Below are 82913 nucleotides of genomic sequence, written 5' to 3'. Positions count from 1 at the left end.
ATCTTGACGCCCGGCGTGGTGAGCATGGGCCCGAAGAGATATCTGTTCAGGTCCTCGTACGTCCATACACCCTCCCAGCCCAGCAACGTGTCGGAGTAACGCATATTTGCCACAGATGCTTTGTCGCGGCCGACGACGCTCCACAAGTTGGGTCCTGCTTTGCTCCCTCCCTGTGGCGCGGCATTGTGGCAACCGGCACACACGCTGGTGAAGTAGGTTCGGCCTTTCTCAACCTCGGCAGTAGCCAACTTCATCGATATCGGAGCAGGTGTTGGCAAAACGACGCCGTGCGACAAGAGATAGTCAGCGACTTCGCGTTGCCCCTTGAATTTTGCCAGATGGAGCGGTGTCTTGCCGTCCTTTGTCTTCGCATTCACGTCCGCGCCGGCCTCGACCAGTGCCTTCACGCAATCGAGGCAATCGAGATTGACGGCGATGTGGAGGGCGTTTTCGCGGTTGCGGCGCGAATTTGGATTTGCGCCCCCGTCCAGCAACAGATTGATCAAGTCGATCCTGCGTTTTGCCAAAGCCGGCATGAGGGCAGGACCCATAAGCGGCGTCGGGGCGGCGTTGACGTCGGCACCGCGTTCCATGAGCAGTTTTGCCGCCGCAAAATGCCCGCCCCTGACCGCAAGATAGAGTGGTGTCGCGCGCCCGTCGCTCTCATCGACGCCGGCACCCGCGTCGAGCGCTGCAGTAATCGCCGCGACATCGCCCTCTTTCGCGGCGTCGTGAATGGCGGCGGCGTGAGATACAATCGGGATGTGTACAAGCAGCAGCGAATGAAAAGCAAGAACCCGCGCATTTAGCATCTCCCAGGCAAGCCGAAGGACGCGGCACGATTTCAAGACTGCAAGTCCACCTCAAAATCCCTGATCGTGAGAACGCCCATCGATGGCTCAATGAATGGTGGCATCCGGGTCATAAGCGCATGTTGCTTCGGGTTTGTGAAGCCACGACCTGATGGGCATTGGGTCCTAGGCTACCAGGGCCGTTGGTCGATATTGCCCTTACATTAGCTTCAGCGCATGTTCATGTCAGCCGGCGAGGTCGCAGAAGCCGGTCAGGCCCGGCGGCCAACCCATACATCCCCCCCCGGCAGCCGGGCCACCGACCTCGCCCGTGCGGATCTCTGAAAGAGCGCCGGCCCGACCCACGCCCCCGTTGCGGAGCCGGGCCAATTCCGCAATTCTGCTCATATGTGCAACCTCTACAACATTACCACCAGCCAGGAAGCCATCCGCCAGTGGACCCGCGCACTGCGCGACATCGCCGGCAACCTCGAGCCCTCGGTCGACATCTATCCCAACCAGTTCGCGCCGGTGGTGCGCAACACGGCCGACGGAGCGCGCGAGCTTGCCAATCTGCGCTGGGGCATGCCGACGCCGCCCGAGCGCATGCGCGGCAATGCCGATTCCGGCACGACCAACATCCGCAACCCGCAATATGGCCACTGGCAGCCCTTTCTCGGCGTCGAGAACCGCTGCGTCGTGCCGGTGACCAGCTTTGCCGAACCGAGCCCCACGCCCGGTCAAAAAGACCCGGAGACAGGCGTCCAGAAGAACTACTGGTTCGCGCTCGGCGAAGAGTGCCCCCTGTTCTTCTTCGCCGGCCTATGGACGCCCTGGCAGGGCGTGCGCAAGGTCAAGGAAGGTCCGGGCGAGCACGAGCTCTACGGTTTCCTGACCACCAAGCCGAATGCGCTGATCGCGCCGATCCACGAGAAGGCGATGCCGGTGATCCTGACCACGCCGGAGGAGACGGAGACGTGGCTCAGTGCGCCGTGGTCCGAAGCGAGAAAGCTGCAGCGCACGGCGCCTGACGACGCGCTGGTGATCGTCGAGAAGCCAGCGACGCAGATCAAGTTTCCGGCCGGAGCCAGTGCGCAAGGTTCGCTGTTCTAGACGAATCGAACAAACAGGCTCGCTACCTGACCCTGACGACGACCTTGCCCTTGGCGCGTCCTGTTTCGACGTAGGCCAGAGCCTCATTGGTCGCTTCAAACGGAAAGACCCTATCGACTACCGGGCGGATCACTCCGGATTCGATGAGGGACGTGATTTTGCTCAGCTGATCACCCTGCGCCCACATGAAAAGGAAAGAAAACTTCACGCCACGGCGCTTGGCCTTGGCCCGAATAGCCCGGCTCAACAGGCGCAGTACCAGCCTCAGCACCACGTTCAGTCCCTGTTTCTCGGCAAATTCGGGATCCGGCGGACCGGAGATGGAGATAAGCTTCCCACCCGGTTTCAGCACGCTCAGTGATTTTTCAAGCGTTTTGGCGTCCTGGCTGTTCAAGACGACGTCGTAACCAGACAGGATTTTCTCGAAGTCATCCTTCTTGTAGTCAATGACAACGTCGGCGCCGAGATCCTTGACCAGATCGGCACTCGCGGCGCTCGCTGTTGTCGCGACGTTCGCGCAGAGGTGCTTTGCCAGTTGGATGGCGAATGTCCCCACGCCGCCGGAGCCCGCCTGAATGAAGGCCTTCTGTCCCTTCTTCAGGTTCGCCCTTTCGACAAGCGCCTGCCAGGCGGTCAGACCGACCAGCGGGATCGAGGCCGCCTCTTCCATGCTGAGGTTTTTCGGCTTCAAAGCCACGTCGGCCTCATCCATGGCGATGAACTCGGCGAATGTCCCGATCCGGCCATCGCGCGGCCGCGCGTAGACTTCGTCGCCGGGTTTGAATTTGCGGACCTTTGCTCCCACCCTGACAACCGCCCCAGCCACATCGTGACCCAGAATGAAGGGCTTGCGATAGGGCAGGATGAGCTTGAACTCTCCGGTTCTGACCTTAGAATCCAGAAGGTTCACCCCCGCGGCATGGACCTCGACCAGGACATCGTTGTCCCCGACCTCCGGCACCGGCATCTCGGCCAGCCGCAGAATGCCCTTCTTGTTATACTTGTCGACGACGAATGCCTTCATGGCAGGGACTTTCTGAAAGTGAGGCGATTGATCGAATGCATGTGTCATGTTCGACATCTCCGGGCTGTGGCGCCTGACCAATTGTGTTGTGGTTGCCAGTTGTGTTGTGGTTGCCAGTCTCACGTGCGTGAAATCCTTCGCCTCGCTGTGGTTCAGGCCGGTAACCGGAACTGCTTGCGCAAGCTCTTGTCGAAAATGCCTGCGGGGGCAAAGCGGCGCAGGAGGCTGACCTGCAGCGCGGCCTTGCCAGCCGTGTAGCGCCGTCGCGGACGGGCATCGGTCGCCGCCTTGACGACCACCTTCGCCACCACCTCCGGCCGATCGGCTGTCGGCATCACCTCGCTCAGCAGCGCCTTGAACCCGGCCCGAGCCCGATCGTATTCCTTCAACAGCGAATCCGGCTCGATGCCGTTCTGGTCGAAGACGGTACGCACGAATGCCGGCTCGATGACCGAGACGCGGACATTGAAGGCACGAACCTCGTGGTCGAGCGATTCCGAATAACCCTCGAGCGCGTGCTTGACCGCCGAATAGTGCGCTGAATACGGCGCCGGTACGAGGCCCAGCACCGAGCCGATGTTGACGATACGCCCTTGGCCGCGCCGCCGCATCGACGGCAACACCGCATTGGTCATGCGGATGACGCCGAACAGATTGACGTCGAACAGGGCCTGTACCTGGGCGACCGAGGATTCCTCGGCGCCACCAAGCAGGCCGACACCGGCATTGTTGACCAGGAGGTCGATCCGGCCGGTCCGCGAGAGCACGTTCGAGACGAGCGTATTGACGGCGCCATCGTCAGTCACGTCGCAAGCCAGCATGGTCACCCCATTCGGGCCAATGCTGGCCGCGCGGCGACTTGTTCCGAAGACGGTGAACCCTGCCCGCGCCAGTGCCTCGGCGCTGGCGCGACCGATGCCCGAGGAGGCTCCGGTCACGATCGCGGTTTTTCCAGAATTCGCATTCATTTCTGATACTCCAAGCTCACGAGCTCTAGCTTATTTCTGTCGATTGGATTATGGTTGTAATATCAGATTACGATCATAATGCAATAGCAAATCCGGAAGGAGAAACCATGCGTTACGAAAAGGGTCGAAAGGACGCATCGCGCGGCCGGATCATGGAGGTCGCCACTGAGCGTTTTCGGTGTGACGGCATCGCGGCGTCGGGACTCGCAAAAATCATGAGCGACGCCGGGCTGACGAACGGGGCCTTCTATCCCCACTTTCAATCCAAGGCGGCGCTTGTCCGTGAAACCGTGGCGGCGGCCCTGGAGGATCAATCCGACCAGATACGGGAAGCATTGGCCTCCGGCGGTCTGACAATGGCCATAGACACATATTTGTCGGCGGCGCACCGGGACAATCCCGGCAAGGGCTGCGCCTCTGCCGCGTTGCTGCCGGAAATCTCGCGCGAGCCAGCCGAAACGCGTCAACTCTATACCGAGCGTTTGCTGACCCTGGTGCGCCAGGTGTCAGCGGATTTGCCGCCGCGGACCGCTGATCCGGAGAGCGTTGCGTTCGGTATCTTTGCGACCCTCATCGGCGCGCTTCAGCTGGCCCGTGCCGTGGAGGGGACGGACTTGTCGGATCGTATCCTTGCGGCCGGAGCGGACGCGGCGCGGACGCTGATGCAGCCACCTGAGGATGAAGAGGGAGTCTAGAGGTTTGGTGGTTGCGCGGCGTCCACTGGCCTAAGTTTCCGACGCAGCCATCCCGCGAAAGGGGCACTGCTGCAGCCAGGACAACAAGTGCGAGCTATCTCGTGCTGAGCCAGGCCTGATAGCGACGGTCGATCATGGGTTGGATCGTTGAATAGGTGTCCGACCCGTCCGGCACGGAATAGAGGGTCTCACCGTCAGGAAACGCCTCACTGTAGTCTGCCATGTAGGAAACCGGGTCCGTATCGGCGGCATCATAGTATCTTGCCGCGAATAGATTTCCGGCGTCGTTTAGATCGTCATCCGTGAACTTGCCGTCGCAGACTTCGAGAAACCACTCCCGGGGTGTAAGGCTTCTGGCTTTTAGGCGCTCCCGCTCGTCCGGGAACTCCTCCGTGTGCATTTCGCCGGCCAAGTCATTCAGGACTGCCCATGCAACAAACATCGCAATGTGGGTTGCTCCTGCTTCGTCGGGAAGGTCCTTCGGAAAATTACCTCCGGAGTGCCAGGACGCGTCGTCATACTTCATGCCTTCACCCCAACTTCAACGGACAGCGTGCGCCAAGTCGACATAACGCTTCTTCAATCAATGCAACTTATACGCTAACAGGAGACAACGCTGCAAACGGCGGAGGCGAAATAGAATGAAACGCCTGATATTTATCTGCGCTATGTCCTCCCTGCTGCTTCTGTCCGTGAACCGTGCATTCGCGTTCAATTTCGGCTTTGTGAGAGTGCCGGACTGGATGGATTTTTATATCGGTTTGCTATTTGCCGCGACCTGCGTCTGCTGGCTTGGGCTGGCGGCGACAAAACCGCGTGGCGTGCCGTTCAATCAACTGTCAAATACCAAAATCTCGCCGCTCGCGAATGTCTTTCGCTGTGGCATGATCATCGTATTCACGATCCTGATGGTCTTGCTGTTTGCCGGAATGGGCCTCAGGCGATACGCTGAACTTTAGCGGCTTTTGCCGAGCCCGGTTGTGCATGACAATACCGGGTCGTTACCCGCCCTCCTCATTCTTCATCCTTCCACACCACCCGGCGCACCACCCTTATCTCGGCCAGACGCCGCACCCGGATGCCGACGCGCTCCCGCGCGGTGAGGTGGCGGGCTTCGGCACGGACGAATTCCTTGTTGCGGCACTGTTCGCAAAGCATGTGGCCGTCGATCAGCTCGATGTCGACATCGCCGAACAGCCTGATCAGATCGGACGGCTCGTACCAGCGCTTGATGTTGCAGTGACCGCAGCGGATGAGGATGAGATCGCCTCTCTCGTGCGATTTGCCGAGCGTCCAGGCATTGCCGCGCTTTCGTCTTCCGTCTGTATCAGGCATTGCTAAAAATAGGAACTCATTCCTGACAAAGTCAATTCGACCTTGACATTTTGTTCCCTTTTTGTTCACTGTCGGCACCAGGTTCAAGGAGGTGGTTTGACATGGACCAGATCGTGACATTGGACAGCCGCCAGGAGGCGGCATTGCAGGCAACCGCCGAAAATTTCATCGCGCACTACAAGGGCGATGCGGTGAAAGCCCTGAAGGAAATGATCGTGCTCAACGGACACTTGCAGCAGCGCCTCGATGCGCTCCAGGCGCCGAGGCGGCGGCAATGAGCATCCTGCATCTCGATCCCGACGCCGAGGCGGAGCTTCACGCCGAGGCGGAAAAGCTGATCGCCCGCTACGCCAGCCCACTCGAAACGGTGAAGGCGCTGATGGCCTATAATTGCGAGCTGGAGACGCAGATCGTCGCGCTTGCCCACCGCCACCCCGAACTGGTGACGCTGAGCTATGACGACACGCCGCCGGTCCTGGGCTGACGGCTGCCGCGCCGCCACCATGCAATCCATTGGCGGGACGGCGCGGCTGCCCGCGCCGTCCCGGACGGATGCCGGTCTCAGGCGGCGCGCAGACCTTCCTTCGGACGCAGGTTCTGGTTCATGCGGAACAGGTTCTGCGGGTCGTAGCGCTGCTTGATCTCCAGCAGCCGGCGATAGTTGTCGCCATAGGCCGCTTCGACCCGGTCGATCTCGTCCTCCGGCATGAAGTTCACATAGGCCGTGCCGGCGGCATAGGGCCGTGCTGCTTCATAGATACCGCGGGCCCAGTCGATGCAGGCCTTGTCCATTGCCGGCTCGCGCCAGCGGGCGTGGACGTTCATGACGAAATGCGAGCTGCGCTGCGGGAACGCCGTTTCATCTGCCCTGACGCGGCCCGCCGCCCCGCCGACATGGCCGAAGAATATTTCGCATTCGGGACCCGGAAGCTGGGATACAGCCGCCGTGGTGACCGCGATCGCACTGTCGGAAAGCTCCGTGAAGTCATGGCTCTTCCAGTAGTTGCGGGCGCCGGGCGCAAGCAGCGGGTCGAAGGCCTGCTGCCAGCCGGTGAACGGATTGGGGCCGACGACGTCGGCGATCGGCGTACCGATGGCGCGAAGCGTCTGCGTCGCCTTTTCGCCGGTCTGGATGTCGCCGCAATAGCACATGGCCAGCACCAGCACCTCCTTGCCGTGCCATTCCTCCGGCAGGAAGGGCAGCGGCGGCGCCTGCCGCATGACCACCCAGCAGGTCAGTTCGTCGGGCGCGGTTTCGAGCGCCTTGCGATATTCGCGCAGCACCTTGTCGGCATCGGCGAACGGATGGACGACAAGCCCCGACAGCACTTGCGGCCCGAACTGGTGGAGTTGGAACTCGAACGCCGTGACGACGCCGAAATTGCCGCCACCACCGCGCAGTGCCCAGAACAGGTCGGGATTTTCGCTGTGGCTGGCGCGTAGCAGCTTGCCGTCGGCGGTGACCACGTCGGCGGAGACGAGATTGTCGATGGTCAGCCCGAATTTGCGGGTGATCCAGCCGAAGCCGCCACCCAGCGTCAGGCCCGCAATGCCAGTGGTCGAGTTGATGCCGGTCGGCACCGCCAGTCCGAAAGCCTGCGTTTCCCTGTCGACATCGGCAAGCGTGGCGCCGGGTCCGACCCAGGCCCGCCGCGCCGCGACATCGACCCGCACCGACTTCATCATGGACAGATCGATCATCAGGCCGCCATCGCAGACGGCGCTGCCGGCGATGTTGTGGCCGCCGCCGCGCACGGAGACGAGAAGTCCGTTTTCCCTGGCAAAATTCACGGCGGCGACGACGTCGGAGGCGCCGACGCAACAGACGATCAGGCCTGGCCGCCGGTCGACCATCGCATTCCAGATGCTGCGTGCGTCATCGTAGGCGGCGTCGCCTTCCCGCAGCACCGTGCCGCGTATCTGTGCCGAAAGTGCTTCGAGGGCCGCGGCATCGATTGTCGTCTTGCCGCGTTCAAGGGTGGTGAAGCTCATGGCGCTCATGGTTTCCTCCCAATATTTGCTGAATTCTTCAGTGTGCTCTTATGTTAGCGGGCAAGCAAGTTGTGACCGGAAACGAGACCCGCCATTCGCGTTCTGGTGCAACGTCAGCGATTGCGCCGCTGACTGAACTCACCTGCAGATTGTCGGCTGAAGCTTTGCCGTCAGGCCGGTTCGAACTTCAGCATCTGCGTCACGCAGTGAATGCCGCCGGTCGGGGAGATTTCGTTCATGTCGACGGCGGCAACCTCGAGGCCGTGCGCCTTGAGCTGGCCGCTACGATCGCCGCCTGCAGCAGCACCCGCGCCCCGGTGATCGCGTCGGCAGGCTCGACATGTTCCGCCTCGTTGTGGCTCAGCCCGTCGCGGCACGGCACGAAGATCATCGCAGCCGGCGCCACTCGGGCGATGAAGAGTGCGTCATGGAATGCGCCCGAAACCATCTGCTTGTGCGGCAGTTGCAGCGAGGTGACGGCCTCCTCGACGACTTTGACCATCTCGGGCGAAAATGCCGCCCCGGGCATATCGAAGGATCGCCTGATCGTTGCCGTGCAATGCTGCGCCGCGGCCTCCGCCGCACAAACCCGGCGCAGCTCGGCCTCGATCGCGTCGAGCCGCTCCGGCTGCGGATGCCTGAGGTCGACGGAGAACATCACGGATTGCGGTATGGCGTTGATCGATCCCGGCTGAGCCGTGATGCGCCCGACCGTCAGCCGTGCACTGGTGTCGAGCGGCATGATCGTCGCCTGCAGGCTGTGCATCGCGGCAACGGCGGCGACCATCGGATCCCTACGGTAGGCAAGACCGGTCGTACCGGCGTGACCCGCGGCACCTTGAAAGGAGACTTCCAGCCAGCGAGTGCCCTGCACGGCGGTGACGACGCCGATCGGTATCCGCTCCCTCTCCAGGGACGGCCCCTGTTCGATATGGAGCTCGATATAGCCCGATATCGGCAAGCCGATCGGACGAAGCGTCGCCTCGGGCAGGGCGGCGATCGTCGCCTCGATCTCCTTTGCCAGCGACGCCCCGTCGCTGCCGATCGTGGATTTCCATGCGGAAATATCCGCACCGGTGAAGGCCATGGAACCCATGACGCCCGGCGCGAAGCGGCTGCCCTCTTCATTGGCCCAGGCAACGACCTCGATCGGTATTCGGGTCTTGGCCTTCGCGTCCTCCAGGGCTTCGAGCGCCTCGAAGGCGGAGAGCGTGCCGAGCGCGCCATCGAAGCGCCCGCCGGTCGGCTGGCTGTCGAGGTGGCTGCCGATCAGGAGCGGCGGCAGCGTAGCGTCCGAGCCCTCGCGGCGGATGAAGAGGTTCGCCATGCCGTCCTGAAAAACCTGGAAGCCGCGCTCGAGCGCCAGTTCAGCCAGCAGGCGCCGGGCGTTGCGATCTTCGACGCTGAATGCCTGACGATTGACGCCCCCGGCCGGCGTCGCGCCGATCCGGGCGAACGCGTCGAGCCGTCCGAGCAGCCTTTTGCCGTCGATCTCCGGCACCAAGGTCACCGCTTGAGGCCGCGGATGAAGGCTTTCACCCGTTGCGGATCGACCTGGTTCCACCAGACGCCATCATGCTTCAACGAGCTGGCGACGATGACGCCGTCGACGATGTCGAGAATGTCGTTGACGTTGTCGGGCGTCACGCCGCTGCCGACAAGCGTCGGCAACCCGGCTGCGTCCTTGATCATCCTAATGTAGCCGAGGTCAGCGGCGTGGCCGGTGCGCTGGCCGGTGGCGATCACCGCATCGGCGTCGAAGAATACCAGGTCCTTGACCTGTTCCTCGACCGGCCGGTCGCCGACGATGGCATGGGCGCCATGCTTGACGTGGGCATCGGCGAAGATGCGGATGCCATTGGCCCGAAGCCTGGCGCGAAAGCGCATGGCGCGCGCCGCCTCGCCTTCGATCAGACCTTCATTGGCGACATAGGCGTTGGCCCATTGATTGACGCGGACGAAGGCAGCCCCGGAGGCGCTGGCGATCGACAGCGCCGGAATGGAGGCATTGGCGAGCACATTGATGCCGATCGGCCGGCCGAGCTCGCGGCGGATGCGGTCGGAAACGACGGACATGTAGGCGGAGGTTTCAGGCCCGATATCATCCGGCTTGGCAAACGGCACGTCGCCATGGTTCTCGACGATGACGCTGTCGCAACCGCCATTGAGATAGGCTTTGGCGTCGTCGAGGCCGCGCTGATAGATGGCTTCCACCGCCTCGCCATCGTAGCGCGGCGCGCCCGGCAGAGGTGCGAGGTGAACGACGCCGATCACCACCTTGCTTCTGCCGAAGATCGACTGCAGCGCGTCGTTCGTGACCTGGCCAACTGGTTTGGAACCTGTTGGCTTGGAGCCGATGGTTTTGGGGGATTTTGTCATGCGGTTTCCGCTTGCCTCGTTTCCATGAGCAGTTTCATCTCACGCCTGTCGGGGCAGGACTCGAGCGTGCCGGCGCGGCCGACCGAGATGGCCGCGGCGCGGACTGCGATCCGCGCTGCCGCGGCGAAGTCCATGCCGGCCGCAAGGCAGCCGGCGAGGCAGCCGCAGAAGACATCGCCCGCGCCACTGGTATCGACCACAGCCACTTTGGACGCCGCGATCCGTTCGATCCGCCCTTCGCCATCGGCGACCAGGCAGCCCTGCGCGCCAAGCGTCACGATCGCGGTGCCGGCGCCTTGGCGGATCAATTCGCGGGCCGCCAGGGCAGGATCGCCGGCTCCGGTCAGTTGCGCCGCCTCGCCCGCATTCACGACAACGAGGCTGACGGCGCCCAATGGCGGCGCGTGGCCGGCCGCGAGCGGGCTCGGGTTGAAGATCGTCATGGCTCCCGCATCGCGCGCCGCAAGCAGGCAGGCGGTCGTCACATCGGCGCGAAGATTGCCCTGCATCACCACGATGTCGCCGCGTTCGATCGACGGCGCAAAACCACTGTCGGCGAGTGGATCGAAGGCGGCGGCGCAACTGGCGCCGGTGACGATGAGGTTCTCGCCCTGCGCATCGACCATGATGGTCGAACGGTCGCTGGGCAGCGGCAACGTCGTCAGACGACCGGCGTCAAGATCGCGGCTCAGTTGCTGCCTGATCCACGCTCCGGCGTCATCATTACCGATCGCCGCATGAAAGCGGACATCGGCTCCGGTGCGCGCCGCGGCGACGGCCTGGTTCGCACCCTTGCCGCCAAGTCCATCGGCATGGCCGGATGCGTTCAGCGTCTCGCCTGGCTGCGGAAACCGGTCCAGCCGAAACGTCGTGTCGACGCAGACATTGCCGATGACATGGACGCGCATGGCTAGTCCCTGGCTGTTACCCAGCCCAGCATCTGTTCGAACAAGGTCTTGTAGCCGCTCCAGGCGATGAAGCCCGGCGGCAGCCAGTGCGGGCCGACATCCGAGGTCCAGGCGACGGTGCGGCCCTTGCCATATTTGCCGGTCACCAGCAGCGGCAGGGAACGGTAGTCGGAAGACACGGTGGCGAGAACTTCCGCACCGTCCTTGAGCGTGACCTCGTTGAAGCCAAGCAGGATCGGCCAGTCCTTGCCAAGGCCCGCGAGGATCGGATGGTTTTGCGGGCCGACGACGACCGGCGCATAGCCCTCCGGAACCTCGACGCGGTCGTCAACCGGCAGGCAGGAGACGGGCAAAACCTCCTCGACCGGCGTCTTGTGATAGCGCGCGCCGCCATTGATGCCCTGGAAACTGTAATAGCCGCCGAACATCAGCAGGCCGCCGCCCTTGCCGACATAGTCGCGCAGCAGGCGAAGCCGGTTCGGCGTCGGTTTGGAATGGATCCAGGTGTCGGGGTGCAGCAGCAGCGTGTTGGCGCCGAGATCGGAAAGCACGACCGCGTCATAGGCCGAAAGCGCTTCCATGGTCTGGGGAAAATTCCGCTGCGCCTCATGCGCCGGCATGAATGTGACGTCGAACGGACTGTCCTTCAGCGCGGCCAAAAGCTCGTCGGCACCGGTGTGATAAGTCACCGTCGGAAACTGGTCGAAGCCTTTGATGTGGGTCGCGGTCGAGACCCAGGATTCGCCTGCGAGAAGAACCTTCTTCCTGGACATGTTTACTCCCTATGTCGAATTGATCCGCAGCCTAGAGACTCGCGGCGAACACGGTCTTTGGATTGTCGACGAGCATACGGTCGATCGCCGCCTGCTCGACGCCATGGCGTTTCAGCCGCGGCACGAAATGCTTGAGGATGAAGCCGTAGCCGAAGCCGCCGAAGCGCGTCAGCATGATCTTGAGAAAGACGTCCTGCGACAGCAGAATCCGGTCAACCAGGCCCATGTCGATCAGCGAGCGGATCGCCTGCGCGTTCTGCTCGTCTGACGGCGATTGCGCGTCCTGGTCGGCATAATAGAAATCCATGCCGATCATGTCGTATTCCAGGAAGGCGCCGCGCGCGGCGAGGCTTTTCTGGTAGGCGAGATCGTTGTGGCTCGGGTTCATGTGGCAAAGCACAGTATGCCGAAGATCGGCGCCTTCCGCCTCCACCACGTCGAGCACCTCATGCGCCAGCCGCTCCCAGCCGGGCAGATGGATGGTCAGCGGCACGCCGGTGATCTTGGCGGCGCGGGCCGAAGCCCGCAGCGACTTGCGCTCCTCGTCGGTGAAATCCTTGCTGATGCCGACCTCGCCGATGATGCCGGCCATGATATCGGGCTGCGTCGTCCCGCCGCCGACATCGTTGACCAGGAATTCGGTGACGTCGTCGACGTCCATCGCTTTCAGCCAGTCGGGATGAGTGTGCTGCAGATAGAAGCCGGTGCCCATGACGATGCGCAGTCCAGAGGCGCGGGCGATGCGAGCCAGCTTCACCGGATCGCGGCCGATGCCGATATTGGTCGCATCGACCACGGTATGGCCGCCGAGCGCCCGGTACTTCGCCAGTTCCGAAAGCGCCAGGTCGCTGTCGTCGAGCGAGATGTTGTCGCGGTTCATGTAGGGGTTCATCCGCAACTCGCCGATGATCTCCATGCTGACCGGCTGCTCGGCGATCTTCCTTTCCTCGGGATGACAGGGGCATTTCCAGGATGTCGCGCCATCGAGCAGGATATGCTCGTGCATCAGCGTCACGCCCATATCGGCAATCGCAACCGGGCCGGTCACGGTCATCACCGTGCCGGAGCGGACGCCGATCGGCGCCCGTTCCCCTGGCTTGTCGTCGAACAGATGATCCATGTCAGCGGCCCCGCGTCGCGCCCTTGAACAGGCGGAAATTCAGCCAGATGGCCACGAGGATGATGGTACCGGTGACGATCGGCGTCAGGAACGGCGACATATGCGCAAGGATCAGGCCGTTGCCGATGACAGCGACGGTCAACGCGCCGAGCACCGTGCCAATGATCGTGCCACGCCCGCCGAACAGGCTGGTACCGCCGAGCACCACGGCGGCGATGACATCGAGCTCGAAACCCTGGCCGGCATTGGACGAGCCGGAGCCGAGACGAGCGGCGAGAATGATGCCGGCCGATGCCGCCGCCATGCCCGACAGGATATAGACGAAGAGCGTCATGAAGCGCGTATCGACACCGGCGCGGCGCACCGCCTCGGCATTGGCGCCGATGCCGGTCACATAGCGGCCGAACGGCATCTGGTTGAAAGCGAGATAGGCGACGATCAGCACGACAAGGGCGAGCAGCGCCGGCACCGGAACACCGAGAAACCAGGCCCTGCCGATGTTGACGAAAAAGCTCGTCGGCTCGACCGGGATCGAATAGCCGCCGGTGATCAGCAGCGCCACCCCGCGGATGACGGAGAGCCCGGCCAGCGTGACGATGAAAGCCGGAATCCGTTCATAGGCAATGAAGAAGCCCTGCAGGACACCGATCGCCGCGCCGAGCGCCAGCATGGCGATGACGACAAGCGGCCACGGCAGGCCAGCCTGCAGCAAAACGGCCGATAGCGTCGCCGTCAGTGCCAGCACGGACCCGACCGACAGATCGATGCCGCCGGTGGTGATGACGAAGGTCATGGCGGCTGCAACGATCAGCAGCGGCGCCGACTGGCGCACGATGTTGAGCAGATTGGGCGTCGTCAGGAAGGAGCCGGTGATCAGCGAAAAGACCACGCAGACGACCAGGAAGAACAGCGCAATCGAGACGACGCTGCCATTGGCTATCGCCACATCCTTCCACGTGTTGTTGTGGGCGCGTTTGGGCGGCGAGGCGCCGATATCGGCGGAGGATGAAGTGGCGTTCATGGCTGCGCTGCCTCATCACGGCTGCCGCGCGCGGAGCGCGCGTTGAATTTGCGGCCGACGATCAGGTTGACGACTTCCTCGATGCTGGTGTCGCCGATCTTGCGTTCGGCGACGTTGCGGCCTTCGTACATGACCTGGATGCGGTCGCAGACCAGGAAAAGGTCCTGCAGGCGATGGGTGATGAGGATGACACTGACGCCACGGGCCCTGACGGCGCGGATGAGCTCCAGCACCGCCTCGACTTCCGCCACCGCAAGTGCGGCCGTCGGTTCGTCCATGATCAGCACGGACGGATCGAAGGAGGCGGCGCGGCCGATCGCGATCGACTGACGCTGGCCGCCGGAGAGGTTTTCGACCTTGAGTTTTGTATCGGCGATGACGATGCCAAGCCGATCGAGCATGTCGCGCGTCGCGTCATGCATGCGCTTGTTGTCGAGGAAGGGAATGCCGAGAACGTGGCGGCGCGGCTCGCGGCCGAGGAAGAGATTGCCCGCCACATCGACCGTGTCGCAGAGCGAAAGGTCCTGGTAGACCATCTCCACCCGCGCGGCGCGGGCATCGGCCGGCGATGAAAAGGATACGGCCTTGCCATCGATCTCGATGGCACCGGAATCCGGAATGACCGCACCGGACAGCACCTTGCTCAAGGTGGATTTGCCGGCGCCATTGTCGCCGACCAGGCCGAGCACCTCGCCAGGCTTCAGGTTCAGCGAAACATCGTCCAGCGTCTGGATAGGGCCGTACCGTTTGGAAATACCGGTCATCCTGACGCGGTAGGTCTCGCCATCGCTCATTATGGTTCCAGTTCTCTGGGCGACAAAGTTCAATCGGTCGCCGGGCCGCGCAGGCGACCCTCAGGTCAATGCGCAGCCCGGCGGTCTTGGGAGATCTTACTTGAACATGTCCTTGAACTGGCCAACATTTTCCTTGGTCACGATGGTGATCGGAACATTGATGATCGGCTCGATCTTCTCACCCTTCTTGAGCTTGACGAAAGCTTCGATGGCAGCCTTGCCTTCACCGGCCGGATCCTGCTGGACGACAGCGACCACCCAGCCCTCTTCGAGACCTTGCACCGCCGACTTGGTCAGGTCCCAGCCGAACACCTTGACGTCGCCGGTGCGGGCCTGGCTGGTGACGGCGGAAACCGCACCGAGCAGAGCCGGCTCGCCGGTCGCGTAGAGAGTCGTCATGTCGGGATTGGCGGTCATCAGGTTTTCGGAGGCGGACAGTGCGACGTCCTGCACATTCTGGCCATCGACCGTGTCGAGGAACGTGACCTTCTGGCCGCTGTCGGTGACGGCTTTCTTGAAGCCGTCGAGGCGCTGGTTCTGGATGAACGAATTGAGCGCGCCGACGACGCCGATCTTGGCGGTGCCGTTCAGCTTGGTCTTGACGTATTCGGCGTAGAACTTGCCGATGTCCTCGCCGGCCTTGGTGTTGTCGACGCCGACGAAGGCGACGTTGTCGCCGTCCGGGATCTGCGCGTCGATGGCAATGACCGGAATGCCGGCGGCCTTGGCCGCGGTGATCGCCGGCTTCACACCGTTGACATCGATGGCGACGAGAATGATGCCGTCGACCTTCTGGGTGATGTAGTTCTCGATCGCGTCGTTCTGGGCGCTCGGCACATTGTTGGCGTTGTAGATGACGAGGTCGACGCCGGCAGCCTTTGCGGCAGCCGTCGCCCCATCATTGATCTGGTTGAAGAACAGCGCCTGCTGGTTGATGGTGACGAGCGCATAGGTCTCGGCCATGGCAGAGGCGGAGCCGAGGGCGAGGGTCATGGCGACGGCTGCGGCGCAGCCTGAAAGGATCTTGGTAAGACGCATTCCGGTTCCCCTTGGTTTTGCGGAAAAGGCCCTTGATCGGGCTCACCTGGCGCCTGAGCGCAACGGCATAATTCAAGATACTTGATTTCTTGTCAAGTGACTTGAATTAGCATCAGCGAAGGGAAATGGGGCTCGCCAAACCAGAATGTCGCTCGTCAGAATGTCGCCGGCGTGTTCACCCAAAAAATGCTGGCGCGTTCATCGCCGACATTGCGGTACCAGTGGGGCAGTTCGGAATCGAAAACGAAGGAATCGCCGGCGGACAGGCGAAATGTCTTTTCGCCGACCATCAGTTCTATGGAGCCTTCGAGCACATAGCCGACTTCCTCGCCGGCATGCTGGATCGGTCCGGCACTTTCACCGCCGGCCTCGATATGGTGGATGTTGCACTGGAGGAGATGGCCCGGCGAATAGGGAATGACGCGCTCGAGCGAAATGCCCTCGCCGCGCCGCAAAGGATCGAGCGCGATCAACGGCCGCGCTCCGGCCCTGAAGACGATGCCCTCCTCGCCGTCGGCCTCCTCGAACATCCAGCCGATATTGGTGCCGAGCACCTCGACAAGCCTGTGAAGCATGGGAAGCGAGGGCGAGACCTTGCCGTTCTCGACCTTGGACAGAAGGCTTTCGGAGCAGTTGGCGGCGGCGGCGAGCGCCTTCAAGGTCAGGCCACGCGTCTGCCGGGAGAGCTTCAATCGTGTGCCGAGCCGCAAAAGGCTGGTGGCCGTCGAGCGCTCGTCGCTGCCCTTGCTGCTGATATCAACCTTGTTCATAGGGGGCCGCGAACGTCTCCACTGGTTCGGCTGAAAGCGTAAGACCGATCAAACGCGTTGTCCATCTTGTGAAAAATGGAACAACGCGTCGGACCAGAAGCACAGCCCCGGCAGGCAAGCGAGAGCGTCTGCCCCTTCAGGCCGGCTCGCGCTTCAGCGCCTGCGCCATGCAGTGGATGCCGCCGCCGGTCTTGGAGATCTCGCTCATGTCGATCGCCGCCACCTCGAAGCCGCGCGCCCTGAGCTGGCCGATCAGGGACTGGCTGGAGGTCGGCGCGATCACCCGGTCCTTGCCCAGCGACATGAAGTTGCAGCCGAGCGCCATCGTGTCCTGGAAGGGCACGTCGATGATTTCGTGGCCCTTGCCCTTCAGCCAGTCGACGATGCCAGGCTCGGTGCAGGCAAGGCAGACTGCCGTCAGCTTCTCGGCGATCGGCACCACCATCAGGTCGATGTGGACGTAATATTCGTCGATGAAGGCGATGCGGGTTTCCCAGCCTTCCTTGTCGAACCAGGCCTGCACCTGACGGGCGCCCTCTTCCTGGGTGCGGGCGCCGCCGCAGCCGATCAGCACGACGCCCTCCTCGATGACGTTGAAATCGCCGCCCTCGAAGGTGCCGGCGGTGACCATGTCGTAGATCGGGATGCCGAGCTTTTCATAGGTGCGGATGGCGGCATAGTTCTCGCCGCGCCGCCACCAGTTGGCCATGGCGGTGATGAAGGCGCCGTAAGGCGTCATGACGCTGGAATCGCGCGAATAGACCTGCATCGGCAGTTCCGGCGTCGGCTCGTGCCAGTGGATGTTGACGCCGAAATGCTCATAGGCGGCGATCAGGTCCTTGTGCTGCGCCTGCGCGATCTGGACGTTGCAGGGCGCCTCGCGCAGATGCTTGCGCGACAGCGAGCTGGTCGAGAGATGGCGCAGGAAATTCGGCGAGCCGAGCAGCACGTCGGTCAGGACGTCGGTCTCGTTGGCGAAGCCCCAGGCGGTCAGCGGCTTGGTGCCACCGGCCGGGTTGCGGCGCTGCAGCGAGAACGGTTCGGCGACGATGCGGTCATGGACGGTCATGGGGCTCTCCTCGTGGGGCGGTTTGGGATGATTGATTGCTCGGGATCCACCAGTCGCGGCCGCGCGGCGTGGTGACATATTCCGGCCAGCGGAAGTTGATCGGCGGCTCGTAGTCGCAAAGCGGCGCGAGCCAGTTCGAGCCGCCGATACCGCCGCCGGTGCGGCTGACGAATTCGTCCATCGCCGCATCACGGGCGGCCTTGTCTTCCACCAGGCGAAGGGCTGAAAGCGCGATGGTCTTCGCCGCACAGATGACCATCGGGTCGATGGTGGCAGGAATGCCGCCCAGCGCATTCATCACCCAGGACGGATAGGGATAGCCGGTCTCCGAGCGCAGCGCCGGCCGGGCGACATAGAAACGCGCCGTCGGCGCATGCCACGACATGTCGGTGTAGTCATCGGAGGTCGAATTCACCTGCGAAGGCGGCAGGTCGCGGCGCAGGATGGCTTCCGCCGCCTGCGGCTCGATCAGCCGCTCCAGCTCGTCGATGAACGGCTCGTCGCTTCCCATACGCCCGGCATTGACCTGGATCTCGCGGGCGACCGCCTTGGCGTCTTCGTCCCAGCGGGGCGGACCGACCGCCGACAGCGCCTCATAGGCAATGCCGGCCATGGCGTGGTTGGCGAGCCCCGGCCGCGACTTCGACACAAAATGCCGCTCGTAGCGGCAGCCGCTCATCGTGGCGGCAGCTTCGGCGTTGCGGTCGAGCACGGCGGTGACCTGCTCGGCCATCTCGAGCGTCGGCACGCGGATCATGTACTGGATCTCGGAGAGCCCCGCCGGCAGATTGTCGGCGGTTGCCTGCCCGGCGGTCAGGATCGCCTCGCTGATCGACCAGCCGCCCTGGTGCGGCAGCATGGAATCGCGCAGCGCCTTCGAGGCTATGTACATCATCATCAGCGCGTCGTTGGCGCCGGGCGCCCTGATCGCGGAATGCGACTGCGGGATGGGGGCCGCGCCGCCGGCCGGCCTCGCCCAGCGCTCCGGCCGGTCGCAGATGAAACGGTAGATCATCGCGTAGGCAGCGCCACAATGCGTGTCCCAGCGCGCCGTGTTGCAGAGCGGCAGCATGTAGAAGGGGTGGAAGGAGATCATGCCGGCGAGACCGTCATAATAGCCTTTCGCCGCATGGATCGGCTTCGATCCCCTCACCTTTTCCGCAGGCTCGCCGGTGAAGCGCAGCGTGCCTGGAATGTCGTGCTGCTGCATCGCCGCCTTGGTGGCGAGCAAGCCGCCAAGACTGGCAATGCCGAGGCCGGAATGCGGATCGGTGTGGCCGCCGGCCTCGCGGCCGAGGCCGGGGCGCGGACGCTGCACCGTCGCGGCGTCCTGACAATTGCCGGGCACGGCATCATATTCGGCATACATGCCGATGGTGGGGCCCGCACCGTTCGTCCAATGGGCACAAAACGCGGTCGGCATGCCGCCCGAGCCTTCCTCGACCGAAAAGCCCTCGCGCTTCAGCCGATCGACATACCAGGCGGCCGACTGGTATTCGCGCCAGGCGGTCTCGCCGAAGTCGAAGATGGTGCGCGTCCACACCGACAGCAGCGGCTGGATGCCGTCGATGCAGGCAAGCGCGGTTGCTTGCGCCGAGGTCGTCACCGGTTTCTCCATGCCTCAAAGAAAGCAGTGAAGCGGCTTTCCAAAAAGTGATATGTTTTCCCGGCTCATGCAAATTCGGTTCACCTGAGGCCTCTTGCGAATACCCTCCACCCAGGCGCTGCGCGCCCTCGACAGTTTCGCCCGCCACGGCAGCGTGTGGCGCGCGGCCGACGAATTGCACTTGACCCGCAGCGCCGTCAGCCACCAGTTGCGGCTGCTCGAGCGCGACCTCGGCTTCGACCTTTTGGAACGCATCGGCAAGGGCGTGGCGCTGACGCCGCGCGGCCAGCGCTATGCCAGCGACGTGCGCAAGGCGCTCACCGTGCTCGGCGACGCGGTGACGCGCCATGCCGGCACCGGCGTCGGCGGTTCGTTCAGCGTCTCCTGCACGCCGGGCTTCGCCTCGCTGTTCCTATGCACCCACATCGGCGAGTTCCGGCAGATGTATCCGGACGTCGCGCTGCACATCCTTACTCCGCGGCGTCTCGACGATGTCAGCAATCCGGACGCCGACGCCTTTATCGCCTTCGGCGTCGGCAACTGGCCGAACCGGGCGGCCGAGCTGCTGTGCGAGATCTCGTTCACGCCGCTGTGCAGCCCGACGCTGCTCAACAAGGTTGGCGGTTTTTCCAAGCCGGCCGACGTGCTGCGCGCCAATCTGCTCCATCTCGGCGACACCGAGGACTGGGCGCGCTGGCTGGCGCTGTCGAAGGTGGAGAACCCCGACACTGAAAGCGGCATCTTCTTCTCCGACATGAACCTGGTCTTCTCGGCAGCGATCGCCGGCCAGGGCATCGCCATGGGCGACGAACTGACCAGCCGCCGGGCACTCAGCGAAGGCCGCCTGGTGCGCCCCTTCGACATCGCGATCAAATCGCCGCGCTCGTATTTTTTGGTGTCCGAACATGCCAAGGCGAGCCATCCGGTGCTGGAGGCGTTTGGGGGCTGGCTGAGGTCGAAGCTGTCGGAGAACCGACTCTAACTCACGATAGATGAATCAAATTTGCCGATCAGGCGAAAACTATTCGGTTGCGGTGAGGCAGCGCCCTGCCCTACGATTTCAACCCGAGTGAGGACGAAAGCAGGATGCAGCAACCCGGCCGGGCCGCAGAGATCAAGGCAATCGGGATCGGCAAGAGCTTCGGCTCGTTCCGTGCGCTGGACAATCTGACGCTCGATATCGGCCGCGGCGAGTTTCTGACGCTGCTCGGGCCTTCCGGCTCTGGCAAGACCACCTTCCTGATGATCCTTGCCGGCTTCGTGAAGCCGAGCGACGGCCGCCTCTTCAGCGACGGCGTCGACATCACCGAGCGGCCGGCCGAGCAGCGTGCCGCCGGCATGGTGTTCCAGGGCTATGCGCTATTCCCTCATATGTCGGTCGAGGCCAACATCGCCTTCCCGCTCAAGGTGCGCAAGAAATCGGCCGCCGAGATCAAGCGCCGTGTCGGCGAGATGATCGAGCGCGTCGGGCTGAGGGGCCACGAGACAAAACTGCCGGCGCAGCTTTCCGGCGGCCAGCAGCAGCGCGTGGCGCTGGCCCGCGCGCTGGTGTTCGAGCCGGGCGTACTTCTGCTCGACGAGCCGTTCTCGGCACTGGACAAGAGCCTGCGTGGCCAGATGCAGGCCGAGATGAAGCGGCTGCACCAGGAAACCGGCACCACCTTCGTCTTCGTCACCCACGACCAGAGCGAGGCGCTGGCGTTGTCGTCGCGTGTCGCCATCTTCAACCATGGCAAACTGCTGCAGGTCGGCGCGCCGGACGAAGTCTACGACCGGCCGGCCAACCGCTTCGTCGCCGAGTTCCTCGGCGAGATCAATATGCTGCCGCTGAAGGGCGTGCGCGCTGCGGACAATGGCGCTGTCGGGCTTTGCGAAGACCGCGCCGTCAGCCTGCGCGGCAATGCCGACGCGGTCAGCGGTAACGCCATTTTGGCGATCCGGCCCGAGCACATGTCGATCGCGCGCGAGGCGGCGGTGGGCGAGAACGGCATTGCCGCCACGGCAATAGCCTCCACCTATCTGGGTGCGGCGACCAGGCTCGACCTGACGACGCGCCAGGGCGCCAGGGTGACGGTCTCGGTGCCGAACGAGGTTGCGGCGGCCGCACTCAGCAAGGGCAATTCCGTCTGGCTGACCTGGCCTGCGGAAAAAGGTTTCCTGCTTCCGGATGGAGGATGACGACCAAGGCGACGAATCCTCGAGCGATGATTCCGGGATTGCGCCAACTACCGAAACGACCAACGAAAAAAGGGGAACTAACATGAACGATACCAAGAGAAATGCGATCGAATCCCTCTCCGCCAGGGCAAGGAGCGGCGAGATCTCGCGCCGGCAGTTCACGCAACTGGCGGCGCTGGTGCTGGCCGGCACGCCGATGCTGCTGCGCTCGACCGGCGCCTTCGCGCAAGCCAAGGAATTGGTGCTGGTGAACTGGGGCGGCGACGCCATCACCGCTTATGACGCCGCCTACGGCCAGGCCTTCACCAAGGAGACCGGCATCGCCGTCAAGATGGATGGCTCGGGCCCGACCGAAGGCGCGATTGCCGCGCAGTTCAAGAGCGGCGCGCCGACCTGGGACCTGGTCGACGTCGACCCGTTCTCGGCCATCACGCTCGGCGCCCAGGGCGCTCTCGAGCCGATCGATTATGCCATCGTCGACAAGAAGAAGATGCGCGAGGGTTTTGGCTGGGAATATGCCGCCTCGACCTATTTCTTCTCCTATGTGATCGCTTACGACTCGGAAAAGTACGGCAGCAACGCGCCGACCGGCATGGCCGATTTCTTCGACGTCAAGAAATTCCCCGGCAAGCGCTCGCTCTACAAATGGGGCGTGTCGAGTTGGGAAGCAGCACTGCTGGCCGACGGTATCGCCCCGGCCTCGCTCTACCCGCTCGACTTGAAGCGTGCGCATGACAAGATCGCCGCCTTCAAGGAGAACGTCGTCGCCTATTGGGGCGGCGGCGCCGAGAGCCAGAGCGTGCTGCTCAACGGCGAAGCCTCGATGGCCATCGTCTGGTCGACACGCGCCTCGCTGATCGAGCAGGACTCGGGCGGCAAGATCAAGTTCATCTGGGACCAGGGCCTGATCTCGCCCGGCGCGCTCGCCGTGCTCAAGGGCAATCCCGGCGGCAAGGAAGCGGCGATGAAGTTCATCGCCAGCGCGCAGGATCCGGCAAAGCAGCTCGTCATGTTCGACAAGCTCGGACAGGGCCCGGCCAATCCGGCCGCCGACGCACTGATCCCGGCCGACAAGAAGCGCATCAATCCCGTCGACCCCGAGAACATGAAGAAGCAGATCGCGCTCGACATGGACTGGTACGCCAAGAACTACGGGCCGGCGCTCGACGAATACACCAAGATCATCTCGGCCTGACCGGGCCGGGATCATCGGATCGACATGAGAGGCATCCTCTCCGACAGGATGGGCGCGGCGCTGTTGATGGCGCCGCTGCTCCTGTTTCTCGTGCTGGCCTACGCCTGGCCGTTCCTTGGCGTGGTCAAATGGAGCGTCACGCTGCCGACGCCGGGGCTCGGGCAGTATGGTGCTCTGGCCGCCGACCCGCTGGTGCAGTCGGTGTTCATCCGCACGCTGCGCATCGCCCTGATCGTCACTTTGGTGTCGGTGGCGGCGGCCTATGCCATCACCGTCGTCTGGGTGCGCGGCAGCCCAGTGCAGCGCGTCGTCGCCGAGTTCTGCATTCTCGTTCCCTTCTGGATCTCGGTGCTGACGCGCGCCTTCGGCTGGGTGGCGCTGTTGTCCAATCGCGGCCTGATCAATACGTGGCTGCAATCGATCGGCTTCATCTCCGAGCCGCTGGCGCTGGTGCGCAATGAATTCGGCGTCATCGTCGGCATGACGCATTTCCTCATTCCCTTCGCGGTGTTTCCGCTGGCATCTGCCATGCGCAGCCTAGACGACCGCGTGCTTTTGGCGGCGCGCGGGCTTGGCTCCAGCCGCATGCGCACCTTCTGGTCGGTGTTCGTGCCGATGACGCGCTCCGGCATCATCGGCTCGGCTCTGATCGTCTTCGTCTTTTCGCTGGGCTTCTTCGTCACCCCGGCGATCCTCGGCGGCGGCCGCAGCGTGATGATCGCCGAGCTGATCTATCTGCGCATCTTCCAGAGCCCTGACTGGGGCCTGGGTGCGGCGATCAGCGTCGTGCTGGTGCTGTTCGTCGGCGCGCTGATGGCGCTGCTGTTCCGCTACGTGCGGCCGAAGCAGCTGGTGTAGCCATGCCGACCTATCGTCCCGGACCCGCTTCACTGATCCTCGCCGTGCTGGTGGCGCTGTTCCTGCTGTTGCCGCTGCTGGCCGTCATTCCGGTGTCGCTGACGCCGAGCCGCATGCTGGCGATGCCGACGGGCGAATTGTCGCTGCGCCACTACCGGGCGCTGATCGAGGATCCGCGCTGGATCGACGCCATCCTGCTCTCGATCCGCATCGGCATCGTCAGCAGCGCCATCTCGACGGTGCTGGCGCTCTGCTTCAGCCTCGGCGTCTGGATGTTCCAGCCGCGCTTCACCGCCGCACTTGTCGGCTTCGTTCTGCTGCCGATGGTGGTGCCGCCGGTGGTTTCGGCGATCACGCTCTACTTCCTGCTCACCTCCATCTCAGGCTTCAGCTCGTTCTTCGGCTACGACACCTGGCTCGGCGTTGCCATGGCGCATTCGGTGATGACGGTGCCTTTCGCCACCGTGCTGATCCTGGTCTCGCTCAGCCAGCTCGACCGGCGCATCGACCTTGCCGCGCGTGGCCTTGGCGCCAGCGTGTGGGAGCGCGCCACGCGCATCATCATGCCCAACATCAAGTTCGGCATCGTCACCGCCGCGCTGCTCTCCTTCGTGCTGTCCTGGGAAGAGATCGGGGTCACCCTGTTCATCACGTCGGTCAACGCGATTACGCTGCCACGGCTGATGTGGATGGGCCTGCGCGACAACATCGACCCGGCGATCGCAGCACTCTCGGTGATCCTGATCATCATCACCGTGCTGGTGCTGGCGGTGCGCAGCGTCGTGGCCAGGCAACGCGGCGGGCATTAGTCCTGGAACTGCTCCAAAGCGCGTCGCATGGCGTGCCACGCGACAACATCGACCCGGCGACCGCCGCGCTGTCGATGATTCCGATCATCTCCGCAGTGCCGACAACACCTCAACAGCGGTGGCGTTCCCGACCCAACGCCGTCCGCCTTGACCACCAGCTACGGGCCTTAAGGCCGCGTCGCCGGGCACAGGCTGTGCCCGGCGGATACCGGCGTCCCGCCCTCAGGCTGCCTGCGGCCGGCGCTGCCTTTCGGTAACGTACTGCTGATGGCGGCCCGCGAGCGGCCTCTCCTTTGCCAGCAAGCCGTCCAGCAAAGCGAGCAGTTCGCGCGCGGCGGCCGACTTGCAGGAATAGTAGACCATCTGCCGGTCGCGGCGGGTTTCGACGATGCCGAACCTCCGCAACTTGGCAAGATGCTGCGAGAGCGCGGACTGGCTGAGCTCGACTTTATCGGCGAGAACGCCGACCGACAATTCGCCCTCGGCCAGATAGTTCATAATCAAAAGCCGCTTGCCGTTGCCCATTACGGACAGGAAGGCGGCCGCTGTTTCGGCGTTGGAAGTAAGTTGCTTCGAGACCATTTATTTCCCCATATGCCTTGCTCTTCCGAACGCCATGGGGGCAATGGCATCAGACATCCAGAGCATTGCCTGAGCTAACCATCCCATTTTACGGGACGGGGCTCTGCTTCTCGTTTGACCATGATCCTTCTCGAAACAGGTTGCCACCATTCGGGATCATGGCCGGGACAGCATGCGCGATTTTATCCGTTACGCAAGCCGGCGCAGATTCGATATTTTTGAATCTGCGCCGCCAACAAGTACCAGCGCCACGCTCTTTCAGCAAGAATATAACGAGTTCTTCGAGCCGCATTTACAGTGCGCCGCATGTTTCGCGACAGCCACAAGGGAGAAATCAGCGTCAACGGGCAGTTCACGGCCAGTTGAGACGCGGCGATGAAACCTAGTGCCGCATGGTGCGTTTTGGTGGATCATAACAGCAAGGGTTTTACCATGACCCAGGGATGGTTTTCGAGGCCGGTTGCGGTTTCGGTGGGCATCGCGGGCTCGATCCGGCACATTTCCAATGCACAGCAGGCAATCGAATTGCTGACAGGCCAATGGCGTGACGCCGGCAGTGCGCAACACGGCTCGGCGCTGCGCGCCTGCCGCCGTGCCATGAGTGGTGATCTTCCCGCCGATGCGGCCATGGATGCGTTTGTCGGCGCAGCCCGTGAGGCGCATGTGCTGGTCGAGTAGACCGAGCAAACCCGCTTGCCGCGTTCAGCGCCGTCGCACGCTGTCGTTGGTTCTGCCTGCCGACCAGAACGGCGGCCGGGGCCGGAAGGTTCCGCAAACGTTTTAGCGACCGCTAACGGAATGGAAACAGCTCTACGATATTAATTGAAATTCAAGTTGCATGAGGTCCGATGCGTGAGCATGCCTGCCACGGTCCGAGCGGCCGCGTGAAGCATCTTCGAGGCGAGGAACACTAGGGCTGGAAGACTTAGAGCTGGAAGACTTGGGGCTGCAGGATTTCCGGGAGAAGTGAGGTATCGAATGGACCCGTCTGAACCCCGCAAAGAGCGGCGCCTTCATGCACGAGAGATTGTGCTGAAGGAAGCGACCATCACAACGGAGGACGCCGAGATAGGCTGCTCCGTTAGAAATCAGCACGAAAATGGAGCTGAATTGCGCGTCGCTGCCGGCGTGAAAATACCGGATCGCTTTGTGCTTCACATACAAGCTGACGGCGCCACCTATCGCGCCGTCGTCCGGTGGAGGAGAAGCGAGCGACTTGGGGTGCAGCTCTATGGTGGCTCTCCGGACGTTTGACCCATCACGCGCCTCTGCTGCCTCACCAGCCAAAGCGGGCCGATGACGCTCGCGGAACCAAGCCAGTTGGGGCGCGTTCCCTCCTGCAAGCTAAGGAGGACATCATGCTACGAGGAGCGCTACTTTGGCTCATCGGGATTCCGATACCGGTCATCATCATCCTGTGGCTTCTGGGCTATCTGCATTAAGGTGATGCCGGCCTGACCTGAATCTCAACACGCCTTGGCCAGGTGAACTTTCCAGCTAACCGCTTCCAGTTCTGCGCCGGCCGAGTTGAAACACGCTCGCCGCACAATCGCTAAGTCATTGAAATATTGGCGATCCCGACAGGATTCGAACCTGTGACCATCGGCTTAGAAGGCCGGTGCTCTATCCAACTGAGCTACGGGACCGCTGGCCGGCCGTGCCGGCTGATGTCTTCACGCCCGGGCGTTGCCCGGCAATGCCGGTCAGTGCGTCCAGGGCGTCCTGCGGTCATAGCGGAAATTCTCCGCATAGGAAATCTGCCGGCGCTTGGGTTCCTTCGGTTCCTCGACGCGGAAGGCGAGGCCTTCCTTCTCGGCATAGGCTACCGCCTCTTCCCTGGTGTCGAAGGTCAGCCTGATCTGGCTCAGCATGTCGCCCGAGGTGGTGTAGCCCATCAGCGGGTCGATCTTCTTGCGCTGCGCCGGGTCGAATTCCAGCACCCAATGTCCGGTCTTGGCCTTGCCGGATTGCATCGCGGTTTTGGCTGGGCTGAAAATGCGCGCGGACATGACCACCTCGTTGCTCCCTGGGGCGGACGCTCCAGGCACTCCTGAACCGGCGCCTGCCCTCGAAAAACCCGATTCAGGGTCTCGGGGTCGTGCGCCAACCCGTCATTACTGTGCAATGGCGCCGGCGGCAAGGCCGACAGGTCCTGCAGCCGCGTCGAATGACGGTTTGGCGATCACGTCGGACGACGGCTCTTCGACCCGCGCGGACGACGGTTTCCAGCCGCGTCTAGACGACGGTCTTTCGACCGCGTCGAGTTGGCGCGGCGCCGCATGCGGCATATGTCGGATACACTGGCGTGGCAATCACGGTTATGACAATGACGGACATGGTGGCGGAAACCTTGCGGACCGGCGAACCGGCGATCTTCGACGGCGCGATCGTGATCGGTGGCGGCGCCGCCGGGCTCGCTGCCGCGCACGCGCTGGTCAAGGCCGGCGTGGCGGTGCAGGTGCTGGAGCGCGAGAACCGGTTGGCCGAGCCCTGGCACCGGCGGCACGAGAACCTGCATCTCAACACGCATCGCGACCTTTCCGCGCTGCCGGGTGTCACCTACCCCACCGGCACGCCCGGCTTTCCGCACCGAACTGCCGTCATCCGCCACCTCAACGAATTCGCCGAGACACACCGGCTGCCGGTCACGTTCGGCGTCGCCGTGGACGAGATCGTATCCGGCGGCGATCACTGGATCGTGCGGACCAGCACCGGCCCACGGCGCGCGCACCATGTCGTCGTGGCCACCGGGCGCGACCGCCAGCCTTTCATTCCGCAGTGGAAAGGCATGGAGGGCTTTGCCGGACGGATTGTCCATTCGGCGGATTTCGGCTCGGCCAGGGATTATGACGGCAAGACGGTACTGGTGGTCGGCGCCGGCAATTCGGGCTTCGACGCGCTCAATCACCTCGCCGGGGCGAACCCCGGTCAGATGTGGCTGTCGGCGCGCAGCGGCCCGGCACTCCTGCCCAAGCGCATCGGCCGCAAGATCGCCGTGCACCGGTTTTCGCCGCTGCTGGCGCGCCTGCCGGTGTGGCTCGCCGACGCCGTGATCGCGGCTACACAGCGGCTCGCCCTCGGCGACCTCACCAAATTTGGCCTGCCTGCGTCGCCTTCGGGCGGCGCCAGCCGCCTGGCCGGCGACTACACAGCGATCGCCGCCGACGACGGAGCCGCCGCCGCCATCAAGGCAGGCAGGATCATCGTCGTGCCGCAGCTGCGCGAGTTCACGTCGGACGGCGTCATTCTCGACAATGGCCAGACGATCGCGCCCGACGTCGTCATTGCCGCCACCGGCTACCGCACCGGGCTGGAGACGATGGTCGGCAAGCTCGGCGTGCTCGACGGCAAGGGGGTGCCGCTGTTCAACGGTTCCGACAGCGATCCGAAACTACCCGGCCTGTGGTTCACAGGCATGCGGCCGAGCATCCGCGGCTGTTTTTCCAATGCCCGCATCCAGGGCGACGCGCTCGCCCGCAGGATCGCCCGGCAGAAGCGCTAGGCGGCGGGCGGCGACCCCGGCGTGCTTTGCACCCGTCACGCCGCAGCCGTTTGTTGCGGTTGCGTTTTAGGGGTTGCGCGGCAAGGCCCGGAACCTTATACGCCGCAAGGCCTCGGAGTGTAGCGCAGCCTGGTAGCGCATCTGGTTTGGGACCAGAGGGTCGGGAGTTCGAATCTCTCCACTCCGACCATTTCCCTACACGAACGATACGATCCCGGCGATGACGACAGGTCCGTCGCCTCGGCTGCCATGCCTGCCGTTCGATCCCCCGCGCGGTTTCCTGCAACCGCCGTTGGAGCGCGATTTCAGAATGTATCGTTTTAGCACAATTCCCAATTGCTGGACTTGCGCCGGCCGTCGGTGGTTAAATTTTTGCGTCTGACCAGGGAGGGGACAGGGTCGTAGAACGGGAGGAGACAGTGCATGGAATATGAGTTCGAGAGACGCAGTCAAGCTGACGATCAACCATACGAAGTTACCTCTTTCGCCAAAAAATATGGCCTGACGATCCCAGCCGCGGACGCGGTTCTTTTCGCCAAAGGTCCGTCTCGCACGGCATGTGACGCCGCCGCACTGGCTTTCCTCTGCGCGATTGCCGCCAGAAAACAATCGGGACGCTAGCTTCCATGATTCGATAGTGAGGCGCGGCGAAGGTCTTTCTCGCCGCGCATGACCGCCAAAGCGGCCATTTGTCTCCAAAGGCGGCCGCGTCGTGGCCGCCACGCCTGCATCAGCACTGCCGCGTCAGCTCCGGATGAAGGTCAGCAGGTCCGGGTTGATGATCTCCGGATGGGTGGTGCACATGCCGTGCGACAGGCCCTCATAGACCTTCAGCGTGCCGCGCTTGACCAGCTTTGCCGCAAGCAGGGCGGAATCTTCGATCGGCACGATCTGGTCGTCGCCGCCATGCATGATCAGGACGGGCACGTCGAGCTTCCGCAGATCGTCGGTGAAGTCGGTTTCCGAAAAGGCCTTGATGCAGTCGTAGTGGGCCTTGGCGCCGCCCATCATGCCTTGGCGCCACCAATTGTCGATGACCCCTTGCGAAACCTTGGCGCCGTCGCGGTTGAAGCCGTAGAACGGACCCGCCGGAACATCCCGGAAGAACTGGGCCCGGTTGGCGACAAGGGCCGCGCGAAAGCCGTCGAAGACCTCTAGCGGTAGGCCGCCCGGGTTGCTCTCGGACTTGACCATGATGGGCGGCACCGCACCGATCAGCACCGCCTTGGCGACGCGGCCGCCGCCGTGGCGGGCAACGTAGCGCGCCACCTCGCCACCGCCGGTCGAATGGCCGATATGGACGGCATTGCTGAGATCGAGATGTTCGGCAAGTGCCGCAACGTCGGCGGCATAGGTGTCCATCTCGTTGCCGGTCGCGGTCTGCGAGGAGCGGCCATGGCCGCGCCGGTCATGAGCGATGACGCGAAAACCCTTGCCGAGGAAGAACAGCATCTGGTTGTCCCAGTCGTCGGAACTGAGCGGCCAGCCGTGATGGAAAACGATCGGTTGGCCCGCGCCCCAATCCTTGTAGAAGATCTCAGTGCCGTCGCTGGTGGTGAATATGCTCATCGTTCTGCTCCTGAAGTTGGTTTGTCGGGGAAGGTTCGCTCCTTCTGTGGACAAGCTAGAGAAGCTCGGCCATGGTGAGGATTGGCAAAACAGACATCGAACGAGGCAAAACTGACAGATGGCCGCTGTGCGTGATCCGATCGAAATCGGGCTCGTGATCTATCCCGGCGTGCAGCAGGCGGCCGTGCTTGGGCTCACCGATCTTTTCATGCTTGCCGACCAGATGGCGCAGGCGCGCTCGACACAGGCGCCGCGGCTTCGCATCAGCCACTGGCAATTGCAGGAGGATGCCGTCATCCGCAGCTTCGACAGCGAGCCGGCTGGCAGTGGACCCGCAGCCGACAACGGGCCGGCCATGGCCATCCTGCCGCCGACCTTCGGCCAGCCGATAGCGCGCGAGGCGGCAGCGCCCTATGCCGAGTGGCTGAGGGCGCGCCACGCGGCGGGTGCGACGCTGGGCTCGGTCTGCGCCGGCGCCTTCGTGCTTGCCGAAACCGGCCTGCTGTCCAGCCGCGCGGCGACGACGCACTGGGCCTACAGCGAGGCGCTGGCGAAGCGTTTTCCCGATATCCTGCTCGACGCCGACAGGTTGGTCATCGACGATGGCGACATCATCACCGCCGGCGGCTACATGGCCTGGACCGATCTCGGCCTCAAGCTGGTCGACCGAGTGCTTGGTCCGGCGGTCATGATGGCGACGGCGCGCTTCATGCTGGTCGATCCGCCGGGACGCGAGCAGCGTTTCTACAGCCCCTTCGCGCCGCGACTGAACCATGGCGACGAGGCGATCCTCAAGGTGCAGCACTGGCTGCAGGCAAGAGGCGCGCGCGATGTCGCGCTCGGCTCGATGGCTGAGCAGGCCGGCCTGGAGGAACGGACCTTCCTGCGCCGCTTCCGCAACGCCACCGGCCTCAAGCCGACCGAATATTGCCAGCACCTGCGCGTCGGCAAGGCGCGCGACATGCTGGAAATGACGACGCGATCCGTCGACCAGATCGCGTGGCAAGTCGGCTATGACGACCCCGGCTCCTTCCGCAAGGTGTTCGCCAGGATAACGGGGCTGGTGCCGGGCGACTACCGCAGGCGCTATGGCGTGGAGCGGGCGGGCCAGCCCGGGGAGGAGGGCTGAGGTATGGCAGCGACCTGGTCGGCCGGCTCGTCCTGAGCATCCGAGGCGGGATCGATACGCCCATTCGGATGACACAAGAAGGCAAGCTCGCCGGGCGAGGACCCCAACCGCCGCAACTCCTGGCGAGCCTACAACCTGATTTGGAACGCAATCAGGACCGGGGGTTAAGCCGGCAAACTGGTATTGCAAGATGGATGCCAACAATAGCATCCCGAAATGGGACAGCGGCGATGGCCTTCTCCTCCCCCTGAGAAGGGGAAGCCTTCCGTCAACCACCTAAATCTCGAACTCGCCCTGCCCTTGGTCCATGGCGCTGACGGTCTCGGCGGCGAGCGCGCGGGTGATCGGGGTCTTGCGTTCCAGGGCTATGCGGTCGAGCCGCTCCACGACGCGCATGGCGGTCGCCAGCGAGCGCTCGATGCGCCGAACCAGATATTGCACGACATGCGGCTCGACCTCGACCTGGCGGTCGGCGAACAGTTTGGTGATGACGCCGGCGAGCAGGAGGTCGTCGGGCTCGTGGATCTCGACGGTTGCCGCCGCCTTCAGCCGCGAGACGAGGTCAGGCAGCGCCACACCCCAGGCCAGGGGAAAACGCCGCGCTGTCAACAGCAGAGTCGAGCCGGCGCTGCGCACGGCGTTGATGAGGTGGAACAGGCCGGCCTCGTCGATCCGTGCCTTGTCGACATCGTCGATCAGCGCCGGCCTTTCGCCGAGGCCGGCGATGCAGTCTTCGATGCGGTTTGCCTCGATCGCCACTGCGTTGGCCCGCGCGTGCCAAATCGAGGCCAGATGCGTCTTGCCCGAACCAGCCGGGCCGGCCAGCACCACCACCGGCGAAGGCCAATCCGGCCAGCGGTCGACAAGTGCTGCGGCCTGGCTGTTGGTGCCGGAAACGACGAGCTCGTCGCGCGAATAGCCGGTGCCGTGGCCGAGATCGAGCGGCAGCTGGCGCGGCGGGTCGGTTTTCTGGTCAGCCATCAGGCTTGGCCACGCGGTCCCTTGCGGCGGTTGGCCGGCAGCGGCGGGACAGGTTCGGTGGCATGGCCCTTGTAAAGCGGCGATTCGAGATAGCGGGCAATGGCAAAGCGCACCAGCACGGCAACGGCCGCAGAGGCCGGCACGGCGATCAGCAGGCCGACGAAGCCGAACAGCGCGCCGAAGGCAAACAGGGCGAACATCAGCCACACAGGATGCAGGCCGACACTTTTGCCGACCAGCCGCGGCTGCAGGATGTTGCCCTCGATGAACTGGCCGACGAAGAACACGGCGGCCACCGCCACAACCATGATCCAGTCGGGCCAGAACTGAACGAAGGCAACTCCGACGGCCAGCACCAGACCGGTCAGCGAGCCGACATAGGGGATGAAGGAGATCAGCCCGGAAAACAGGCCGATCAGGATGCCGAAATTGAGCCCGGTCAGCGTCAGGCCGGTCGCGTACATGGCGCCCAGCACCAGGCAGAGCGTGCCCTGCCCGCGCACGAAGCCGGCGGTGGCGGTGTTGATGTCCCTGGCGATCGCCCTGACCGTCTGGACATAGTCGCGCGGCACCCAGCTGTCGACGATCGCCACCATGCGGTCCCAGTCGAGCAGCATGTAGAAGGCGACGACCGGCGTGACCACGAACAGGCTGACCACCGAGACCAGCGCCACGCCCGAGCTCCAGATCGAGGTGAACACCGTGGTCAACAGGCCGAAGCCGGAGGTCAGCAGCGAGTTCAGCCCGTCGCGCAGGCTATTGGCGTTGACGCCGAATTTCTGCTCCAGCCATTTCGGATCGTAGCTGGTGATCAGGCTCTGCAGCCGGGTCAGATACTCCGGCAGCTTGCCCGCGAAATCGGCCATCTGCGTGGCCAGAACCGGAACTAGGATGACGAAGGCCAGCACCAGAGTGACGATGAAGGCAATCAGGATGACCACCGTCGCCATCAGCCGGGAGAGGCCGAGCCGCTGCAGCCGGTCGGCGACCGGATCGAGGAAATAGGCAAGCACCATGCCGGCGACGAACGGCAAAAGTATGCTGGAGAAGACATAGAGGAACAGCGCCAGCAGCACGGCGGTGGCCAGCCAGAAGAAGATCTGGCGGCGGAACGCCAGCGACGCAACTTCGCCGGCCGCCGCCGCCTCGGCGGCCGCTTCGATGGATCCTCGATCAGGTGCCCGGTTTGGAGCCTTCGCCATAGCCGCTCATATGCCTCAGCCAGCCCACGAGATAGGCCGCGGCCGAAGCCACGGTCAAGACCCCGGACAGCAATATGAGCGCTGGCCGCAGCGGGTCGAGATGGATGTCGAAGGCAAGCTCGCCCAGCACCACCGCCGCCAGCACGATCTGGATGGCGGTGTTGGCCTTCGACACGAAGAGCGGCTTCATCTCGACCGGATGCGCCATCACGGTCGACAGCAGCACGGCGCAGATGATCAGCGCGTCGCGCGACACCATGGTGACGACCAGCCATAGCGGCAGCTCGCCGATGAAGCCCATGACCACGAACACCGAAACCAGCAGCACCTTGTCGGCCATCGGGTCGAGATAGGCGCCGAGCTCGGAATGCTGGTTGTAGCGGCGGGCGATGAAACCGTCGACGCCGTCGGAAATGCCGGCGACAAGGAAGCCGGCAAAAGCCCAGCCCCAGTGCGCTTGCAACATGGCCAACACCACGGCGGGCACCAGCACGAAGCGCATGATCGTGATCATGTTGGGGATGGTCAACAGTGTACCCCGTCGCTTTTGTTTTGTTGATAGATGATGGAGATGTGGAGTGGGCGCAAGAACTAAGCTCCTCATTCTCCGACTTTGGCGATCGGCTCACCCGAACGCCGCTTTTGTCGGGGGCAAAACTCCCGCGCCGGCGCGTTATCCTTGCGGACCGAAACCGTTCATGCGAAGAGCCCGCAAGCAGAGTGGAAACAGCGACGAGCCAGATATGACGAAGCGCGATACATCCAAGCGCAAGAACGGGCTCACCTATGCCGAGGCGGGCGTCGACATCGATGCCGGCAATCTCATGGTCGAGAAGATCAAGCCGCTGGTGCGGGCGACGCGCCGGCCGGGCGCCGATGGCGAGATCGGCGGCTTTGGCGGCCTGTTCGACCTCAAGGCCGCCGGCTTCACCGATCCGGTGCTGGTCGCCGCCAATGACGGCGTCGGCACCAAGCTGAAGATCGCCATCGATGCGGGAAAACACGACACGATCGGCATCGACCTTGTCGCCATGTGCGTCAACGACATCGTCGTGCAGGGCGCGGAACCGCTGTTCTTCCTCGATTATTTCGCCACCGGCAAGCTCGACCCCGACCAGGGGGCGGCGATCGTCGGCGGCATCGCCGAGGGCTGCCGCCAGGCCGGCTGCGCGCTGATCGGCGGCGAGACGGCCGAGATGCCCGGCATGTATCACGGCAACGACTATGACCTTGCCGGCTTTGCCGTGGGTGCCGCCGAACGCGGCCAGCTCTTGCCGACCGACGACATCGTCGAGGGCGATGTGCTGCTGGGCCTCGCCTCCTCGGGGCTCCACTCCAACGGCTTTTCGCTGGTGCGGCGCATCGTCGGCGTCAGCGGCCTTGCCTGGAGCGACCCGGCGCCGTTCAACGACGAGTCGACGCTGGCCGAGGCGCTGCTCGAGCCGACGCGCATCTACGTCAAGTCGATCCTCAAGGCGATCCGCAACACGCATGGCATCAAGGCGCTGGCGCACATCACCGGCGGCGGCTTCCCGGAAAACATTCCGCGCGTGCTGCCGAAGGATTTCTCCGCCGAACTCGACCTCGAGGCCATCGAGGTGCCGGCGGTGTTCTCGTGGCTGGCCAAGACCGGCGGCGTCGCGCCGGAAGAGATGATGCGCACCTTCAATTGCGGCATCGGCATGATCCTGGCCGTCGCCTCCGGTCAGGCGGCGCAGGTCGCGGCCGTGCTTCAGGAGGCCGGCGAGACGGTGACGCCGATCGGCCGCATCGTGCCGCGTCGCGACGCCGGCGTGATCTATCGGGGCTCGATCGGCTTATGAGCAAGAAACGCACCGTGGTGCTGATTTCGGGACGCGGCTCCAACATGACGGCGCTGATTGCCGCGGCCAGCGACCCGGCCTATCCGGCCGAGATCGTCGGCGTCATCTCCGACCGGGCCAATGCCGCCGGCCTTGCCATCGCGCAGGCGCGGGGCATCCCGACGAAGGTCATCGTGCGCGCCGACTATGCCAGCAAGGAAGCCCATGACGGGGCGATCGACGCCGCGCTTATCGGATTCGGCGCCGAGATCGTGGCGCTCGCCGGCTATATGCGCATCCTCGGTGCGCGCTTTGTCGAGCAGTGGCTGGGGCGGATGGTCAACATCCACCCTGCCCTGCTGCCCGCCTTCAAGGGGCTGGACACCCATGCCCGGGCGCTCCGTGCCGGCATGCGCATCCATGGCTGCACGGTGCATTTCGTCACGCTGGATATGGATGACGGCCCGATCATCGCCCAGGCGGCGGTGCCGGTGATGGTCGGCGACAATGAGGATACGCTGGCCGCGCGGGTGCTCAAGGCCGAGCACCGGCTCTATCCGCTGGCGCTCGGACTGGTCGCCGAAGGCAAGGCGCGCATGGAGAAGGGCCACACCGTGCTCGCGCATTTCGCCGACGATGCGGAGAACGGCACCTCGGTGGTGATGGCGCCGGACCCGCTGCGCGAGGAGCGCGATCTCGAGCAACTGGCGCGGATCACGCCGTAAGAGAGGCTGGCATGGCGACAACCAGGCAACTGCTTGTACTACGCCACGCCAAGTCGAGCTGGGACGACCCGAAGCTCGTCGATTTCGACCGGCCACTCGGCCCCCGCGGGTTGAAGACGGCGCCGCTGATGGGGCGCGAGCTGGCGAGGCGCGGCTGGTTGCCGGATCTGGCGCTGGTCTCGTCGGCGCTGCGCACCCGCGACACCTGGCGGCTGGTCTCGGCGGAACTGCCAAAAAAAGTGCCTGCGGATTTTGCCTTGGCGCTCTACGAAGCCACCGCGGCGGACATTCTGGCGAAGGTGCGGCAGGCAAAGGCGAAGGCGGGCAGCCTGCTGGTGCTTGGCCACAATCCGGGGCTGGAAGAGTTCGCACGCCGGCTTGCCGGCGACGGATCGGATGCCGGGGCGCTGAAGAAGCTCGGAGAGAAATTCCCGACCGCGGCGCTGGCCCGTTTTGACGTCGACGGCGACTGGACTGACCTCACCTTCGGCAGTGGCCTGCTGACGCATTGCATCAGGCCGAAGGAATTGAGCTAGCCGCCCTTCGTTGCAGAAGAGCGGCAGAGAGCGGCGGGACGAGCCCGCCGCCTTGAGGCCTTCTCGGATCGAGCCGATCAGCGATTGCCGAACAGGTTGCGGTCGGCGCCCTGGACCAGCGGCTTCTGGACTGGCGCGTCCGTCGTCCTGATCGAAGCCGTCATGGTGCTGTCTACCACAGCAGTCGTCGGCTGGTTGGCGTTGTTCGAGCCGTAGTTTTCGCTGCCAGCGAAAGCGGCGCCGGTGGCAACGAGGATGGCGGCGGCGGTAAGAGCGATCTTTTTCATGTCAAATACTCCTGGTTTCGGGTTGTGGGGTAATTAGGCTCAAGTACCGGTCATCGGCCCTTGTGCTTCCCTTTCGCCGCCACCTGGAGCGTCGTTACAGCCATCACCGCTTCGTAATGGCCAGTTGATCCGACCTTCCCCAGCCGAAGATGGACTCGATAGCCGGCGGCACAAAAACAGAGCGGCGGGACTAGCCCGCCGCTTTGAGGTCTTTCGAGGACCGAACCGATCAGCGATTGCCGAACAGATTAGCGGCCCCAGATGCCCTGGCCGGATTCCGGCTGGACCGAATCGGGCGTCAACTTGAAGCCGTTGTGCTCGACCGGCTTGCGGATCGAAGCCGTGAAGCTGTGGTCCAAATTTTCGGCAGGCGCGGGAACGGCCGGCTGGTTGACGTTGTTCGAACCATAGTGGTCGCTGCCAGCGAAAGCGCTGCCCGTGGCAACGAGAATGGCGGCGGCGGTAAGAGCGATCTTGGTCATTTCAGGTACTCCAGTAGTTCACTGTTCTGTCCGTCAAGTGGCGTGCCCTTGGGAGGAATTCGCGTCGCTCGGACCACCCCGAGATGGGTCTGTGGTACTGCCATTTCCAGTCACGAAGATGTGCCCGAAAACCTCTGAAATGGCGCTTGAAATCCGGCTGGTGGTTTCCTGCGCCATAATCTTTCCGAGCGATTTCATGTGGTTAGGTGAATACACCTCGTTCCGGCGACAAGATTTTCCGAGCCGGCGTTCACGCCGTCGTGCACGGTTCGTCAACGGAAATCGAACCGAACGGTTCGGTTTTATGCGATTGACGGGAGTTTCGCCATCCAAAGGCCAGCGATAATGTTCGCCAGCTTGGAGTTTGCCTTGCGCGCGGATCGATATTATCCGTTGTCACGGGCATCCAATCGGACGCTGCTGGCCGCGTTCGTCGGAAACACCGATGAGACCCGGCAGGCAGCATTCCTGAACAGCGATAGAAAATGCGGCTGCTGCTTGTCGAAGACAATCGCGAACTGGCCGATTGGCTGGGCAAGACCTTGCGCCAGGCGAACTATGTCGTCGACGTCGTGCATGACGGCGAGGATGTCGAGCATGCCTTGGCCGCCGGCGACCATGCGCTGGTTATCCTCGACCTGGCGCTGCCACGCATGGGCGGGATGGAGGTGTTGCGCATGCTCAGGGCGCGTGGCAACCGGGTGCCGGTCATCGTACTGACCGCCAACGCGAGCCTCGACGGTCGCGTCAAGGGCCTCAACGAAGGCGCCGACGACTATCTGGCCAAGCCGTTCCAGATCGAGGAACTGGAGGCGCGAATCCGCGTCCAACTGCGGCGCGTTAACGACCGGACCGCGCCCGTCGTCGCCTGCGGCGATCTCGTCTTCGACACCAACACGCGGCTGTTTTCGGTGGCCGGTGACGCGCTGGCGCTGACGCCGCGTGAGCATGCGGTGCTGGAGCAATTGATGGTCAAGGCGGGGCGCACGGTGAGCAAGGCGGCGCTATCGTCGGCGATCTTCGATTTCGAGACAGACGCCGACCCCAGCGCCATCGAGATCTATGTCCACCGGCTGCGCAAGAAGCTCGAGGGATCGCGGGTCCAGATCGCCACCTTGCGTGGCCTCGGCTATCTCCTGCGCGATGCAAGTTAGAAGCCTCCGCCTGCAGCTGCTGGCCTGGGTGGTGCTGCCACTCGCCGGGCTCGCCACCATCAATCTGTGGACCAGCCACCGCAGCGCGCTGGCGACTGCGGACCTGGTCACGGATCGCATGCTGGTGGGGTCGGCGCGCGCGATCGCCGAGCAGGTCGCCATCGTCGACGGCGTGCTCGACGCCACGGTGCCGCCGGCGGCGATCGAGATGTTCGACACCGGCGACCGCGACAGCGTCTACTATCGTGTCGAGACCGCCGGCGGGCGGCTGCTGACCGGCTATCCCGACCTGCCGGTGGCGCCGGGGCGCCCAACCATGAAAAATGTCTATCGCGACCACGAACTGCGGCTGCTGACATACAGCCACGCCGTGGTCGGCGCCGGCGTGGACTCGCCGATCTCCGTCACCGTCGGCGTCACGCTGGCCGGACATGACGCCATGGTGCGGCATTTGTGGTTCAGCGCCTTTGCCCAGCAACTGGCGTTGGTGGCGATTGCCGGCATCTTCGTGCTGCTCGGCCTGCGCCGCGGCCTGGCGCCGCTGATCCGGCTGCGCGACGCCGTGCGCTCGCCAAGCCGCAGCGACCTCGATCCGATCGAAGTCACCGGCGCGCAGAGCGAGATCCGGCCGCTAATCGATGCGCTCAACGTCTATATGGAACGCGTGCGAGCGCAGATGGCGGCGCAGCGCCGCTTCATCGCCAATGCCGCGCATCAGTTGCGCACGCCGCTGGCGCTGCTGTCGACGCAGGCGAGCTACGCGCTGCGCGAAGGTGCCGCCGAGGCGCGCCAGGAGGCGCTGGTGGCGCTGCAGGCCAGTTCCGGCCGGCTGGCGCGGCTGGCTGAACAGCTGCTCACCCTGTCGCGGGCCGAGCCCGGCAGCCGGCGGCCGCGCGCCGACCGTGTCGACCTGACCGAGGCCGCCCGCCATGTGCTGGAGACGCAGGCGCCTGCGGCTCTCGCGCGCAACATCGATCTCGGTCTTGACGAAACCGGGCCGGTGGCGGTGGTCGGTGACGGCACCATGCTGCGCGAGCTAATCGTCAACCTTGTCGACAATGCGTTGCGCTACACGCCGGCCGGCGGCACCGTCACCGTCAAGCTGGCCGCCATCAATGGCGAAGCGGTCCTGACGGTCGCCGACGACGGGCCGGGCATCCCGGCGGACGAGCGCGAGCATGTCTTCGAGCGCTTCTACCGCCTGGCCGGCGCGACCGAGGAAGGCAGCGGGCTTGGCTTGGCAATCGTGCGCGAGGTGGTCGAAAATGCCGGCGGCCGCGTCACCCTTGCGGATGGCGCGGCCGGCGGCCTGGTGGTCGAGGTGCGGCTGCCTTTGGCCTGATCAGGCCCCCTGCTCGTTGAACGGAGCCGGGCGCCATTTGACGACATAGTTCTCGAAGCGGGTGATGATGAATTCCACCACAAGCGCCATCACCGCCAGGATGACCATGGCGGCGAAGACGCCGTTGGCATTGAAGGCGCCCTGCGCCGTCGAGATCAGCAGGCCCATGCCTTGCTTGGCGCCGAGGAATTCGCCGACCACGGCGCCGACCAGCGCGAAGCCGAAACTGACATGGAGACTCGCCAGGATCCAGCTCATCGCCGACGGGATGATGACGGAGCGGGTGATCTGGAACGGCGAGGCGCCAAGAATCTGGGCGTTGGCGATCATCGCCCGGTCGGCTTCACGCACGCCCTGGAAGGCATTGGCGAAGACGACGAAGAACACCATCACCACCGCCAGCGCCACCTTGGAAGCCATGCCGAGGCCAAGCGCGATGATGAACACCGAGCCAAGCACGACGCGCGGCACGGAATTGGCGATCTTGATGTAGATCGAAAACACGTCGGCGAGCAGCCGGTTGCGGCCAAGGATGATGCCGGCGGCGATGCCGCCAAGGGCGCCGATGACGAAGCCGAGGAAGGTTTCCTCCAGCGTCACATAGATCTGCAGCCAGAGCGGGCCTTGCGAAGTGCCTTCGGTGATCCACGACCAGATCTGCTGCCAGATGCCGGAGGGGCTGGCGAAGAAGAACGGGTCGATGAAATTGTAATCGGCACCGAGTTCCCACAGGCCGAGGAAGACGACGAGGATAGCCAGGCGCAAGCCGATGACCAGCGCATGGCGAAGGCGCAGCCGCGCCTTCGCCATGCTTTCGGCAACGGCGATCGAGGCGTCGCGGACGGCAGCATGGTCGGCGGTGGGAGAGATGGCGGTCATGGCGGTGTCTCCTCTCAATGGCCGGTCTGCAAAGTGCGGCTCTGGCCGAGCTGCACTTCCTCGCGCAGATCGTTCCAGATCACCTTGGCGATCTCGACGAATTTCGGGTCGTAGCGGATGTCGGCCATGACGCGCGGGCGCGGCAGGTCGATGCGGTAGACGCTCTTGACCGTGCCCGGCCCCGCCGTCAGCACATAGACCTTGTCGGCCAGCGCCACCGCCTCCTCGAGGTCGTGGGTGACGAAGACGACGGAGGATTTCTGCTCCGACCACAGACCCAGCAACTCGTCCTGCATGGCCGTGCGGGTCTGCATGTCGAGTGCGCTGAACGGCTCGTCCATCAGCAGGATCTTGGGCTGGTTGATGAAGGTCTGGGCGAGCGCGACGCGCTTGCGCATGCCGCCGGAGAGCTGGTGGGGATAATGCTTTTCAAAGCGGCCGAGGCCGACGCGGCCGATCCAGTCACGCGCCCGCTCATAGGCCTGCGCCTTCGGCGTGCCGCGATAGAGCGGGCCGGCGGCGACATTGTCGATGACGCTGCGCCACGGAAACAGCGCATCGGCCTGGAAGACGAAGCCGATGTCGCGACTGATGTCGGTGACCGGGTTGCCCATGACACGGACATTGCCGGTGGTCGGTCTGAGCAGGCCGGTGACGAGGTTGAGTGTCGTCGACTTGCCGCAGCCGGTCGGCCCGACGACGCAGGCGAACTCGCCACGCGCCACCGTCATGGTGAAATCGCGGATCGCCGTCATCATGTGGCCGTCGGGCGTGACGAAGCGCAGCGTCACGTCGTCAATGGCGATCGCCGCATCGGCCGGTGGCGCGGCCTGAGACAGCCTCTCGGCCGCCATGGGTTGCAGTTGCATGGCACACTCCTGTCGCAATGGGGCAAGGGAGCCCGCAGCGCAGCCGCGGGTCTCCTGGTGGTCTGGCAAGGGCCGCGCTGCCTGTTTGTTCAAGCGAACGGCGCAAACCCTTGTTCTTCAACGGGCGATACAGAAACCGATGCCCGTGGGTGCGACGCTACTTGGCGGCGTCGACGAACGCAGTCGTGTAGGTCTTCGACAGGTCGATCTGCTTGCCCTGCAGGCTCTTGGAGAATGTCGAGAGGACCTTGAGCACGGTCGGCGGGCCGTCGGCCGGCATGCGGCCGTCGGGCGTGAACATCGCCTTGCCGCCGGCCAGCCCCCGCACGTAGAGATCCCTGTTGCCGGCATAATAGTCCTTCGGCATCTTGTCGGCGATCTCCTCGGCCGAATGGGTGGCGATGAATTTCATCGTCTTGACGAAGGCATTGGCGAGCTTCTGTGCCTCGTCCTTGTGGTCATCGAGCCAGGCGGATTGGACGTAGAAGGACGCCGCCGGATAGGGCCCGCCGAGCGCTTCCTTGGTCTTTTCAGGGGTACGCATGTCGACGAGGACGCTGGCCTCGCCGGTCTTCAGCAACTGGGCGATGGTCGGTTCGGTGGTCATGCCGGCCTGGATCTGATCCTGCTTGACTGCGGCGATGAAGGTGTTGCCGGCACCGACCGGCAGCAGCGTGTAGTCGCCGGGCTTCAGCCCGTTGCGAACGGCAAGATACTGACTGAGGAAATCGGTCGAGGAGCCAAGGCCGGTGACGCCGAGCGTGGCGCCCTTGAAGTCGGCCGGCGACTTGATCTCGGGGTGCTTGGCGGAGACCAGTTCGACCTCGCCCGGCGCGTGGCTGAACTGGACGATCGACTGGATGTATTTGCCCTTCGACTGCAGGTCGACGGTGTGGTCGTAGAAGCCGACGACGCCCTGCACGGCGCCGGCCAGCAGTTCATTCTCGGCCTCGACGCCGGCGCGCGAATTGACGAGTTCGACGTCGAGCCCCTGGTCCTTGAAGTAGCCGAGCTGCTGGGCGAGCACGGCCGGCAGATAGATCTGCTTTTCCATGCCGCCAACGATGATGGTGATCTTGTCGGCCGCAGATGCCGCCGAGGCACCCGTTGCGGCGATGGCCAACGCCAGCGCCGCTGAACGCAAGGCGCACTTCGAGATGATACCTGTCACGAAACTTCCTCCACCTGGGCGGCGCACCAAAAGGCCGCGCCGCATTTCCTCCTCACCGGCCACCAGGACCGGTCACGCGGTGAACACCGCGGCACCGTCATGGCATAGCCAAGCTTTCAGCTGGCTTTCAGCTGGCTTTCAGCCGTTCGATGGCCGGGAGTAACCGAAATCAGCCGGGATTGCTCATCACGAGGCGTTGAACCCAAGCACATCGCGCATGTCGTATTCGCCGGGCGGGCGTCCAGCCACCCAAAGGGCGGCGGCGATGGCGCCGCGCGCGAACATGATACGGTCGCCGACCGAATGCGACAGGGTGACCACCTCGCCCTCGGTGCAGAAGCTGACGCTGTGCTCGCCGACGATGCTGCCACCGCGCACTACCGCGAAGCCGATTTCGCCTTGCGGGCGCGGGCCGATGATGCCGTCGCGAACGCGCCGCGCCACGACGTCGAGTTCGATGCCGCGTCCCCTGGAAGCGGCCTCGCCCAGCATCAGCGCCGTGCCCGACGGCGCGTCGACTTTGGAGCGATGATGCGCCTCGAATATCTCGACATCCCAATCCTCGGGACCGAGTGCGCTGGCCGCCTGCTCGACCAGTCCAACCAGCAAGTTGAGCCCGAGCGAGTAGCTGCCGGAGCGCACGATGGCGATGGTTTTGGCCGCAGCGGCAATCGCGGCAAGTTCCCCGTCGTTGAAACCGGTCGAGCCGATCACCAGTGCCGGCCCGCCACGCGCCGCGCAGGCTTCTGCGAGTTCAGCGGATGCGGCCGGCGTGGTGAAGTCGATGACCACGTCGACAGCGGCCAGTGCATCATCTCGACTGACCAGCCCTTCGCCGGTGACGCCGGGCCGATGGAAACGGGCGGCCAGCGCCAGCCGCGGATCAGCCTCGATGGCTTCCACCATCTGGCGACCCATGCGGCCAAGCGCGCCGGCGATGGCTATCCTGAGGGGTGGCATGGCGTGTCCTATTGAAAGGCGAGTCGGAACAATCGTCTAGCACGCCGCCTTGCCAAATTGATTCAGGCGGCAGTCGCGCCGTTGGTCTTCAGCATCATGCCGGCGATCTCCTTCACCAGCTTGGCGGCAACCAGTGCCGTCAGGTTCGAGACATCCTGGTTTGAATTGTATTCGACGACATCGGCGGCGACGATTCGTTGGTCGATGCCGTGGATGAGGCTGATCACCTGCCGGGTCGACAGCCCACCGGGCTCGCGATGGGAGACGCCAGGCGCAAAGGCCGGATCGAGACCGTCGAGATCCACCGAGAGGTAGACGGGCGTCTTGAGGTCGAGCCGCAAGCCCTCGCTGAAATGGCGCGCCTCGACCACCTCGACGCCGAACCGCCTGATCTGGTCGCGAAGGTCGTCATTGAGGGTGCGCAGGCCGATCTGGATCAGCCGGTCGGCCAACCGCTCCTCCATGATGCGGGCGAAGGACGAGGTGTGCGAGCGCAGATTGCCCTGATAGGCAGGATAGATGTCGGGGTGGGCGTCGATCTGGACGATCGTCAGGCTGGGGTGGCGGCGACGCACGGTGCGCAGAACCGGCCAGGCGATGGCATGGTCGCCGCCGAGGCTGATCAGCGGATGGCCGGCATCCAACGCGCGGCCGACCTCATTTTCGATCTGATCCCACGGGTCGCCGGCGCCTGCGAAGTCGATGTCGCCATGGTCGACGAAGCGATCCGTCAGATCGAAGCCGGTTTCGCTCCACGAGCTGTGGGCGTCGCTGTGCAGTTCGCGCCTGATCAGTGCCGGCGCTGCCGCCGCGCCGCGCAGATAGGACGAGTTCTCGTCATGCGGTATTCCCAGAAGCGAAATCCCGGCCATGGCATCCTTCCTCGTCTCAGCTGAGGGGAGCCTCTATAGACGCGGGAGCTGGCAGCCGCGACGGCAGGCATTTGGGCCAGATGCCAAATCTGGAAGCCACCGCTATGCGGTTCATCGTTTCACGGAAACGCCGAACCGCTCTATCTCTTTGTTTTGACGCAATTCCGGACGGAAAACCGCTACGCACTTTTCCTGGAATTGCTTCTAGGCGCCCAGCTCTTCCGCCTTGCGCAGCCACACCTTGTTGTCGTGCAGCGCGGCGCCGCCATAGGGCGCCGGCGCATCGGCGCCGGTCAGCACGTTGATGCCTTCGCCGCGCTCATGCGCGCTGTTCGGCCAGATGCCTTCGGCGATCACGACGCCGCGCTTGATGCCGTCGAATAGTTTGGCATGCAGCACCACTTCGCCGCGCTGGTTGCCGACCTCGACGCGGGCGCCATCGGCGAGCCCGAGAGCGGCCGCGTCGTCGGGATGCAAAAGTAATTCGGGCCTGCCCTCCTTGGCCTTCGACACCGGCGTCTCGGCGAAGGTCGAGTTGAGGAAGTTGCGCGCCGGCGAGGTCGTCAGCCGGAACGGGTGCGCTTCATCCGCCACCTCGATCAAGTCGACATGATCGGGGAATTCCGGCAGCCGCTCCACCGGGCCGAACAGGCCCATACTTTTCGGCGGCCGGTTGGGCGCCGCCTGCCCGGTCCAGTCGGCGTGGAAGCGGAATTTTCCATCCGGATGGCCAAAACCATTGACGAAATGCGCGGCCTCGAAGTCCGGCTGCAGGTCGACCCATTTTTGCTCTTTCAGGCTGTCGAAGCTGCCCAGCCCGCGCTTGCCGAGAATGATGTCGATGTGCTGCCTTTCGGTGAGGCCGAAGCCCGGCCGGTCGGCGACGCCGAGCCGCTTGCCAAGTTCCTCGATGACGAAGTGGTTGCTGCGAGGCCCTGCCGGCGGGTCGATCAGCTTCGGGCCGAGCGTGATGTGCTGGTTGCCGCCGCCCTTGTAGACGTCGTCATGCTCCAGAAACATCGTCGCCGGCAGCACGACATCGGCAAGTATTGCCGTATCGGTCATGAACTGCTCGTGCACGCAAGAGAAGAGGTCGTCGCGCAGGAAGCCTTGCTTCACCAGCCGCTGCTCGGGCGCGACATTCACCGGATTCGTGTTCTGGATCAGCAGCGCCGTCACCGGCGGGCCGCCATAGAGCGCGTCCGCCGCTCCGGTCAGCACAGGGCCGATGCGCGAATGGTCGAGATGGCGGACGCTGGGGTCGCGCATCGCGGCGCCTTCGAGCACATCCTGGTTCAGCTTGAAGATGCCGGAATTTGAGTGGAAGGCGCCGCCGCCTTCATACTGCCAGCAGCCGGTGACGGCGGCGATGCAGGACGCCGCATGCATGTTGACCGCGCCGTTGCGCTGGCGCGCAAAGCCGTAGCCAAGGCGAAAATAGGTTTTCTTGGTCGTGCCGACGAGGTGGGCGAAGGTCTCGATCTCGGCCACGTCGAGCCCGGTGATCGAAGCCGCCCATTCCGGCGTGCGCTCCTTTAGATGCTCTTCCAGCCCACGCGGATCGTCGGTGTATTTTTCCAGATAGGCGCGGTCGGCCATGCCATCCCGGAACAGCACATGCATGACCGCGCAGGCCAGCGCGCCATCGGTGCCGGGCTTCAGCACCAGGCCGAGATCGGCCTGCTTCATCGTCGCGTTCTCGTAGACGTCGATGACGACGATCTTGGCGCCACGCTCCTTGCGCGCCTTGATGGCGTGGGTCATGACGTTGACCTGCGTGACCACGGCATTGGTGCCCCAGATCACCACGCAGTCGGACTTCGCCATCTCGCGCGGGTCAGGCCCGCGCAGCGCGCCCGCCCCCATCATCCAGCCGGTCCAGGCCAGGTTGGTGCAGATCGAGCCGAAGAAGCCGGAATACTTTTTCGCGTAGCGTAGCCGGTGGATGCCGTCGCGCTGCACCAGCCCCATCGTGCCGGCATAGTAGTAGGGCCAGACCGTCTCCGAGCCGTGTTTTTCCTCGGCCGCGATGAACTTCTCGGCGACGAGATCGAGGGCTGCTTCCCAGCTGGATTCCTTCCAGGCGCCTTCTCCCTTGGCGCCGGCCCGCACCAGCGGTTTCAGCAGGCGGTCGGGGTGATGGACGCGGTCGGCATAGCGGGCGACCTTGGCGCAGATGACGCCAGCCGTATAGCTGTTGGCCTTAGCGCCATGGACGCGGCCGATGCGCTTGTCGTCGAGCAGTTCGACCTCGAGCGCGCAGGTCGACGGGCAATCATGTGGGCAGGCCGAATGGCCGATGCGGAGCTTGGCGTGCTGGTTCATGGGGTTTGTCTAGCGAGTTTCGGGGATGAGGTGTAGGGCCAGACGATTAGCCAATCTCCCCCACGTGGGGGAGATCACACTACCCCTACTCCGCGGTGCCTTCCTCATATTCCGCCGACATGGTCAGCCACTTCTCCTCGTGACCGGCCAGCGTCTGGGCAAGCTGCGAGCGCTCCTTGGCGAGCCGTGTCGCTGTCGAGGGATCCTTCTCGTAGATCGCCGGATTGGCGAGTTCGTCCTCGATCAGGTCCATGCGCTTACGGATGCGGTCCATCAGCGCTTCGGTGGCGCGGATTTCCTTGGCCAGCGGCTCGAAGGCGGCGCGGCGCGCCGCCGCATCGCGGCGGCGGTCGGCCTTTGACGCCTTTTCCGCCTCACGCTTGCCGCGGCGGTCGCCCGACACGCCAGTGACCAGCGTCTTGTAGTCCTCGAGGTCGCCGTCATACGGGTTGACCGCGCCATTCTTGACCAGCCACAACCGGTCGGCGGTCGCCTCAAGCAGATGGCGGTCGTGCGAGATCAGGATGACGGCGCCGGGAAACTCGTTGAGCGCATGGATCAGCGATTCACGGCTGTCGATGTCGAGGTGGTTGGTCGGTTCGTCGAGGATGAACAGGTTCGGCCCCTCGAAGGCCGACAGGCCCATCAGCAGCCGCGCCTTCTCGCCGCCCGACAGGTCCTTGGCGGCGGTGTTCATCTTTTCGGTGGTCAGGCCGAACTGGGCGACGCGGCCGCGCACCTTCGATTCCGGCGCTTCCGGCATCAATCGGCGGACATGCTCATAGGCGTTTTCCTCCGGGCGCAGATCGTCAAGCTGGTGCTGGGCGAAGATCGCCACTTTCAGCCCGGGCGCCACCGTCATGGTGCCGGTCTCCTGCTTCAGGCGCCCGGACAATAGCTTGGCGAAGGTCGACTTGCCGTTGCCATTGGCGCCGAGCAGCGCGATACGGTCGTCGGCATCGATGCGCAGCGTCATCTTCTTCAGGATCGGCTGGCCTTCGGTGTAGCCGACATTGACGCTGTTCAGCGCGATGATCGGCGAGGCCACCGTCTTGACCGGCTCGGGGAAGGAGAACGGCCGCACCGTGTCGTTCACGATCGCCGCGATCGGCTTCATCTTCTCCAGCGCCTTGATGCGCGACTGCGCTTGCCTGGCCTTGGAAGCCTTGGCGCGGAAGCGCTCGACGAAGGACTCCATGTGTTTGCGCGCCGCTTCCTGCTTGACGCGACCCTTCTCCTGCAATTCGCGCTGCTCGGTGTACTGGCGCTCGAACTGGTCGTAGCCGCCGCGCCAGAAGGTCAGCTTCTTCTGGTCGAGATGGACGATCGAGTTGACGGCGCGGTTGAGCAGGTCACGGTCGTGCGAGATCAGAAGCACGGTGTGCGGATATTTGGAGACGTAGTTCTCCAGCCACAGCGTGCCTTCGAGATCGAGATAGTTGGTCGGCTCGTCGAGCAGCAACAAGTCGGGCTCGGAAAACAGCACGGCTGCCAGTGCCACGCGCATGCGCCAGCCGCCGGAGAAGGACGAGGCCGGACGGCGCTGCGCCGCATCGTCGAAGCCGAGGCCGGCCAGGATGGTGGCGGCGCGGGACTCGGCCGAATGCGCATCGATGTCGGCCAGCCGCATGTGGATGTCGGCGATGCGGTGCGGATCGGTCGCCGTCTTTTCCTCTTCGAGCAGCGCCTGGCGCTCGACATCGGCCTTGAGCACGATCTCGATCAGCGGCTCCTCGGTGCCCGGCGCTTCCTGCGCCACCTGGCCGATGCGGGTGTTCTTCGGCAGGCTGATCGAACCGGTCTCGGAGGGGAAATCGCCGGTGATGGCTTTGAACAACGTTGTTTTGCCGGTGCCGTTGCGGCCGACGAGGCCGGCCTTGGTGCCGGCCGGCAAGGTCAGCGAGGCGTGGTCGAGAAGCAGGCGCCCGGCCATGCGCAGCGAAAGGTCGTTGATAACAAGCATGGCCGCGCTTTTGCACGGGACACCGACGCTTCGCAAGGGCTTGCGGCTGGGTTGGCCGTATAGGCCACGCCGTCGACGTCGGACGTCCAGACTGCACTGCCTGAATCGGCCCGACCCGCGTTGCCGAGCAAAAAATCGATTCAACAGACAACTTGAAGTTCAGCCTCAACATATACTAGCGCATCGCGCGCGCTTCGGATGCGCAAGGACCAGAAAAACCTCTGCTCCGGCCACGATATTTTTTCGAAGAATTGATTTCAATTTTAGCGCCGATGCTGTGACCTTGTCTTTGCGCCTCAATTCGACTTGGGCGCCAAGAAGAATTTACTTGGTCAGGACCCCATCATGGACGAGGCAGCGAACGATCTGCGCGCGCTCAGATATGTCGCCGACATCACCCGGAAATTGGCGAAGATGCTTTCGCGCACGCGCTATCACATGCTGGTGTATTTTCTCGAGATGACGGCGGTCGAAGCCGACAATCTGGCGAACGCGCAAGGATCCGAAACGGATGGGCGCTCAGACGCCGCCGGAACCGAGAAACTGATAGGGCAACGTTGGAGCACGTTAGAGCACATCAAAGCGCGTCGCGTTGAAACGGATTCACGCGAGGCGCTTCAAGTCTTTGGTTTTATGCATGTCGCCCAAAAGCGCCGCGCACTTTGGGCGACATATCACATAGTTCGCGATCAGCTCTTGGCCTTGCGCTTGGCCGCCTTGGCCGGAGCAGCCAAGGCAGGCTTGCGGCCGAGCCCGGAAGACTTCGCCAGCGCCGAGCGCGTCGCCGAATAGCTGGGCGCCACCATCGGATAGTCTGGCGCCAGACCCCATTTGGCGCGGTATTCGTCCGGAGTCAGCCCGTGGTCGGTGCTCAGGTGCCGTTTCAGCGACTTGAACTTCTTTCCATCCTCGAGGCAGACGATGTAGTCCGGAAATACCGACCGCTTCGGATTCACGGCCGGCGTCAGCGCCACGCTCTCCTTGACGGCGCTGGCACCAGCCAGCTTGCGCACCGAGGCGCTGACACTGGCGATCAGGTCCGGCAGGCCGGCGGCCGGAAGCGGATTGTTGCCGACATAGGCCGAGACAATGTCGGCGGTGAGTTCGATTGCAGTCCTGTCATCGATATTGTTCAATTTTTTTCCCTCTGCTGGCGATCAAGTCGCCAGCTCTTTTGAAGACTTCTTTGGATGTATCGATTCGCCCCGTTCCCCAACGGACCATCAAGAGTCAGTAACCCATGCAGACTCAATACGGTCCGATATTTTCATACCCGCCTACGGCGGCGCAAATTAGAAAATCTAATACTTGGAAGCGGTCGACTTTGAGTGTACGGAATCAGACAGAATCTCGAGAATACGCTTCCAACGGGCACAACGACCGAAATCTTTCTGCTCAATCGCCTTTTCTGCCTTCATTGCGGCATAGAGCGGCGCCTCGGCGCCGAACTCCCTGACCAGCCAGTGCGCTTCCTGTCTAGCGCGGCGTTCATCCTCGTCAAGCATGGTTTTCGGCCTCCGAACCTTCGATGCCAACCGCAATGCAACTGCCGATGACGAGGACGGCGCCGGCAATGGCCGTCATCGTCAGCCTTTCGCCCGAGAGCGTAAGCAAAAGCGTCGAGGCGATCGGTGTGAGATAAGCGACGACAGCGACCTTGCCGCCCTGGTCGAGCTTCAGCGCCCGCGACCAGAAATAGTAGCCGAGGCCCATCGGACCAGCGCCGAGATAGAGCCCGGCAAGCAGGTATGGGCCGATGTCCCAGGCGACACCGTCGTGAACGCACCACAGGAATGTCAGCGCCACGCCGACCAGCGCCGAAGGCAGCAGCAGGCGGTCCGGTGACGTGGCAAGGCGACCGACGACGATCGAATAGAAGGCCATGCACAGCGCCGACCCGAAGGCGGCGAGATAGCCGGCGAGATTGCCCTGGAACCACGACTGTTCACGCCCGCCCGAAATCACCAGCGCAACGCCGACGAAGCCGAGCGCGGCGGTGATGCCGAGCAGCGCCGGACGACGCGGCCTGTCGAGGACGATGATCGCCGCCGCGACCATCAGCGGCCAGGTGTAGGCAACGAGATTGGCCTCGATGACCGGCATCGAGGCGAAGGCGACATATTGCAGGATCATGGTGCCGACAAGGCCGATGATGCCGACGGCGAACGGCACCACATTGCTCGCGAAGTAGCTTGGCTCCCCCTTCTCTCCTTGTGGGAGGAGGCGGCGGATGAAGGGTGCTCCAGCCTGGCGCCGACGAAAGTCGCTGCTCATCACACGGATCAAGGCAAAGACCAGGGCGGCGCCAATAAATTGCAGGAACTGCACCTGCGACACCGAATGGCTTGCGAGCAGGGATTTGCCGACCAGCGCGTTGGTCGCCCACAGCGCGACCGCGCCAGCGGCAAAGACCAGCGCGGACCTCGAGCCCGACCCGCCCAGGGCGGACCGGAACGGGAGTGTATGCTCCTGTTTGACCATGATCTGTTCCGAAATCGAAGGTCAGTTCAGCAAAAACCGGTTCCCGCCCATGGCCTGCTTACCATGATTCCCTTGCGCCGCCCGGCACAGCCGCGTCGAGCGGCTGCGGCACCGGGCGTTCCTCCTCGTGGCGGCGGTAGGCCGGCAACTGGTTGGTCCACACATCCTCGGCCAGTTCGTTGACCCATTCGCGGTCGTGATCGTTGTCGGCAGCGAGGTAGAACATGCGGTTGTCGTCGACATAGGGTTTTGCAACCGAGCGCTGGTTGAGCACCAGCGTGACGCGCTCGCCGAGCTGGATCGGTGCTGTGCGGTGGAGCACGCCGAGGAACTGACCGAGCGTGGCGTAGTTCATCTTGTGGTCGATGCGCATGACGCGGTTGCGCGGGATCTCGCGGCCGGATTCGAGGATGGCGCGGCCGGTCTCTGAATCGTCGCAATAGATTTCGAGATGGCCGCCGACCAGCGGATCGCTGATCGATAGCGGGATCAGCTCGGTGACCGGAACGCCGTCGCAATGCCAGTCGACGGCGCCATCCCTGGGATTCATGAAGGTGACGGTCGAGCCGACGATCGACAGCGGATAGGGTTCCAGCTTGGTGCCCATCATGTCGGAAAGCCGCTCCAGGCGCAGCTTGTCGTGCAGCAACTCCTTGATTTCGGGAATGAAACGGTCGGCCCCGGTGATGAAGGTGAGGTCGAGGTGCTTGTGCACGGCGTGGCTGGCCTTGAGCTTGAGCGCAGCCTCCTCGATCGCAGCAAGCAGCGCCGGGTCATAGCCGTGACGATACTGCGCGACGCCGAAACTAGACACTTTCCAGGCCGTCTCGTGGCCGATGATGGCTTCACGGCTCATCGCATAGCGCAATTCCGGGATGGTATGTGCGTTCATTGTACTTCTCCAGGATCGGGGACAACACTTGAACGACAGTCGATTAAATTAGCACCCCCTGTAAAATTAGGAATGCTGGTGCTACCCTAAGCCCAGCTTAAGGTCGAAACCGTGCGTCTGCTCAGTCAGGTCAACCTCAATTCGCTGAAAATCGTGGAGAGTGCCGCGAGGCACAGGAATTTCACGCGCGCCGGCGAAGAGCAGTTCATCACCGCCTCCGCGGTCAGCCAGCGCGTCAAGAGCCTCGAGGACCAGCTGCGCTTCAAGATATTCCAGCGCGGCGGCAATGCCGTCTCGTTGACGCCTGAGGGCGAGACCTATGTGTCGCGCGTGCGCGAAGCGCTGGAGCGGATCGTGGCGGCAAGCATGGAGGCGACCGGACAGTCGCAGGCGCATGTGCTGAAGATTTCGGTACTGCCGACCTTCGCGGCGCGCTGGCTGTTCCCGCGCCTGCCGGCGTTCCAGCAGCAATATCCCGATATCGAGATGCGGGTCTCGACCTCCTATGCCACGCATGAATTCGCGACGTCGGAGTTCGACCTCGAAATCCGCTATGGCGACGGCCACTTCCCCGACCTGAAGGCGGATCTTCTGTTCAAGGAAGATCTGACGCCGGTATGCAGCCGCAAGCTGTTCCACGAAATTCTCGGTGACAAGTCCTTGTCCAAGGTGACGCCGGAGGATCTGCGCTATTTCACGCTGCTGCATTCCGACACCTGCACCCAGAACTGGCAGTCATGGCTGGGCTTTGCCGGCGCCAGCTTCGTGCTCGGCGAGGCCAAAAGCATCTATTTCGATTCCTGCATGATGTCCTACGAGGCGGCCAATGCGGGCATGGGCTTCGCCGTGGCCAACCGCGCCTATATGGCGAGCGACATCCGCGCCGAGCGGCTGGTGGCGCCGTTCGCGGTCCACCATCCCAACACCGCCGGCTGGTATTTCGTCAGCCCGGATACGACGCTGGCAGCGCGCAAGGTGGTGCTGTTCAAGCAATGGGTGATGGCCGAGGCAGCGCTGACGCAACGCCAGCTGGACATCGAGATGAGCGGCGAACGCCAGCAGTGAAGGGCGGCCCACCAGAACCGCCGAACGAACATCAAAGCCAATACATCAATTAGATTGCCTCTTGGCGCATGTTCAAGTTTGCAACTTGCATAGTCCAAGGCAACAATTGAATCTCGAGACGTTTCCCCGAGCAAGCCACCTACGCGATGCACGTTTGCAACAGCCCGACGGCTGTACGCATTCGTACAATGACGCAACGGCAAGACTCAGCTATGTTTCCTTGTGCGGCGGGCCTGATTTCCCCGCTTGGCCGGCGCTTTCAGCTTCCTCCCAAGCAGCGCCGGCCTTCTTTTGCGGCCAGCGTGATTTCCCGCCCGATGTCCTGGTCGGGGCAAACGCCCTTTCCCTGAGAGGCTTCGTCGCTATTGCGCCGGTGGCGTGCCAGCCTGATCACCGCCAGTCGCCGACTTGGGTACCGCATTCTTGTCGACCTGCGGATTCTGGTCGACGGGCGCTTTGGTCGGCGGGATGTTGTTGTCGCAGGCAGCGAGCGCGAGCCCCAAGGCCAGCAGCATCGGAAGCTTCTTCATGACAACCTCCTCTCGTTCGCCCCTTTGATCAGGTGCAAACGATGCGGTGCCGGTTTGGTTGCACGGCAAGCCGGCCGCAGGAGGGCGGAACCAAATGCTCTCTCTCCGGTTGGTCCGCCGAAGGAGTATTTGATCATGATCCGTCTGCTGATTGTTGGCCTGTTCGCCTATGCGACCTATCGCTTCACCAAGAAGGTCATCGACGACGTGCCGGATGATTTCGATCCGTTACCGGTGCCGAGCGACGAGCGCCCTGCGCTGCGGCGCCAGTCGGCCGCGATGGGTGTGGAGCCGAGGCGATAGATTGCGAAGTCGACGGCGGCACCTCGTGGGGGAGATCGACAGCTTCGACGTTGCGAACAAAGCGGAAACGATGCTTGATGGGCGATGAACCTTGCTGCCCGTGATTCGATCTTCCAGCCTGCCTATCTCGCCAAGCTGAACGACCAGCAGCGCCAGGCGGTCGAGCATGGCGACGGCATGGTTGCCGCGCCGCTGCTGGTGATCGCGGGCGCCGGGTCCGGCAAGACCAACACGCTAGCCCATCGCGTCGCGCATCTGATCGTCAAAGGCGCCGACCCGCGCCGCATCCTGCTGATGACGTTTTCGCGCCGCGCCGCCGCGGAGATGGCGAAGCGCGTCGAGCGCATCGCCGGCGAGGTGCTGGGGCGCGACGCCTCGGTCATCACGGACGCACTGACCTGGGCCGGCACCTTCCATGGCATAGGCGCGCGGCTGTTGCGCGACTATGCGCTGGAGATCGGCCTCGATCCGGCCTTCACCATCCATGACCGCGAGGATTCCGCCGACCTGATGAACCTCGCCCGCCACGAGCTTGGGCTCTCGAAGACGGAAAGCCGCTTTCCGACCAAGGGCACGTGCCTGGCGATCTATTCGCGCGCCGTCAATGCGCAGGCGCCGCTCGGTGAGGTGCTGGGTTCGGCGTTTCCCTGGTGCGCCGGCTGGGCAGAACAGCTGAAGACGCTGTTTTCCGCCTATGTCGAGGCCAAGCAGGCGCAGAACGTGCTCGATTACGACGACCTACTGCTCTACTGGGTGCAGATGGCCGCCGAGCCGGAGATCGCGGCGCATCTCGGCAGCCGCTTCGACCATGTGCTGGTCGACGAATATCAGGACACCAACCGTCTGCAGGCGTCGATCCTGACGGCGTTGAAGCCCGACGGCTCCGGGCTGACCGTGGTCGGCGACGACGCGCAGTCGATCTATTCCTTCCGCGCCGCCGAAGTGCGCAACATCCTCGATTTCCCAAAACAGTTCGCTCAGGCAGCCGCGATCGTCACGCTGGAGCGCAACTACCGCTCGACCGAGACCATTCTCGCCGCCGCCAATGCGGTCATCTCCGAGGCCTCGGAGCGGTTCACCAAGAACCTGTGGACCGAGCGCAAATCCTCGCAGAAGCCGAAACTGGTCAGCGTGCGCGACGAGGCCGAGCAGGCCAACTACGTCTGCCAGGCGATCCTGGCCGATCGCGAGGCCGGCACGGTGCTGAAATCGCAGGCGGTGCTGTTTCGCGCCTCGCATCACAGCGGGCCGCTGGAGATCGAGCTGACGCGCCGCAACATCCCCTTCGTCAAGTTCGGCGGGCTGAAATTCCTCGACGCCGCCCATGTCAAGGACATGCTGGCGATGTTACGCTTTGCCGAGAACCCGCGCGACCGCGTCGCCGGTTTTCGCGTGCTGCAGCTCCTGCCCGGCATCGGCCCCTCGGCCGCATCGCAAATCGTCGAGACCATGGCGACGTCGCTCGACGAGGCGATGGGGCTTGCCCGCTACCGGCCGCCGCAGCGCGCGGCGGAAGACTGGCCCGCCTTCATCACGCTCTATTCCGGCTTGCGGACGGGCGCGAAATGGCCTGCCGATCTCGAACAGGTCCGGCTCTGGTATGAGCCGCACCTGGAGCGCATCCATGAGGACGCGACGACGCGGCGGGCCGACCTTCTGCAGCTCGAGCAGATCGCATCCGGATACGCCTCGCGCGAGCGCTTCCTCACCGAGCTGACGCTCGATCCGCCGGATGCGACCAGCGACCAGGCCGGGCCGCCGCATCGCCACGAGGATTATCTCATCCTGTCGACCATTCATTCGGCCAAGGGCCAGGAGTGGAAAAACGTCTTCGTGCTCAATTCCGTCGACGGCTGCATTCCGGCCGATCTCGGCGTCGGCACCAAGGAGGACATCGAGGAGGAGCGCCGCCTGCTCTACGTGGCGATGACGCGGGCCAGGGACAGCCTGCATCTGGTCATGCCGCAGCGCTTCTTCGTCCACGGCCAGGCGGCGCGCGGCGACCGCCACGTCTATGCCTCGCGCACGCGCTTCATCCCGGCCTCGATCCTTTCCACCTTCGAACAGACGGCGTGGGCGAGCGTCCAGGCCAAGGACGATCCGCGCCGCCAGCCGCAGGTGCGCGTCGACCTCGGCGCGCGCATGCGCGGCATGTGGAAATAGGCCGCAACTCCCACTTTGCCGGCAACCAAAGACCGCGCCTTGCGTTGATCCGCGTTCAGGCGGAGCACGACAATGGAACCCGTAGTGGCGGCGGCAATGATCCTGCTTTCATGCAGCCCGGACATGGTTTTCTGTCACCCGGCTCAGACACAGCCCGTCGTCTATCCAGGCATTGCCGCGTGCACCGCCGCCCTGCCCGGCAGGCTGGAAGGCACCGGCATGGTCGGGCAATGCCGGCCGATCGACGGAACGATACTGATGCCCGGGCAGAGGGTTGCCACGGTTCGCGTCACGCGAGGGACCGGCCCCGATGCCGTTTCCACCGACTACCTGGTCCTCCACGCCCCCGACGAGACGGACTGATCCGACCTCGGGCGTCGCGACAAACAGCGCCTCGATCAATGCCCTTTCTCGACATGCGTCAGGGATTTTAGCGGTTGATCGCGATGGAACCATCGGCCGCCTGATGGATTTCGGTTAGCAAAGCCCAATGCAAAGGAGGCCGAGATGAGAAAGCTGATCCTCGCGACCATGCTCGCCATGGCCACGCTGGCGCCGACGGCGGTTCCAGTGCAGGCGGCAAGTGTGACGATCACCACCGATGACGGCTGGGGCCGCGATCGTGACAGTTACCAATGGCGTCGCCATCATCACCGCCAGTTCGCCATGCGCGACAACGACGACAGGCGCTACTGGCGCCATCATCGCCACCACCGCGACTGCGGCGTCAGGGTGCATAAGCGCTGGCATCACAACCGCCTGGTCATCAAGAGGGTCTGGAGCTGTGGCTTGCACAGAGGCTGGGACTGAGACCGGTTGGCACCGCTCGCGCCGTGAGCTCGGCGCGTAGCGGACGCTGAGAGCTGCATTGCCATCCGCCTAGTGAGGCAGGGAATGCGTTTCGTACCATCCGCCATGAGTTGGCGGCAGAGATTGGGGCAACTCGCCGGGAGGCTGTTCGTCAATGTCGTTGCCGCCCTTATCGCCGGCATCGCCATCCTGTTTCTGGTGCTGTCAGCGCATTTTGAGGCGCCGACATTCGCTCCGGGCCAGATCACGACGGCCGCGTCCGTCCCGTAGGCCCAGGACTATCCCACTCACCCTGTAGCGCAACGCCTCGACCAGCGCCCTACTGCCCCGAAAAAAGCCCCTCACCATGGAACCTCATGCCACCCTCCGCGTTCTCTGGCGTTCGACCCCAACCGGAAGAGCGGCGACCGCCGCCTTTTTCGCCCAACCCGAGAGGCCAGAATGCACGACAGGATGTTCTTCACCCCGGTCGCCGTCACCGTTGGCGCCGGTCACAAGCGCATGATCGCGTCGCTGTTCGACATGCACGAATTCCTGACCGAATTCCCGCCGTCGCGGCGCCGCCTGAGCTATGGCGCGGCGGTGAAGGCCTGCGAAGCGGCACGTGCCGGCGATGTCTCCGCCGAGGCGGCGCGCGATGCGCTGATCAGCTTCGCGGTGACCGCTGGCGTGCTCTGGCCTGCCGCCCAGCCCGCCGTCTCGGTCAAGCCGGTCGCGCGTGGTTTTGGCGGCTACGCCGCTTGATCGTGAATAGTGAATGGTGGAATAGCTGATGGCGTGCAGGCGGATAGCTGCTCAGCACTTACTATTCACTAGTTTCAGTGGACGGTCGCGGCGTCGCCGACCGCTGGGCCGCGCAGCCCGGTCGTTTCGAAGCTGACCTGGTCGCGGCCGTTCGACTTGGCCTTGTAGAGGTGCTCGTCGGCCACCCGGAACATGTCGGCATAGGTGGTCGGGCCGCTGAAGGCGATGCCGCCTATGCTTACGGAAAGCGGGCAAGGCCGCCCACCCGGGGCAAATTCCACCTCGCGGATCCGCCGCCTTATGCCCTCGGCGACCAGCCAGGACTGCGAGGAGTCGGCGCCGGGAAGAAAGACCGCGAATTCCTCGCCGCCAATGCGACCGACGATGTCGGCGCCGCGCAGTTGGTCCTGGATCGTCTTGGCGATCAGCTTCAGCGCCTGATCGCCGCAATCGTGTCCGAGGCGATCGTTGATGGTCTTGAAGTGATCGGCGTCGACGATCAGGAACGCACCGGCATTGACGACCGCATGGCTGCGGGCCTGATCGAGATAGGCTTCGACGAGCATCGAAAACGCGCCGCGGTTGAACACCGCCGTCAGGCTGTCGGTGGCCGCGACGATGCTCAGCTCCCTCTGGGCGATGGCCAGCTGGCGCATCTTGTACATCAGGAAGAAGAAAAACGAACCGGCCAGCACCAGCGGCAGAAACAGGTCGGTCAATTGCGCGTGCCACAGCGCCTCGGGCGACAGATGGGGGAAATTGAAGGAATCGACGAAGAACGCAGCGCCAATGCAGATCGCCGTGCCGACCACCGTCACCACTATGACCCTGCCCCAGCTTGTCGGGGACAAATCGATGCGCATGCCATTGCTCCCGCTACGTCAGATCATCCTGAAGTGGGAAGGCAAATGAAATCCTAAGATCGGAGTTGCAATCCGAACATGGTTAAGCTTTTCCCCGCAAAGACACTAATGTTCGACACGCTAATATTTATTGGCCGCACCAGCGCAAAAAAGACCCCGCCACTTGAGTGGCGGGCCTTCAGACTGCCGGATGTTGTCGTCAACGCGTGGCAGGCGCGCTACCGGCGCGAGATCAGCAGGCACAGCTGCCGCAGCTCGCGGTCATAGGTGCCTTCGCTGCTGAGCACATCGACGCAGCGCTTCTTCAAGCGCGTCAGCTGGCTGGTCGACATCTGGGCGACGACGCCGGGCAGACCCAGCGTGCCAGGATTTGCCGCAGTGCCGAGGATGCCGGGAATGCCAGGTGTTCCAACCCCGGTGCCGACACCGACATTGGCGCTCGTGCCGTCGAGCGTCGTTCCCAGCGCTCCATTGACCCCATTGCTGGTGCCCGGGGACGCATTGGTCCCTACGCCGTTGGTCCCGCCCAGGGACGCCGCAACCCCGGCACCGCCGCCACCAAGGGTGGCATCGGCATTGGCGGCACCCGAGCCGCCGATCGAAGCGTTGGCGCTGGTGCTGCTGCCGCCGAAGGAAGCATCCGCGTTGCCCCCATTGGCGCCGCCGACATTGCCGTTGGCTGAATTGCCGCCGATGGAAACGCCGCCAAGGCCACCAAGGCCAACCTCAGCCGCATTTGCGGGAGCGGCGAGAATAACGATAATCGCTCCACTTGCAAAAGTTCCAGCGATTTTTCGAACGATACTATGCATGACACTCTCCTTTGTTGCCATCCAGTTCCTGCATCGCAATTTCCTGGAACAAATCCGCTATATTGCTCATGCAGCAAGGGCTACGCTTGGAGATGCACTTCAGTTTCGCCGCTCTTTCTGTTTCAGTGAATCCTGGTTTTTGAATATTTCATTAATGCGCCAAAACAAATCATGCTTTATTCTAAAACTTTAGAAGTTCCAATATGCTACATGCCCGATCCCAAAATCAGGCATAGGCGCGGCCTTCCTCGCTGCGCTGGAACAGCATCAGGTCGAGCGGCACGGAGGGTCGGCCGAGCACGGTCAGGATCATATGCGCCTGGCCGCGATGGTGGGTCTGATGGTTGAAGAAGTGGCTGAGCGCCGGCGCCAACCGCTGCGAGACGGTGCGCATGTCGGTAAGCGTCATGTAGGAGAAGCGGCCGGCGAGCGCCTTGTCGCTCATGCCGCCGACCCAGTCGATGATCCTCTTGTCTTCCGCTTCGCGTGCCAGGCTGAGGACAGACAAGGCGCGGTGGATGATCGTGTCGGTCCTCGAAGGTGCGTCGCCCTCGCCGGTGAAGCGCTTCATCCAGACACGGTCGGCGGCCAGCAGATGGTTGAGCGTGCCCGCCATCGAGCCGAAAAAGGCGCCGACATCCCTTTCGAATTCTTCGTCCACGAGATCGGCGGCGGCCTCGTAGATGCGTCCATTGGCCCATTGATTGTAGGCCGCAAACATCATGAAATGCTGTTTCATCTCTTTCACCGGCTCGCTTCGAATCCCGGCTCTACCTAGAGCAAAGGATGTTGTGATGGAAACGGAATGGCTCCATCAGTCATGCTTTTGCTCCAACCAGAGGAACGGCTCCGCCAATGACCATTGTGCTCTATGAACTTGTCGGGCGCGATGCCGCGCGCCCGTTCAGCCCGCATTGCTGGAAGATCGCGATGGCGCTCGCCCACAAGGGGCTGGACAGTTCCAGCGTGCCGACGCGCTTCCTCGAAGTGCCTGCCGTCGAGGGTGGTATTTCGAAGCTCGTTCCGGTGATCCGTGATGGCGAGAAGGTGATCGCTGATTCCTTCGCCATCGCGCTCTATCTCGACGAGACCTATCCGGAGCGGCCGACCTTGTTTTCCGGCGACGGCGGCAAGGCGATGGCGCGCTTCATCGAACGCTGGTCGCAGTTGACCATCCATCCCTACATCAACACCGTGGCGGTCATGGACCTGCACGCCATGCAGGACGAGCCGAATGCCGCCTATTTCCGCCAGAACCGCGAGCAGCGCTTCGGCAAGCGGCTGGAAGAGGTGGTGGCTGGCCGCGACGCCGGACTAAACGCCTTCCGCGCCTCGCTGGAGCCATTGCGCTCGATGCTCGGCTACCAGCCTTTCATTGGCGGCGCCTCGCCACTTTTTGCCGACTACATCGTCTTCGGCGCGCTGCAATGGGCACGCATCGCCTCGCCCTACCGGTTGCTTGAGCATAGCGACATCGTGGCGCAATGGTTCGAACGCTGCCTCGATCTCAATGGCGGCCTCGGCCGCACGGTGGCGGCGGCGTAACCGCCAACCGCTTCCGAAATGCGACAAAGCGGGCGCGCTTGCGTCGCTTTGCACGCCTCATCGCTGCCTTGATCGAGGCCAAGAAGCAGCGGCCGGTGAATCCGGGCGACCACAACGAAGGCAATATAGCGGCATGACCTCAGGTCCGGATTTCTCCGACGACTTTCGCACCGGGCTGGAAACGCTGCTGCGCTGGCGCCGCGACGTCAGGCGCTTCAAGCCGACGCCGTTGGCCGACGGCACGCTGGAGCGGCTTCTGGAACTTGCCAGCATCGCGCCGTCCGTCGGGCTCAGCCAGCCCTGGCGCTTCGTCGTCGTCGAAAGTCCGGAGCGGCGCAACGCCGTGAAACGCTGCTTCGAGCGCTGCAACGCCGAGGCGCTGGCATGCTTCTCGGGCGAGCGCGCGGCGCTCTACGCGCGCCTGAAGCTGTCCGGACTCGCCGAGGCGCCCTGCCAGTTCGCGGTCTTCGCAGACCGCACAACGGGGCAAGGCCACGGCCTGGGCCGCCTGACCATGCCGGCGACGATTGACTATTCGGTGGTGATGGCGGTGCACACGCTGTGGCTGGCGGCGCGCGCGGAAGGCATCGGCGTCGGGTGGGTCTCGATCCTCGATCCGGCCGAGATGACCGAGATCCTGGACACGCCGCCCGAATGGACGCTGATCGGCTATTTCTGCGTCGGCTATCCGAGCGAGGAGCACGACATACCGACGCTGCAGCGCGAGGGCTGGGAGCAGCGGCGGCCGCCGGTGGTGATCAGGCGGTAGCGCCGGCTACCTCGCTTCATCCTCTTGCACCAGCCTGACACAGATTGGATCGCCCTCCTCCATGCGCGCGCATTGCCATTCCGGGCCAAAGCCGAAATCCTGCTTCAGCTGGGGCAGGAACAGCAGGGTCAGGGTGATGACGGTGAAAAGGACGGCCACGAAGAGGATGCCGGTGATGTCGCCGCGTTTGAGGTAAGGCCAGTTCATCGCCTTCGGCTCCGCTGCCGCGATGCTCCAGGACTTGGCGCCTGGGCCTGTGCAGCCGTCTAATTATCCCGCAAACCTCCGGCCTTGGCCAGAAGCCGCCTCCCCTTGGCAAGGACCGAAGCGGCTTGTATAGAGCCCGCCACTCCAATTCCCATTCTCAAAAAGCAAGGACGACCCAATGGCGATCGAACGCACCTTCTCCATGATCAAGCCCGACGCGACGCGGCGCAATCTCACCGGTGCCATCACCCAGATGCTTGAGGATGCCGGCCTGCGCGTCATTGCTTCGCGCCGGGTGTGGATGAGCCGCCGCGAAGCGGAAGGTTTTTACGCCGTGCACAAGGAACGTCCGTTCTTCGGCGAGCTGGTGGAGTTCATGTCCTCGGCGCCGACCATCGTCCAGGTGCTGGAAGGCGAAAACGCGATTGCCAAGAACCGCGAAGTGATGGGCGCCACCAACCCCGCCAACGCCGCCGAAGGCACCATCCGCAAGGTGCATGCGCTGTCGATCGGCGAGAATTCCGTGCACGGCTCGGACGCGCTGGAGACCGCCGCGCAGGAGATCAAGTACTGGTTCTCCGACACCGAGATCGTCGGCTGATCCGGCATCGCCAAATCTGATCAAAAGGCCGGCGCTTCGCCGGCCTTTTTTATCCGCCTCAGCTTCGGCCCCAAGATGGCGCGGTTCGAGGATCCAAGAAACGTCCCGTAGCGATCCTTCGCGCCCCCCTCTGTCCTGCGGCGTCAGAGGTCTGCCCTTGGTGAAACCTCAGCTCGCGGCGTTGAAGCGCAGGATGTCCTTGCCGTCCTTGTCGGTGATGGTGAGCTTGCCTGCATCGACATGGTAGGAGGCGGCCCTGGCCAGCGCCTCGAACAGCGCCTTCTCCTCGGCCATGACATCAGGCGCGCAGGCCTTGAAGGTCGAACCGATCTCGCTGATGGCGATCGTCGAACCGTCGACCTTCGCGGTGGCGAAATAGACGTTGCAGGGGCCGCTGCCGCCGGCCTTGCCGGCTTCGCTCACCCGGAACGTCGCCTGCGGCTCCGCAATCACGCCGATGCCGTCGATATATTCGACCAGCCAGCTCTGGCCGAGCAGGGCGCCGGCCGCCTTGTCGTCCGGCGCCACCATCTTCAGCATGATCGTCTGCGGCGCATCGCTCAGCGGGTCGACCTGATGGCGCGTATCGGAGATGAACATCAGCCTGTCGTCGACGGTAATGCGCGCCTGCAGCGCATAGGTCATGTTCGGGCGGATCACCTGGGGATCGAAGCTGATCTCGAACTTGATCGGCACCTGGCCAGCCGGCGCCACCTTGCGCTCGCCGATGATCGCCGCCGGCGCATCGGCCAGCGACACGTCGGCTAGCTGGACGGAGAGCACGGCATTGGGCGGCAGTGCGATGCGCTCGCGATACATCACCTCGCCCTTCAGGGTCTTTTCGGCGGCATTGGACATTTCCGGCACCGCCAGCATGCCGACGAGCAGCGGCACGAAACCGAAGATGAAGAATTCGGCGATCCTGTCCAGCATGACCTTGCTCCCCTAAACGCGCCAAACAGGCAAAGGCTGGAGCAGGATTGCGGTCAATGCATGGCTGCGACGAGCCTTATTCGCGCGGCGGTGCTTTCCAACGGCTGGTGGCCTTGTCGTCGGTTTCCTTGGCGTCGACCCACCCGCCCGCGGAGCCGTCGGCATGGTGCTCTTTCTTCCAGAAAGGCGCGCGAGACTTCAGATAATCCATCAAAAAGTTCGCGGCCTCGAATGCCGCGTGGCGATGCGCGGACGCCGTCACCACCAGAACGATGTTCTCGCCCGGCCGGACCTTACCGTGACGATGGATGACGGTGAGGCCGTGCAGCGGCCAGCGTTCGATCGCCTCGGCGGCGATGCGCGCGATCTCGGCCTCGGCCATGCCGGGATAATGTTCAAGCTCGAGTGCGGCGAGCCGGCCCTGCTCGTCGCGGCAGAGACCGGAGAACGTCACCACGGCGCCGATGTCGGCGCGGCCTTCGGTCAGCCTGGCGATCTCGGCAGCAACGTCGAAATCTTCGCGCTGGATGCGCACGACAGGCACCACCGCGCCGGACATGGTTTTCAGCCCCCGGTCATCGGCGGGAACAGCGCGATCTCGCGCGCGCCGGCGATCTTCTCGCGGTGCTCGACATGTTCCTGATTGATGGCGACGCGGATCACGTCCGGGTATTGCAGTGCGTGCTCATATTCCTCGCCGCGCGACTTCAGCCAGCGCAGCAGGTCGGCGACCGTGTCGATGCCGTCCGGCAACTCGACCTCCTCTTCCGGCTTGCCGATCCGCTCGCGCACCCAGGCGAAATAGATGAGCTTGGTTGCCACGTCACTCGTCCATGATGTGCTTCAGGCCGGCGCGGAAATAGTCATAGCCGGTGTAGAGCGTGACTAGGGCGGCGATCCACAGCAGCACCAGCCCGGTCTGCGTGGTCAGCGGGAAGATCTTGTCTCCGGCCGGGCCGGCAAGTAAGAAGGCGATGGCGACCATTTGGATGGTGGTCTTCCATTTGGCGAGCTGCGTTACCGGCACCGACACTTTCAGCGCGGCCAGATATTCGCGCAGTCCCGAGACCAGGATCTCGCGGCACAGGATGATGATCGCCGCCCATAGCGACCAGCCGGCGATGCCGGCATGGCGATCGGTGTCGGCGGCTAAAAGCAGCAGGCAGGTGGCGACCAGCAATTTGTCGGCGATCGGGTCGAGCATCTTGCCGATATTGGAGGTCTGCTTCCAGGCGCGTGCAAAATAGCCGTCGAAGTAATCGGTGATCGAAGCGAGCAGGAAAATGGCCAGAGCCAACCAGCGGGCGAAGTCGCTCGACTTCAGATGGCCCTCAAGGAAAAAACACAGCACGACCAGCGGCACCGCGAGGATGCGGGCATAGGTGAGCATGTTGGGCAGGTTGAACGCGCGCTGGGCCATATTTTTGGGACTCTTTCTGCCTGCGTACTCAAATCAGAAGCGAATGTGGGGGGTCAACAGAACAATTTCGATTGGCCAGCCGAAAAAGACCCGGGGCGTATCGAAATTCAGGTCAGGCCTGAATAGCGATACACCTCGTCAACTCTCGTGGAAATGATTGTAGACCAGCTTGGCCACCTGCTCGGAAATGCCGTCGACCTTGACCAGATCCTCGACTGCCGCACGGCTGACCGCTTTTGCCGTGCCGAAATGGAGCAGCAGTGCGCGCTTGCGGCCGGGGCCGATGCCGCTGATCTCGTCGAGCGGGCTCTTGACCATCTCCTTCTTGCGCCGCGCGCGGTGGGAGCCGATGGCGAAGCGGTGCACCTCGTCGCGCAGGCGCTGGACGAAATAGAGCACGGGATCGCGCACCGGCAGCGAAAACGAGTCCCTGCCCTTGACGAAGAAGCGCTCGCGGCCGGCGTCGCGGTCCTGGCCCTTGGCGATGCCGATGGCCACGACGCGGTCCTCGATGCCGAGATCGGACAAGATCTTGCGCACCGCACTCATTTGGCCCTGGCCGCCGTCGATCAGGATGACGTCGGGCCAGGCCGGGAACCCGCCATTGCTCTCGATGTCGTCTTCCGTCTCGCCCTCGGTGCCAGCGTTTTGCGGCGCATCGCCATGCTCCTTCAGCAGCCGCGAAAAGCGCCGCTCCATTACCTCGCGCATCATGCCGAAATCGTCGCCCGGCGTGATCTCGGTCGAGCGGATGTTAAATTTCCGGTACTGGTTTTTCACGAATCCTTCCGGCCCGGCGACGACCATGGCGCCGACGGCGTTGGTGCCCATGATGTGCGAATTGTCGTAGACCTCGATGCGCACCGGCGGCTTGGCCATGCCGAAGGTCTCGGCAAAACCTGTCAGCAGCCGCGCCTGCGTCGAGGTTTCGGCCAGCCGGCGGCCAAGTGCCTCGCGCGCATTCTGCAGCGCGTTGTCGGTCAGGTCCTTCTTCTCGCCGCGCTGCGGCACGGAGATCGACACCTTGCGGCCGGCACGGGTGGAGAGCGCCTCGGCCAGGAGCTCCTGCTCCTCGACGCCATGCGACAGAAGAACGGCGCGCGGCGTCGGCTTATCGTCGTAGAACTGCGCCAGGAACGAGCCCAGCACTTCCGATCCCTCCAACGCCGGATCGGCCTTGGGGAAATAGGCGCGGTTGCCCCAGTTCTGGCCGGTGCGGAAGAAGAACACCTGGATGCAGACCTGGCCGCCTTCCTGGTGGATGGCGAAGACGTCCGCCTCTTCCACCGTCTGCGGGTTGATGCCCTGGTGACTCTGCACATGCGACAGCGCCGCCAGCCGGTCGCGATAGATGGCGGCGCGCTCGAAATCGAGGTCTTGCGAGGCCTGCTGCATGGCGCCGGAGATTTCCGTCTTCACCTTCTGGCTGCGGCCCGATAGAAAATCCTTCGCCTCGCTGACCAGCACGGCATAGTCCTGGTGCGAGATCTCGCCGGTGCACGGGCCAGCGCAGCGCTTGATCTGGTAAAGCAGGCACGGCCGTGTACGGTTCTCGTAGAAGGAGTTGGTGCAGCTTCTGAGCAGGAAGGCGCGCTGCAGCGAATTGATGGTGCGCCCGACGGCGCCGGCCGAGGCGAACGGGCCGAAATAGTCGCCCTTGCGCGAGCGCGCGCCGCGATGCTTGTAGATGCCGGGCGAAACGTGGTCGCCGGTCAGCAGGATATAGGGGAACGACTTGTCGTCCCGCATCAGCACATTGAAGCGCGGCCGCAAGCGCTTGATAAGATTGGCTTCGAGCAGCAGCGCCTCGATCTCGGTGCGGGTGACGACGAACTCCATCGTCGCCGTCTCGCGCACCATGCGACCGATACGACTGGTGTGGAAGCGCCCCTGCGCGTAGTTGGTCACCCGCTTCTTCAGGCTGCGCGCCTTGCCGACATAGAGCACGTCGCCGGCCGCATTCATCATGCGGTAGACGCCGGGCGCATTGGGCAGCCGCTTGACCAAGGTCTGGATGACCTCGGCTCCGACCATGCCGTCGGCATCGCCGGCATGCGGGGTCCAGTCTATTGCGGTGAAGGCGACGTCGGGTGCGGCTGAAACGGCTTCCGGTTCGACGATCTCCTCGGCCGCATCGTCCTCGAGGTCGATGTCGGGGGGCAGATCGTCGGCGGCGCTGCGCTGCTTGTGTTTGTGGTCTGCGGGACTCATTCCACCATGCCTGTCACATCGGGCGTCTGCCATGCAAGATGCTGGCCGCCATCGAGCGCGATCATCTGGCCGGTGATCGAGCGCGCCGCCCAGAGATAGCGGATGGTGGCGCCGAATTCGGGCAATTCAGGGCCACGCTTCAGGATCAACCCATCGACCTGCGCGGCAAAATCGGCGTCCTCCTGGCGCGTGTTCTTGAGCGTCGGTCCGGGGCCGATGGCGTTGACGCGGATGCGTGGCCCCAGCGCCTGCGCCAGCATCTCGGTCTGCCTCCACAGCGTCGACTTCGACAGCGCATAGGAGAAGTAGCGCGGCGTCGGCCGCCAGACGCGCTGATCGATGATGTTGACGATCAGCCCCTCCTCGCCCTGCGGCAGCGCGCGGGCGAAGTTCTGCGCCAGAAGCGCGGGGGCCTTCACATGGATGGCGAAGTGGCGGTCCCAAACGGCCCAGTCGAAATCCTCGCTGCTGTCGTCGACGAACAGGGAGGCGTTGTTGACCAAAAGCGTGACCGGGCCGAGCGCTGCCTCGGCGCGTCCCACGAGGTCGCCGACCGCGTCCATGTCGGTGAGATCGGCGCCGACCACGGCGGCGCGACCGCCGGCATCCCGGATCCGCGCGGCTAGCGCCTCTGCCGCGGCAAGCGAACCGTTGGCGTGGATGGAGACGGCAAAACCATGCGCGGCGAGATCCTCGACGATCGCCTTGCCGATCCGTCTTCCTCCACCTGTAACCAGCGCCGTTCCGGCGGCTTCGTTCATCCTGTCAATCCTCAATCGCGGCCACGATTCCGGCCTCCGGCAAATTATGACGCGCCTAGGGGTTAAATGCCGTTTCCACCTGGGGCAGGATTGTGGCAAAGCGGCCCGATCGGCGTTTCGGCTCGGCCGAGACTCGGCCAATTGAACCGCAATATAGGGCGCTGGACTCCTTGCACCAAGCCGAGTGCGGTGCAGCATGGCAAGCGTGCTGACATCTCGCTGTTGCGAAGATGCAACGTCAAGGTTCAGCCTCATTCGCGCCGGGGAATGACCCAAGTTCAGGTTCGCTTCAGCCGCATTTTGACACGACATTTGGAACATACGAACGCCAGATCCGTTTCACCCCCCGGACGGGTCGATGGCGATCGTGAAAAACAAGCCTGTGTCCTGTGGCTTAAGGAGTAAAGAACAATGCAAGCCAATCTCAAATTCGCACGGCCGCTGGCTGTTGTGCTCGGGCTCTTCGCCCTTGGTGGAACTGCCTACGCGGCGGACGTGGTCTCGGAAGAGCCGCCGGCACCGGCAGCCCCGATTGCCGAACTTCCGGTCGCTTCCTGGGCCGGCCCCTATGCCGGTATCAGCGCCGGCTATGGCTTTAGTGGCCATGCCGATGCCCGTGACGCCGGCGTCGACGTGAAGACCAAGGGCTTCGTCGGCGGCGTCTTCGGCGGCTATCAGTGGCAGCAGGAGAACTTCGTGTACGGCGCTGAAGCCGATCTCGGCTACAACGGCGTAAAGGGCGACAGCGACGGCATCGACGCCAAGGGCGGCCTCGATGGCTCGCTGCGTGCCCGCCTCGGCTATGCCGTGACCCCGGAAATCCTGCTCTACGGCACCGGCGGTCTCGCCGGCAAGAACCAGAAGATCACGGATAGCGTCACCGGCACCGACGACAGCAATGCGATGTTCGGCTGGACCGCCGGCGTCGGCACCGACATCAAGATCACCGACAACGTGTTCGGCCGCGTCGAGTACCGCTACACCGACTACGGCGACAAGGACTTCGGCTCTCTTGGCAACGTCAAGGTCAAGGACAACCGCGTCACCTTCGGCGTCGGTATGAAGTTCTGATTGTCGTTCAAGCCACGACACGAAAAGCCGGGCCTCGCGCCCGGCTTTTTTGTGTCTGGACCCTCCCTTCCCTGCACCCGAAAAATTGCCGTTGCGCCCTTTCCCGCCTTGTGCCTATAGTTAGTACGTGGCTCGCACGAACAAACAGCTTTAGCTGTGACAACCCGGTGGAAAGCCCCGAGATAGGGGGCGGGCGCGCGGGAGGCGAGCCGGAACACTCGCTCAACAGGGGATAGGAACGTGAACCGCTTTAATAAACTTTCGGCCGCGGCGCTGGTCGCGGCATGCCTCGCGCCGGCTGCCCATGCCGATGACAAGCTGAGGATCGGCATCGTCACCTTCTCGACATCCGACGTCGACACCAACCAGATGGTCGACACCATGACCAAGGAAGCCCAGTCCAAGGGCTGGACGGTGGAAACGCTCAATGCCAATGGCGATCCCTCGCAGGCGATCACCAGCATCAAGCAACTGGCGACCAAGAAGGTGAACGCCATCATCGTCACCGTCTTCGATTCGACCGGGCTGGCCGCCGGGCTGCAAGCGGCGGCGGATGCGAAGATCCCGGTGCTTTCGGCCGGCGGCGGCATGGCCGACGGCATTGCGCTTTCGGCCAGCACGGGCGCCGCACCGCCGCTGATCGACCTGATGCTGAAGGATGTCGGCGACACCGGCACACTGCTCGACCTCACCTATCACCCCGGCATACCGTGCCGCGAGCGCGCCGATGCCTTCGATGCGGCGGTCAAGGCCAAGCCGGGGCTCCAGGCGACCTCGCACGAAATCAGCATTCCGGGTGCCGCCGAATCCTCGCAGGCCGCGACCAGCGCATGGCTCGCCGCTAACGCCAATGCCAAGGGGCCGTTCGCGATCTTCAATTGCTATGACGACAACGCCATGGGCGCGATCGCGGCCCTGAAGCAGAACGGCCGCAGCGACGTGAAGGTCTATTCCTTCAACGCCACCGCACCCGCCGTGCAGGCGGTCAAGGACGGCACGATGACCGCCACGCTCGGCGTCGACCTGACCTCGGCCGGCAAGATGCTTGTCGACCAGATCCCGGACATCCTGGCGGCCGGCGACAAGTGGCAGCCGAAATCCTTCGTGCCCGGCTACACGCTGGTCACCAAGGACAATGTCGACCAGTTCATGAAGGACAATCCGCAGTAAACGCTGCAGATTGACGGTCCGGCCGGGCAAGCCCGGCCGGACCCGATTTCCATCATGAACAGAGCTGTCATGTCCGCTGACCATTCCCTGCCCGAAACCTCCGCTCCGGCGGAGGGCGCCTTGCCGGTCACGCAGGTCGGGTCTCTCCCGCCCGGCACGCGCGACCGGCGGGCGCTTCTGATGCGCCTTCTCGGCACCTACGGCACCATCATCGTGCTCGGCTCGATGCTGCTGATCTTCTCGGTGCTGCAGCCGGGCACCTTTGCCACCATTGGAAATTTCCGCAACATCATCAACGACATGGCGATCGGCACCATTGTCGCGGCCGGCCTCACCGTGCCGCTGGTGGCCGGCGATTTCGACCTCAGCATCGGCTATGTCGCGAGCTTCTGCGGGCTGCTCGTGGTCGGGCTCTTGAGCTATAGCGGCCTGTCGATCCCGCTTGCCATCGTGCTTGTCGTCGGCCTCGGCACACTGATCGGCATCGTCAACGGCATCGTCGTTTCCAAGATCGGCGTGAATGCCTTCATCGCAACCCTCGGCACCGGCACCATCGTCGTCGGGCTGAACTACGCCTATTCAGGCGGCATTCCGCTGCAGCTCACGCAGAGCCGGGAATTCACCAGCATCGCCATCGGCCGCATCGCCGGCGTGCCGCATCTCGTCATCATCATGGCCGTGGTGCTGGCGCTGCTGTGGGTGATCCTCAACCGCACGGTGCAGGGCCAGCACATCAAGGCGATCGGGGTGAGCCCGGAATCGGCGCGCCGTGCCGGGGTCGCCGTCGACCGCAGCCGCATCGTCGCCTTCGCCATCGCCAGCACCTGTGCCGCGATCGGCGGCGTGTTGATGGCCTCCAATCTCGGCTCCGGACAGGTGACGGCGGGCGACAGCTTCATGCTGACCTCCTTCTCGGCCGCCTTCCTCGGCTCGGCGGCACTCAGGGAAGGCCAGTTCCACATCCTCGGCACGCTGATCGGCGTGCTGACGGTCGCGGTCGGCAACAATGGGCTGGCCATGATCGGTGCGCCGATCTTCACCCAGTTCCTGTTCACCGGCTCGCTTCTGGTCGTCGCCGTGGCGCTCGGTGGCATCGGCCGCCGCTACGGACGGGGGTAGCCATGGGCCAGGCTTCGCTGCTTTCGCTCCGCCACATCTGCCGCAGCTTCGGCGGCATCCAGGCGCTCGACAATGTCTCGCTCGATATCGCCAGGGGCGACATCATCGGCCTGGTCGGCGACAATGGTGCCGGCAAGTCGACGCTGATCAAGATTCTGGCCGGTGCGCATGATCCGACCTCCGGCGAGGTGATCCTCGAAGGGCGGCCGCAGAAACTGTCGCCACCAGCCGAGGCGCAACGCCTCGGCATCGAGACGGTCTATCAGGACCTGTCGCTGATCGGCACCTTCACCGCGGCCGAGAACTTCTTCCTCGGCCGCGAGCTGGCGCTTGGCCGTGGCCCGGCGTTGCTGCGCTGGATCCGCCGCAAATCGATGGGCGACACCGCGATACGAGGCCTCGAGCAACTCAACATCGACATCCCCGGCGTGCGCAGCAAGCCGGTCGACCGCATGTCCGGCGGCCAGCGCCAGCTGGTGGCGATCGCGCGCGGCGCCTTCTGGGGCCACAAATTGCTGCTGCTCGACGAGCCGACCGCCGCACTTGGCGTGCGCGAATCGCGCGAAGTGCTCGACCTCATCCGGCGGCTTGGCGCCCAGGGGCTGACCATCGTCATGGTCACCCACAATCTCGATCACCTCTGGCAGGTGTGCAACCGCGTGGTGGTGATGCGCCGGGGCCGCAAAGTCGCCGATCTGGCCAGCGCCGTCACCAACATGGAGGACGTCGTCGCCTACATCACCGGCGCCAGGGAAGCGATGACGCCCCGCTCCGCCATCGCGGAGGCTGGCACATGAGCGCGACCGACACGATGACGCTGCGCCGGCTGCTCGCCGACGCTCCCAATCGGTGGGGACATTGGGGCGCCGAGGACGAGATCGGCGCGCTCAACTATCTCACCGCCGACGAGGTCAAGCGCGGCCTGGCGAGCGCGCGCCACGGCCGCACCTTCACGCTCGGCGTGCCAATCGCCACCCATGAGGGCGATGCGGTGTTTCCCGGCCGGTGGCCGGCCAAGCATTTCATGGTCGCCGACAAGACCGGCTTCGAGAACGGCCACTGGCACCCGCTGCCCGGCGGCCTCGAATTCGCCGACGACTACGTCACCGGTTTCGCGCAGGCCGGCACGCATTGCGATGGGCTCGGCCATATGTGGTTCGACGACACGCTGTGGAACGGCTTTCCGGCATCGAGCACCAATGGCGGCATGACGAGGGCCGGCATCATGCCGATCGCCGAGCGTGGCATCGTCGGCCGCGGCGTGCTCATCGACATTGCCCGCTTCCGCGGCAAGCCGGCGCTGGAACGCGCCGAGACCTTCACGCATCTGGACCTGATCGAGTGCGCACGGGCGCAAGGTGTCGAGATCCTGCCGCGCAGCATCCTGCTTGTCCGTACCGGCTGGGTCGGCGCACTGGCGGCGGGGCACGAGAGGATTGGCGAAAACTATTGGGAGCCTGGGCTGACCTTCAGCCTCGATCTGGTGCGCTGGTTCGACGAGATGCAGATCCCCAGCTTGGTCACCGACACGCTGGCCAACGAGACGACCTACGAGCCGGAGACCGGGCTGATGCTGGTGCTGCACGCGGCACTGATGCGCAATCTGGGCGTCGTCTTCACCGAGATGGCGTCGCTCGATGCGCTGGCGGCCGACTGTGCCGCCGACCGCCGCTACGAAGGTTTTTATTGCGCGAGCGCCGCCAAGGTCAGCAAGGGCACCGGCGGCTCGGCAAATCCAGTGTTCATCAAATAGACGGAAATGGCTTCATGACTTCTGCAGAAACGCAGCTTTGCTTCCTGCCGGCCACGGAACTGGCCGAGCGCATCCGCCGCCGCGACCTGTCGCCTGTTGAAGTGACCGAGGCGTATCTGCGCCGCATCGAAGCGCGCAACCCGGTGGTCAACGCCTACACGCTGGTGCTTGGCGACGAAGCGATGGATGCCGCGCGCGTCGCCGAAAAGGAGGTGATGGCCGGCGGTCCGCTCGGTCCCCTGCATGGCGTGCCGGTCGGCATCAAGGATCTCGACGACGTCGCCGGCGTGCCGACATCGATGGCCTCGCGGGCCGTCAAAAAACGGGTGCCGAAGACCAGCGCGGCGGCGGTCGAGCGCCTGCTCGGCGCGGGTGCCATCGTGCTCGGCAAGACCAACACGCCGGAGTTCGGCCACAAGGGCATCACCGACAATCTGCGCTTCGGACCGACCAGCACGCCGTTTGCGATCGGCTACAATTCCGGTGGCTCGTCAGGCGGCAGTGCGGCGGCGGTGGCCGACGGCATGGCGGCGCTGGCGCAAGGCACGGACGGCGGCGGGTCGGTGCGCATCCCCGCCTCGTTCAGCGGCTGCGTCGGCTTCAAGCCGTCCTTCGGCCGCATCCCGTCGGTGACGCGTCCCGACGGCTTCCTGTGGGGGCATCCGCTGGTCCATATCGGACCGCTGACGCGCACCGTGGCCGATGCCGCGCTGATGGCCAAGGTGATGGCCGGCCCGCACAGCCGCGACCCACTCAGCCTGCCCGACGACGGCGTCGACTATGTCGGCGCCGTGCAGGCGCCGGCGCGAAAGCTGCGCGTCGCCTACAGCCCACGCCTCGGCAATTTTCCGGTCGACCGCCAGGTCGCCGCCGTGATTGCCGACGCGGTCGAGGCGATGCGGCAGGGCAGCGTCGAGGTCAATGAGGTCGAGCTCGATTTCAAGGCCGACCACAAGGAGCTCGCGGCGCTCTGGGTGCGCACGATCTCGATCCACTATGCGGCGATCGCCGTCTACTGGAAGCAGGAAGGCATCGACCTGATGGGCGAACACGCAGCAGTGCTGACGCCGCAATTCTTGGCGATGCTGGAGGGCGCCTACAAAGTGTCGGCGGTCGAGCACGCGCTCGACGACCAGTTGCGCACCGGTGTCAGCGACGGGCTGGAAGACGTGTTCGAAACGCATGATCTGATCGTCTCGCCGACGCTCGCGGTTCCACCGGTGAAGAACGCGACCGACGGCAACACGATCGGCCCGACCTCGATCAATGGCGAGGTGGTCGATCCGCTGATCGGCTGGTGCATGACCTACCCGATCAACTACACCGGCCACCCGGCGATCTCGGTTCCGGCCGGGCTGACGCCACAGGGCCTGCCGGTCGGGATGCAGATCATCGGGCCGCGCCATGCCGACGAAAGCGTGCTGAACATGGCCGCGCGCTTCGAGCGAATGCGGCCCTGGTTCGGGAGTTTTCCGGGGCTGACGGGGAGGTAGGGGCGGCGGCGCTGGTTCTCCCTTCTCCCCCTGTGGGAGAGGGTGGCCGAGCGAAGCTCGGACGGATGAGGGGTGTTGGAAGGATCGCTACGCTGAATAACTAAACGCTTAAAATCCATCGATATTTTGACGCCGCGTTTCTTCCGGCACCCCTCATCCGTCTCGGCGCTTCGCGCCGATCCACCTTCTCCCACAAGGGGAGAAGGGAAAGGCTAGATCGGCAGTTGCAGCAGCTCGGAAATCACCAGCCCCGCTGCGCCCAGCAGCGCGGCGCCATCGCCCGCGTCGCCGGCGATGAATTCGATCTGGCCGCCCGGTCGCGCCGGCACCATGGCGCGGACGTGGGCGGCGATGGCTTCGAGCAGGCGCTCGCCGCCGAGCACGACATCGCCATGCAGGATAAAGATGTTGGGCGCCACCGTCTGCTGCAGATTGGCGATGCCGACGGCGACGTTGCGGGCATAGCGGTCGAGCAGTTTCTCGGCGCCCGGCACCTGACGCGCCGCCATGTCCGCGAGACGGCCGGAATCGATCAGCTCGGGTTCGGGCAGGCCCGCACTGGCTGCTTCGCGCCGAAGCCAGCTCAGCGTCGCGATGGTGTCCCAGCAGCCGCGCCGGCCGCAGCGGCAGAGTTCGCCGTCGAGCTGCACGAAGGTGTGGCCGAGTTCGCCGCCGGCGCCCGCCGTGCCGCGATAGAGATGACCGTCGAAATAGAGCGCGCCGCCGAGCACCTCGCCAGTGAAGACGACGGCGAATTGCCTGACGCCGCGCCCGGCGCCGAACCAGCGATCGCCGAGCAGCAGGGCGCGCGGATGGTGGTCGAGCTTGACCGGCAGGCCGAAGCGGCGGCCGAGCTCGTCGGCGAGCGGATAGCGGTCGAGCGCGGGCGCCAGGTTGACGGTGACGATCGAGCCGCGATCGGTGTCGACCATGCCGCCGACGCCGACGCCGATACCGAAGGGCGTGCGCCGCGCCTTGGCCAGCGTGTCGCCTACACACTCAGCAATCGTCTCGATGATCGGCTGGACTGGCCCCCTGCCGTCGGGCAGCGCCATCTTGCGCTCCACCTCGATCTTGCCGTCGAGCGTCGACACGCAGGCATGCACCGCGTCCGGCATCAAGAGCACGCCGCAGATCGGACGCGCATTGGGCGAGAACCACAGCGGCCGCGCCGGCTTGCCGCCGCCGGGATTGGCGGGGATGGGATCGCTTTCGACCAGCACCTGGTCGTCGATCAGCGGCTGCACGATGCCGGAGATGGTGGTGCGGTTGACGCCGGCAAGCCGCGCCAGCTCGGCGCGGCTGGTCGGCCCCATGTCGAACAGGGTCTGCAGCACGCGGCCGCGATTGGTCGAGCCGACCATCGAGGACGACAGCAGCGCCTTGCGCGGCCGCCCTGCCCGTTCGACGCCGGCGCCATCGCCGGGCGGCGTGAACATGCCGTTGCGTGCGCCATTCGGGCTGTCGTCGTCGGTTATGTTCATTACAAAGGGTTCACGCCGCCATTCTTAAAAACCTTTCTAGCCCAAGAGCTTGCCGGTTTCGAGAACTTTGTACGAGCGGGCAACAAACTTGGCCGTTCAGGCAGGTGCGCATTCGCTCCGACCTCAGGGCGTATCGGCAGAATTCGACGGAGCTTGCTGAAAACCCTGATGAGCGGGAAGCGACTGCAGCCGGTCGAGCCATTTCACCCGCGAGCGCATGAAGACCTGCGCGTCTGGTTGGTATTCGCCCGGGTCGGTCATCGTGGCGGCGTGGACGTGAATTTCCGAAGGCCATTTCCGGGAGCGGAAATAGAGCCTTGTGCCGCAGGACGAGCAAAATCCCCGAAATGTTCCGGGGGTGCTCTCGTAATGCACAATTTCGCCGGTCCAGTTCAGATGCTCCGGCTTCATGCCCAGGAAGGCCGTGACGGGGGAGGACGTGGCGCGCTGGCAATCGGCGCAGTGACAGACCAGGTTGCGCGTCAAGGCTCCGGAGTAGGTCCAGGTGACTGCCCCGCACATGCAATTTCCCGTAAGATAGACCATCGCACCCTCTCCTCGCCGTGCGCCCCTCGGCAACATTGACCTGGCGGAGCCCAGAATGCGCTGCGCCATCTGTTCAGGCGCGCTTCTTTGCGACCTTGGCGGGTTTTGATTTTGGTGGAAGCGTGCCGACGAATGCCAGTGCGAGATCGACCCAGCCGCCAAGATCGGCTTTTGTCGCTGTGCCTTCCGGCGCGACATGGACGTAGCCTTCCATCGAACGCCCGCCCATTTCCATAGGGCGTGCATGCGGACGTGCGACCGCAGCGTCATGCGCGGCCTTGCCGACGCGGACCAGCAGCCCGCGCTTCGAGGTTCCGACGAGCATGTTTCCGTTGACGAGAAAGCAGGTGCCGCCGAACATCTTCTGCTCGGTGAAGGCGCGCTGGCCAAGGGCGGCGCGCAGACGCTCGAGCATGGGATCCGCTGTGCTGCTGGTCGTGGTGACTGATCTCGGCATGCTCACCGCCCGTGTGCGATTTGCAGGGCGACAGGCAAGCACGAAAACGGTCAATATGGAAGTGGAGCGCGGCGGCCAAGCTGCCGATCTCCCCCTCGTGGGGGAGATGTCCGGCAGGACAGAGGGGGGCGCGAAGGAACTCGATCGTCGACCCCTCTCGATGTGGGGATGCTTCCAATAGGCAGGCCGGCGGGACAGCGCCCCCCTCTGCCTTGCCAGGCATCTCCCCCACAAGGGGGGGAGATCGGCAGCTTCTACCCCGGCACCGCGCCCTTCAGCTCCGGGAACTTCTCGTCAAAGCGCGCCGCCCAGCGGGTCAGCCGGCCGCGACCCTTTTCCCATTTGCCGGCGAAACGCAGCGCGAGATAGCCGAGGCAGGCGCGCAGCGCCATCTGGCCGGCGGTGATCTTCTTCGGCAGTTTCGGCGGGTTGGCGTTGAGCAGGTCGAGGGCTGCGGTGATCTTTGCCCACTGGCGGTCGAGCCAGGGCTGATAGACCATCTCCTCCGCCCGCGTGCGCCGCTCATAGACCATCGACAGTGCGCAATCACAGATGCCGTCGGCCATGGCCTCCAGCACCTCGGCCTCGAGCCGCTTGTCGGAATTGCGCGGAAACAGTGCGTTCTTCGACAGCCGGTTGAGGTGCTGGGTGATGGCACGGCTGTCATGGATCGAGCGGCCATCGTCGAGCACCAGCACCGGGATCTTGCCGAGCGGATTGGCTGATATCAGATCGGCTGGCTTGTCTTCGGTCTTCACAGGCACGAGATCGACGGCGATGCCGGCATAAAGCGCCGCCATACGCACCTTGGAGCTATAGGGGGACGTGGAGGCGTAGAGCAGCTTCGGCATGATCGGTTCCCTGTTTGCGGACCGGCACTGTCGACCGGGCGCCCTGCCCGCGCAACAAGCCAGAAAGAAAAAATCCTGCCGCCAGGCATTGGCGCTGCCTTCGGCGATCGAGAGCGCCTGGGCGTCTACACGGAAGTGTTAGTAGTGAAGGTTGTGGGCTAGATCTCGCGTTCGCCGACTATGCGGCCGGCCGCGATCCGGTGCTTGAAAAGGCTCTCGCGATGGCGAGGTAGACCGGGCTTCTTGCCCGTCTTTCACAGCAACAAAAAAGCCCCGCCGGACTTCGCCGTGTGGCGAAGTCCTGGGAGCTGCGAAAGATATTACGTCCGCCCCTCTTTTCGTGCGCCTCAACACCGGTGCGGAGAGCGCGGTGCATCCAAGGCACCCGCCCTCATGTCCCGGTACTGTCCCCGGCGCGCGAAGAAACGCGATTACTTCTTCGCGGCCTTCGCAGGCGCCTTCTTGGCCGGCGCGGCCTTCTTCACCGGTGCCGAAGACTTCGCCGCGGCTGCCTTGACCGGAGCCTTGGCTGGCGCTGCTTTCTTCGCCGCAGGTTTCGCCGCAGCCTTTGCAGCCGGCTTCTTGGCAGGTGCTGCCTTCTTTGCCGGTGCAGCCTTGGCCTTGGCCGGTGCTGCCTTCTTCACTGCGGGTTTCGCCGCGGCCTTTGCAGCCGGCTTCTTAGCCGGTGCTGCTTTTGCCTTGGGCGCTGCCGCCTTCGGCTTGGCAGCGGGTGCTGCTTTCTTCACTGCAGTCGCGGCCTTCGCCGCTGCTGCTTTTACTGGTGCTTTCTTTGCCGGTGCCTTGGATGCCGGCGCTTTGGATGACTGCTTAGCCATGCGATGCCCCTTGCGTTGTTGCCGATGGCCGTTAGTGACCCGGCGTGTCATGCTTATCTGACTCGCGCGTGTCTAGCCAGCGAAGCATTACATTGATTTTAGCAGATTAAATTTCGGTTACGAGCGCAATGCGAGCGTGCTGATCGTCGAAGAATTTCGTCATGCATCTTTGATCTCGCAACGAAGTTCTGCGACGGAAATTCTTCGCGCTCTATCTTGGTCGATCTTGTCGACGCGCTCAGGGTTTTTCGAGCAGCTTCGACCGCAGACATCGACTGCGCGTTGCGAAGATCATGCAGAGTTTCCGGATCACTCGCTTTGTCTTGCCCGTGCGACGAACAGAGGAAAGGACGAAAGCAACACGACAGCCGCGACGTCGCATCATCTTGCGGCATGAAATGAAAAGTGAGCTTTATGCTCACATTTTCTGGAGATCACGGCGCTCGCGAAAGAATGCATTCCAGCCGACATCGTCAGACCGGAAACCATATTATGATCAGGCGCTTAGCGGCTCGAGCACCGCCTGCAGCCGGCGCGAAGGCTCAGTCTGGTGGAGATGGACGGCGAAAGTGTCCCATGGCGGCGCGATGGAAATCTGCGAGAGCATGCGCCCGACTTCGCCGCGATGGAGCCGCCATGGATGATGACATGGGTCAGCATCTCCTGGCGCGACATCGATCCCTTGTCGCCGTCGGTGAAGACGAACGCCACGGGCTCGGACAGATGGTCCGGGGCGACGGTTTCCAGATAGTCCAGATACCAGCGACCCATTGCCGCGACATCGGTGCGTAGCGCGTCGAGCGCGGGCGTGTCCTCGGTGTTGTCGGCGCTGCAGCCGTGGCGAGCGCCGGTGAGATGCGCCGCAAATATTTTTGACACGACGAGGTTGTGATTGAGGAGACGGGTCGCGACGAGGCGCTCCTTGCCGTGTGTATGTGAGTCGAGGCTCGCGAGTTTCTCCAGCAACTCGTCATCGGCCCAGGCCTGGTAGGCGAAGAGGCTGCGAAGCAAAACCAGTGCGCTCATGGTCGGTATCCCTTTTCCATGAATGTGAGTATGTTGTTTATATTCTTGCGGAGACGGATCAGACATGTCTACTCGCATTGCAAAGCCGCGCTCGCGCATGCGCAAGGAGCCGAGCCAGGCGCGTTCCAGGGCAACCGTCGAGGCGATCATCGAGGCGGGTGCTCGCGTTCTGAGCGATCTCGGATGGGCCGGTTTCACCACCAACAAGGTGGCCGAGGCGGCCGGTGCCAGCATCGGCTCGCTCTACCAGTATTTCCCCGACAAGCTTTCGCTTGTCGAAGCGATCCGGCGCCGGCACTTCGATCAGGTCCTCGCGGTTATCAGCGATGCGGCAGCCGACGAGAAACCGCTCCGGCAATTCGCGCGCGAACTCACGCGCGGCATGATCGCGGCGCACAGCATCCATCCGACGCTGCACCAGGTGCTGCTCGACGAAGCACCAGGCGATCGCGGCTCAAGGGCCGCGCATGCCGCTTTCCAGTCGCGCTATCTCGAACACTATGCGGCTGCCGTGGCGCAGTATCGCAGACGCACGAAAGACACCGAGACCGTGACGCGCGTGTTGTCCTCCGCGGTCGAGGGCGTGATCCACAATGCGGCGCGACGCGGCATGCTGGAGGCGCCGGAATTGCAGAAGCAACTCGTCGATCTGATCTGCGCTTACCTGTCCGGACAGCACAGAGCCGCGCCGCGGTGAGACAGCGGGAGCGTCACGGCCGGTAGCCGAGGCATATGGCTCCGAGGGCGACGACGGCGCAGGCGCCAACGCGCCTTGGCGTGAGCATCTCGCCAAGGAACAGCCGCCCGATGAAGGCGGCGAAGACGACGCTGGTTTCGCGGATCGCCGTGATCGGACCGGCCGGCCCCAGCGCAAAGGCGGCGACGACGACGCGATAGGCCAGCAGCGCGAACAGACCGCCGCCCAGCGCCTTCCAGGTTTCAGGCGCGCCGAGGTCGACAGCGAGCCTGCCGCGCATGGCGATGAAGGTCGCCGGTAGCAAGGCGCCGTAAAACACCAGCACCCATGCCGTGTAGGCGCCGCTGTCTTGCGCCGCGCGAACGCCGATCGCGTCGACAGTCGCGTAGGCGGCGATGATCGCTCCGGTCGCCAGCGCACAGAGGATAGATGTCGTCGACGCCCTCCCCCTGCCCAGCGAAAGACCCATTATGCCGCCGGCAACAAGCGCGACGCCGACGATCTCCGGCATGGTCAGCTGCTGGTCGGCAAGAAAGAAGCCGCCGAGCGCAACGAGCAGCGGCGCGCTGCCGCGGACGATCGGATAGACCTGCCCCAGCTCGCCATATTTGTAGGCGGCGACCAGGAACACGCTGTAGCCGACCTGGAGGCAAGCCGAGAGCACGACATAGGGCCAGGCCGCCGCCGCCGGGAGCGCATGGAAAAGGGCGAAGGGGATGGCGACCAGCGTGCTGGAAAAGCTCATGACGGTGACCGTCCACAGCCGGTCGGCCCCGGTGCGCAGGAAGGCGTTCCAGCTGGCATGCAGGATGGCCGCGAACAGCGCCAGTCCGACGACGGTCGCGCTCATTGCGGCACGCTCGCAGCGGCGATGATGGCGGCTGCAGCCTTGCGGGCATTGCCGATGGCCGGCTGCCCCATCTGCGCCATCAGCGTTGCGCCCTCGATCAGCATCAGCAAGGCGGCGGCCGCGCCTTCGGCCCGGTCGGGCGGCATCACATGCTCGAGGATTGCCTGCATGCGCGATCTCAGGCCGTTCTTCTGCCTGGCAACTGCCTTGAACACCGGATGCCCGGGATCGCCGAATTCAGCCAGCGCATGCGCGAACAGACAGCCGTGGAAGTCGGCGCTGCGAAACCAGCGCTCGTGCCAGTCGAAGATTTTTGAGATTTTCTGCTCAGGCGTGATGCCCTCTTGCTCGAGCCGGTCGAGCTGACGGTCGAAACGCCCGGCGCGATAGTCCAGCACCTCGACGATCAGCTCGTCCTTGCTGGGAAAGTGGCGATACATCGTCATCTTGGCGATGTCTGCCTCGGCGATGATCCGGTCGATGCCGGTGGCGTGGAAACCGCCCTGCTTGAACAGCGCATAGGCGGTGTCGATGACATGCTGGCGTTTGCCGGAAGCGGATGAACGCGTCATGTGATCACCAAGTGATGAGACAGGTCTGTCTCTTTTTAGATGATGATGGCGCTTTCTGTCAACTGGCAGGGGGTTCCACGATTCAGGTCGGCGCTGCCCCTCACCGTATAGTGACGGGGAGAGGGGCGACGTCGCCCGCTTTCGCCAATTGCCAGCGGTCAAGAATAGGGAGCCGACAGTGTGGCCAGCCCCCTTCTCCCCGTCACTACACGGGGAGAAGGTGCCGGCAGGCGGATGAGGGGCGGCGCTAGCGTTAGCGATTGGCAGCCTCTGACCGAACAGCGCAATCATGCGTCAGAAGCAGTAGCCTCAGCGCGTGGCGACCACGGCGACGCCGGCGCCGATCATCACGCCGCCCGCCGCCCGGTTCACGCGACGCACGATCCTGGGCGTGCGCAACAGGTTGCGGGCGCGCGCCGCAAGGATGACGTGGCCGCCGATCACCACCACCTCGACAGCCAGGATCACCGCCATCAGCACGCCGACGTGTCCGGGGGTGAGCGATGCGCCTACCACATTCGGCAGCAGCGCGACGTAGAACAGCGGCATTTTCGGATTGCCGAGGTTGAGGGCGATGCCTGTGGCGAAGATCGTCAACAACCCGCGCCCGCCCGAACGGGCTGCAGTTCCGGCACAACGGGGACCGCAGTCCACAGCCTGACGCCCATCCAGATCAGGTAGGCCGCTCCACCATAGCGAAGCACTGTCATGACCACCGCCATCTTGGCGGCGATGACCGACAGGCCGAAGGCGGCGAGCACCAGAAAGATGAGGATGCCGACCACAGTTCCGGCACCATAGGCGATGCCCGATGCCGCGCCGCCGGAGATCGTGCGGGCGACGATCGTCATATTGTCAGGGCCTGGGCTGGCGGCAAACACGAAGAAGGCGGCCGCAAAGGCAAGGAGGGTCACAAGATCCATGACGGTACCCGAAACGGTTGTTGCTCTCGGGCGTTCAGACTAGAGCGGGATGAACTTAGGTTGGGCATATCCGGCTTCAGTGAAGTAATTTTGGCATTCGTTTGAAGTGACGGTGCCAAGGATTTGGCCGATAGCGCCACAGACGGTTTCGACTGTTCGCTTGGCAGCCTTGCGCAGCCAGTGCTTG

93 protein-coding genes, 2 tRNA genes and 1 pseudogene are annotated in these 82913 nt (G+C 64.0%); 40 read left to right on the top strand and 56 right to left on the bottom strand.

The features are described from left to right. On the bottom strand, window positions 1-848 hold an 848-nt coding region (locus AC04SI_RS25420), incomplete at its 3' end, for an ankyrin repeat domain-containing protein (protein WP_488475085.1). Between the two features lie 351 nt (window positions 849-1199). Between AC04SI_RS25420 and AC04SI_RS25415 the strand changes: the two genes are divergently transcribed. After that, window positions 1200-1904: an SOS response-associated peptidase gene (locus tag AC04SI_RS25415; RefSeq protein ID WP_404281055.1), complete on the top strand. Its 705-nt coding sequence runs from the start codon at window positions 1200-1202 to the stop codon at window positions 1902-1904. Between the two features lie 22 nt (window positions 1905-1926). Here the strand turns inward: AC04SI_RS25415 and AC04SI_RS25410 are convergent, their stop codons facing one another. Both AC04SI_RS25410 and AC04SI_RS25405 read right to left on the bottom strand, forming a co-directional pair. Next, on the bottom strand, window positions 1927-2928 hold the full coding sequence (locus AC04SI_RS25410) for an NADP-dependent oxidoreductase (RefSeq protein ID WP_404281067.1): 1002 nt from the start codon (window positions 2926-2928) through the stop codon (window positions 1927-1929). A gap of 152 nt (window positions 2929-3080) precedes the next feature. After that, window positions 3081-3896: an oxidoreductase gene (locus AC04SI_RS25405; RefSeq protein WP_404281052.1), complete on the bottom strand. Its 816-nt coding sequence runs from the start codon at window positions 3894-3896 to the stop codon at window positions 3081-3083. 107 nt (window positions 3897-4003) lie between these two features. Here AC04SI_RS25405 and AC04SI_RS25400 point away from each other — a divergent pair, with 107 nt between their 5' ends. Beyond that, window positions 4004-4591, top strand: coding sequence for a TetR/AcrR family transcriptional regulator (locus AC04SI_RS25400; RefSeq protein WP_404281050.1), 588 nt, complete (start codon window positions 4004-4006; stop codon window positions 4589-4591). A 94-nt stretch (window positions 4592-4685) separates the two neighbouring features. Here the strand turns inward: AC04SI_RS25400 and AC04SI_RS25395 are convergent, their stop codons facing one another. Continuing rightward, the gene (locus AC04SI_RS25395) at window positions 4686-5117 is read right to left on the bottom strand and encodes a DUF7832 domain-containing protein (protein ID WP_488475084.1); all 432 of its coding nucleotides are present in this window, start codon (window positions 5115-5117) and stop codon (window positions 4686-4688) included. Between the two features lie 115 nt (window positions 5118-5232). Between AC04SI_RS25395 and AC04SI_RS25390 the strand changes: the two genes are divergently transcribed. After that, a complete protein-coding gene (locus AC04SI_RS25390; RefSeq protein WP_404281046.1) occupies window positions 5233-5550 on the top strand; it encodes a hypothetical protein in 318 nt (105 codons plus the stop codon). Between the two features lie 55 nt (window positions 5551-5605). Here the strand turns inward: AC04SI_RS25390 and AC04SI_RS25385 are convergent, their stop codons facing one another. Beyond that, the gene (locus tag AC04SI_RS25385) at window positions 5606-5926 is read right to left on the bottom strand and encodes a hypothetical protein (RefSeq protein ID WP_488475083.1); all 321 of its coding nucleotides are present in this window, start codon (window positions 5924-5926) and stop codon (window positions 5606-5608) included. 101 nt (window positions 5927-6027) lie between these two features. Here AC04SI_RS25385 and AC04SI_RS25380 point away from each other — a divergent pair, with 101 nt between their 5' ends. Then, window positions 6028-6204, top strand: a complete 177-nt coding sequence (locus AC04SI_RS25380; RefSeq protein WP_404281040.1) for a hypothetical protein — start codon at window positions 6028-6030, stop codon at window positions 6202-6204. Then, a complete protein-coding gene (locus AC04SI_RS25375; protein WP_006201519.1) occupies window positions 6201-6410 on the top strand; it encodes a hypothetical protein in 210 nt (69 codons plus the stop codon). Before AC04SI_RS25380 ends, AC04SI_RS25375 begins: the two co-directional genes overlap by 4 nt. Before the next feature lie 77 nt (window positions 6411-6487). On the opposite strand, the gene AC04SI_RS25370 is transcribed toward AC04SI_RS25375, so the two are convergent. The 12 genes from AC04SI_RS25370 to AC04SI_RS25315 form a co-directional block, all read right to left on the bottom strand. After that, window positions 6488-7927, bottom strand: a complete 1440-nt coding sequence (locus AC04SI_RS25370; protein WP_404281038.1) for an FAD-binding oxidoreductase — start codon at window positions 7925-7927, stop codon at window positions 6488-6490. Window positions 7928-8153: 226 nt separating this feature from the next. Then, complete coding sequence (locus AC04SI_RS25365; protein ID WP_404281036.1) at window positions 8154-9428, bottom strand: Zn-dependent hydrolase; 1275 nt, start codon at window positions 9426-9428, stop codon at window positions 8154-8156. Beyond that, complete coding sequence (locus tag AC04SI_RS25360; RefSeq protein WP_404281033.1) at window positions 9425-10297, bottom strand: BtpA/SgcQ family protein; 873 nt, start codon at window positions 10295-10297, stop codon at window positions 9425-9427. Before AC04SI_RS25360 ends, AC04SI_RS25365 begins: the two co-directional genes overlap by 4 nt. Then, on the bottom strand, window positions 10294-11205 hold the full coding sequence (locus AC04SI_RS25355; protein WP_488475082.1) for a ribokinase: 912 nt from the start codon (window positions 11203-11205) through the stop codon (window positions 10294-10296). Before AC04SI_RS25355 ends, AC04SI_RS25360 begins: the two co-directional genes overlap by 4 nt. A 2-nt stretch (window positions 11206-11207) precedes the next feature. After that, a complete protein-coding gene (locus AC04SI_RS25350) occupies window positions 11208-11978 on the bottom strand; it encodes a glutamine amidotransferase (protein WP_404281029.1) in 771 nt (256 codons plus the stop codon). Between the two features lie 31 nt (window positions 11979-12009). Further along, entirely contained in the window at window positions 12010-13098 is a 1089-nt protein-coding gene (locus AC04SI_RS25345; RefSeq protein WP_404281027.1) for a phosphotriesterase family protein, read from the bottom strand. Between the two features lies 1 nt (window position 13099). Next, window positions 13100-14119 carry an ABC transporter permease gene (locus AC04SI_RS25340; RefSeq protein ID WP_488475081.1) on the bottom strand — a complete coding sequence of 340 codons (1020 nt, stop codon included), beginning with the start codon at window positions 14117-14119 and terminating at the stop codon, window positions 13100-13102. Beyond that, window positions 14116-14913 carry an ATP-binding cassette domain-containing protein gene (locus AC04SI_RS25335; protein WP_488475080.1) on the bottom strand — a complete coding sequence of 266 codons (798 nt, stop codon included), beginning with the start codon at window positions 14911-14913 and terminating at the stop codon, window positions 14116-14118. The genes AC04SI_RS25340 and AC04SI_RS25335 overlap by 4 nt, the downstream gene beginning before the upstream one ends. Window positions 14914-15009: 96 nt before the next feature. Beyond that, window positions 15010-15951 carry an ABC transporter substrate-binding protein gene (locus AC04SI_RS25330; RefSeq protein WP_488475079.1) on the bottom strand — a complete coding sequence of 314 codons (942 nt, stop codon included), beginning with the start codon at window positions 15949-15951 and terminating at the stop codon, window positions 15010-15012. Between the two features lie 155 nt (window positions 15952-16106). Then, a complete protein-coding gene (locus tag AC04SI_RS25325) occupies window positions 16107-16721 on the bottom strand; it encodes a cupin domain-containing protein (RefSeq protein ID WP_404281016.1) in 615 nt (204 codons plus the stop codon). Window positions 16722-16857: 136 nt separating this feature from the next. Further along, window positions 16858-17790 carry a dimethylarginine dimethylaminohydrolase family protein gene (locus tag AC04SI_RS25320; RefSeq protein ID WP_488475078.1) on the bottom strand — a complete coding sequence of 311 codons (933 nt, stop codon included), beginning with the start codon at window positions 17788-17790 and terminating at the stop codon, window positions 16858-16860. Further along, window positions 17777-19408 carry a zinc-binding metallopeptidase family protein gene (locus AC04SI_RS25315; protein WP_488475077.1) on the bottom strand — a complete coding sequence of 544 codons (1632 nt, stop codon included), beginning with the start codon at window positions 19406-19408 and terminating at the stop codon, window positions 17777-17779. Before AC04SI_RS25315 ends, AC04SI_RS25320 begins: the two co-directional genes overlap by 14 nt. 82 nt (window positions 19409-19490) lie before the next feature. Between AC04SI_RS25315 and AC04SI_RS25310 the strand changes: the two genes are divergently transcribed. The 5 genes from AC04SI_RS25310 to AC04SI_RS25290 all read left to right on the top strand — a co-directional run bounded on the left by AC04SI_RS25310 (window position 19491) and on the right by AC04SI_RS25290 (window position 24436). Next, window positions 19491-20378, top strand: a complete 888-nt coding sequence (locus AC04SI_RS25310; protein ID WP_404281012.1) for a LysR substrate-binding domain-containing protein — start codon at window positions 19491-19493, stop codon at window positions 20376-20378. A gap of 104 nt (window positions 20379-20482) precedes the next feature. Next, the gene (locus AC04SI_RS25305; RefSeq protein ID WP_488475076.1) at window positions 20483-21574 is read left to right on the top strand and encodes an ABC transporter ATP-binding protein; all 1092 of its coding nucleotides are present in this window, start codon (window positions 20483-20485) and stop codon (window positions 21572-21574) included. Window positions 21575-21656: 82 nt separating this feature from the next. Beyond that, the gene (locus tag AC04SI_RS25300; protein WP_488475075.1) at window positions 21657-22769 is read left to right on the top strand and encodes an ABC transporter substrate-binding protein; all 1113 of its coding nucleotides are present in this window, start codon (window positions 21657-21659) and stop codon (window positions 22767-22769) included. 24 nt (window positions 22770-22793) lie between these two features. Beyond that, window positions 22794-23627 carry an ABC transporter permease gene (locus tag AC04SI_RS25295; protein WP_488475074.1) on the top strand — a complete coding sequence of 278 codons (834 nt, stop codon included), beginning with the start codon at window positions 22794-22796 and terminating at the stop codon, window positions 23625-23627. Window positions 23628-23629: 2 nt separating this feature from the next. Further along, window positions 23630-24436 (top strand): ABC transporter permease, encoded by an 807-nt coding sequence (locus AC04SI_RS25290; protein ID WP_436248469.1) that lies wholly within the window; start codon window positions 23630-23632, stop codon window positions 24434-24436. Window positions 24437-24658: 222 nt separating this feature from the next. Here the strand turns inward: AC04SI_RS25290 and AC04SI_RS25285 are convergent, their stop codons facing one another. Then, window positions 24659-25018, bottom strand: a complete 360-nt coding sequence (locus AC04SI_RS25285; RefSeq protein WP_006201529.1) for an ArsR/SmtB family transcription factor — start codon at window positions 25016-25018, stop codon at window positions 24659-24661. Window positions 25019-25393: 375 nt separating this feature from the next. Between AC04SI_RS25285 and AC04SI_RS25280 the strand changes: the two genes are divergently transcribed. Then, window positions 25394-25696: a DUF982 domain-containing protein gene (locus tag AC04SI_RS25280; protein WP_488475073.1), complete on the top strand. Its 303-nt coding sequence runs from the start codon at window positions 25394-25396 to the stop codon at window positions 25694-25696. A gap of 300 nt (window positions 25697-25996) precedes the next feature. Continuing rightward, window positions 25997-26272, top strand: coding sequence for a PilZ domain-containing protein (locus tag AC04SI_RS25275; RefSeq protein ID WP_246800961.1), 276 nt, complete (start codon window positions 25997-25999; stop codon window positions 26270-26272). Between the two features lie 315 nt (window positions 26273-26587). Here the strand turns inward: AC04SI_RS25275 and AC04SI_RS25270 are convergent. Both AC04SI_RS25270 and AC04SI_RS25265 read right to left on the bottom strand, forming a co-directional pair. Continuing rightward, window positions 26588-26664 (bottom strand) — tRNA-Arg (locus tag AC04SI_RS25270). Between the two features lie 57 nt (window positions 26665-26721). Next, window positions 26722-27027: an ETC complex I subunit gene (locus AC04SI_RS25265; protein WP_006201534.1), complete on the bottom strand. Its 306-nt coding sequence runs from the start codon at window positions 27025-27027 to the stop codon at window positions 26722-26724. Window positions 27028-27353: 326 nt separating this feature from the next. Between AC04SI_RS25265 and AC04SI_RS25260 the strand changes: the two genes are divergently transcribed. From AC04SI_RS25260 to AC04SI_RS25250, 3 genes are all read left to right on the top strand, one after another. After that, a complete protein-coding gene (locus AC04SI_RS25260; RefSeq protein ID WP_488475086.1) occupies window positions 27354-28520 on the top strand; it encodes a flavin-containing monooxygenase in 1167 nt (388 codons plus the stop codon). 113 nt (window positions 28521-28633) lie between these two features. Next, window positions 28634-28710, top strand: a tRNA-Pro gene (locus tag AC04SI_RS25255). Window positions 28711-28943: 233 nt separating this feature from the next. Beyond that, a complete protein-coding gene (locus AC04SI_RS25250; RefSeq protein WP_192181409.1) occupies window positions 28944-29141 on the top strand; it encodes a hypothetical protein in 198 nt (65 codons plus the stop codon). 123 nt (window positions 29142-29264) lie between these two features. Here AC04SI_RS25250 and AC04SI_RS25245 read toward each other — a convergent pair whose 3' ends face one another. Beyond that, window positions 29265-30089: an alpha/beta fold hydrolase gene (locus AC04SI_RS25245; protein WP_404280991.1), complete on the bottom strand. Its 825-nt coding sequence runs from the start codon at window positions 30087-30089 to the stop codon at window positions 29265-29267. Between the two features lie 118 nt (window positions 30090-30207). Between AC04SI_RS25245 and AC04SI_RS25240 the strand changes: the two genes are divergently transcribed. Beyond that, complete coding sequence (locus AC04SI_RS25240; RefSeq protein WP_404280988.1) at window positions 30208-31218, top strand: GlxA family transcriptional regulator; 1011 nt, start codon at window positions 30208-30210, stop codon at window positions 31216-31218. Window positions 31219-31494: 276 nt separating this feature from the next. On the opposite strand, the gene hdaA is transcribed toward AC04SI_RS25240, so the two are convergent. Genes hdaA through AC04SI_RS25225 form a run of 3 tightly spaced genes read right to left on the bottom strand, consistent with a single transcriptional unit; the run spans window position 31495 to window position 33930 of the window. After that, on the bottom strand, window positions 31495-32199 hold the full coding sequence (gene hdaA / locus AC04SI_RS25235) for a DnaA regulatory inactivator HdaA (protein ID WP_404280985.1): 705 nt from the start codon (window positions 32197-32199) through the stop codon (window positions 31495-31497). Beyond that, complete coding sequence (locus AC04SI_RS25230) at window positions 32199-33401, bottom strand: AI-2E family transporter (RefSeq protein ID WP_404280983.1); 1203 nt, start codon at window positions 33399-33401, stop codon at window positions 32199-32201. Before AC04SI_RS25230 ends, hdaA begins: the two co-directional genes overlap by 1 nt. Then, on the bottom strand, window positions 33373-33930 hold the full coding sequence (locus AC04SI_RS25225) for a CDP-alcohol phosphatidyltransferase family protein (RefSeq protein ID WP_404280980.1): 558 nt from the start codon (window positions 33928-33930) through the stop codon (window positions 33373-33375). The genes AC04SI_RS25230 and AC04SI_RS25225 overlap by 29 nt, the downstream gene beginning before the upstream one ends. A 214-nt stretch (window positions 33931-34144) precedes the next feature. Between AC04SI_RS25225 and purM the strand changes: the two genes are divergently transcribed. The 3 genes from purM to AC04SI_RS25210 are packed head-to-tail and all read left to right on the top strand — an operon-like array spanning window position 34145 to window position 36464. Next, a complete protein-coding gene (purM, locus tag AC04SI_RS25220) occupies window positions 34145-35224 on the top strand; it encodes a phosphoribosylformylglycinamidine cyclo-ligase (protein WP_192181403.1) in 1080 nt (359 codons plus the stop codon). Next, a complete protein-coding gene (purN, locus tag AC04SI_RS25215; RefSeq protein WP_404280976.1) occupies window positions 35221-35928 on the top strand; it encodes a phosphoribosylglycinamide formyltransferase in 708 nt (235 codons plus the stop codon). Before purM ends, purN begins: the two co-directional genes overlap by 4 nt. Before the next feature lie 11 nt (window positions 35929-35939). Then, a complete protein-coding gene (locus tag AC04SI_RS25210) occupies window positions 35940-36464 on the top strand; it encodes a SixA phosphatase family protein (protein ID WP_488475072.1) in 525 nt (174 codons plus the stop codon). Between the two features lie 77 nt (window positions 36465-36541). On the opposite strand, the gene AC04SI_RS25205 is transcribed toward AC04SI_RS25210, so the two are convergent. Both AC04SI_RS25205 and AC04SI_RS25200 read right to left on the bottom strand, forming a co-directional pair. Then, window positions 36542-36751 carry a DUF680 domain-containing protein gene (locus tag AC04SI_RS25205; RefSeq protein ID WP_404280971.1) on the bottom strand — a complete coding sequence of 70 codons (210 nt, stop codon included), beginning with the start codon at window positions 36749-36751 and terminating at the stop codon, window positions 36542-36544. Window positions 36752-36999: 248 nt separating this feature from the next. Further along, on the bottom strand, window positions 37000-37233 hold the full coding sequence (locus tag AC04SI_RS25200; RefSeq protein ID WP_404280968.1) for a DUF680 domain-containing protein: 234 nt from the start codon (window positions 37231-37233) through the stop codon (window positions 37000-37002). Window positions 37234-37718: 485 nt separating this feature from the next. Between AC04SI_RS25200 and AC04SI_RS25195 the strand changes: the two genes are divergently transcribed. Beyond that, entirely contained in the window at window positions 37719-38387 is a 669-nt protein-coding gene (locus AC04SI_RS25195) for a response regulator (protein ID WP_404280966.1), read from the top strand. Beyond that, entirely contained in the window at window positions 38377-39729 is a 1353-nt protein-coding gene (locus AC04SI_RS25190; RefSeq protein ID WP_404280963.1) for a sensor histidine kinase, read from the top strand. The genes AC04SI_RS25195 and AC04SI_RS25190 overlap by 11 nt, the downstream gene beginning before the upstream one ends. Here the strand turns inward: AC04SI_RS25190 and AC04SI_RS25185 are convergent, their stop codons facing one another. The 7 genes from AC04SI_RS25185 to AC04SI_RS25155 all read right to left on the bottom strand — a co-directional run bounded on the left by AC04SI_RS25185 (window position 39730) and on the right by AC04SI_RS25155 (window position 48768). Next, window positions 39730-40608, bottom strand: a complete 879-nt coding sequence (locus tag AC04SI_RS25185) for an ABC transporter permease (protein WP_404280960.1) — start codon at window positions 40606-40608, stop codon at window positions 39730-39732. 14 nt (window positions 40609-40622) lie between these two features. Continuing rightward, a complete protein-coding gene (locus tag AC04SI_RS25180) occupies window positions 40623-41477 on the bottom strand; it encodes an ABC transporter ATP-binding protein (RefSeq protein ID WP_404280957.1) in 855 nt (284 codons plus the stop codon). Window positions 41478-41634: 157 nt separating this feature from the next. Continuing rightward, complete coding sequence (locus tag AC04SI_RS25175; protein WP_488475071.1) at window positions 41635-42648, bottom strand: ABC transporter substrate-binding protein; 1014 nt, start codon at window positions 42646-42648, stop codon at window positions 41635-41637. 186 nt (window positions 42649-42834) lie between these two features. Beyond that, window positions 42835-43608: a 4-hydroxy-tetrahydrodipicolinate reductase gene (dapB, locus tag AC04SI_RS25170; protein WP_404280951.1), complete on the bottom strand. Its 774-nt coding sequence runs from the start codon at window positions 43606-43608 to the stop codon at window positions 42835-42837. A gap of 62 nt (window positions 43609-43670) precedes the next feature. Further along, complete coding sequence (locus AC04SI_RS25165) at window positions 43671-44480, bottom strand: agmatinase family protein (RefSeq protein WP_488475070.1); 810 nt, start codon at window positions 44478-44480, stop codon at window positions 43671-43673. A gap of 204 nt (window positions 44481-44684) precedes the next feature. Then, entirely contained in the window at window positions 44685-46805 is a 2121-nt protein-coding gene (locus tag AC04SI_RS25160; protein ID WP_404280947.1) for a molybdopterin-dependent oxidoreductase, read from the bottom strand. Window positions 46806-46890: 85 nt separating this feature from the next. After that, complete coding sequence (locus tag AC04SI_RS25155; RefSeq protein WP_404280945.1) at window positions 46891-48768, bottom strand: ABC-F family ATP-binding cassette domain-containing protein; 1878 nt, start codon at window positions 48766-48768, stop codon at window positions 46891-46893. A 345-nt stretch (window positions 48769-49113) separates the two neighbouring features. Here AC04SI_RS25155 and AC04SI_RS25150 point away from each other — a divergent pair, with 345 nt between their 5' ends. After that, a complete protein-coding gene (locus AC04SI_RS25150) occupies window positions 49114-49560 on the top strand; it encodes a hypothetical protein (protein WP_488475069.1) in 447 nt (148 codons plus the stop codon). Here AC04SI_RS25150 and AC04SI_RS25145 read toward each other — a convergent pair. From AC04SI_RS25145 to AC04SI_RS25130, 4 genes are all read right to left on the bottom strand, one after another. Further along, entirely contained in the window at window positions 49458-49904 is a 447-nt protein-coding gene (locus tag AC04SI_RS25145; protein ID WP_404280941.1) for a Ros/MucR family transcriptional regulator, read from the bottom strand. The two genes, AC04SI_RS25150 and AC04SI_RS25145, sit on opposite strands and share 103 nt — an antisense overlap. 165 nt (window positions 49905-50069) lie before the next feature. Beyond that, window positions 50070-50273, bottom strand: a complete 204-nt coding sequence (locus tag AC04SI_RS25140) for a hypothetical protein (RefSeq protein WP_006201563.1) — start codon at window positions 50271-50273, stop codon at window positions 50070-50072. Next, complete coding sequence (locus AC04SI_RS25135; RefSeq protein ID WP_404280938.1) at window positions 50266-51249, bottom strand: DMT family transporter; 984 nt, start codon at window positions 51247-51249, stop codon at window positions 50266-50268. The genes AC04SI_RS25140 and AC04SI_RS25135 overlap by 8 nt, the downstream gene beginning before the upstream one ends. A 58-nt stretch (window positions 51250-51307) precedes the next feature. Beyond that, a complete protein-coding gene (locus tag AC04SI_RS25130) occupies window positions 51308-52141 on the bottom strand; it encodes a hypothetical protein (RefSeq protein ID WP_488475068.1) in 834 nt (277 codons plus the stop codon). Between the two features lie 111 nt (window positions 52142-52252). Between AC04SI_RS25130 and AC04SI_RS25125 the strand changes: the two genes are divergently transcribed. Further along, a complete protein-coding gene (locus tag AC04SI_RS25125) occupies window positions 52253-53206 on the top strand; it encodes a LysR substrate-binding domain-containing protein (protein WP_404280933.1) in 954 nt (317 codons plus the stop codon). A gap of 362 nt (window positions 53207-53568) precedes the next feature. Here the strand turns inward: AC04SI_RS25125 and AC04SI_RS25120 are convergent, their stop codons facing one another. Next, complete coding sequence (locus AC04SI_RS25120) at window positions 53569-53736, bottom strand: hypothetical protein (protein ID WP_404280931.1); 168 nt, start codon at window positions 53734-53736, stop codon at window positions 53569-53571. A 135-nt stretch (window positions 53737-53871) separates the two neighbouring features. Between AC04SI_RS25120 and AC04SI_RS25115 the strand changes: the two genes are divergently transcribed. From AC04SI_RS25115 to AC04SI_RS25090, 6 genes are all read left to right on the top strand, one after another. Further along, a complete protein-coding gene (locus AC04SI_RS25115; RefSeq protein WP_488475067.1) occupies window positions 53872-54039 on the top strand; it encodes a hypothetical protein in 168 nt (55 codons plus the stop codon). Window positions 54040-54123: 84 nt separating this feature from the next. Then, on the top strand, window positions 54124-56202 hold the full coding sequence (locus AC04SI_RS25110) for an ATP-dependent helicase (protein ID WP_488475066.1): 2079 nt from the start codon (window positions 54124-54126) through the stop codon (window positions 56200-56202). Window positions 56203-56274: 72 nt separating this feature from the next. Continuing rightward, window positions 56275-56565 (top strand): hypothetical protein, encoded by a 291-nt coding sequence (locus AC04SI_RS25105; RefSeq protein ID WP_404280925.1) that lies wholly within the window; start codon window positions 56275-56277, stop codon window positions 56563-56565. 144 nt (window positions 56566-56709) lie between these two features. Continuing rightward, on the top strand, window positions 56710-57012 hold the full coding sequence (locus tag AC04SI_RS25100) for a hypothetical protein (RefSeq protein ID WP_006201571.1): 303 nt from the start codon (window positions 56710-56712) through the stop codon (window positions 57010-57012). Between the two features lie 84 nt (window positions 57013-57096). Beyond that, window positions 57097-57282, top strand: coding sequence for a hypothetical protein (locus tag AC04SI_RS25095; RefSeq protein WP_404280923.1), 186 nt, complete (start codon window positions 57097-57099; stop codon window positions 57280-57282). 171 nt (window positions 57283-57453) lie between these two features. Next, window positions 57454-57756, top strand: coding sequence for a DUF982 domain-containing protein (locus AC04SI_RS25090; protein ID WP_404280921.1), 303 nt, complete (start codon window positions 57454-57456; stop codon window positions 57754-57756). A gap of 74 nt (window positions 57757-57830) precedes the next feature. Here AC04SI_RS25090 and AC04SI_RS25085 read toward each other — a convergent pair whose 3' ends face one another. The 3 genes from AC04SI_RS25085 to AC04SI_RS25075 all read right to left on the bottom strand — a co-directional run bounded on the left by AC04SI_RS25085 (window position 57831) and on the right by AC04SI_RS25075 (window position 60170). Then, window positions 57831-58619: a GGDEF domain-containing protein gene (locus AC04SI_RS25085; protein WP_404280918.1), complete on the bottom strand. Its 789-nt coding sequence runs from the start codon at window positions 58617-58619 to the stop codon at window positions 57831-57833. A gap of 218 nt (window positions 58620-58837) precedes the next feature. Continuing rightward, window positions 58838-59431, bottom strand: coding sequence for a hypothetical protein (locus tag AC04SI_RS25080; protein ID WP_404280916.1), 594 nt, complete (start codon window positions 59429-59431; stop codon window positions 58838-58840). A 226-nt stretch (window positions 59432-59657) separates the two neighbouring features. After that, window positions 59658-60170, bottom strand: a complete 513-nt coding sequence (locus tag AC04SI_RS25075; RefSeq protein WP_404280913.1) for a DinB family protein — start codon at window positions 60168-60170, stop codon at window positions 59658-59660. Window positions 60171-60286: 116 nt separating this feature from the next. On the opposite strand from AC04SI_RS25075, the gene AC04SI_RS25070 reads away from it, so the two are divergent. Together AC04SI_RS25070 and bluB are read left to right on the top strand one after the other, a co-directional pair. Further along, entirely contained in the window at window positions 60287-60976 is a 690-nt protein-coding gene (locus AC04SI_RS25070; protein ID WP_404280911.1) for a glutathione S-transferase family protein, read from the top strand. Window positions 60977-61109: 133 nt separating this feature from the next. Then, window positions 61110-61745: a 5,6-dimethylbenzimidazole synthase gene (gene bluB / locus AC04SI_RS25065; protein WP_404280909.1), complete on the top strand. Its 636-nt coding sequence runs from the start codon at window positions 61110-61112 to the stop codon at window positions 61743-61745. 6 nt (window positions 61746-61751) lie between these two features. On the opposite strand, the gene AC04SI_RS25060 is transcribed toward bluB, so the two are convergent. After that, on the bottom strand, window positions 61752-61952 hold the full coding sequence (locus AC04SI_RS25060) for a hypothetical protein (protein ID WP_404280907.1): 201 nt from the start codon (window positions 61950-61952) through the stop codon (window positions 61752-61754). 178 nt (window positions 61953-62130) lie between these two features. Between AC04SI_RS25060 and ndk the strand changes: the two genes are divergently transcribed. Then, entirely contained in the window at window positions 62131-62553 is a 423-nt protein-coding gene (gene ndk, locus AC04SI_RS25055) for a nucleoside-diphosphate kinase (protein WP_404280905.1), read from the top strand. A 168-nt stretch (window positions 62554-62721) separates the two neighbouring features. Here the strand turns inward: ndk and AC04SI_RS25050 are convergent, their stop codons facing one another. The 6 genes from AC04SI_RS25050 to AC04SI_RS25025 form a co-directional block, all read right to left on the bottom strand. Continuing rightward, window positions 62722-63486 (bottom strand): YbaY family lipoprotein, encoded by a 765-nt coding sequence (locus AC04SI_RS25050; protein ID WP_404280902.1) that lies wholly within the window; start codon window positions 63484-63486, stop codon window positions 62722-62724. Between the two features lie 76 nt (window positions 63487-63562). Continuing rightward, entirely contained in the window at window positions 63563-64045 is a 483-nt protein-coding gene (locus AC04SI_RS25045) for a molybdenum cofactor biosynthesis protein MoaE (protein ID WP_404280899.1), read from the bottom strand. Between the two features lie 5 nt (window positions 64046-64050). Then, the gene (gene moaD / locus AC04SI_RS25040) at window positions 64051-64308 is read right to left on the bottom strand and encodes a molybdopterin converting factor subunit 1 (protein ID WP_404280897.1); all 258 of its coding nucleotides are present in this window, start codon (window positions 64306-64308) and stop codon (window positions 64051-64053) included. 1 nt (window position 64309) lies between these two features. Next, on the bottom strand, window positions 64310-64906 hold the full coding sequence (gene pgsA / locus AC04SI_RS25035; protein ID WP_006201585.1) for a CDP-diacylglycerol--glycerol-3-phosphate 3-phosphatidyltransferase: 597 nt from the start codon (window positions 64904-64906) through the stop codon (window positions 64310-64312). Window positions 64907-65044: 138 nt separating this feature from the next. Further along, entirely contained in the window at window positions 65045-67117 is a 2073-nt protein-coding gene (uvrC, locus tag AC04SI_RS25030) for an excinuclease ABC subunit UvrC (protein ID WP_488475065.1), read from the bottom strand. Continuing rightward, window positions 67114-67878, bottom strand: a complete 765-nt coding sequence (locus AC04SI_RS25025; RefSeq protein WP_404280893.1) for an SDR family oxidoreductase — start codon at window positions 67876-67878, stop codon at window positions 67114-67116. Before AC04SI_RS25025 ends, uvrC begins: the two co-directional genes overlap by 4 nt. Before the next feature lie 411 nt (window positions 67879-68289). Between AC04SI_RS25025 and AC04SI_RS25020 the strand changes: the two genes are divergently transcribed. The 6 genes from AC04SI_RS25020 (at window position 68290) to AC04SI_RS24995 (ending at window position 74484) form a co-directional block, all read left to right on the top strand. Further along, window positions 68290-68949 (top strand): outer membrane protein, encoded by a 660-nt coding sequence (locus AC04SI_RS25020; RefSeq protein WP_404280890.1) that lies wholly within the window; start codon window positions 68290-68292, stop codon window positions 68947-68949. Between the two features lie 240 nt (window positions 68950-69189). After that, entirely contained in the window at window positions 69190-70119 is a 930-nt protein-coding gene (locus tag AC04SI_RS25015; RefSeq protein ID WP_404280888.1) for a sugar ABC transporter substrate-binding protein, read from the top strand. A gap of 54 nt (window positions 70120-70173) precedes the next feature. Further along, entirely contained in the window at window positions 70174-71238 is a 1065-nt protein-coding gene (locus AC04SI_RS25010; protein WP_404280886.1) for an ABC transporter permease, read from the top strand. A gap of 2 nt (window positions 71239-71240) precedes the next feature. Next, window positions 71241-72035: an ATP-binding cassette domain-containing protein gene (locus tag AC04SI_RS25005; RefSeq protein WP_404280884.1), complete on the top strand. Its 795-nt coding sequence runs from the start codon at window positions 71241-71243 to the stop codon at window positions 72033-72035. Beyond that, window positions 72032-72991, top strand: coding sequence for a cyclase family protein (locus tag AC04SI_RS25000; protein WP_488475064.1), 960 nt, complete (start codon window positions 72032-72034; stop codon window positions 72989-72991). The genes AC04SI_RS25005 and AC04SI_RS25000 overlap by 4 nt, the downstream gene beginning before the upstream one ends. A gap of 14 nt (window positions 72992-73005) precedes the next feature. Beyond that, on the top strand, window positions 73006-74484 hold the full coding sequence (locus tag AC04SI_RS24995; RefSeq protein WP_404280878.1) for an amidase: 1479 nt from the start codon (window positions 73006-73008) through the stop codon (window positions 74482-74484). A gap of 212 nt (window positions 74485-74696) precedes the next feature. On the opposite strand, the gene AC04SI_RS24990 is transcribed toward AC04SI_RS24995, so the two are convergent. The 4 genes from AC04SI_RS24990 to AC04SI_RS24975 all read right to left on the bottom strand — a co-directional run bounded on the left by AC04SI_RS24990 (window position 74697) and on the right by AC04SI_RS24975 (window position 77822). Further along, window positions 74697-75968, bottom strand: a complete 1272-nt coding sequence (locus tag AC04SI_RS24990) for an ROK family protein (RefSeq protein ID WP_404280876.1) — start codon at window positions 75966-75968, stop codon at window positions 74697-74699. Between the two features lie 123 nt (window positions 75969-76091). Continuing rightward, entirely contained in the window at window positions 76092-76514 is a 423-nt protein-coding gene (locus AC04SI_RS24985; protein ID WP_404280873.1) for a GFA family protein, read from the bottom strand. Window positions 76515-76587: 73 nt separating this feature from the next. Then, entirely contained in the window at window positions 76588-76971 is a 384-nt protein-coding gene (locus tag AC04SI_RS24980) for a TfoX/Sxy family protein (RefSeq protein WP_404280871.1), read from the bottom strand. A 254-nt stretch (window positions 76972-77225) separates the two neighbouring features. Further along, entirely contained in the window at window positions 77226-77822 is a 597-nt protein-coding gene (locus AC04SI_RS24975) for a glutathione S-transferase (RefSeq protein ID WP_488475063.1), read from the bottom strand. Between the two features lie 393 nt (window positions 77823-78215). Here AC04SI_RS24975 and AC04SI_RS24970 point away from each other — a divergent pair, with 393 nt between their 5' ends. Continuing rightward, window positions 78216-78719, top strand: a complete 504-nt coding sequence (locus tag AC04SI_RS24970; RefSeq protein WP_404280867.1) for a hypothetical protein — start codon at window positions 78216-78218, stop codon at window positions 78717-78719. 443 nt (window positions 78720-79162) lie between these two features. Here the strand turns inward: AC04SI_RS24970 and AC04SI_RS24965 are convergent, their stop codons facing one another. After that, window positions 79163-79684, bottom strand: coding sequence for a DinB family protein (locus tag AC04SI_RS24965; protein WP_404280865.1), 522 nt, complete (start codon window positions 79682-79684; stop codon window positions 79163-79165). 97 nt (window positions 79685-79781) lie between these two features. On the opposite strand from AC04SI_RS24965, the gene AC04SI_RS24960 reads away from it, so the two are divergent. Then, window positions 79782-80381, top strand: a complete 600-nt coding sequence (locus tag AC04SI_RS24960) for a TetR/AcrR family transcriptional regulator (RefSeq protein WP_404281064.1) — start codon at window positions 79782-79784, stop codon at window positions 80379-80381. Between the two features lie 13 nt (window positions 80382-80394). Here the strand turns inward: AC04SI_RS24960 and AC04SI_RS24955 are convergent, their stop codons facing one another. The 3 genes and pseudogenes from AC04SI_RS24955 to AC04SI_RS24945 all read right to left on the bottom strand — a co-directional run bounded on the left by AC04SI_RS24955 (window position 80395) and on the right by AC04SI_RS24945 (window position 82726). Further along, window positions 80395-81231, bottom strand: coding sequence for an EamA family transporter (locus tag AC04SI_RS24955; RefSeq protein WP_488475062.1), 837 nt, complete (start codon window positions 81229-81231; stop codon window positions 80395-80397). Continuing rightward, window positions 81228-81803 (bottom strand): TetR/AcrR family transcriptional regulator, encoded by a 576-nt coding sequence (locus AC04SI_RS24950; RefSeq protein WP_488475061.1) that lies wholly within the window; start codon window positions 81801-81803, stop codon window positions 81228-81230. The genes AC04SI_RS24955 and AC04SI_RS24950 overlap by 4 nt, the downstream gene beginning before the upstream one ends. A gap of 309 nt (window positions 81804-82112) precedes the next feature. Next, a pseudogene (locus tag AC04SI_RS24945) lies at window positions 82113-82726 on the bottom strand (LysE family translocator). Window positions 82727-82913 lie beyond the last annotated feature (187 nt).

This window comes from Mesorhizobium sp. CNPSo 4689 (genome assembly GCF_057784325.1).
Note: the sequence above shows the minus strand (reverse complement) of the source record. Positions and strands in the feature narration are given on the sequence as shown.

Excerpts from the sequence above, each read along its gene's own strand:
- AC04SI_RS24970 (WP_404280867.1), top strand. The coding sequence starts at position 78,216 with ATGTCCCGGTACTGTCCCCGGCGCGCGAAGAAACGCGATTACTTCTTC.
- AC04SI_RS25330 (WP_488475079.1), bottom strand. The coding sequence starts at position 15,951 with ATGCGTCTTACCAAGATCCTTTCAGGCTGCGCCGCAGCCGTCGCCATG.
- AC04SI_RS25190 (WP_404280963.1), top strand. The coding sequence starts at position 38,377 with ATGCAAGTTAGAAGCCTCCGCCTGCAGCTGCTGGCCTGGGTGGTGCTG.
- AC04SI_RS25410 (WP_404281067.1), bottom strand. The coding sequence starts at position 2,928 with ATGAAGGCATTCGTCGTCGACAAGTATAACAAGAAGGGCATTCTGCGG.
- AC04SI_RS25155 (WP_404280945.1), bottom strand. The coding sequence starts at position 48,768 with ATGCTTGTTATCAACGACCTTTCGCTGCGCATGGCCGGGCGCCTGCTT.
- AC04SI_RS25150 (WP_488475069.1), top strand. The coding sequence starts at position 49,114 with ATGGACGAGGCAGCGAACGATCTGCGCGCGCTCAGATATGTCGCCGAC.
- AC04SI_RS25195 (WP_404280966.1), top strand. The coding sequence starts at position 37,719 with ATGCGGCTGCTGCTTGTCGAAGACAATCGCGAACTGGCCGATTGGCTG.
- AC04SI_RS25120 (WP_404280931.1), bottom strand. The coding sequence starts at position 53,736 with ATGAAGAAGCTTCCGATGCTGCTGGCCTTGGGGCTCGCGCTCGCTGCC.
- AC04SI_RS25245 (WP_404280991.1), bottom strand. The coding sequence starts at position 30,089 with ATGAGCATATTCACCACCAGCGACGGCACTGAGATCTTCTACAAGGAT.
- AC04SI_RS25390 (WP_404281046.1), top strand. The coding sequence starts at position 5,233 with ATGAAACGCCTGATATTTATCTGCGCTATGTCCTCCCTGCTGCTTCTG.
- AC04SI_RS25305 (WP_488475076.1), top strand. The coding sequence starts at position 20,483 with ATGCAGCAACCCGGCCGGGCCGCAGAGATCAAGGCAATCGGGATCGGC.
- bluB (WP_404280909.1), top strand. The coding sequence starts at position 61,110 with ATGACCTCAGGTCCGGATTTCTCCGACGACTTTCGCACCGGGCTGGAA.
- AC04SI_RS25415 (WP_404281055.1), top strand. The coding sequence starts at position 1,200 with ATGTGCAACCTCTACAACATTACCACCAGCCAGGAAGCCATCCGCCAG.
- AC04SI_RS25095 (WP_404280923.1), top strand. The coding sequence starts at position 57,097 with ATGCGTTTCGTACCATCCGCCATGAGTTGGCGGCAGAGATTGGGGCAA.
- AC04SI_RS25260 (WP_488475086.1), top strand. The coding sequence starts at position 27,354 with ATGGTGGCGGAAACCTTGCGGACCGGCGAACCGGCGATCTTCGACGGC.
- AC04SI_RS25210 (WP_488475072.1), top strand. The coding sequence starts at position 35,940 with ATGGCGACAACCAGGCAACTGCTTGTACTACGCCACGCCAAGTCGAGC.
- AC04SI_RS25395 (WP_488475084.1), bottom strand. The coding sequence starts at position 5,117 with ATGAAGTATGACGACGCGTCCTGGCACTCCGGAGGTAATTTTCCGAAG.
- AC04SI_RS25400 (WP_404281050.1), top strand. The coding sequence starts at position 4,004 with ATGCGTTACGAAAAGGGTCGAAAGGACGCATCGCGCGGCCGGATCATG.
- AC04SI_RS25020 (WP_404280890.1), top strand. The coding sequence starts at position 68,290 with ATGCAAGCCAATCTCAAATTCGCACGGCCGCTGGCTGTTGTGCTCGGG.
- AC04SI_RS25320 (WP_488475078.1), bottom strand. The coding sequence starts at position 17,790 with ATGACCGTCCATGACCGCATCGTCGCCGAACCGTTCTCGCTGCAGCGC.
- AC04SI_RS25360 (WP_404281033.1), bottom strand. The coding sequence starts at position 10,297 with ATGACAAAATCCCCCAAAACCATCGGCTCCAAGCCAACAGGTTCCAAA.
- AC04SI_RS25380 (WP_404281040.1), top strand. The coding sequence starts at position 6,028 with ATGGACCAGATCGTGACATTGGACAGCCGCCAGGAGGCGGCATTGCAG.
- AC04SI_RS25010 (WP_404280886.1), top strand. The coding sequence starts at position 70,174 with ATGAACAGAGCTGTCATGTCCGCTGACCATTCCCTGCCCGAAACCTCC.
- AC04SI_RS25005 (WP_404280884.1), top strand. The coding sequence starts at position 71,241 with ATGGGCCAGGCTTCGCTGCTTTCGCTCCGCCACATCTGCCGCAGCTTC.
- AC04SI_RS25385 (WP_488475083.1), bottom strand. The coding sequence starts at position 5,926 with ATGCCTGATACAGACGGAAGACGAAAGCGCGGCAATGCCTGGACGCTC.
- AC04SI_RS25405 (WP_404281052.1), bottom strand. The coding sequence starts at position 3,896 with ATGAATGCGAATTCTGGAAAAACCGCGATCGTGACCGGAGCCTCCTCG.
- AC04SI_RS24965 (WP_404280865.1), bottom strand. The coding sequence starts at position 79,684 with ATGAGCGCACTGGTTTTGCTTCGCAGCCTCTTCGCCTACCAGGCCTGG.
- ndk (WP_404280905.1), top strand. The coding sequence starts at position 62,131 with ATGGCGATCGAACGCACCTTCTCCATGATCAAGCCCGACGCGACGCGG.
- AC04SI_RS25085 (WP_404280918.1), bottom strand. The coding sequence starts at position 58,619 with ATGCGCATCGATTTGTCCCCGACAAGCTGGGGCAGGGTCATAGTGGTG.
- AC04SI_RS25265 (WP_006201534.1), bottom strand. The coding sequence starts at position 27,027 with ATGTCCGCGCGCATTTTCAGCCCAGCCAAAACCGCGATGCAATCCGGC.
- AC04SI_RS25105 (WP_404280925.1), top strand. The coding sequence starts at position 56,275 with ATGGAACCCGTAGTGGCGGCGGCAATGATCCTGCTTTCATGCAGCCCG.
- AC04SI_RS25340 (WP_488475081.1), bottom strand. The coding sequence starts at position 14,119 with ATGAACGCCACTTCATCCTCCGCCGATATCGGCGCCTCGCCGCCCAAA.
- dapB (WP_404280951.1), bottom strand. The coding sequence starts at position 43,608 with ATGCCACCCCTCAGGATAGCCATCGCCGGCGCGCTTGGCCGCATGGGT.
- AC04SI_RS25115 (WP_488475067.1), top strand. The coding sequence starts at position 53,872 with ATGATCCGTCTGCTGATTGTTGGCCTGTTCGCCTATGCGACCTATCGC.
- AC04SI_RS25285 (WP_006201529.1), bottom strand. The coding sequence starts at position 25,018 with ATGGTCTCGAAGCAACTTACTTCCAACGCCGAAACAGCGGCCGCCTTC.
- AC04SI_RS25370 (WP_404281038.1), bottom strand. The coding sequence starts at position 7,927 with ATGAGCGCCATGAGCTTCACCACCCTTGAACGCGGCAAGACGACAATC.
- AC04SI_RS25240 (WP_404280988.1), top strand. The coding sequence starts at position 30,208 with ATGGCCGCTGTGCGTGATCCGATCGAAATCGGGCTCGTGATCTATCCC.
- AC04SI_RS24985 (WP_404280873.1), bottom strand. The coding sequence starts at position 76,514 with ATGGTCTATCTTACGGGAAATTGCATGTGCGGGGCAGTCACCTGGACC.
- AC04SI_RS25295 (WP_488475074.1), top strand. The coding sequence starts at position 22,794 with ATGAGAGGCATCCTCTCCGACAGGATGGGCGCGGCGCTGTTGATGGCG.
- AC04SI_RS25180 (WP_404280957.1), bottom strand. The coding sequence starts at position 41,477 with ATGCAACTGCAACCCATGGCGGCCGAGAGGCTGTCTCAGGCCGCGCCA.
- AC04SI_RS24975 (WP_488475063.1), bottom strand. The coding sequence starts at position 77,822 with ATGCCGAAGCTGCTCTACGCCTCCACGTCCCCCTATAGCTCCAAGGTG.
- AC04SI_RS24950 (WP_488475061.1), bottom strand. The coding sequence starts at position 81,803 with ATGACGCGTTCATCCGCTTCCGGCAAACGCCAGCATGTCATCGACACC.
- AC04SI_RS25205 (WP_404280971.1), bottom strand. The coding sequence starts at position 36,751 with ATGAAAAAGATCGCTCTTACCGCCGCCGCCATCCTCGTTGCCACCGGC.
- AC04SI_RS25110 (WP_488475066.1), top strand. The coding sequence starts at position 54,124 with ATGAACCTTGCTGCCCGTGATTCGATCTTCCAGCCTGCCTATCTCGCC.
- AC04SI_RS25250 (WP_192181409.1), top strand. The coding sequence starts at position 28,944 with ATGGAATATGAGTTCGAGAGACGCAGTCAAGCTGACGATCAACCATAC.
- AC04SI_RS25325 (WP_404281016.1), bottom strand. The coding sequence starts at position 16,721 with ATGAACAAGGTTGATATCAGCAGCAAGGGCAGCGACGAGCGCTCGACG.
- AC04SI_RS25200 (WP_404280968.1), bottom strand. The coding sequence starts at position 37,233 with ATGACCAAGATCGCTCTTACCGCCGCCGCCATTCTCGTTGCCACGGGC.
- AC04SI_RS25185 (WP_404280960.1), bottom strand. The coding sequence starts at position 40,608 with ATGACCGCCATCTCTCCCACCGCCGACCATGCTGCCGTCCGCGACGCC.
- AC04SI_RS25135 (WP_404280938.1), bottom strand. The coding sequence starts at position 51,249 with ATGGTCAAACAGGAGCATACACTCCCGTTCCGGTCCGCCCTGGGCGGG.
- AC04SI_RS25315 (WP_488475077.1), bottom strand. The coding sequence starts at position 19,408 with ATGGAGAAACCGGTGACGACCTCGGCGCAAGCAACCGCGCTTGCCTGC.
- AC04SI_RS25345 (WP_404281027.1), bottom strand. The coding sequence starts at position 13,098 with ATGGATCATCTGTTCGACGACAAGCCAGGGGAACGGGCGCCGATCGGC.
- AC04SI_RS25350 (WP_404281029.1), bottom strand. The coding sequence starts at position 11,978 with ATGTCCAGGAAGAAGGTTCTTCTCGCAGGCGAATCCTGGGTCTCGACC.
- AC04SI_RS25355 (WP_488475082.1), bottom strand. The coding sequence starts at position 11,205 with ATGCGCGTCCATGTCATCGGCAATGTCTGCGTCGACACGACGTTTCGG.
- pgsA (WP_006201585.1), bottom strand. The coding sequence starts at position 64,906 with ATGGCCCAGCGCGCGTTCAACCTGCCCAACATGCTCACCTATGCCCGC.
- purN (WP_404280976.1), top strand. The coding sequence starts at position 35,221 with ATGAGCAAGAAACGCACCGTGGTGCTGATTTCGGGACGCGGCTCCAAC.
- AC04SI_RS24955 (WP_488475062.1), bottom strand. The coding sequence starts at position 81,231 with ATGAGCGCGACCGTCGTCGGACTGGCGCTGTTCGCGGCCATCCTGCAT.
- AC04SI_RS25230 (WP_404280983.1), bottom strand. The coding sequence starts at position 33,401 with ATGGCGAAGGCTCCAAACCGGGCACCTGATCGAGGATCCATCGAAGCG.
- AC04SI_RS25165 (WP_488475070.1), bottom strand. The coding sequence starts at position 44,480 with ATGGCCGGGATTTCGCTTCTGGGAATACCGCATGACGAGAACTCGTCC.
- AC04SI_RS25075 (WP_404280913.1), bottom strand. The coding sequence starts at position 60,170 with ATGAAACAGCATTTCATGATGTTTGCGGCCTACAATCAATGGGCCAAT.
- uvrC (WP_488475065.1), bottom strand. The coding sequence starts at position 67,117 with ATGAGTCCCGCAGACCACAAACACAAGCAGCGCAGCGCCGCCGACGAT.
- AC04SI_RS25290 (WP_436248469.1), top strand. The coding sequence starts at position 23,630 with ATGCCGACCTATCGTCCCGGACCCGCTTCACTGATCCTCGCCGTGCTG.
- AC04SI_RS25080 (WP_404280916.1), bottom strand. The coding sequence starts at position 59,431 with ATGCATAGTATCGTTCGAAAAATCGCTGGAACTTTTGCAAGTGGAGCG.
- AC04SI_RS25275 (WP_246800961.1), top strand. The coding sequence starts at position 25,997 with ATGGACCCGTCTGAACCCCGCAAAGAGCGGCGCCTTCATGCACGAGAG.
- purM (WP_192181403.1), top strand. The coding sequence starts at position 34,145 with ATGACGAAGCGCGATACATCCAAGCGCAAGAACGGGCTCACCTATGCC.
- AC04SI_RS25050 (WP_404280902.1), bottom strand. The coding sequence starts at position 63,486 with ATGCTGGACAGGATCGCCGAATTCTTCATCTTCGGTTTCGTGCCGCTG.
- AC04SI_RS25045 (WP_404280899.1), bottom strand. The coding sequence starts at position 64,045 with ATGTCCGGCGCGGTGGTGCCTGTCGTGCGCATCCAGCGCGAAGATTTC.
- AC04SI_RS24995 (WP_404280878.1), top strand. The coding sequence starts at position 73,006 with ATGACTTCTGCAGAAACGCAGCTTTGCTTCCTGCCGGCCACGGAACTG.
- AC04SI_RS24990 (WP_404280876.1), bottom strand. The coding sequence starts at position 75,968 with ATGAACATAACCGACGACGACAGCCCGAATGGCGCACGCAACGGCATG.
- AC04SI_RS25000 (WP_488475064.1), top strand. The coding sequence starts at position 72,032 with ATGAGCGCGACCGACACGATGACGCTGCGCCGGCTGCTCGCCGACGCT.
- AC04SI_RS25130 (WP_488475068.1), bottom strand. The coding sequence starts at position 52,141 with ATGAACGCACATACCATCCCGGAATTGCGCTATGCGATGAGCCGTGAA.
- AC04SI_RS25025 (WP_404280893.1), bottom strand. The coding sequence starts at position 67,878 with ATGAACGAAGCCGCCGGAACGGCGCTGGTTACAGGTGGAGGAAGACGG.
- AC04SI_RS24980 (WP_404280871.1), bottom strand. The coding sequence starts at position 76,971 with ATGCCGAGATCAGTCACCACGACCAGCAGCACAGCGGATCCCATGCTC.
- AC04SI_RS25090 (WP_404280921.1), top strand. The coding sequence starts at position 57,454 with ATGCACGACAGGATGTTCTTCACCCCGGTCGCCGTCACCGTTGGCGCC.
- AC04SI_RS25060 (WP_404280907.1), bottom strand. The coding sequence starts at position 61,952 with ATGAACTGGCCTTACCTCAAACGCGGCGACATCACCGGCATCCTCTTC.
- AC04SI_RS25280 (WP_488475073.1), top strand. The coding sequence starts at position 25,394 with ATGAAACCTAGTGCCGCATGGTGCGTTTTGGTGGATCATAACAGCAAG.
- AC04SI_RS25335 (WP_488475080.1), bottom strand. The coding sequence starts at position 14,913 with ATGAGCGATGGCGAGACCTACCGCGTCAGGATGACCGGTATTTCCAAA.
- AC04SI_RS25160 (WP_404280947.1), bottom strand. The coding sequence starts at position 46,805 with ATGAACCAGCACGCCAAGCTCCGCATCGGCCATTCGGCCTGCCCACAT.
- AC04SI_RS25375 (WP_006201519.1), top strand. The coding sequence starts at position 6,201 with ATGAGCATCCTGCATCTCGATCCCGACGCCGAGGCGGAGCTTCACGCC.
- AC04SI_RS25100 (WP_006201571.1), top strand. The coding sequence starts at position 56,710 with ATGAGAAAGCTGATCCTCGCGACCATGCTCGCCATGGCCACGCTGGCG.
- AC04SI_RS25070 (WP_404280911.1), top strand. The coding sequence starts at position 60,287 with ATGACCATTGTGCTCTATGAACTTGTCGGGCGCGATGCCGCGCGCCCG.
- AC04SI_RS25140 (WP_006201563.1), bottom strand. The coding sequence starts at position 50,273 with ATGCTTGACGAGGATGAACGCCGCGCTAGACAGGAAGCGCACTGGCTG.
- hdaA (WP_404280985.1), bottom strand. The coding sequence starts at position 32,199 with ATGGCTGACCAGAAAACCGACCCGCCGCGCCAGCTGCCGCTCGATCTC.
- AC04SI_RS24960 (WP_404281064.1), top strand. The coding sequence starts at position 79,782 with ATGCGCAAGGAGCCGAGCCAGGCGCGTTCCAGGGCAACCGTCGAGGCG.
- AC04SI_RS25300 (WP_488475075.1), top strand. The coding sequence starts at position 21,657 with ATGAACGATACCAAGAGAAATGCGATCGAATCCCTCTCCGCCAGGGCA.